The organism is Aquimarina aggregata, from assembly GCF_001632745.1.
In the GTDB taxonomy this organism is placed as follows: Bacteria; Bacteroidota; Bacteroidia; order Flavobacteriales; family Flavobacteriaceae; genus Aquimarina; species Aquimarina aggregata.
In genome coordinates, this window is the sequence record NZ_LQRT01000005.1 from 1 (window position 1) to 115343 (window position 115343).

The following is a 115343-nucleotide window of genomic DNA, read 5'->3' on the forward strand; positions in this document are numbered from 1 at the left end:
AGTACGGAGACTAATACGGGTTAGAGCCTTAATACTAGATCGCTCGAAAGTTCACTCCGTTCTTTTAAATTTTACAACTTAATTTAACCATAAAATATATAAATGCTAATCTAAAGGATAGCTCGGATATGATAGCGCAGAAATGTTTTCCGTGCTGCGTATAAGTAAGAAACAAAAGTGAAAAAGTCATAACATCTAAAAATGTTATGGCTTTTTTATATACAAAATCCTGTAGTGCGAATTCCAGATTAGTGTTATCTAGTCTAGTTAAGTTGATTTTTTGTAATATTGAGCTTTTAACTAGTAATGTTCTATATAAACACGAGCAAATATCCTATTTTAGAAAATTTATTTTGTAAAACATCCTTAATTAATAACAGATAACGCTAACCCAAATTTTTAATACAATAATGAAGAAACTAATTTTTGTAGTAACAATACTAACCGGTATACTTTTTTACTCATGTAGTAGTGATGAAGAAAGCATATCGCCTACTTTTCGTTTTTTAGAGTTTGAAAAAGATGTCTTACTACCTGCATTAAATGAAAGAGATATCACTTTTTTTGCCATAGATTTTGATCCTAATATCGGTAATTGGGAAATTACACTTAGTGATGGTCAAAAAAATATTCCTGTAACACTTAGCCAAGTAGAAACTACTCGTTTTGGATGGGTAAATACAGAAAGTAACTTGCAAAGAATATATATAAAAGCACCAGCCTTTGGAAATGGTGACTATACCTTAACTATCAAAAACAATACTACCAATCAAATATACAGTGATACTTTTTTAGTACGTGGTGATATTTTTACGAATATAGAACCTACTACCATTACTTCATATACAATTGGTGACGGAACCAATAAAACTCCGGATTACTTATATTTTCAAAATACCTCTAATACCATAACACAAGGTGTTACTACAAACGGAATCGAAAGAGTACGACTTGAAAACGCAACAACTTTTGAATCATTTACTCTAGGGCACGAAGTAAATACTAATGGATTTTTACGGTTTGATATTCCTCTTACAATACCTGTAGGCACGTATTTTTTATCTATAGTGTACAACAACGGGCTTAGTACGTATTATGAAAAAGATATTGTTGTTATGGAGCAAAAACTTCCAAAAATTAATGCAATCAACAAAGAGATGTTTGTAGAAGGCGAAACCTTGACTATAACAGGAGAGGCATTAAGATATTTTGTAAATGAAGAATTATTACCTACTAATGGCTTAAGTACGATAAGAACAAGAACTGATTTGATTTTTAAAGATCAAAATCGTGATTTTCAATTCTCGTTTGGTGCTTATGAAGACGATGAAAATTTTGAGAACATTAACCCCGCCGCAACAGAACTTAGCTTTAAAATCCCTTTAAAATCAGAATCATTTCTGTTTTCAGATAGAGATCAAACATTTTTTGAAGGTGAAGTTTTTATTCGCAGTGGCGCGTATGAAAGTAATTCTTTTCCTGTTAGAATAGACTATTAAATTCAATACAAAACAATAATATTCTAAAATGCGAATATTACTATCTATAGTCAAATAGATGATTCAAATAAAAACGGGAAGTAGTTTAAACTACTTCCCGTTTTTATTGATTGTTAATCTCGAAAGATCTCTCTAGCAATACATAACTATTTATTTTCCAGGAAAATCTGCTTTACGTTTTTCTAAAAAAGCAGTAGTTCCTTCTTTAAAATCTTCGGTACCAAAGCAATTTCCAAATTGTTCGATCTCTACATCAAATCCATTAACGCCATCCTCGTAAGACGCATTAACGGCTGCAATTGCTGCCCCTATCGCTACAGAAGAGTTTCTCATAATTCTACTCGCTATTTTTTCTGCCAATGGTATTAATTCTTCTAATGTGGTAACATGGTTAACAAGCCCATACTGCATTGCTTGATTTGCATCAATCATACCTGCAGTCATAATCATTTCCATCGCTCTTCCTTTACCTACTAACTGTGGCAATCGTTGTGTACCACCATATCCAGGAATCACACCAAGAGATACCTCTGGTAATCCCATTTTTGCAGTATCGCTTGCCACTCTAAAATGAGCAGCCATAGCTAACTCTAGTCCGCCACCTAAGGCAAAACCATTTACAGCCGCGATAACTGGTGTAGATAAGTTAGCCACAAAGTCAAACAACAATTCTTGTCCTTTTGCTGCTAGTTTACCTCCTTCGGCAATAGAAAAATTTGCAAATTCACTTATATCTGCACCTGCAACAAATGCTTTTTCTCCGCTACCTGTTATAATAATAACTTTGGTATCTGCATCAAGATCAGCCACTCTAAAAGCAGCATGTAACTCTTGTATCGTTTCTTTATTAAGTGCGTTTAATTTAGACGGGCGATTTATAGTTATTGTCGTCACCCCATTACGTTGAGATGTTAGGATATTTGTGTACATGAAAAAAGTATATTTTGTTTGTTTTATTCTTTCGGAAATCTAACTTTAAAAACAGTTCCTTTTCCTTCTTGAGATGTAAAGGTAATATTTCCGTTATAGGTTTCAACAATATTTTTCACCATTCCTAAACCAAGTCCCATTCCGCTTGTTTTCGTCGTAAATTTAGGTTCAAATATTTTCTTTTTATTTTCTTCTGTAATTCCTAGTCCGTTATCAGCTACTGTGATGATCACTTCTCCGTTTTCTGAAAATACATCTACAATTATTTTAGGAACGCGATCTTTGGGTATTGCCTGGGTTCCGTTCTTAACCAAATTAGTAACAACACGTATCAATTGCGTTCTATCAAACTTAGCAATAATCTCTTCTTTCTCGGTAGGGAAAATAATATAATCTTCATTAAAGATATCTAATGCCAAACCAACAATCTTAACCACATCTAACATTTCACTCTTTTGTGCAGGCATTTGCGCAAAATTCGAGAATGCAGAGGCAATAGAACTCATCGTATCTATTTGCTGAATTAACGTATCGCTATATTCTTGAATTTTCTGATGTATATTAGGATCATTAGGGTCAAATTTTCTTTGAAAACTTTGAACAGTTAATCGCATTGGGGTTAATGGGTTTTTAATCTCATGCGCTACTTGTTTGGCCATCTCTCTCCATGCTGCTTCTCTTTCACTTTTAGCAAGCATCGCAGCACTTTGCTCCAACTCATCGATCATACTATTATATGCATTTACCAGCCTATAAATTTCATCACTGGCATCCCCTATTTTTATTCTTTTGTTGCGTTTATCAAGTCGCGTTTGATCTATAGTATCCGAAATTGTTTTTAATGATTTTGTTATATATCTAGATAAAAAATAAGCCAGCGCAACGGCGATAAGTAACATTAATATATACACTTGCCCCAATCGCTGTAAAAATTCTATAAGCTCACGCGTAATTAAATCATCATCTTCTAAATACGGAAGGTTAAGAATTGCCAAAGGCTTTGCTTTACTATCAGAGATATAGGTATAAGATGACAAGAACTTTTTATCATCTTTTTCAGATTTAACCAAATAACGTTTGTCAAATAAAGCTGATAAAGTATCGATAATCACATGACTAAGTACTTTATCTGTAGTATCAGCTACAAAGTCTCCTTCTGATTTAATTAATAACTGGCCTGATAAATCATAGATTTTAATAGGCAACGAATGTTCTTGCGAGATTTGGTATATCCGATTTTTATCTCTAAAAATAAGCTTTACATGATCTTCATCTACCAAATAGGTAGTGCTCTCGAGCACATTATCAATAGCAATTTGTATACGTTCTTCTTTTCTTTCTAATCGTTCCTGGTGATACTCCTCTGCTTCTTCTTTATATTGATATATTGTTACTGCAGCAATTAAGATTGAAGCCAAAAATATTAATAAAGTCATTGAGATAAAAATCCGTGTACGGAGAGATAGTTGGAGTAGCTTCATAATATTTTTTGAATCATAAATATAGCAAATATCACACCAAAATCATTTAATTCCCTTTTACACACCACCCATATTCACAAAAAGAAATCACTTGATCTTAATTACGAATTGAATTTAGTAAATTTACAGTACTTTATTATATGGATAAAACAACTTTGCTTTCTGTTCAAGACCTTTGTGTTTCTTTTTTTTCGGATAAAAAAGAAAACAAAGTATTGCATCATATTTCATTCGACATTCATGAAAACGAAATATTAGGGGTTGTAGGAGAATCAGGAAGTGGTAAATCTGTTGCTTCGTTAGCTATTCTTGGGTTATTACCTCAGAAAATTTCGAAAATTACTCAAGGAGATATCATATACTCTAATAGCTCTATTTTAGGCCTTACCGAAAAACAATATCGTTCTGTTAGAGGAAATGAAATTGCCATGATTTTTCAAGAACCCATGAGCTCCTTAAATCCTTCTATGCGATGTGGCAAACAAGTTGCAGAGATCCTTCTGGAGCATACGTCTTTATCAAAGACCGCTATTAAAAAAGAAGTTCTTTTATTATTTAACAAAGTAAAGCTTCCTGATCCCGAAAGAGCATATCGCTCTTATCCTCATCAACTAAGTGGTGGGCAAAAACAACGTATCATGATCGCTATGGCGATTGCTTGTAAACCAAAATTGCTTATTGCAGATGAGCCTACTACCGCTTTGGATGTTACGGTTCAAAAAGAGATCATTAGTCTGTTAAAAAACCTGCAGAAAGAATATAAAATGAGTATTTTATTTATTTCTCATGACCTGTCTTTGGTTTCAGAAATTGCCGATAATGTGTTGGTAATGTATCAAGGAAAAATGGTTGAATACGGTGCTGCAAATACAATATTTCATTCTCCAGAAAAAGACTATACAAAAGCTTTATTAAACGCCAGGCCAACTCTTGATGTTCGCTATAAAAAACTACCCACTATAACTGATTTTTTAGAGGATCAGCAAAAATCTCAAGAAGTTATTACTCAAGAGACAAGACAAGATCATCATAAAAAATTATATAGCACTCCCCCATTACTAGAAGTCGTAAATATTGAAAAAACCTATTTTTCTAAAGTTGGTTTATTTGGAAAACAAGAGTTTAAGGCCGTAAATGATGTGAGTTTTAAATTATACGAAGGCGAAACACTTGGGCTTGTTGGGGAGTCAGGATGTGGTAAATCTACATTAGGAAATACTATTTTACAATTGGATAAAGCAACTGCTGGTCAGGTTCTTTATCGAGGCAATGACATAACACAACTAGCTACATCTGTCTTAAGAAGTCTAAGAAAAGAGATTCAATTAATCTTTCAAGATCCGTTTGCCTCTTTAAATCCAAGGTTAACTGTAGGAAAAGCAATAATGGAGCCTATGCAAGCTCATGGACTACATAGCAATGATATTTTAAGAAAAGAAAAAACTATTGAATTATTAAATCGTGTAGGTTTAACAGCAGAACATTTTGAACGATATCCCCATGAATTTAGCGGGGGACAAAGACAACGTGTTGGCATTGCTAGAACAATAGCTTTAGAACCCAAATTAATAATTTGTGATGAATCTGTAAGCGCACTGGATATATCTGTACAAGCACAGGTATTAAACTTATTAAATGAGTTAAAAGAAAAACTTGGTTTTACTTACATTTTTATTTCACATGATCTTTCGGTTGTAAAATACATGTCTGATCAACTGTTGGTCATGAATAACGGTAAAATAGAAGAGCGTGGAGAAGCTGATAACATTTATAATCATCCACAAAAAGAATATACTAAAAAGTTAATCGAGGCTATACCTAAAGGGAAATAAAAAAACCTGTTACACTTAGCAAGTTTTAACAGGTTCAACTCATCACGATTTGGGGAAATTGTGATTGATTAAAAACAAAAAATCACATTAACAAAAATACTTTTTTTGCAACATAAACACAATTTGAAATCAACTCCATTGTTGGTTTAACTGATCTCTGAATACGATTTATACGCTTTTTCATAATAGGGGAAACTTGTGTGGTTAATAATTAATTTTACTTTTTAGGAAATCGTGTTTTTAAATGAACATAATTTTCTAAGGGGATTGCAATATGCAAATTATTTTCAGTTCTAACGTTTAAATGCTCAAAAAATCGACAAAATACTCAAAATTTTAACATTTATTATGGTTTTGATTGCTTTTTCAACTTAAAGTAAAGGTTTAAGGTCAAAAAAAGACGTAAGAAACGTAGTATTTTTCTTTCAAAAACACTGTTTTCTTACTTCCTATACAATAACGGAAATTTTATTGATTTATTATTCGTTATGATCTAATTATTATTCGTCGAGGTATTGAAAGAATTAGAAATAAAATCAATTTAGAATCATTTCGGGGATTTCTCCCTCAATTATAAGATTTCCCTCTGTTGCATTACGAATATCTTCAACAGTTACACCAGGCGCTCTTTCTAAAAGTTTAAAGCCATTTTCTGTTATTTCTAACAATGCTAAATTTGTAACTATTCTTTTCACACATTTCACTCCTGTAAGCGGTAAGGAACATTTTTTTAGCAATTTTGATTCTCCCTTCTTATTGGTATGCATCATTGCCACAATAATATTCTCTGCACTTGCTACAAGATCCATAGCTCCTCCCATTCCTTTAACCATTTTTCCTGGGATTTTCCAATTTGCTATATCTCCATCTTCAGAAACCTCCATTGCCCCAAGTATGGTTAAATCTACATGCTGACCTCTAATCATATTAAAACTGGTTGCCGAATCAAAAAAGGAGGCTCCGGGCATAGTTGTAATGGTTTGTTTACCTGCATTAATGATATCTGCATCCTCCTCCCCTTCAAAAGGAAAAGGACCCATCCCCAAAACACCATTTTCACTTTGAAACTCTACTTCTATTCCCTCTGGGATATAATTCGCAACCAAAGTAGGAATACCTATACCCAAGTTTACAAAGTATTTATCTTTTAATTCTTTTGCAATACGTTTTGCAATTCCATTTTTATCTAACATAATTACCTCCTTCTGATCTTGTATGAGTTAAAATTACTGATCGATTTACTTTCCTGTACCCACATTAAAAAAGGGATAGAAAATGTTATCGTTCCTACTAATCCAAAAAAACCAAATAACACCAATGTGACTATGGCGCTTATAACAAATGCTATTAGCATTTTTTTGGTATCGACCACAGCATCAATTCTATTGATATGTTTTTTATCATTTTTACCACAATTATCACAATTTACAGTTACCTCATCACCCACCTTCATTTGTAAATCACCACGAGTGGCAGCTATTGGCATATATTTATTTTGTTTTTTACAACTTGAACACGTGTATTCTAATCTCATCGACAGATTGTTATTTATAAATTTACTGTGCTTTAATTTGGTTGTGGGGTCATTCTTAAATATGGCTTAATTTCTTTATGTCCCTTTGGAAATAACTCTGGAATTTGTTCATTACTAACCGAAGGTACAATAACACAATCATCTCCAGAGTTCCAATTAGCTGGTGTTGCTACTTTATGATACGCCGTTAATTGTAAAGAGTCTATCACTCGTAATAACTCATCAAAGTTTCTACCCGTAGATGCAGGATACGTTATTGTAAGCTTAATTTTTTTATCTGGACCTATAACAAAAACAGATCTTACTGTTAATTGACTATCTGCATTAGGATGAATCATATCATATAATTCTGATACTTTTCTATCCTCATCCCCTATTATAGGAAAATTTACAGTAGTGTTTTGTGTTTCGTTAATATCCTTAATCCATCCGTGATGTGATGCCACTCCATCAACACTTAATGCTGCTACTTTAACATTACGTTTGTTAAACTCATCTGTATATTTTGCAACTGTTCCTAGTTCTGTGGTACAAACAGGGGTATAATCTGCTGGATGAGAAAATAGTATTCCCCATTGATCTCCTAACCAATTATGAAAATCTATTTCTCCTTCTGTTGTTTGCGCTGTAAAGTTTGGAGCTTCGTCTCCTAATCGTAATGCTGCCATGACGTATATATATTTATTGTTGTTTAGTACGAACTGTACGTTGTTCTATTCTTTTTTCGTAGTGATCACCTTGAAATATTCGTTGAACGAATATCCCAGGAACATGTATATGATCAGGGTCTAAAGTACCTGCAGGAACTAATTCTTCGACCTCTGCAACCGTAATTTTAGCGGCACCACACATACAAGGGTTAAAATTTCTTGCTGTACCTTTAAAGATAAGGTTACCAGCTTCATCTCCTTTCCAAGCTTTTACAAATGCAAAGTCCGCTTTAAATGCCTTTTCAAGGACATACATTTTACCATTAAACTCTCTAGTTTCTTTTCCTTCTGCAACCTCTGTCCCATATCCGGCAGGAGTATAAAATGCAGGAAAGCCACCTTGGGCAGCTTTACATCTTTCTGCAAGTGTACCTTGTGGTATTAGTTCTACATCTAATTCTCCACTTAACATTTGGCGTTCAAATTCATCATTCTCTCCTACATAAGAGGAAATCATCTTTTTGATCTGTCTTTTTTGAAGTAATAGTCCTAAACCAAAGTCATCGACTCCTGCATTATTAGAGATACAGGTAAGACCTGTATTATTTAATTTTACAAGTTCTGCAATTGCATTTTCGGGAATTCCACAAAGACCAAACCCTCCTAGCATAAGGGTCATATTATCTTTTATGCCTAATAAAGCTTCGGTAGCATTGGTTACCGTTTTACGAATCATAATATTCTTAATTTTAGCAAACTAAAAGTACTAAAAAAATAATACTAGACCCCTTAAACCGTATAGTTTTATGAATAATTTAAAACGATAAGAAAACAAGTCTTAAAGACTAAATTCATCTTCTATATTTTCGTTTATAGTATTTCTCTTCTTAAACTCCTTACAATCAATCTCTATCGTTAAGTTTTCCGGTTCTTCAAAAGCTGCTTTAGATACTTTTAATGTTTTATCGGCATAACACTTTTTCATATATAATGCCCAAACCGGTAACGCCATTGTAGCACCTTGACCAAAATCTGTATCTTTAAAGTGCGTTGCTCTATCATCGCCTCCTACCCAAACACCAGTACATAAGTTTGGTACGATCCCCATAAACCATCCGTCACTTTGATTTTGCGTTGTACCTGTTTTACCTGCAATTGGGTTATCAAAATAATATGGGTGACCCGTTACTACATTCTTAATTGAGTAGCGTGAAGATGGTCCAGTTCTTAATCTTGTTCCCGATCCTGATCTCGTTACTCCCTCCATTAAATTGATAGTTACAAAGGCAGCTTCTTTACTAATTACATCTCTAGTTTCAGGAACAAATTGATATAAAATGACTCCGTTTTTATCTTCAATACTGGTAATCATTACAGGTTTGGTATATATCCCTTGATTAGCAAAAGTACTATATGCGCCTACCATCTCAGATAGTTTTAAATCCACAGATCCAAGTGCTATAGAAGCTACAGGAAGAATATCAGAGGTTACTCCCATTTTTCTGGCCAATTGCGCAATCGGTTCTGGTCCAATTTTATCTAATAAACGAGCTGAAATGGTATTTACAGATTTTGCTAAAGCATCCTTAAGATTCATATATCCCATATAATCTGCATCACTGTTTTTAGGTATCCAATCTACTTCAACAACACCATGTGATCCCACAGGAATTGTAATTTGTGATTTTGGTAACGTATCACATGGAGAAAGTTTTAATTGGTCTATAGCTGTTGCATATACAAAAGGTTTAAAAGTAGACCCCACTTGGCGTGCTCCTTGATATACATGATCGTATTGAAAGTGATTAGAATCAATACCCCCAACCCAGGCTCTAACGTGACCTGTTTGTGGTTCCATTGACATTAATCCTGATCGTAAAAACTGTTTGTAATACAATATTGAATCTTTCGGAGTCATGATGGTATCTATCTCACCTTTCCAACTAAAAACTTTCATTTTAGTTTTCTCATCAAAAGACGCTACTATTTCATCTTCACTTTTACCTTGATCAAGTAAAATTTTTCTTCTAGCAGAACTTCTAATTGATCTTTTAATAATACGATCTACTTCTTCTTTTGACAAATCTCTAAATGGCGAAGTTTTATTATCTTTTTCTTGCTTGTCAAACTCTTTTTGAAGATTAGCCATATGCTCTGACACAGCTTCTTCAGCATATTTTTGCATTCTAGAGTCTAAAGTAACGTTAATACGTAATCCATCTCTATAGATATCATAATATACTTCATCTCCATCTTCATCTAACCCTTTTGGATTTTCTTTTACCCATTTACTCATCCAGCTCCTTACGAACTCTCTAAAGTAGGTTGCAGTACCATCATTATGACCTTCTGGGGAGTAATCTAATCCCAGAGGTAATTTTTGCAAACTATCTTTTTGCTTCTCGGTGATGTAATCATATTTAGCCATTTGGCTTAATACTGTATTTCTTCTATTTTTAACCATTTCTGGTCTACGTAAAGGATTGAATAATGATGAATTTTTTAACATCCCAACCAAAACCGCAGCTTCTTCAATTTTTAAATCTTTTGGATTATCCCTATTAAAGTATATTCTTGAAGCAGAACTTACCCCAATAGCTTGATTTAGAAAATCATACTTATTGAGATACATGGTCATAATTTCGTTTTTGGTGTATTGTCTTTCTAATCTAGTTGCAATTACCCACTCTTTAATTTTTTGCTTGATACGCTCCCATATATTTCTTGAACCACCTGTAAACAATTGTTTTGCTAACTGTTGGGATAATGTACTAGCTCCACCTCTACTTCCTAGAAAAACGAAAGCTCTTAACGTACCACGTGCATCAATTCCTGAATGATCATAATATCTAGCGTCTTCTGTAGCCACAAGTGCATTTACTAAATGTTGCGGTAGCTCTTCATAATTAACCGGAGTTCTATTCTCATCATAGAAATTTCCTATCTGCACACCATCAGAAGAAATAATTTGTGTTGCAAGGTCGTTTTGCGGATTTTCTAATTCTTTAAATTTTGGCATTTCACCAAATGCTCCCCAACTTGCTAATAAAAACATTAGCACGATTAAAAGGATTCCTGAAGCAAAAGTGATCCAAAATGCTTTTATAAACTTAATTGTATTAATTCCCGAACTCTTCGTTGTTTTCTTTTTCGATTTGGGTGTTGCCTTTGCCATATCTTAAATTAAGGGTTTTGAGCATGTTCTATTCTAAATCCAACATCTGTAACTCCTTCTAAAGAGGTTACCCCATTGGTATCGCCGTTCTTTCTCATTGCATGTTGAAGTGTTATTGTATACACTCCTTCTTCTACAAAACGGATATTTTCTTTATACCAAAGTTTATTTTCCTTAAGATCAGAAAAACCTGAACCTAACCATTCTCCACTTGGTTTTGCCATTTCATATTCTAATGTATCCGTAAGTACTTTTCCATTAGGGAATTTCATTTCACTAATTAAAAACAAATTGCTAAATCTATATTCATTATTATTACGAATATTAACAAATAAATTATAGGTCTGCAATGAGTCTAACTCTGGTAAAGCAAAACTTACTTTCTCATCTATTTCCCATGCTTCTGAAACCGCTTGATATTGATCAAAAACTTGTTTATCATCACATGAAATTACGCTTAGAGAAAGCAGAACTACTATGACAAGCTTACTTTTTATCATTTTTCTTATTACGAGATCTATTTCTTTTATTGCGTTGGTTGGTTGTTTTACTTTTGGTTTTGTTTTCAGAATTTCCTGTTTTAGGTTTATTTGATGCAACAGTTTGTTTTTCAGAATTTCCTTTACTTGTATTCTTTTTCTTATTACGATTTCTCCTTCTTCTTTTACTGTGTTTAGGTTGATCAAATCTAGTTAAACTATCTTGTCCTACAACGTTTTCAAAGTCCATTTTAGTGTCTTCAATTAATTCTGAAGCAAATTCTTCGAGACCCACTACTTTTTCTTTATTTGCATTTGCAGTAATAATTTCATTTGCATGTTCTGTAGAGATCTTATGCCAATTCATCCATTCGCCTTCATAAGCATACCAAAGAAATCCTTTAAAAATATCTATTTTCTGGCAAACAGCAACGCCTTTTTCTGTATACAACTTGGTATCAGACTTCGGAAAACTATTTAATGCATCGACATAGGCGTCTAATTCATAATTAAGGCAGCATTTTAATTTTCCGCATTGCCCTGCTAACTTTTGTGGATTAAGAGATAATTGCTGATATCTAGCTGCACTTGTATTTACAGACCTAAAATCTGTAAGCCATGTAGAGCAACATAGTTCGCGACCACAAGACCCTATACCACCTAAACGGGCAGCCTCTTGTCTAAATCCTACTTGTCGCATCTCGATACGAGTACTAAACTCGTGAGCAAATTCTTTGATTAACTGTCTAAAATCAACTCGTTCTTCTGCAGTATAATAAAATGTAGCTTTAGAGCCATCTCCTTGAAATTCTATATCAGAGATTTTCATTTGCAACTCCAGTCTTATTGCAATTTCTCTTGCACGGACTTTCATTGTTTCTTCTCTATCTCTTGACTTTTGCCAAATATCTATATCTTTTTGTGAGGCTTTTCGGTAGACTTTCTTAACATCTTCACTATCTATTTCTACTTTCTTCTTCTTCATTTGGATGCGCACTAATTCTCCAGTAAGAGAAACCATGCCGACATCATGACCAGGAGATGCTTCTGTAGCAACAATATCCCCAATACTTAATGATAAGTTTTCGGCGCTTTTGAAAAATCCTTTTCTTCCGTTTTTGAATCGTATTTCGACACAGGAGAAAGGTACTGCGCCACCAGGAAGTGACATATTTGATAACCAATCAAAAACCGTTAGTTTATTACAACCATCTGTCCCGCAGGTGCCATTATTTTTGCACCCTTTAGGCTGTCCGTCTTTTCCGGAGGAACAACTGTTACACCCCATATTTTATATCTATATTGAAATTTGTCTATGATTAAAAAATCATAACAAAAATGGTTCTTATTATAATTAGAAACGCATTTCGCTTCTAATATCTCAATCGTTAAAGATACTATGAAAAAAATTATTTACCATGGCATCTTTACATTTTAGCATTACTAAGTATATTTAAATAGTAATATTTTACTTTCAAAAACAACACTATCTATCTGCAAATTTGTTTCTAAAACAAACTAGTACACTTAGTTTATTTCTTAAACTTCAGTGCTTCAGAACGGCCTTTTTTGAAAATCTTATTACTGTTTCCTTTTCCTCTTCTTAATTCCTTTTGTTCTTCATAAGGCAATCGATTTATTTCCATACAATCTGTAGAACAACAATTTTCTAACGCTTTGGCACAATTCTCACATTGAATAAAAAGTAAATGGCAGGCTTCATTTTCACAATTAACATGCGTGTCACAACTTTCGCCACATTGATGGCATTGTGCAATGACATCGTCTGTTATACGTTCTGCTCTTCTGTGATCAAATACAAAATTTTTACCAAGAAACTTATTTTCGAGACCTTGATCTTCTACTTGTCTAGCGTATTCTATAATTCCGCCTTCTAATTGAAACACATTTTTAAACCCCTTATGCTTGTAGTATGCACTTGCTTTTTCGCATCGTATACCACCAGTGCAATACATTACTAGTTTTTTATCTTCTTTATGGTCTTTAAGATCTTCTTCAATGATATCAAGTGAATCTCTAAAAGTATCTACATCTGGTGTTACGGCACCTTTAAAATGCCCTATCTCACTTTCGTAATGATTACGCATATCCACCAAAACAGTATTTGGATCCTCTATAAGATCATTAAACTTTTTTGCATCGACATGTACACCTTTATTTGTAACATCAAAAGTTGTATCGTTTAACCCATCGGCAACAATCTTGTTACGTACTTTTACTTTTAATTTTAAAAACGATTTTAAATCTTGTTCTCTTGCTATATTTAATCTAACATTTTCTAAAAAGGAGATACTATCTAGATGTGTTTTAAATTGTTGGAACTTTGGTGCCGGAACGGATAATTGTGCATTAATACCTTCTTTAGAAACATAAATACGTCCTAAAACATCAAGTTCGTCCCAATGGATAAAAAGGTGGTTTCTAAAAATCTCGGGATTACCTATATGTGCATATTGATAGAAAGAAAGCGTAAGGCGATCAGTACCGGCCTCATCGATTAAAATTGCTCTCTCTTTTGCACTTAATTTATTGTACAGTTGCATGCTATACTACTATTTTAAGTTAAAAAGAATAATTTATTTCGGGCAAAAATACAAATACTGCTTTTATAAACAAACGACGGTACTTTTTTATCAGAACATAATGCATTTATTTAATCTAATTATCCAAATAATTGACAAAAGCCTAAAAAAATCACTCTTGAATATTCAAGAATTCATGAGGAAAACAACCATAAATAAAAATATATCTAGAAAAACAGGTAACATTTTTATCTCTTCAAGACACTAAGTCTTAAAATCAACATTTCAATTACCCAAAAACAACTTTTGGAACTATGGTTAACACAAATTTTTTGCATCTCATAAGACCCTAATTTTAAGGGCATAAATATAAATCTAAGAATTTCATTAATTATAAATAGTAAATCATGAAAAACAAAAAGAAAATTTCAAAACTAGGATTAAACAAAATTGTTATTTCCAATATTCAAAGCCAAGCTGTTAAAGGAGGAGGAAGAAGCACTAATTGTTATCCGACTTTGCAAACTGGCTGTAATCCTACAAAACTTCCTTCTGGAAATACTTGTAACCAAAGCGATTGTTATTGTCTTTAGTTTTAATTCGAAAAAACTGTATTAAATTACTATTTAGACAGTTCTATGTAAAAAAAATGCCTTGATGTTAACATCAAGGCATTTTTTTTGGCTAATTCGTTAATGTATTGATTTAACGACAATAATATCAACAATAACGCTAACCACCCTCAAAAATACAACTGCTAATATTAGCAGTTGTATGTTCGCTTAGGTTATTTCTAATGACTTTTTTAAGAAATTTCATCTGCTCTCTACTGCTTCAAGATTTTGTTCTTATTTGCTTTTAGAGTAGATGAAAAATAATTAAAAAGGTTGCGCTAGTATTTTTATAAAAGTAACTTATGAGTTGTTGATAACCAATTTAGAAACCATATCACATCTACAAAAAGAAATAGTACTTTAGCACAAAGTTAATATGAATGTCAAATCCCGATATATTTGAACAACAAATGAGTACAGAGAAAGACGCAAAATTAAAAGCACTAAAACTTACCCTAGATAAATTAGATAAAGCTTACGGAAAAGGAACTGTAATGAAGATGAGCGATAGCTCTGTTCAAGAAGTAGATGTTATCCCTACGGGATCTCTTGGTTTAGACCTTGCCTTAGGAGTAGGTGGGTATCCTAGAGGAAGAGTGATCGAAATTTATGGGCCGGAATCATCTGGTAAAACAACATTAACACTTCATGCTATAGCACAAGCACAAAAAGCAGGAGGGATTGCTGCCTTTATTGATGCAGAACATGCTTTTGATCGTTTTTATGCAGAAAAACTTGGAGTAGAGATTGATAATTTGATCATCTCGCAACCTGATCATGGTGAACAAGCTTTAGAGATTGCAGATAATCTAATTAGATCTGGAGCTATTGATATTATCGTAATTGATTCTGTTGCAGCTTTAACTCCTAAAAGTGAAATTGAAGGAGAAATGGGAGATTCTAAAATGGGTCTTCATGCTAGGTTAATGTCGCAGGCACTTAGAAAACTTACCAGTTCTATTAGTAAAACAAACTGTACTGTTATTTTTATTAATCAACTGCGTGAAAAAATTGGGGTTATGTTCGGAAATCCTGAAACTACTACTGGTGGTAATGCCTTAAAGTTTTATGCCTCTGTTCGTTTAGATATTCGTAGATCTACACAGATAAAAGATAGTAATAGTGAAGTACAAGGGAATAAAACTCGTGTTAAAGTAGTAAAAAACAAAGTTGCTCCTCCTTTTAGAATGGCAGAATTTGATATTATGTATGGTGAAGGTATCTCTAAAACTGGTGAGATTATAGATGTTGGTGTTGACTATGAAATTATCAAGAAAAGTGGATCTTGGTTTAGCTATCAAGATACTAAACTTGGGCAAGGTCGTGATGCCGTTAAAAATTTACTTAATGATAATCCAGAACTAATGGAAGAACTGGAAGGTAAAATCAAAGAAGCAATAAAGATTATAAAAGATAACTAGTCATCCTAAATATCTTAAACAATAAGAAAAGCCTCAGGGAAAATTTTGCCTTGAGGCTTTTTACTTATCTTATTTTGTGATTTTATCAAATATTTGTTGAATATAAGGCGTTTCAAACATTATACTATGCCCCCCTTTATCTATTTCTAATAGATCTACATTTTTAGATTTTAAAAAATTCTTTTCTGATGCTGTCATTCTTCCCGACTGCTCATCATCATTAGCAAAAACACAAATGACATTTGATAAATCCGTTGCCTTTATACGTTCTGTATATCGATCTTTTATCATAATTCCTGCATAAAAATATATTAGTTCTGTTTCTTTATCGGTAGCTCTTTCTTCAGGATCATTATAAAGTGTTACTCCGTCTCGAAAAAAATAACGGTTCCCTTTAAAAAGATTATCGACTACTTTTTGTTCTATATCAAGTCGTCCTGCCATCATTACAAACTTATCTGCACTAGTATTTCCTTTATCTGCAATATATCTAGCAATTGCCCAAGCGCCATACGAATGCCCAATAACAAACACTACTTTGTCTCGAGATTTATAATGTTTTATTACCCTATCAAGAATTTCGGTATTTAAATCGGTTTCTCTTGTAGCTTCTGCAACTGTTGCATCAAATTTGAATATATTGCTGTTATAGGTTCCTATTTGATGAATGTATACCCTTAAAAAATCATTAAATCCAGTAAAACCATCAAGGTTAATGGATTCGAGATCATCTGCAGATAACTCATCAGAAGGACCACCTTCTGCAAAAATTACTACAGTTTTAGAGCTAGTATTTCCTTTGGTAACAAAAAGTTTGGAAACATCATCTGGTAAATTAGTTGCTTCAAACTGCGATGCTATGGCATTGTCATCATCATTATTACACCCTACTAATAAAATGCCCACAAAAAGGTATAGAAACAATCTGCTTGCTTTTAATATTGGTCTTTGCATAACTTAAAGTATATTTTAGTTTTTAGATTTGTTAAAACACTAAAACAAAAAATCGCATGAATACCCTACCAAAACTGAGAATTAATCCTTGGCCTTTTCAGAAATAACATTCATAAAAAAGACAAAAACTATAAATAGCCGTAAATTTAGATTCCTTAAAGCAACCTTATTACTGTATTTACATCTACATAGTAGATTAATTGTATTATTTTTCTAAACCCCAACAAATGAGAAGGATAAAAATTATTTCAGCATTTTTTCTTATCGCCATCACAGCAGGATGTTCTATTGATGATGATAACAATACTCGTTTCTTTTTTGAAGCAGTCCCAATTGAGGAGGTAGATATTCCCGATCGATTAACAAGAGGAGAAACAGTAACAATTACTACCTCTTATTTTAGACCATCAACATGTCATGGCTTTTCTGGATATGATTTTAATCGGTCTGGCAATCAACGCACCTTTGCAATTATTAATGTAGTGTTAGAAGATGGTCCCGATTGTGAAGATATAGAACCAGAAACTCTTGTCGAAGAATCATTTGATTTTTTAGTTGGCCTTGAGAGCTCCTACATTTTTAGATTTTGGCAAGGGAAAGATGATGAAGGAAATAATCAGTTTTTAGTTATAGAAGTCCCCGTAGATTTATAATCACACATTTCAAAAAAAGTATTAGTGGGTTTAGACCAGCTTATAAAAAAATGCAAACAAAAAAATGCAAAAGCGCAAGAGCAACTGTATAGACTATACAGCAGTAAGTTGTTTTCTATCTGCTTAAAATATTCTAACGATCATGCCAGTGCAGAAGATAATTTGCAAGATGCTTTCATTACAATTTTTGATAAGATAATACAGTACAAAAACAAGGGGTCTTTTGAAGGTTGGATAAAACGAGTAACTATAAATACAGCACTTCAGAAATATCGAAAACAAAAAGTTTTTGATATTATTAATGAAGAGCAATTAGAAGAAGTAGATGTAGAAATAAATGACGAAGAAGTATCATTAGATTATCTTTTAGAGATTATTCAACAATTACCACATAGGTATAGGTTAGTTTTTAATCTATATGTATTAGACGGTTATTCTCATAAAGAAATTGCCGAAATGTTGGATATTTCTGTTGGAACTTCTAAATCAAATCTCGCAAGAGCCAGAAATATCTTAAAAGTAAAAATAGAAGAAACTAAAGAACCTTATGCTCGAGCAATCGACTAACAAATATGAATACTAAGAAAAATATAGATCGATTATTTCAGGAAAAATTCAAAGATTTTGAAGTTTCTCCTAGCGACGAGGTTTGGAAAAAAATCCAAGCTCGTCAAAATAAGCGTAAACGTAAAATCATTCCTGTTTTTTGGTATAAAACAGCTGGTGTAGCCGCGGTATTTGCAATTATTTTTACCGTAGGTTATGTCGCTCTATCTCCAACACCTAATGAGGTAATCGTATTACAAAATAACACTGTCCCAAAAGACATGTCTAGCCCTAACGATGTAACACCAACTACTAAAAACAATAACATTACAAGTACCACTATTGATACTGATAAAAATACTACTTCTGATCATGTAAGTGAAAACAACAAGGAAACAATTTCTAATGAAAAAAAAGAAGACATATTTAATAAAAATCAGAAAACCATAGTAAAACACCCTAATAAAGCTCCCGTAGCACAGCAAAAAACAAATGACAAGGGTAACTCAAACAAACCTAATATCATGCTCGCTCAAGGGGCTTCGAAAACTGCTAAAGAATCGAACAATTCAAAAGTTGACAACACTTTACGCAAAGAAATAACTGATAATGTTGTATCCACAGAATCCAATCCTTCAAAAACCAAAAATGATAGTGAAGTTTTTCTAGCACCAAATAAAAAGGATGATCTAAATACTAAAGCTCCAATTGCTAAACTTGAAAACATTACTAACTCAAATAATAGTATAACAAAAAAGCATGATTCGATTAATGAAGAAGAAACGAAAATAGAATCTGCTAAGAAGTCTATATTTGATGTCATTTCTGATCAAAAAGAAGCTATTGCAGAAAAAGAGGAGAAAGAAGAGAAAACAAATATCAAAAAATGGAATATTTCTCCAAATGTTGCTCCAGTTTATTATAACGCCATTGGTAATGGATCTTCTATAGCCGCTGAATTTTCTGATAATGATCGTGGTGGAGAAGTAAACTTAAGCTATGGGATACAAGTATCATATGCCATAAATAATAAATTAAGTATTCGTTCGGGAGTTCATAAACTAGATCTTAGTTATAACACAAAAGATATTGGGTTTTCGGCTTCTAGTTCGCGTGGTCAAAATCTTGAAAGTATAAATTATAACAATAACGCATCCTCTATTTTAGTATCTGATATTGGGAGAGGCACAGGCACTAATGATTTTTCAGAAACTATAGGAAGTATTAACCAACAACAAAATGTTGGCTTACTTAATCAACGCATTGGTTATATCGAGGTTCCTGTTGAAATGAAATACGCTCTGGTTGATACTAAATTTGGTGTACACATGATTGGTGGGTTAAGCACATTGTTTGTAAGAGATAATGAGATCTCTATAGAAGCTGGTAGTTTTGAATCCCCAATAGGAGAAGCTAATAATCTTAATGATATAAGTTTTAGTGGTAATATTGGTCTAGGACTAGACTATAAAATATCCAATCAACTTAAAATCAATCTTGAACCCATTTTTAAATATCAATTCAATGCTTTTAATGATAATGCCGATGGTTTTAAACCTTATTATTTTGGTATTTATACCGGTCTTGGTATAAAATTTTAGTTGATTACGTAGTTATTGTATTATACAATACTAAATGAAGTCGCTCTACCCCCAAGAGCGACTTTAATTTTAATGGATTTAAGATTAACTCCTAAATTTTCTATATTATAGTTGTAATGAAATCAATCAAATCTTGTTTGACCTTTTCTGGTATTTCTGTATCTTCTATCCAGCAATGAACATCTCCCAGATAATTCATACCAAGATAATTTGCACTTTCTACAAACGGCATATTGAATCCTTTTTTTAGTTCTTGATCAGAACCACAACTTATCATTGCCGTTGCTTTTCCTCTTAAATCTCTTCCTATTTTTTTCTCCAATTGTAAACAATCTGTGATACGATCAAAGAAAACTTTCATAATCCCACTCATAGCATACCAATATACAGGGGTTACAAAAATTATAATATCATAATTAGCTACTATTTCTCTTATTAAGGGTATAAAGTCATCATTTTGATTTTTAAATTCATAATCAAATTGACCTATTTGTTTTGATTTAAGATCTACAATATCAAAGCCCGAATTGTCCTGAACAAAAGAACTTATTTGATAGGTATTTCCTTTACTTCTTGAACTTCCTTGCACTATAACTCCTCTTATACTCATTTAATGTATGATTTCCTGCAAAGCTACTAAGTTCTTAATAAGCTATCAAATAAGGGATAAATTGTACTCTATTATAATCTATCTCTAAATCTAGAAAGTGCAAAAAACTGAAGAAAGTTGAATACCTAAAATAGTAATTGAATATTCGGTCCTATTAGATATTCTTTAACCTTAAGTTCTGTTTAAGAAGACCACTTAATATCGCTGGTTTCCATTTTCCTGAAATGCTATTTAGTGCTTTTTCAATAGCACAATCATTTTTTAAAGGTGTTTTTCGTTCATACATACTCAGGTTATCTGGCTATAAAAGCTATATAAAATTTCTATTTGTTAAGATCTGTCTCTAATGCTTCTAAAATAATTGCTTTGGTCTTATCTTTTAGTTCCTTTTTATTTGCATGAGTCATTCCAATAGTAGGAATTTCGGCATGAACATATCCCCTCATAATCCCAGGGCTACCACTAAAAAAAGTATACGAAAAACGTTTTTTATTATCAAAGAAGGTAAGGGGTAAAATAGGTATTTGATGATCTATAGCTAATCTAAACGCTCCATCTTTAAAATCATCCAAAAGAAGCGATTCATCCTCAGGAACACCTCCTTCTGGAAAAATACAAATACTTGTTCCATTTTTAAGTCTAGCTTGTGCTCTATCAAAAACTTCTTTTCGGCTTCGTTGACTATTTCTATCGACTAAGATACAGGTACGTTTGTAAAAAAAACCAAAAATAGGAATCTTTGCTAATTCCTTTTTCCCTACAAATACAAAAGGATTCTTAACGCAATACAACATAAACATAATGTCCGTCATAGAAGTATGATTGGCAACGAACATATAGCTCTTTGTGCGATCTATTTTGGCTTCTTTAGTTACTTTTGGGTAAAATCCACTACCATACAAAACTATTTTTGCCCAAAAACGAGCGACTACAAAAAATTGTGGATACCACTGTTCCCTTGACGTAAAAACAAGTAGTATAGGAAACATAATAATAATCGGAATCCCCATGAGTATATAAAACCAAATACGCCAAAAAAGGATTAATATGTTCTTAAGTATAGACATCATCCAAAAATACACAATTGCTTTGAGCTATGTAAACAAAAAAATTACCTTTGCCAGAGAAATTATAAAAAACCATGTCTAGAATTTTAACCGGTGTACAGAGTACAGGAACCCCACATTTAGGAAACCTACTGGGAGCTATTATCCCAGCTATTGAAATGGCAAATCAACCAAACAATGAATCCTTTTTGTTTATTGCCGATATGCATTCATTAACCTTAATAAAAGATGCGAAAACATTACGACAAAATACCTACTCTACTGCTGCTACATGGTTAGCTTGTGGATTGGATATCGAAAAAACAGTTTTTTATAGACAAAGTGATATCCCGCAAGTAACAGAACTATCATGGTATCTTAATTGTTTTTTTCCGTATCAACGATTAACATTAGCGCATTCTTTTAAAGATAAATCAGATAGACTCGAGGATGTAAATGCAGGTCTATTTACATATCCCATGCTAATGGCAGCGGATATACTATTATATGATGCAGAAATAGTTCCGGTAGGTAAAGATCAATTACAACATCTTGAAATGACAAGAGATGTAGCATCCCGAATGCATAATCAAGTAGGGGAATTATTTGTACTGCCTGAAGCGCAAGTACAAAAAGAAACCATGTACGTACCTGGTACAGATGGCAGTAAAATGAGTAAATCAAAAGGAAATATTATTAATCTGTTCTTACCTGATAAAAAATTACGAAAACAAATAATGGGGATACAGACAGATAGTACACCTCTAGAAGAACCCAAAAACCCTGATACATGTAATGCTTTTGCTTTATACAAATTAATTGCTACATCTGAACAAGAAGCTGCAATGCGACAGAATTATCTGGGAGGTAACTATGGTTACGGGCACGCAAAACAAGCAATTTTTGAATTGCTGATCGAAAAATTTGCAACTGTACGCGAACGATATACCTACTATATGGAGAATCTAAATGAAGTAGATGAGGCTCTTGCTATTGGAGCAAAAAAAGCAACTGCCGTTGCTAATACTGTTCTTGAAAGAGTACGTGAGAAAGTAGGATATTAATCATAATATATTTATTGTTTGTAAATAAAAAGGATATCATTTTTAAACTACATAAATTCCTTATTTTTTGATCTGGTTTACCACCTTAAATACGACACTTTTTTTAAGGAAAATGGTCCTATTTGACGTTTTTCTCTAAAAAAACAAGGCAAAACACTCTCTAAAACTCCCTTTTTTGGGCAAAAATGAGGCCTTTTGGGGTTTTAAATAAAATTTGGCTAAACCCTTATGTTCACTAGCCTTATTTAACATTTATAGCTAAGTTTTTAGAAAAAATTAAAAAAAATTAACATTCTGTTTTCGGAAAAAAAACTCAGCATTAATAGGGGCTTCAAAGGATCATAGGGGGAAAAACCCCCTGATTTAGTTAAGGTTTACCGTAATGAAGTTTAACATTTTATTTTTAGATTAACAACCATTGTTAATCTGTAATTTTTTAGACTATATGTTTACAACACCCACATTTAATAAGTTCCGTAATTGTGAGTTTATCCAATATCTAAATGACATTAAACAAATTGTTAATCGAAGAGATCCAAGAGTTCTTAAAGTAGTACCTCAAGCATATGTATTAAATGAGCAATTAACTGCTCTAGAAAATGTATATAAAAACCAATTAGGAAGTACCATAACTCAAGAACTTGAAGCATTAGATAAACGCAGAGATCTTGCAATTATCGGCATACGTGCAGTAGCAGAAGGAAACACAAATCACTTTGATCCTGCAAAACGTGCTGCAGGTGAAGAATTATTAAAAAGTATCGATAAATACGGAAGTCCAATTTGTAGACAAAACTATCTAGCCGAGACAGTAACCATACAAAATCTTACAAATGACTGGCACTCTGTACTTATACTACAGGGAGCTCTAGCTATTTTAGGTCTTACAGACTGGGCAGGAGAACTTAAAGAAAGTAATGATGCTTTTAACAGAAAGTACTTAGAACGTAATGAAGAATACGTTGTTGATAGCAAAGTAAATGTTACTGAATTAAGAGACAAAGCTAAAGAAAGTTTTATACTCCTAATTGATCACATTACTGCTCACGGAACATTAACCCTTTTAGAAAAGTATGCGGTTGTTGTAAAAGAAATTAATACGATCACCGAACAGTATAATACTATGGTAGCTAAAAGAGGATCTACCAAGATTAACTTAGTAGATATTAACGTAAAAGAAGAAGTTATACAGGAATAATACACTACCACAAAAGGATATTATATACACTAAAACGTAGTCTTTATCTATTTTGTTCTACCCTTCATTTTTTTATAAGAACAGCTATTTAAAGACATTAAAGCCTCTGCGAAAAAGCATTGGCTTTTATAGTTTTGGAGTAATTATGACTAAAGAAATTACTTAAAGTCATTAGTGAAAAAATCTTCTAAAGATATTTCGAAATATATGCAGATTTTGTGTAAGGTCGTAAAAGAAATATCCCTCTTTCCTTGCTCTATCCTCCCAAAATGAATGCCTGTATCATTTAGGGCATCCTCTTGGGTAATGCCTTTTCGTTGCCTTAGCATTTTAACCCTATTTGCTAATTTACGTAGCAGTTCATTTTTATCATTTTCTTTCACATTCGAAAATTCAGGTTAAAAAAGGGAAATTTTAATTACCGTTCGGTCATTTATATTATATTTGTATGATATTGGCACATATGACAAAAAAAGAATTATATCAATATATGCTCGCCTACCAACAAGAGCATCAGTTTACCCTTAAAGGACAAAGTAATTTTATTGAGATCATAGAGAGTCTTAAAGTTGATTGTGCCAATAAAACTGATAAAAAGAAATAAGTTAAAACAATGACCGAGGAGCAGCTATACGAACAACTAATGATTTACAAAAATAAACATGGTATTACCGAAGAAGTACTGCAGCAATATCGATGGGCCCTTGATCATATTAAAAAACATAACACAATTAATAAACCCCAAAACAAATGAGTTCTGGGGTCTATATAACATTATTATTACATCACTGACTTTTAACTTATTCTAACGTATATAAACTTCAAGGTAATTTTATGCCCCGAATCACTATCATTATATGCCAAGGTAACCTTTAGCTTTCCTTTTTCAATCGATACCTTAGACTCTATAGGAGTCACCACACTATTTTTATCATATAAAAAAGTAAAACCATTTCCTGATGTTTTCTTCCAATCGCCTGTGGTTTCTTCGGTATCTTTTGCACATTCTCCTGCTAAACTTGAACTTTCATAGTAACTTTTTTCTATAAACCTACCATTATTCAAAATTTCTAGAGTCGTTTGCTTATCACATTTCGACAATGGAAATTCTTTAAGAAGAGTACCTTCTCCTTCGTTATTATATTCATGTCTTAACTGCCACTTACCCGTAATACGCTCCTGACAAGCGCTAGCATAACTACTTCCGCATGAATACACCATTAAAATTAACACAACTAATCGTGCCGAATTAGTACGTAAAAATTTATCCATATGTTGTATTTCCAATTACAAGTTCAAAATTACAGAAAAAACTTATAATTAACAAATTATTAACATCATATTTATGTATTTTATCGTGTATTATGGTTTTTTGTCGGTGTTATGGGCACTTATATCTATTAAAAATAGATCAGCACTCATCTTAAAACACTATAAAACATCTACTCTTTTAACAAAATAACCTCACTTACCTTTACATTTTTACATTTTACCTGATTTTGTAATTTGGTATTATTTTTTGACTATTACTACAGTACCTATTTAAATAAACCTAGTAGTTTATTGAATTCTAGATAAATACGCCCCTCCTTTTTCTCTGTATATTCATGCTAAAAAACACAAAAAACCTATTTTTAAACTAAATCACTAGTTCAAACTAAAAATTTAGTTTATATTCGTTTCACGAAACATCACATTGTATATATGAAACAACTCACAAAAGCTGAAGAAGATATCATGAAAATCCTGTGGGATATTAATGAAGGTAGCGTTGTCGCTATATTAGAAAAGCTACCAGAGCCTAAACCGGCTTATAATACAGTTTCTACCATTGTTAGAATTCTAGAAGACAAAAAATTCGTAAAGTATAGAAAAGAAGGTCGTATTCATATTTATATACCAGAAGTTAAAAAGAACGATTACAGTAACCAGAGTATCACTAAACTAGTTGATGGGTATTTTCAAGGATCTTTTAAGAGCATGGTTTCATTTTTTATGAAGAAAAATGACATTAGTATTGAAGAGATGGAAACAGCTATGAGAGAAATTAATAAAGAAAAAAAGAAATTATGATGCATTACATTTTACAGGTATTGGCTTTTCAATTACTCTTTTTAATCATTTACGATGTATTTCTAAAAAAGGAGACTTTTTTTAATTATAACCGTGCCTATATCCTCATCACGGTACTATTAAGTTTTATACTACCGACTCTTAAAATTACTGCTATACAGCAAAACATTCCAGAAGAATATATTGTACAGTTACCAGCATTACTTATAGGAAATCCTGATACAACAACACAATCATTAGTGCCTGAAACTACATCTTTTTTTACTATTTTAATTGAAGTAATTACCTATCTATGGTATTTCGGAATGTTTATTTCTTTACTTCTTTTCTCCTACAAATTTCAGAAGATATTAAAATTAAAAAAATCGGGAATCAAAGGCAAAGTAGATGATTTAAACGTTGTTTTTCTACCTAATACGCATGCAGCATTCTCCTTTTTTACTACCATTTTTCTTGGAGAGCGTATATCTGAAATCAAAAAGACTAATATTTTATTGCATGAAAAAGTTCATGTTAGTGAGTATCATTCACTTGACCTGATTTTCTTTGAAATACTACGTATTATCTTCTGGTTTAACCCATTAGTATATATCTATCAAAATAGAATGGCCGTGCTACAAGAGTATATTGCAGACTCAAAGGCCGTTTCAAAAACGGATAAAGCAGCATACTATCAGGATCTATTATCTCAAATCTTTCAAACAGACAAAATCTCATTTATCAATACATTTTTTAATCATTCATTAATAAAAAACAGAATACTAATGTTGCAAAAATCAAAATCGAAAAAAGTTTTTCAGTTAAAATACTTATTACTTATTCCTGTAATTGGTGTCATGCTTACGTATACATCCTGTAATCAAGAGAATAATTCACCTGAAGATATTTCTGTTAAAAGAGCCTTAGATGCTAAAGGAGAACTGACTCAACGAGCATATGATTTAATAAAAGTGGTAGAAAATGAAGGGGAATACTCTGAAGAAAGCAGGACGCTATTTCGCCAATTAATGACAGACGTAGGTAATACTGATGAAAAAGCCTTATCCAATGAAGACAGAAGTGTTTTTCAGACTTTAATTCAAAAAATATCAGAAGTAAAAAAGACAAATCAGAAGGGTTCTGATGGAGTTCCATTTATTAAATTGGACAAAGCTCCTGTACATCCAAGTTGTACTAACGTAAATGAAGATGAAGCCAAAGCATGTTTTACGCAAAACATAAGACAATTTGTAAATCAAGAATTTAATACGAGTTTAGGAAAAGAGCTTGGACTTTCTGGACAGCAACGAATATACGTACGATTTAAAATAGACACTACCGGAAAAATTGTTGATGTGCAAGCAAGAGGTCCAGAAACAGCCTTAGAGACAGAAGCAATTCGCGTTATTGAGAAATTACCAAACATGACACCAGGAATCAAAGATGGTGTTGATGTAGCTGTACTTTATTCTTTACCAATAGTATTTGATATCAAATAAACTGCTTTTAAGATATTATAAAAGATAGTTACCAACAAAAAAGGCGATGTTCTAAGAACATCGCCTTTTTTGTTGGTTTTATAGCGTTGTAGATTATTTTATCAAAACACCTCGCTGATCCATAACAGGTATATCCTGAAAGGCATTTTCGTTAATCGTATTTTTTTTGAAAATATACTTTTTCTCATACAATTTACTATCCGCAAAGAAGGTAACAGCAAATTCGTTATTCATTTTTAGTAATTCTTCTTGTAGCATTTCAATTTTTGCAGAAGATTTTGGAGCTATGGTACCAATACCATGTCTTAACAAGGATGTTTTTCGCTCCTCGTCATATCCTTTTGTAACTACCAATACCATCTCTATAGTGACATCCCGATCATTAATAATATATGAATTCCAGGTTTGAGCCAAAAACTCATCATCCCACTCTTTAAGGACGGCTATATAGACACCTTCTACAATTGGTATTTCAATATCTTTTTTCATGAATCTTTATAATGCAGACTTAAACTGCTCTAAGAAACGAACATCATTTTCGCTAAGCATACGAATATCTGATACCCCATATAGTAATAATGCGATACGATCTATTCCCATTCCGAAAGCAAAACCGCTATACTCTTCAGGATCAATATTACAATTCTTTAGCACATTTGGATCCACCATGCCACAGCCCATAATTTCTAACCAACCTGTTCCTTTAGTCATTTTATAATCTGTCTCTGTCTCTAATCCCCAATATACATCTACCTCTGCACTTGGCTCTGTAAACGGAAAATATGAAGGTCTTAGTCTGATTTTGGATTTACCAAACATCTCTGTAGTAAAATATTGTAATGTTTGCTTTAGATCAGCAAACGAAACATCTTTATCAATATACAATCCTTCTACTTGATGGAAAAAACAGTGCGATCTGGCTGATATAGCTTCGTTACGATATACTCTTCCTGGAGAAATAGTACGTATAGGAGGTGTATTATTTTCCATGTAACGTACTTGCACAGATGACGTATGCGTACGCAGTAATATATCTGGATCTGTTTGAATAAAAAAAGTGTCTTGCATATCACGAGCAGGATGATACTCTGGAAGATTAAGTGCAGTAAAATTATGCCAGTCATCTTCAATCTCTGGACCTTCACTAACATTAAATCCAATACGCGAAAAGATGTCAATAATTTGGTTTTTGACTAAAGAAATAGGATGTCTAGATCCTATAGCAATAGGTTCTGATGGTCTTGTAAGATCACCATATTTACCGTTTTCTTCTTCTTTTGACTCAAAATCTTCTTTAAGTGACTTGACTTTATCTTCAGCAGCTATTTTAAGTGCATTAATCGCTTGACCGAATTCTTTTTTCTGGTCATTAGCCACATTTCTAAACTCGGTAAAGAACTCATTAATTAATCCTTTTTTTCCAGAAAATTTAATTCTGAATGCTTCTACATCTTCCTTCGTTTTGGCTTTAAAAGTATCAACCTCTGCAATATATTCTTTAATCTTGTCAATCATCACTATAGTGTTAATGGAAACGCAAATTTACATAATTTCGACAAATCCAATACGAATTGTTTTACTTGTTTTTAGGCGATATACTGACTTGCTAAAAAGTAATTGACAATTGCTTCTTTCATTAAAACAGATTGTTCTCCTGCTTTTAAATTGGGCAGCTGTTCTTTGACTTTATAGTGCGGCCACCCCTCATCATCAAAAAAATCAAATTCATAATAACCATAAGGTTCTAAAAGTCTACATATTGCAATATGCATAAGGTCAAGTTTTTCATCTTTTTTAAATTTTCGATGTAATTGACCTAATTCTTGTACTCCTATTAAATAGATAATACCATCAAGATCTAGATTTTCTCCTTCAGCAAATTGTTCAGAAAGCTTATCGACCAATATATCCCAGCGTTCTTTTAATTTTTCATCTCTAGCCATTGTTCTGTTTACTTTTTATACGGTATCCTTTTCGAGTATCTTTGAAAAAGACATTTTTGTTAAACTTTGTAGCAAAATTTTCCTAAAAAATTAAGCGCTACAAAAGTAGCGCTTAACAATAAAAAAATAACCAATTAAAAAGGAGAATTCTTACAACTCCCACAATATGCCGATTCCAGCATACTGATTCCTATAATTTCTAAAAGACCTTGCATCTATATCTGTATAATTTGTACTTCTTATTCTAGAAAACAAACTTCCTGTTATCGAAAACCCTTTGCTAATTTTATGCGAGATGCGCAATTGGGCATTGGCATATTCGTAGGTTAATTTTTCACCGATTAATCCCTCTGTATTTCTAGCTTCTATTTGTTTATAATTTCTGGTAATAAACGAAAATGACGAGTATACTTTGGTTCTTTTATTTTTGTATGACAAAATAATTCCGGGACCAAATTGATTAAATCCTGACCTGTTAGTAGAATTATCGATTCGGGTATAGTACATTATATTGGGCCTAACCTTCAGTTCCTTACTAATAGGCAATTCGTAAAACACACTTGCTCTTGCATAATCCCAATCGCGTTCTCCATCTGTATCGATTTCACTAGCATTAAATGTATCGTATAATCGCTTTTTTACATAGGTGGTCAGTCCTAATTTATGTTCTAACTGTCTTACTTTAAAAGAGTGTGTCGTAGTGAATAACATGCCAAACTCATCAAACTGTAAATCACGAACTCCAAAAGCATCAAAATTTTTGAGATTATAAAATCCTTCTACAGTCATCTTATTGTTTTTAAATGGTATAAATCCTAGACCTAAAGTAGCCCCATAGTTGGTAAATCCCAGTGGATTGATAAGTACATCTTGATCACCACCTAACCCCTCTCTGTTCATTCTGGTAAATCTAGCTTCTCCAAGAAAAGTTATCTTTTTATTGAACTTATGATCGTATTTTACCCAGGTTTTTAGTCTCCAATAACTATCATCTAGATTTTCATAGAATATTCTAGAAAAAGGAGTTGCCGAGAACCGTATTCTATTTTTATTCCATTTGTAACGAAATTTATAATCAACAGATACGTCTTGATATAGACTGCTTGCGATTAAGTCTTCTTTAGGCAGGATCACATCGTTTACTCGTATTTCTGTTGGGCTTCTAAAGTAATTGTATTCATAACCTCCCAGTGTTTTGATATCCAGTGTTGTTTTACTTTGGGTAAAAGCAAAACTTGTAATCATAACTGCACATCCAAAAGCAATTTTTCTTATATCTGTCATTATTTTTATCTTCTTGTTTATTTTTTTTGAGTTACTTCTTTTAAACCTTTTTTATTTACTAATTGAATCCCTAATCCCGGTCGAACATTGATTTCCATAATTTGGGGGCCTTTTATTTTATCGATTACTATATCTATTCCTAGATAGTTTAGCGGAAACGCTTTTGCTGTATCGACTGATATTTCAAGTATTTCTTTCCAGTAGGGTATAGAAATCCCATTAACCTTAAAATTGGTATCCGGATGATGATCAAAATACTGTTTACCATCATATACCTCTGTTAAGGTTCCATTATCCATATCTACTCCAATTCCTACTCCTTTTTGGTGAAGATTTGCCTTACCATCAGATTTATCTGTTGGCATTCTAAGCATTGCCATTAAGGGTTTATGCTCTAGTGTTATGATTCTAAAATCTGGTACGCCCTGTGGATATATTTTATGAAAAAAGGGGTGTGGTTCTATACATTCCTCAATCAAAACCCGATCGTGTGAACCTAAGGAAAAGAAACCCATAATAATAGCCGCCATGTGCTGAAAAATTTGGCGCTCTGATATAATTTTTCCACTAGAAATCCAGTTATGATCAAGGTCTTTTTTTATAATTTTAATCCCTCCTCCCCCACAACCGTTTGCAGGTTTTATGGCCATAGTTGTGTATTTTTTGCAATACTCCCAAGCTTTTTTGATGTCGCTATTATATTCAATCACTGCATAAGTTGCCGCACACGGAATAGCGTATTGATGCAAGATTTCTTTGGTAAGTACTTTATCATCTGCAAGGGGATAATGTTTTTTAGGGTTATTAGGGTAGATCAGATTTATATTTCTTTCATTTAAACCTACTACTTGAGATTTTCTCCGTGATTTCATATTTGAAAAAGTTGAAAGCATAACTGGATTTATTTACTAATAGATTCGTTAAAAAGCGGTCTGAAACGATAAAATTCTACCCATCGTATGCCGATATATCTTCCTAGGAATACTGCTAATATTATAATCAAGAGAAGTAGTTCTGGAAAAATGATTAATACAGATGGTAACCATGACCAGGATAAAACGAGGTAGCATATTGTTGTTGCCAATAATGTTTGTAATAGTTTATCAATGGCCTCTTTATAACCATCTTCTGTAGTTGCCCGTGCAAAACGTTCTGCCGCTATGGTAAGAATAATTGTGGGAAAAAAAGAAAGTGTTGTTAACCAAAGAATATCATAACGTATACCAATCATGGTAGTGATTATCATTAAACTAACCATAAAGGTTAAAGAGATAACTAACTTTGGTGTATACAATAATCCTAATCTCTCAAATGGATAGGATACTAAGCCTACCATTAGTATTAAAACTACAAATAAAACAATCCCAAAAACAAATCCTGTATGCAACAATGAAAATGCAATTAAAACAGGTAGAAAAACACCGAAAGTCTTGAGCCCTATTATATTTCTTAAAAAAGCAACTAAAAGACCACCTATTGGCAATAAAAGAAGTAAGTTAAGAGCATTTTTAGGCATTACACCTCCTTTTACAAGGCTCCATAAAGATATACTTGACAACTCACTAATTTCTTCAGAATTCATATTTAGAAAAGAAATATGATGAGTCTCATCGATATGATACGTATAATCAAATTGAATACCAGCAGTATGTGTAATTAAGAATTCATCTCCCGTATGAATTTCTAAATAGTTGGCAGGGATATAGGCAAAATGGTTATTTAAAGCATCAAAAGGAACCCATACTTCATTGATCAGAACCTCGGCCCAAACGTGAGATGTTCTCTTATTTGTATTTTCTAAAATGATTCCTCCTTTAATTCTGGCAGGGTATCCTAAGTTTCGACAAATTGCTACAAATAATCTACTCTTACCATTACAAGAAGCTCTATTCTGCTCTATTGCGGTCAACGCATCTGTTAACGTAATAATAGGTGCAGAAGGGATCGCTGCAACATAATCAAAAACGTTTTGGATGATCTCTTTATCATTTTGAGTCTCCTCTTGCAGTTGAGCTGCAATATTCTTAATATTACTATGATCTGATTGGATGTTCTCTGTTGGTAATAGGTAATCTTGAAGATGTTCTTTATGTTTTTCAGAAATAAAATCAAATCGTAAGGGAAGTGTATGTCTCGTTTCCTTTCCTTCAAAAACAAATTGATACTTTACAGCATGATATTGATTAGCTATCTCGGTATTCCAAACGCCCTTAATATTACCATTTTTTAGAGTATCTTTTATGAAGGTAAGAGTAGTATCATTTACAATCTTTTCTTCAGAAATACGTTGCCGTAAATTTTGATAAGGAACAAATGTTTTTACAGCAGTATGCTTATCTCCAGATTTAAAGAAGTAATCATAATTTACCTTGTAAACAACTTCTGGATTAAAGTTATCATAATTCATTAGAATAGGTTTTAGTTTAAGACCAATCGAGACTATCGCCACTACACTAACTAAAATCAATACCGTTCTAAGATTTGTTTTTAAATTCATTATCAGTTATTTTGTGTTCATAACAGGTATGATTAATTTTACCCTACCCATGAGTTGAAAAAAAAATTATGCAGGAATCTTCGAAATCTGTTTGTGACCGACCTATTTTCACTGAAGTGTTTGAAAAACATGCCATTGCTATTAGAAATTTTATTTATTACAAATGCGGAGATAAAGAACAGGCAGAGGATGTAATGCAAGAAGCATTTATTAAACTATGGGATAATTGCAAAAAAGTACTATTTGAAAAAACTAAACCCTTTTTATGTACAGTAGCTAATAATATCTTTTTAAATCAAGTCGCACGCAAAAAGGTTAGATTAGAGTACACAAGAATTGCACCTAGAAATAAAAACACAGAATCCCCGGATTTTGTACTAGAGGAAAAAGAATTCATGGATACATTACAAAATGCCATCGCTGACCTCTCTGAAGCTCAACGAGAAGTATTTTTATTGAATAGAATAGATCAAAAGACCTATGTTGAAATTGCAGAAATGTTAGGCATTTCTGTAAAAGCAGTAGAAAAAAGAATGCATAATGCCCTAAAACAACTAAGAAAACTAGTAAAAGGTATTTAATCTTATTTTTTTATTTTAAACAGGGTAGGGTATTTTGTTTTACACCTGTTATGAGTTAAATATTTGGTAATTCGGCCAAATTTTATGTTAACTTTTATGTTGAACGAAAATGAAAATACATATCTAGCCAAATGGTTATCTAATGATTTAAGTCCTGAAGAACTTGAAGAATTTAGAAACATGCCCGAATATGATGATTATAAAAAAATCATTACTGGGCTTGAATACTTCAAGGCACCTTCATTTGATCTTAAAGAGTCCTTAGAAACTACCGTTGATAAACTGGACCAGCCAAGAAAACCGAAGGTCATCAAGTTAAAACCTTTTATATATGCCATTTCTGCTGCTGCATCAATTGTCTTAATTATTGGTTTGTTTTTTAATACAGTAACCTATACCGCAGCTAGTGGGCAACAATTAGCCATAGTGTTACCTGATGGTAGTAATATTGAACTTAATGCTGCTACCACCTTAAGTCACAAACGTTTTTTTTGGATGCAAAATCGAGAGGTGCAATTAGACGGAGAGGCATTCTTTAGAGTTACATCCGGCTCAACCTTTACTGTTACTACCAATTTAGGTACTATAGAAGTATTAGGTACTCAATTTAATGTCAAGAAAAGAGAAAAAGAATTTAGAGTAGGGTGTTATGAAGGAAAAGTTAGAGTGTCTACTATCCAGAACAAACAAAAAATACTTCAAAAAGGACAAGGAGTCGTGTTACAAGACAAACAACTTCTTGATGAGCGTATTATCGACTCTCAACCACTCTGGAAAATAGGTGAAAGCATTTTTAACAGCGCTCCTTTAAAAGAAGTACTCGATGAACTTGAACGACAATATAGTATCACCTTCATACGTGAAAACATAGATCAAACTAAATTTTTTACAGGAGGCTTTAACAATAAGGATGTAAACATTGCATTAGAATCTGTGCTCATTCCTATGGGAATAGACTACACTATTAATGGTTCCAAAATTTTACTTTCTACCCAATAAAGTTTAATAAATGTAGTTTGTCTGCATACATCAATCTTGTCAAAATCTTTAAATTTCAATATGAAAAAAGTTTTGTTTTTGTTTTTCTTATGCAGCTATTCTTTACTGGCTCAAATTAATAAAGATTACAAAAAAACACCCTTACAACAGGTACTTACCGAGGTATCAGAATCCTACGGTTTGATTTTTTCTTTTAGTGATGAAATAATCAAAAACAAAACGATTACCTTGGTAATTAATGATACACCTCTGGATCAAATTTTGGTTGCATTAAGAACATTAACTAAACTCAATTTTAAAAAAATATCTAATCGCCAAGTAATCATAAGTGCACCTAATAGAAAAGTTGAAGTTTGTGGTTATCTATTTGACGAAACAACTAATGCCCCACTTTCTTTTGCTACTATATCTATCAAGAGTCAAAATATGGGTACTGTAGCTAATGATAAAGGTTTTTTTCAATTAGGTGACATAAAAGAAGATTCTCAAATTACTATACAACATGTTGGATATATGGATAAGAAAATCTCTGCTAGTGATTTTAAAAAATCGGGATGTCCTAAAATACCTCTTTTTCAAGAAGACACTGCACTAGAAGAGGTTTTAATCATAGAATATATAACCAAAGGAATAGATAAAAAAATAGATGGATCATTTTCTATTTTAAATGAAGATTTAGGTATTCTTCCCGGTCAAAGCGAACCTGATATTTTACAAAGCATACAACTAATCCCAGGCATAAATAGTCCTGATGAGACCGTTACTGGAATACAAATACGAGGTGGCTCATCAGACCAAAACCTTGTGCTCTGGGACAATATTAAGATGTATAATACGGGGCATTTTTTTGGAATGCTTTCTGCCTTTAATCCCAATATTATAAAAGATGCTAAAATTTTCAAAGGGGGTGCACATCCCAAATACGGTGATCGAGCATCTGGCGTCATAGATATCTCAAGCGATAAAGAAGTACCAGAGAAATTCGGTGGTGGTTCAGGAATTAATGGTACTCATGCTGATTTATATTTTAAAACTCCTATTACCAAAAAGATCGGAGCTATAATTTCTGGAAGACGATCTTATACTGATCTTTTAGAAACACCAACATATAAGGCACTTTCAGAAAAAGTTTTTCAAAACACAAAAATAACAGCATCTCCTGGAACACTAATTGATGAAGAAGAAGATGAAGATGAAGTAGAAGCAGCTATTGGAGAAAACAACTTTTTTTTCTATGATCTAAGCGCAAAATTAATTATTGACGCTTCTGAAAATGATAAAATAATGATCAGTAGCATATATACCAGTAATGATTTAACCTTTGAAATTGACAATGAAGAAGATCAAATTACAGATGATCTTAAAATTCAAAACGAAGGGGTTAGTTTCTCCTGGGAAGGTACCAAAAGGAAAAAATTTCGTCACAGTTTAAAAGGATATTACTCTAAATATGATTCTGGTTACTTGTATACAGAACGAGAAGAAAACACCGTAGAAGAACAAGCCGTTAGAACTAATATTGTAAAAGACATTGGGTTAGATGCCAATATAACATTTGATATCAGTAAAAAAAACTCTTTTACGCTAGGGTACCAATTCTCTAACAATGATGTCTCCTACACAATTACAGAAGAAAGTGAATTCGAAACCCCTTTGAATGAATCAGACCTTGTTAAGAATATAGCGAATACCTTTTACGGTAACTATCAATTTTTGTCAAAGAACAAAGGTTTTATTGCTTTGGGTTTACGAGCATCTCATTATGACGTGATTGATAATGTTTATGTAGAACCCAGAATCAATATTGAGTATCCTATCACAAATACATTAAGAATAAAAGCTACAGGTGAGCTGCGTTACCAGCCAATAAGTCAACTTATAGAATTTGAAGACACACAACTACGACTACAAAATAATATTTGGATTCATGCAAATGACGAAATCCCCGTATTAGAAAGCACACAGTTTTCTACCGGTTTATTGTTTTCTAAAAATGATTGGAATATCGAAATCGATGGATATTATAAAAATATTGACGGGTTAACATCGATTACCAACGGATTTAATACTGGTAATTTAGAATTATCTACAGGAGAAAGTAGGATTACAGGAGTTGATATACTTTTAAAGAAAAAGTTTAATGGTTTTAGAACATGGATTGGGTATACCTTTAATGATATTGAATATACTTTTCCTGAAATACAAGATGCGCCTTTTCCCGGTAATAATGATATAACACACAATTTTCGGGTTTCGAACACTTATGAGGTTAATCAATGGGAATTTTCTTTAGGCTGGTTATGGCGATCTGGAGCTCCTTTTACAGAGGCAGATTTAATCAATGATGAAATCGAATATGGCACTCCAAATGCAAAACGATTAAAAAATTATCATAGATTAGATATATCGGCAATTCATCGATTCAATCTTAACACATCTGGTAGTTGGCGAGGGCATTTAGGCGCTTCTATTCAAAATGTTTATAATCGAAAAATACCTATATCAATACGCTATCAGGCAGATGAAAATCCTAATACAGATGAAGTTGAATTAGAGGTACTACGACAAGAATCTCTCGGCATTACACCAAACCTAATTTTCAGGATGTATTTTTAAAACTTCTTTTATTTAAATTTATTGACAACGTTAGTTACTTGATTTCTATGCAAAAATCGAGAAAGTGTAATTTCATCTTCAGAAGTAATAACGCCAATCAATATATAAAAACCAATACTCATTTTATATACACCAGTCGCTCCATCTATTTTTCTAAACTGAGGTAGAGCATCAATCCTATTTGCGTTTTTAAGGGATTGTAAAACATCTTTTACCTTAAGATCAAGAGAATTATCATTCACGTTTTTAAAGTCTGTAGCAAACTGCATAGATATCTTTGTTTGCATACTTATGAATTAAATAATTCATCTTCGTTAACCGTCTTTATATTTTGTGCTTGCTGTAAAAGAAGTAATAAACCAAAATCTTCCTTTTGTTCTAAAGACATGCTATTCATTTGCTCTTTCTGCTTATGTTCTACATACCACGATATTGCATCTTCCATGATTTTTTTCACATTAGAGCTCTCTATTGCCGCTAATAGCTTTAGTTTCGGGATTAAACTTTCATCAATATCTATAATTTTTCTCATTGTATATATTGTATATATTATATGTTAAATATATAAAATTTTATGAATTTAATTTCTGTTTGAATAACCATTTTCTAAGAACAAAAATGCTATTCTGTTAAATGTAAATCATCCAAAGCTTAAAAGTTGCGAATTAAAAAACCATCTTGAGGTATGGATAGAATGAATTATATTTGAATTACTAATCATTCATTCATGAATTACATTGACATCATATTAGGGATCTTATTATTATGGGGATTAATAAATGGGTTTAGCAAAGGTCTATTTTCTTCACTAGCCTCTTTAGTTGCTCTTGTTGTAGGGATTTATATTGCAGTCCACTTTTCACATATCATAGGTGAATACTTACAACAATATGTAGATTGGCCAGATGGTGCCATGAAATTAACGGCTTTTGCCTTAACTTTTATATTAGTTGTAGTTCTTGTTTCTTTGGCAGGTAAATTACTTACTAAAATTGCAGATTATGCTGCGTTAGGAGTTTTAAACAAGATATTAGGAGCCGCTTTTGGAGTGCTAAAATTTGCATTTATTGCTAGTGTTGTGATTATCTTCTTTGAGGCTATAAACCGTAATATAACATTAATTAAAGCAGACACGCTAAATACATCTATACTATATACTCCCGTTCGAAAACTGGCACCTATGGTATTGCCAACAGTGCTAAAAGAAACTCCTAAAGATGCTTCTGGAAATGCCTTATATTAGGCAGAACCTATCTTATACTAGTTCTTTTAAATATGTAATGCACGTGTAAAAATCATTAAACACATTAGATTCGGGTATTAGATCCGGTACAATATTTATACTTTTTGCCAGATATAATGGTTGCCTTTGAATTCCTACAATATATGTTTGTATACCCTTTTGTTCTAGACCTAAAATAATTTCTTCGAGTGCATATACTCCAGATTGATCCATATAAGGTACCTTATCCATCCTCAAGATAACATGTTTAGCTCTTTCAGGTATTTGATTTGCCAATCGTTGTAGCTCACTAGTCGCCCCAAAAAATACTGGACCTTCTAGATGCTTAATAAATATCTCTTCTTTAAGTTCGTTCTGAAAGTTAATTTCATCCTTCCATAGTTTTTCTCTAGCACTATTCTCTAAACCATCTAGCGATTGTATTTTAGATCCACTAGCGGTAACATCACCCATTTTCTTCATAAACATTAATGACGCTAAAATCATTCCAATACCTACTGCATATACTAAGTCCCAGAAAACAGAAAGTATTAAAACTACCACCATAATAATCACCTCGACCTTTGGCATATTGGGTATTGCTTTCAACCCTTTATAATCCATCACACCGATACCTACTGTTATCAAAATACCCGCTAATACAGAAGCTGGTATTTGAGAAGCAACTGGTCCTAGTGCTAATAATACGATTAACAACAAAACTCCTGCAATCATACCTGATAATTTGGTTTTACCCCCAGCATTAATATTTACAACTGTTCTTATGGTAGCACCTGCACCAGGAATTCCTCCAAAAAACGCTGCTATACTGTTTCCGATACCCTGCCCTATTAATTCTTTATTTGGTTTATGTTTTGTCCTAGTCATATTATCAGCTACTACAGAGGTTAGTAATGAATCTATAGCGCCTAAAAAGGATAATGACAAAGCCGTAAAAAAGTATGGGACAACTGATGCCAAATTAAACTCTGTTATAATCGATAGTTTTGGTAGCGGAAAACCACTTGGGATGGTCTCTATAGGTCTATAATCTAAATTAAAACCAAATGCTACTCCAGAAACCACAACCAAAGCTACTAATGTACTCGGAACCGCGGTTGTTATCTTCTTAAAACCATAAATAATAAATATGGTTACTAAACAGAGTATTAGTTCAAGATAATTGATGCTTTTTATTGCTCTGGGTAAACTTTTAATAGCTCCCATTACTCCTGCTGATTCGCTTCCTGCAAGGGCAACTGCTTCTAATTGTATTTCTGAATCAGCTATATTTTCTGCTTTCTTTATAGTTTCTTTAAAATCTTCGAGTACGAGAATTCCTTGGCCTGCTTCATCTTTTAAAATTTTATCTAGAATTACCTCTTCTGCTTGTGGCCTGAATCGTTCAACATAAGCTTGGTCTTCTTTAGGATAATATCCAAAAGCCGGTAAAAACTGCGTAAATAAGATCATCACTCCAATAGCAGTCATAAATCCAGAGACTACAGGATAAGGGATATATCTAATATATTTTCCAATACCAATAATACCTAGTCCTATTTGCATAAGCCCGGCTAAAAGAAATATCGTTAAAATGGCAGGTAATGCTTTTTCTACATCTCCGTTATTGGCTCCTATTAATCCAGCAATAACAAGCATACTTACTGCTGTCATTGGCGCTGTTGGTCCAGAAATCTGGGTATTTGTACCCCCAAACAGGGCAGCAAAAAAACTGATAAAAATTGCCCCGTATAAACCCGCACTAGGCCCTAAGCCAGAGGATACGCCAAATGCTAAGGCCAACGGTAATGCAACAATCCCTGCAGTTAATCCTCCAAATGCATCTCCTTTAAGATGATTAAAAAAACCTTTCATAATAACTATTTTTCTTTCTGTATTCGACAATAGTAAAACTATTAAAACTAAAAACAAAAAAACAACCATTGAAATTAAAACAATGGTTGTTTTGGGAAAACTTTATGACTTGAAGACTTTATAAAAAAGTTACAGCACCATTACTGATATCATACATACCACCAATGATCTGAATTTCACCGTTATCTTCCATTTCTTTAAGGACTTCACTATCCTTTCTTATGGCGTCAATAGTCATTTGTACATTTTTTACAGCTACTTCATTTACAAAATCAATATTTTTTGAATTTCTCTGTGAAGCATCTGCAGGCTCACTTACTGCTTCAACTGCAGGTTTTATCTTACTAATTAATGCAGTTAAATTACCAAGTTTTGCATCATCACAAGCGCCTTTTACTGCGCCACAACTTGTATGGCCTAATACCAATACTAATTTTGTTCCTGCTAATTTGCAAGCAAACTCCATACTACCTAAAATATCTTCATTTACAAAGTTACCTGCTACTCTAGCGCTAAAAATATCTCCGATCCCTTGATCAAATATCAATTCTGAAGAAACCCTAGAATCGATACAACTTAATATCGTTGCAAAAGGATATTGACCACTAGTTGTATCTGCAACTTGCTCAAGTAAATCTCTATTAGCCTGCTTCTTTTTCTGAAACCTTAAATTACCTTCTTTAAGTAAATCTAACGCTCCTTTTGGAGTAATTAATGCCTGTGTTTCTTTAGTATATGCCTTCATAGTATTATTATATTTTGTATTCTTTTTTCTATTTAAATAGTTATGTGTTTTTTGGTCTAAGACTAAAAAACTTGATATAACTATCTGGGTTTTCAATTTCTCCTCTCTCTGATATTAACTTAATATCTATATTTCTTTGTTTTGCTTTACTAGAGAAATCTTCTAAAATTTCTATAATATCGTTATCCAGATATCTCGTTTTTCTAACATCTAAAGTAAGATACGTATCTTCTGGTAATCGATCAAATTCTTTTAAAATTGCTCCTTTGTTAAAAAAGGTAACCTCTTCTGCAAGGGTCATAGTAATTTTATGTTTCCCATTACTTTTATCTTCAATATGTAAGAAGTGTGAATTCTGATAACTTTTAATCAAAATTACAACAATACCTACCAACAGGCCAAGCCCAATACCCCATAAAAGATCAATAAAGATAATCCCTAATACAGTAACTGTAAAAGGTATAAATTGTTTCCATCCCATTAAATACATTTTCTTAAACAAAGATGGTTTTGCCAATTTATAACCAACAATTAACAGAATTGATGCCAATACTGAAAGCGGAATCATATTAAGCAATCGAGGTATTAAAACTACTGAAATAAGCAACAAAAATCCATGAATAATAGCCGATAGTTTTGTTTTACCTCCAGATTGTATATTAGCAGAACTTCTAACAATTACTTGAGTAATTGGCAACCCTCCTATCATACCCGAAATAATATTTCCGGTTCCTTGCGCCAATAATTCTCTATTAGTAGGAGTAACATTTTTATCAGGATCTAATTTGTCTGTAGCTTCAACACAAAGCAATGTTTCTAAACTCGCCACCAAAGCAATAGTAAAGGCCGTGATCCAAATATCGCCACTTAAAATCACTCCAAAATTAGGAAAGCTAAACTGCCCCAAAAATGATGATAAATCTCCTGGTATAGGAACACTTACTAAATGTTCTTTAGCAATACCAATACTTTCATTTCCTTGTGTAAAAATAAAATAAAGAATTCCCAAAGCCACAGCAACTAACGGCCCTTGTATAACTTGAAAAAATTTAGCCTTTTTAGCCAATACCTTATCCCAGAATAATAATATCGCCAATCCAATAACCGCTATGATCGTAGCTCCTGGACTTATATAATTTAAAGAATTAAATATTTCAGAGAAGGTATTTTCTCCATCTACTTGAAAAAATGCAAAATCTCCTTCTGGATCTGAGTCATATCCAAAAAAGTGTGGGATTTGCTTTAAAATGATGATAATACCAATACCCGTTAGCATTCCTTTTATCACCGAAGAAGGAAAATAATACCCTATAATACCAGCTCTTAGAAATCCAAAAACTAATTGAATCACACCACCAAGTACTACTGCCACTAAAAAATTCTCGTATCCGCCTAACGTGCCAATAGAGGTAAGTACGATAGCCGCTAAACCTGCTGCAGGGCCACTAACTCCTATCTTAGAACCACTCAAGCCTCCAACAACAATTCCGCCAATAATTCCTGCGATTAGACCAGAAAAAAGCGGAGCCCCGCTGGCAAGGGCGATACCTAAACATAGTGGCAATGCTACAAAAAACACTACTACACTAGCCGGTAGATCATTTTTTAAATTCTTGAAAATGCTCATAGTTATAAAAATTGTAAGTCGATCTTAATCATAGATTAAGAACAATTAGATAAAATAAAATTGAAATAATTTACAAAAGAATATGTCTTAGTATTTACTTAACACAAAGACAGCTTTTGCGATAAAAACAGCCAATACAAATTAAGAAAATTTTGGAGGTGGCGCTTTGTATTCTAGATATACAGAAGAATGATTAAAATAAAAATCTGGATAAAATGAGTCGATCGTATGAACGACTGACGCAGTATTTTCGTACAAAAACTGCGAAATTTTATCTTTTTCTTTATGATCTTCATTCTCGGTATTTTCTTTTTCTTTTTTTTCAGAATTTTCAGTTTCTTCAAGAACAACAGCAGTTTTATCCTCGCAGGAATAGAAATCAATCAATCCCACCGTGTAATTCATCATATTCAGGAGAAAACCGAACACGATTAAAAACTTTGCTATTTTACGTTTATGAAACACTTAAAAAAGATTTTAGAGACGAAAATAATAGTATTACTTTCAAATTCTGTTAATTAAATTTTAAATTTAACTAAACAAGACCTTTATTTCAAAAAAATAAACTAAATGTAAAATGATCATAAATGATAATTTAAGTATCTTTTTTCCACACAATTCAGAATACAATTATACACGGTGCTGCTATGAAAAATAATGTAGATTATTTTAAACTCTTACTTTTTATTATTGTGATTTTTTTATCAGGATGCGGAATTGACTCCTCTGTATCAGAAATTAACTTACAACAAAATTGGGATTTCAAAACATCAAAAGATACCCAATGGCATGCGGCAACCGTGCCAGGCACAGTGCATACAGACCTTATTGATCTCGGGATTATAAAAGACCCTTATTATCGTCTAAATGAACATGATTTACAATGGATCGATAAAGAAGATTGGGAGTACAAAACTAATTTTGAACTCTCTAAGACAGATCTGCGTAAGCAACATATATCATTAGACTTTTTAGGTTTAGATACGTATAGCAAAATATACCTTAATGATTCATTAGTAATGCAAACAGATAATATGTTTAGAACCTATTCTGCAAGCATTAAACCCTTATTAAAAGTTGGTAGTAACAAATTGCATATCATTTTTGATTCCCCAATACAAAGAGGTATTCAAAAATATGATAGTCTAGGATATCAAATTCCTGTTTCTGATAATGATCTATCTAAAATAGGTAAAGTAACAGATGAAAAACAAGTTAGTATATACACACGCAAAGCCGGATATCATTTTGGGTGGGATTGGGGTCCGAGATTAGTGACATCGGGTATTTGGAGACCAATAATTCTGAAAAGTTGGAATCATCACAAGATCAACGATCTATTCATACAACAAAATAACATTGGTCAAAAAGCGCAGTTAACCGCGCAAATTGAAGTAGAAGCTGACAAGGATAATGATAATGCAATTGTTGCCTTGCACCTTAATCAAAGTCAACAACCTCTAAAAACTGTTGAATTAAAACTAAACAAAGGAATAAATCACTTAAAAATCCCTTTTGAAATTGACAACCCAAAGCTATGGTGGCCCAATGGCATGGGAGATCAGATTTTGTACACTATAGAAGCAAAGGTAACGGCAAATTCATATATGGATTCAAAATCGCATAGAATTGGTTTAAGAACTATAGAATTGATCCGCGAAAAAGACAGTATTGGCGCCTCATTTTATTTTAAAGTAAATGGTCACCCAGTATTTATGAAAGGAGCAAATTATATCCCTCAAGACGTTTTTTTAACCAGAGCTAAAAGCGAAAATTATAAGCATATTTTATCCTCTGCAAAAGAGGCTAATATGAATATGTTACGCGTTTGGGGAGGGGGCATCTATGAAAATGATGAGTTCTATGAACTCTGTGATGAAATGGGATTATTAGTTTGGCAAGATTTTATGTTTGCCTGTGCCATGTTTCCTGGTGATGCTTCGTTTTTGGAAAACGTAAAGCAAGAAGCTATTGATAATGTTAAACGATTAAGAAATCATACCTCTATTGCTCTTTGGTGTGGTAATAATGAAATACTATCTGCATGGGAGAACTGGGGCTGGAAAAACAAGGTAATCGAGGAACAATCTCAAGAGGTTGCCAATACCATTTGGAACGCATATGATGATATATTTCATAAAGTTCTTCCAGAAGTTGTAGATACGTACGATCCCTCTCGCACGTATTGGCCCTCATCTCCTGGAAGTGATTTTGGAGAAAAAGAATCTTTTGAAAAAGGTGATGCTCATTATTGGTTAGTTTGGTGGGGTAAACAACCTTTTGACAATTATAATACTGCAATCCCTCGTTTTATGTCAGAATATGGTTTTCAGTCTTTTCCCGAATTATCAACTGTAGAAAAATATACCTTGCCCGAAGATCACGATGTATATTCAGAAGTAATGAAATCACATCAAAGATCTAGTATTGGTAATGAAACCATTGAAGAATATATGCTAAGACATTACCAGAAACCCAAAGATTTTGCAAGTTTTTTATACGTGAGTCAGTTACTACAAGCCCATGGTATAAAAGTGGGTATCGAAGCTCATAGAAGAAATAGAGATCGATGTATGGGAAGTCTTTATTGGCAAATTAACGACTGCTGGCCTGTGGCTTCCTGGTCAAGTATCGATTATTACGGAAAATGGAAAGCGCTACATTATACTGCTAAAAAATCCTTTGAAAATATCTTGATTAGTTTCGAGAACAAAAAAGATAACTTAGATGTATTTGTAGTTTCTGATTCTTTAAAAAATATAAATGCACAATTAGAAATACGATTATTGGATTTTGATGGTAATGAATTAAAACAATGGCAAAAACAAGTTGTGATTGATCAAAACCAATCCAAAAAATATTTTGAGTTATTAAAAAACGAATTTATTAAAGAAGCTTCTCAAGATAATGTGTTCTTTCATGCGCAATTAATAGCTAATGAAAAAACTATTGCTGAAAACACCTTTTATTTAAAACCCTATAAATCTCTTAATTTCCCGAAACCGGATTTAACATATTCAATTAGTGAAGATGATAGCCATTTTATAGTATCCTTAGTAACCAAAAAAATAGCAAAAGACGTTTTTATTTCTTCAGGCTCTGACCAAAATTTTACAGATAATTATTTTGATATGCTTCCGAATATGCAAAAAACGATAAGAATCAAAAAAACCAATGCAGAGACATTAAATACATTTAAGAAGAAATTAAAAGTAATAACGTTGTTTGACAGTTATACAAACTAATCATTATTTCATGCAAACTTATCTAAAACTTTATTCGTACTTCAATAAAGCATCAGAAGACAACTTTTTTTGTGTATTCACGTTTTCATACATTTACATTCTTTTAAAACCCTATTAAAAAACTACCGTGTATAAAGTATTATTGTTATTGGTTGTCGTTCTAATATTTTCATGCAGTAAGGACGATCCAGAAGAAATAGAAATCATTGAAGAAAATCCAAATGAAGAAATTATAAACTGTGAAAAAGAAGATTTCCTATCTGGCAGTTTTAATAAGGTATTTACCAATACACTAATCTCTGATCATTGTGATAATATCAAAAGAGAAAATCCTATACAAATTTTACAATATGATCAAGGTAATAATCGTATCAAAACCAATTACAAAAGCCTAGACCAATTGCGTAAAAAAGGTAATGAAAATCAAAGTTGGTTTATGGTTCAGGGTAGTGAAGCGTCGACCATTGTTGAAATTCTTGATATAGACATTACTAATGGTTGGATTTCTTTGGGCACGACTTACTTAGGCAAACCAAACTATATGATTGGCGCTTCTATAGAGTTATTTAACCCTTTTGTTAACTATAGTATTATTAATAATCGTCCATTATTTGATCCCTACCCTACTTCGGTAAGTGAGGGTAATTTTAATTATATCCAACCCGGAGGGATTATAGAAAAATCAGACGGCTCTTACGTGTTACTAACTCCTGTCGTTTTTGGAGCTCATGATAAAAGAAGTATTTACTATGCTACCAGCACAAATTTAGAAGACTGGACATTCGAGAACAAAAAACTTCTGGGTACCGAAACTATTCCTTTTGCAAAAACAAGTGGTAATGTATTTTCTACAGACAATCCTTTAAAATTAGATGATGGAACATTTCTTGTACTATTAGGCGTTCAACAACCCAATGGAAATTATACATCTGCCTATATGATCATCGATGAAGATTTAACTATTATAAAACAACCAACTAAAATAATGATCTCAGGGTGGAATGGTCCTGAACAGAATAGTTTTCCATTAGCAATTACAAAACATAATGACTCTTATAGAATACTGTTACACAGAAGGTTTCCTAATTTAATAGATAGAGAAGTTCATGAACTTATTGTCACAGACTTATTTGATGCGTTAAATAATGGAGGATCTATAGTTTCTTCAACAATGATTCAAAAAGGAAGTACTAGTAGTGGTTATTTAAGAGGGAAAGCTGATGATGCTACCTATATAAAGTTTAATAATGAATTATATATATTATTAGCTGGTGAAGAAAGATCTTCATCATACTTAACTTCAAATAACAGACAATATGGATTAATGAGTCTTGAGAAAGGTATATGGAAAAATGATCGACGTAGTCCTATATTGGTTAACCCAGTAAATTTGTATAAAAAATACGCTACATATAATTGGGCATGGGATCATTTAGGAGCATTTATATCTCCAATACGGAAAAATGATAATTTATATATTTTTATGGCTTTTGGAACTGATAATCCAGATTATTTCATCTCTGGAATTAAAATTCCTTTGTAAGAATAGCTATAATTAATAAGTACTATTAATTAAAAGCTAGAAACTAATTTATCGTACGAATAACGTCGTATTACAAATAATACCATACTAAAGATTGTATTTTAGTATTTCAATAGCAACAATAAGCACTATGACTTTTAAAGACACTCTACATTATAAATTCTTAAGTATGTCTATCTATTTAATTGTAGGTGTCGTCTCATTAGGTTCTTGTCAAAGTACTAAGGTTAACAATATTGTCATTGATGAGCAAGCATTACTACAACACATAAAAGTTATTTCTCATGACTCTTTGGAAGGTCGATTTTTTTCGACACCGGGAAATTACAAAGCCCAAAAATACATTAAGGAGCAATTTGCCTCTTTAAATATACCACCTGCCTTTAACGACGGATATATTCAACAATTTCCACATACCTTAAGTGGCAAATCAAGGCAAAGAATATATCCCATTGCTAATGTAAAAGAAGATTATAGTAATGTGACAGATACTATTGTAAAAGGTGGTAATGTTGTGGCGATGCTTAAAGGCAGAACTAATAAAACCATCGTTATTACTGGGCATTTAGATCACTTAGGGATAAAAAATGGACAACTCTATAATGGTGCCGATGATGATGCCTCAGGAACCGCAGCGCTTTTTGCCATTGCTTCTTATTTTAAGACCAAACACATCCAACATAATTTAGTTTTCGCCGCTGTAGATGCCGAAGAAATTGGTTCACCTGGTTGTGCTTATTTATTAGATAATTTCCCCTTAGACATAAAAAATATTGTACTAAATATCAATATGGATATGATCTCGCACAATGATTCTTCGCAATTATATGCATCTGGATTGTATCACTACCCACAATTACAAAAACCTCTAGATGAGATCGTTTCATCTATAGATCTATTATATGGTCACGACGATCCCAATAATAAAGATGTACAAGATTGGACTTATTCTTCTGATCATAGAGAGTTTCATGAAAGAAAAATCCCGTTTATTTATTTTGGCGTAGAAGATCACAAAGATTATCACCAACCCACAGACACCTTTGAGAACATTAACCCTAAGTTTTATATCGAAGCTGTAAAACTAATTATACAAGCAATAGAAGGGTATGACACCTTCTTAATTGATAAATAAGTAATATTAAAAAAAATCACTTAAAACAATAAAAACAAATCTTACATAATAAGATGCTGAAAAAACCTATAATTCTTTTACATCTGCAGCAGGAATCCAACCAATTTTACCATCGGCAAGTTTTATTTTTTTCCAATTATTTACAGTTTCAAGTACTTGTATTTTTGTCCCTTCATGCAATTCAAAAACTTCTTCACTTCTAAGGTTTGGTTCACTTTTTATCGTTGTCTGTTGTGCAAATACAACTCCAAATTGATTGTTTTTAATCGCATTGTATTGCCTAAATGCAAACAAAACACCTATCAAACCAATACACAAAACTAACCAAGAACCTATAAAAAATATTCGTTTTTTTGTAGATGTACGTGCTGTATAATACAAGATAAAAAGAAGTACAAATGCTATAACAGAAAACACCGAGAACCAAGCCCAGCTATCAAAATCTAATGTATTGGTAAACGTATTAATAGTTCTAGAAATAACTCCTTCAGGAATTACATCTATAGCATCAATAGTTGCGTTTTGCGCAAACTTAAGATTGTTTTTAATATCTGTATCATTTGGTGCCAGTTCTAACGCCTTTTCATAGTAATATACGCTTGGCCCTATATTACTTAATTTATAATGTGCATTACCCAAATTATAATATAGTGATGCAGATTCTTTTCCTGCATCTATAATCGATTTGTAGGCATCAATTGCTTCTTGATATTTTTCTTGATTATATAATGAGTTTCCTCTTTGGAATGCTTCTTCATCCTGAGAAAAAACTGATGTAATCATCAAAAAAATAAGTAGTTCAACTATTCTTTTCACCGTTATACAATTTTATAATTGTTTATCTAGCGCTGCAATAACTCTAGATGCTTTATCGTAATCCTGTTGCATAGCAGAAGTTGAAGAAGGTGTATATCTTGCAAATTCACAACTCTCTAACAAAGCAACAAATTCTATCATTACTGTATCTTCAACCTCTTGTTCTTTTAATAATCGTTGTATACGATCCTTACTCATATCGCTAGTCTGGATATTAAGTTTTGCTTTTAGGTAGTTATGCAAAGCTCGTTCCATGGCGATATAAAATTCCTTTTGATCTCCTAAATTCTTTTTTGCTTCAGAAAGGTACTTACGAGCAAGTTTGTCTGCTTTACGCACTCTATTCCCGCTTACATCATTTAATCGCTCTTCTCTTTTCTTCCCGAAGAATAAAAATAGTGGAATAGCTAGCAAAGGAGCGGTTAAAGACATCCAAAACCCAGTAGATTTAAAAAAGTGAGAGCGTTGTATTAACTGGAGGTTTGCATTAGATTTTAAAAATCTAAATTGGCTGCCCGTTTGCGTTACTGCTTTTTTACCAGCACTTGATGGTGTTGATGATGCTACCGCATCTCCTCCATCCGGTCCTGTTTTAACATTAATTACAATTTCATCAGAAGTGATTCTTTTATAACTCTCTGTCTTAAGGTCAAAATATGAAAATGAAATTGAAGGTATTGGATATTTTCCTTTATACTGAGGAACCAGCGTATAATTATCTGATATATTTCCCCCCATACCACTAAGATTTGTTCGTACCCTCTCATTATGTTCTGGTTCATATTGTTCTAAACCAGTAGGTACACTAAGTTTTGGTAAATCAAACAATTTTAAGTTACCATTACCAGAAACTAAAACTTTGGCATCCAGAGATTCTGTTGCGTCGAGCTCTGTTTTGGTAGTTGTTACTTTAAAATCAAACGATCCTACAGCTCCAGAAAAATCGTCTGGTTTGCCTTGCTCTGGTAGTGATTTTACATTTATGGTTCTGTTACCTGCAGCTACAGTTTTATTAACCGTACTATAAAGTCTTCCTCCAAAAATATCTCTTCTCTTTGTTGGTACATCTACAGAAACCGTTAATGTGAGGGGTTCTATATTTAGTTTCCCTGTCTTTTGTGGATACAATACTGTTTTACGTAAGACTACAAATCGATATGGCTCACCATTATATTCGCCATTTTCGATCTTTAACTGTTTCATATCAATTGCCTGACTCCAAAAATCACTATACGTTGGGCTATCTAATTCTCTCCAGTTGCTTACACTTATTCGCGGACTTACATACAGCTTATAGACTACCGTTATAGCTTCATTTAAATATGGGTTTGCTTTTGAAACCTCTGCAACAAGGTGTAAGTTTTCGCTAGCTACAAAATCAGTGTTATTACCGTCTTTTGGCTTATCAACTGCTCCAGTTACATTAACAGTTACTGGTAAAGTTTTATAGACTTGCCCTTTAATTTCTATTGTGGCCTGCTTGATTGTAAACCTTCCTCTTTTGGTGGGCTCTAAAAAATAACTAAATGTTTTGGCATAAGAACGTTTTCCATTAATCCATGAATTACTAATAGATTGATTAGGGCCTCCTACAACAGTAAAACCCGAAAAAGAAGGTGGAGTAAAATTATCTCCATCCTGATTCATTTCAAAATCTACACGTAATCTTTCATTTACACCCAGTTTCTTTTTACTCACTTTTGCCTCAAATTTAACCTGTGCAAAAGTTAGCTGTACTGAAGCTAGAAAAATGGTTAGAAAAATTAATTTTAGTTTCATTTTTATTTCATTTAGACCTTTGGGGTTTTAAAAACCCCAAAGGTCTCTACGGTTAATTACCAGTCTTTTTCGGTCCTTGTTTTTGCTCCTTTTACTTTTTTAGCATTCATCTTATCCTGCACCTTCTTTTCTTCATTATTCATAGCTTCTAACAAGCTTTTTACTTGCTGAGGAGATAACTGCCCTTGCACCTGTTGTGGTTTTTGATTTTCAGGCTTTCCTTTATCCTTTTCTTCTTCTCCTTTATCCTTTTGATCATCTTTAGGCTTGCCATCTTCGTCTTTTTCTTTATCACCTTCGTTCTTTTGATCCTCGTCTTTATCGCCTTTGTCTTTTTGATCTTCTTTATTCTCTCCATCTTCACCCTTCTTATCTTCTTTATCGTCGCCTTCTTTCTTATCCTTATTGTCTTCGTTCTGATCCTTATTATCTTTATTTTGATCTTTGTTATCCTGGTCCTGGTCGTTTTGCTGTTCTTGTTGCTCTAGCATTTTCTTAGCCAATGCCAAATTATAACGCGTTTCGTCATCTTTTGGATTGTTTCTAAGTGCATTTTTATACGCCTCTACGGCCTCTTTGTATTTTTTTTGTTCCATATAGGTATTCCCCTGATTATGAAATGCCTTATGCTTTTCAGCCTTGCTAGCCGTGGTTACTTTTGAAGCTTCTGTATATCGTATTGTAGCTTCATCATATTTTTCTGAATTATAATACGCATTGGCTAAGTTATATTTTGCAGTAGGGTCTACAGGATTTTTTGCAATTGCTTTTCTATATTCACCTTCTGCCTTAGGAAAATTACCTTCTTTTACCAACACATCGTTTCCTGTAGCTACAAACCTCTTTGCATCATTAGCTGCTTCTTCAAGAGTTTCTTCTTGAGAAAAGAGTATTCCAAATTGGAAACATAATATGAGTATTAAATAATGTCTCATTTATTAATAGTTATTGCTCATTAAACAGGTTTAGTTTCTTTAGCCAAGATGTTTTTCTTTCTAATAAGAAAATATCTAAAAACAATAGTACTAATCCAATTCCAAGAAACCACTGAAACTGGTCTTTGAAATCTGCAAACTGCTTGGCTTCGAATTCTTTCTTATCCATGTTTTGCAAGATTTCTGTCACTTCTTCTACTACTTTATTTGTACTTCTACCATCAATGTATGTGCCATTTGCTTCGTTGGCGATTTCCTGTAAAGTTGTCGTATTTAATTTTGTAATTACCGTCTCACCCTGACTATTTTTCTTGTAACTCTGTACAATTCCGTTACGTTTAATAGGTATCGGTCCACCTTTTTCTGATCCGACTCCTATGGTAAATATTTTAATTCCTTCTTTAGACGCTTCTTCTGCTATTGCTTTTACATTACCTTCATGATCTTCTCCATCACTTACTATAAACAATACCCTATTGGTTTGTTCTTCGTCGTTATAATATGTTTTGGCTAACTCGATTGCTTCATTTATTGCTGTTCCTTGAGAAGAAAGCATATCTGTATTCATGGATTGCAGAAACATTTTTCCAGAAGCATAATCGGTTGTAATGGGTAACTGCGGAAAAGCACTTGCTGCATAAGCTATAATCCCTATCCTATCACTAGCAAGGTTATTAATGATTTGCGTAATTAATTGCTTAGATTTCTCTAGCCTATTAGGAGCAATATCTTCTGCAAGCATACTTTTAGAAACATCGATAGCAAAAACCACATCTACCCCTTCACGTTTAACAGTTTCTAGTTTTGTTCCCACCTTAGGATTAACCAAAGCCAATACAAAGCATGCCAATGCTGCTCCAATCACAATAATTTTTAAAATAGATTTAAAAACAGATTGATTTGGACTTAGTTTTTTAAGTAATGCTGCATCCGCAAATTTTTTCTGAGTTGTCTTTTTCCAAACCAAAACACCTAAAAACAATAGGATTAGTATTGGAATAGACAGTAACAACCAGAAATATATTTTTTCTTCTAATAAGTACATATTCTTTCTGAAAACTTATTTTTTCAAACCCGAAAGGTTTTGAAAACCTTTTGGGTCTTATTATTCTATTATATAAAACTTCTAAATACTGTATATCGTAACAAAAACTCTATGAAGATTAACAATCCAGCCAATAGCACTAATGATCTGAATTTTTCTTCATAGTTATAAAACTTGAATTCTTCGATATCTGTCTTTTCTAATTTATCAATTTCTTGATAAATATCTTCTAATTTTTTGTTATTTGTAGCTCTAAAATATTTACCTCCTGTAGCCTTTGCGATTTCTTTAAGCAAATCTTCATCGATTTCTACTTTACCCATACCGTACTGAAAAGAGCCGTTGGGCAAAATAGCAACAGGAGTCAATGCCATACCATTGGTACCTAAACCAATAGTATATGTTTTGATACCATATTCTACTGCTAATTCTGAAGCAATTTTAGGATCAATAAAACCTGCATTATTTGATCCATCGGTAAGTAAAATAATTACTTTGCTTTTTGCCTTACTATCTTTAAGTCTATTTACCGAAGTAGCTAATCCCATTCCGATTGCAGTTCCATTTTCTAACACATTATCATACCGTACATCTTTCATACTACTAAGTACTATAGATTTATCGCTAGTAATAGGTGTTTTTGTAAAACTTTCTCCTGCATAAACTACTAAACCTATACGATCATTTGGTCTATCTTTTATAAACTCTGCCGCAACATCTTTTAAAGCCTCTAGTCGATTTGGTTTAAGATCTTTTGCCAACATACTTGCAGAAATATCTATCGCCATTACGATATCAATCCCCTTTGTTGTTTTGGTCTTGGTAGAAACATCAACAGTTCTTGGTCTTGCCAAAGCCGTAATAATTAATGCCATTGCCAAAAGTCTTAATATAAACAACAGTGGTCTTAATTTAGTTAAGAGACTCCCTGAGACTTTAAATCCTTTTATGCTTGATATTTTAAGTTCGGCTTGTTGCTTGTTACGTTTCCATATAAACCAACCTATCGCCAATGGTAGTAGCAAAAACAACCAAAAAAACTGAGGATTTTCAAATGTAAAATTTTCAAACATGCTATTTGGCTTCTCTAAGTTCAACAGAATTGATAATGCGTTCGGCAACGTCTTTGGCATATCGATCTTCTATATCATATACCAGCGTTACTTGTTGAAATCCTCCATTTTCTGCAAAATTCAACATGAGATAATTACTTTTTTGTTTCTTTTTGGTTACTGGATTAACAACTTCTAAGCTTCCGTATACTTTTACTCCTTTTGCACCACCTAAGGTTTCGTACTCTTCATCTTTTACTGAAATATTTTTTGCACCTTGAGACTCGAAAGTTGTTACAACACCGTCTACCACCTTATCCAACTCTACTTTTGTTTGTTGCTTATATTGCACGGTAGAGACTACGACATAAAAGTTTCCTAGCAAACTACCATACACAAACGTTTCGTTACCTTTTAAGATCTGTTTTTGCTCCTCACTCATCTGGTACACATTTCGAATCAAAACTTTAGGTGTCGAAATTGTAACCGGTGGCGCGCCATAAGCACTAGAAATCCATTCTGTCTCTGCTAACTCTTTTGTAGGGTGCCCTAACAAGGTATCTTTTACCAAGTCGTATCCTTTTATTGCAATAAAAATAAGTAGTGTAACTACGATAATTGAAAAACCTCCCAGACTTCCTAAAATGATATTTTTAGTACGTTTTCTTTGTGCTACCGTTTTTCTGTATTCTTCATCCGCAAGTAATTCTTCTTCTGTAGGCTCTGGAATAGCGCTTTTAGTTTCATTAATTACTTTTTCAATCACATTACGATCTGCCCTAGCCGTTAAAATATCTGGTTTAGATTTGGCAAATTTGGCCATATCAGCAGTCTTCAATACATTTTTAAGTTCTTCTATAGTTGCCTTATCTAATTGTAATGCTCCTGATTTTATCTCCTCATCCAGTCTAGCAATAAGCTCATCGGTAGTGCTTTCCATGGCATGGTCATACACTTCTTCATCTATATATTTACGAGCTGTATCACTTAGTTGAGAGTAGTATTCTTTATGTGAATCATCCTCTAACAAATGGGATTCGTCTATGCGTTTAAGTGCTAACATTGCTTTCTCGTAAGGCGGAAGTTCGTCTTTCTTAGCATCTTTTCGTTTTTTTCTTCTAAAAAGTAAAAACGCTATTAATCCAATAATTAGTAATGGTGTTAAAATCCACCATATATATTTCTTCCAATTAAAAAAAGAAGCATCGACATCTGCCATTGGTTTGATCTCAAACATCTTTTGTTTGGTAGTGTCTACCAAAACGTCCCGCACCTCTACTTTAAGTGAATCTGTAAAGAATATTTGATCTCCAACCATTACCTTTTGTCTAGGAATCGTATAATGACCAGAATCAAATTGTGTAAGTGCATATTCTTTTGTTAATCCTAATTTATTACCATTCTTAGCGGTATCAATTTTATAAGATTCTATGACTTCTAGCGGAGTAAATGTTTTCCCCTCTGGAAAAACAACAATCTGGGTAGAATCTGCTTCTACTTTCATTTTGTATCGCAACTCATCTCCTATTCGTATCGAAGTAGAATCAATAGTGGCGGACACCTGTGCAGAAGCCCCATGACTCGCAAATGTAGCCAGTATAAGGATAATGATTATCCGTAGCGCATTTATCCGATGCAAACTTTGTCTATTTTTAATTGCTAATTCGTAATTCTTCATTCGTAATGTCTGCTATCCTCTTCGTTTAAAATATCCTAGTAATTTTTTTACATAGCTTTCATCTACTCTGCTACTTAATGAACCTGCACCACTTCTAGTAAAGCTATCTTTAAAATAATCAACTCTTTCTTGATAATATTTACTATAATTTGTTCGTGTCCTTTTTGAACCTGTATTGACTAATAATAACTCTCCTGTTTCTTCATCTTCCATTTGTACCATACCTAGATTTGGAATTTCTTCCTCTCTACGATCATACACTCTAATCCCAGTAACATCATGCTTACCACCAACTATTTTTAGCGTATGTTGATAATCATCTGCCACAAAATCTGAAAGCATAAAAACTATAGCTTTCTTTTTCATCACATTTGATAAAAACTTTAATGCTTCTGTGATATTTGTTTTTTTGCTTTTAGGTTGAAATTCTAAAAGCTCTCTAATAATACGAAGCACGTGAGATCTACCTTTTTTAGGTGGTATAAATAATTCTATTTCGTCTGTAAACAGAATAAGGCCAATCTTATCATTATTTTGAGTGGCAGAAAAAGCCAATGTAGCTGCAATTTCTGTAATAATTTCTTTCTTAAATTGCTGTTGCGTACCAAATAATTGAGATCCAGAAACATCCACCATCAGCATCATTGTAAGTTCTCGTTCTTCTTCAAATACTTTGATATAGGGTTCGTTATACCTGGCTGTTACATTCCAATCGATACTACGTACATCATCTCCAAATTGATACTGTCGCACCTCGCTAAAAGTCATACCTCTACCCTTGAAGGTAGAATGATATTCTCCTCCAAAAATATGATCACTTAGACGGCGTGTCTTAATCTCTATTTTTCGAACTTTTTTTAGTAACTCTTTAGTATCCATAATCTTGTTTCAGGTTGCTTCTAATCGCGGTTGCTTTAGCTTTTGCATTCTATTTTAAACAAAAGCTTCAAACAAAACAGGCTATGGCACCTCTATTTCGTTAACAATCTTATTGATAATATCTTCTGACGTTACATTTTCGGCTTCGGCTTCATAAGTAATACCAATACGATGACGTAAAATATCATGAACTACCGCTCTAACATCCTCAGGAATAACATATCCTCTTCGTTTTATGAACGCATAACATTTTGCGGCAGTAGCTAAATTGATACTCCCTCTAGGTGATGCTCCAAAATTTATTAATGGCTTTAACTCTTCAAGCCCATATTTTTCGGGATATCTTGTTGCAAAAATAATATCAAGAATATATTTTTCGATCTTTTCATCCATATAAACTTCTCTTACTACTTTTTGAGCATTAAGAATTTGTTCTACAGATACTACAGCATTTACTTTTTCAAAAGACCCCTTAAGATTAGCGCGAACAATAAGTTGTTCTTCTTCTAATTTTGGATAATCAATAACCGTTTTTAACATAAAACGGTCAACCTGTGCTTCTGGTAACGGATACGTACCTTCTTGTTCTACAGGGTTTTGAGTTGCCATTACCAAAAATGGTTTATCCAGAGTAAACGTCTCATCACCAATAGTTACTTGTTTTTCTTGCATTGCCTCAAGTAAAGCACTTTGTACTTTTGCCGGAGCACGGTTAATCTCATCTGCCAATACAAAATTGGCAAAAATAGGACCTTTCTTGATTGAAAAATCATTCTCTTTCATGTTATAGATCAAAGTTCCCGTAACATCTGCTGGTAATAAATCCGGAGTAAATTGGATTCGACTAAAACTACCATGAACAGCCCGTGACAATGTGTTAATAGCTAGAGTTTTTGCTAATCCAGGAACACCTTCGAGTAAGATATGTCCTTGACCTAATAATCCTATTAGCAAACGTTCTACCATATGGCTCTGACCTACTATTACTTTATTCATTTCTAAAGTAAGTAGTTCTACAAATGCAGATTCTTTTTCTATTTTCTGATTGATTGAAGCAATATCAATAGCACTATTTTCTTCCATCTATTTTATTTTTTTAAAGGGGTGAATTTAATACTCCTAATCCAACATTGCAAATTGTCGAAATAATTTTCGCATTCTTGTTAATTCTTGGTTAAAAGTACATTGATACACCGACCATAAGCACAAATTTTACAGTATATTTAAACCGCTTTACTAAAAATTAGACATAACAATTTACATCATATTCATGATGAGTTTATCAAAAGACGAACGATATATATTGGTGTTGCATTTTTTAAACAAAGATTAAAAAAAGTCTCAAATCTATTATTTACATGAAAACAGCATTAATAACTGGTGCCACAAGTGGAATTGGAAAATCTACTGCAATTGAATTAGCTAAACACAATATAAACCTTATTATTTGTGGAAGAAGACAAGACCGTCTTAACGCCTTACAAAACGAATTAAGCAAAACTGTAAATGTTCATACACTCTGTTTTGATATTAGGGATAAAACAGCAGTTCACGAAGCCATTGAAAGCCTTCCTGAAACATTTAATCAAATCGAAATTCTTATAAATAATGCTGGAAATGCTCATGGTCTTGACCCAATACAAACTGGGGATATCCAAGATTGGGATGCTATGATTGACATTAACGTAAAAGGTCTATTATACATTTCTAGGACAATTATTCCTAAAATGATAGCTCAAAAATCTGGTCATATTATCAATATTGGCTCTACAGCAGGAAAAGAAGTATATCCTAACGGAAATGTGTATTGCGCTAGCAAACATGCCGTTGATGCTATCAACAAAGGTATGCGTATCGATCTTAATAAACATGGTATTAGAGTAGGCGCTGTACATCCTGGATTAGTAGAGACCGAATTTAGCAATGTGCGTTTTAAAAATGATGATAAAAAAGCAGATAATGTGTACAAAGGTTTTGACCCGTTAACTCCAGAAGATATTGCAGACGTTATTGCCTTTGTAGTCACTCGACCTTATCATGTTAACATAGCTGATCTGGTAGTTTTACCTACAGCACAAGCAACTAGTACTATTTTGAACAAGAATTTATAACTTCTTTGTAACCAATGCATTGTTGAGCCAATAAAAATGGCTAAGTTTATCTAGGGAAAATATCAATTGCTATTTCAAAGGAATGATTAACAAACGTCTTCTTATTAAAAACCTCTTAGCACATAATGACGAGAATAGTTTTTATGATAAGAAACGTAAACTTAATATTGGCGAGAAAGAAGGCAAAGCTAAGCTTTTGAAACATATTTGTGCCCTTGCCAATTCTAACCCAAAAAACAACTCGTATATTGTTATTGGTGTCGAAGATGAAGACAATCAAATTATAGGTGTCGATTTTTTTGACGATAGCAAAATTCAAAACCTAGTTAATGCATACCTAGCTAATCCCCCAAGAGTAGCATACGAAAATATTCCTTTTCCTCATCTTCCTAGCGATAAAGTGGTGGGTTTGGTTTCTATAAAAGCCCAGACCAACAAACTTTGTTCTCTAAGAAAAAACATATGGAAATACTACGGTGGAGCTGTCTTTTTAAGAGATGGTAGCATTAGTATGCCCAAAGTATTTGATATCGAGATTAAAGATGTTAATTCAGAAATTGTAAGCGCAATTGAAAGTCATGCCCAAAACAATATCGAACTAACTTTGGATGGGGTTTTTGATTTTATGAATTCTAGAAAAGATTACAATCCAACTTATAAAGTTTTTAAAGAGTATTTCGTGGTTTGCTGGGCGGGTAAAGAGAAAAGACAAAATGGCAAAACATATTATTCAAGAGTTGATATTGAACTTATAAATGAACAAGTAAAGTTATTTTATTCAGAACTCGACGAAGTAAGTATATCAATAGATGATGATCAATATAAAATTATTGAATACGTGCAACTAGGGCTTCATGACACCAATAAATATTATCCTCTTGAAGAAGTAGTAATAACCTTTAAAGATAATGCAGGTTATGATATCGAAAGCAAATTGTTATTTGAACCTCCACAATTTGATCGCAAAACACTATATCATCTTTATAACAGCAACAATGCTTTATTGGATAAATTAAAACATAAATCCCAACTATCTAAACGTGAAGAAAAAGACCTTCTTAATCTTTCTGCAACTTATCTAATTTGTTATTTTAATGACTTTAGTGAAGCCAAAGAAAAACTAGAAGAAGCAAAACCATATTTAAAAACATACAACAACCCAACTGTGTATTCTCTTTACAAAGAGAGTATACGTATATTAAGAAAAGTACGATACAGCTAAAAACCCAAAGGCTATACATTTAGCTAAAGTCTTTTTAGTACAGAATAAAATTAAAACCAAACCAACAACAATCAATTATTAAAATGGGCAGAACGCTAGTCATAGGAGATATACATGGTGCATTAAAAGCATTACAACAAGTATTTAGCAAGGCAAAAATAACACAAGAAGACACCTTGATTTTTTTAGGTGATTATGTCGATGGTTGGAGTGATAGTGCTGCATTAATATCCTTTTTGATCACCTTAAAAAAAACTCATAACTGTATTTTTATTAGAGGCAATCATGATGAACTGTGTTATGAATGGCTTACTAAGACCACATACAATCTGGATTGGATAAAACATGGTGGTCAAGCGACTATGGATTCCTACGCAAAATTATCCTCTGAAGAAATTAATACCCATCTTCAATTTTACCAAGAACTGGTTAATTATTATGTAGATGATAGCAACCGCCTATTTTTACACGCCGGTTTTACAAACCTACATGGTCCGGATCGTGAATATTTTAGCAAGTTGTTTTATTGGGACAGAACACTTTGGGAAACAGCACTTGCAATAGATCCCAATCTTAAAAAAAGTGATATGCTCTACCCACAAAGATTGCGTTTATTTAATGAAATCTATATTGGGCACACACCGGTAACTAGAATTAATAAAACTACTCCGGTAAATGCCACTTGTGTTTGGAACATTGATACCGGAGCAGCTTTTAAAGGCCCTCTTACTATTTTGGATGTACACACTAAAGAATTTTGGCAAAGTGAGCCAGCTTATAAACTATATCCTAATGAAAGCGGAAGGAATTAAGTTTTTTTCTCTCTATGCTCCAAAATGACCCTTTTTAAATGACGAAATGATTATCTCCCTAAAATAACACAACGTATCATACTTTGACATCCCATACCTTTGGTGTCTCCTGGACATTCTCTTTCAATATCACTTTCAACAGGAGGTATTGGCACTGTGATAATAATACTACCCCCATGCACAGTATTTATATTATCAAGTTTTGCAATTTTAAGTTTTTGGAGACTTAGTTTTTTTGTTTTTGAATTTTTCATAATCTGAGTTTTTACATTTTTTCCATTATACTATTGACAAACAAATATAGCTTAAGAGTCAAAAAATCAGCACTATAACATCCACTGCTATCAAGAAATTCATGAATTTCGATAAATTACTCTGCATTTAATGCGCAAAGTTTTTGCAAAAAGTAAGATGGTTTAATTCCTGTGCTTCTTTTAAAAGCTGATGAAAAAGATTCTGCACTATTAAATCCCATTTCTTCAGCAATTCCTTGAATAGTATAGTTTTTAAGTTTTTCGCTTTCTTGCAATTGCTCTACACTATACTCTACTCGCAATTCATTTATATAATGAGTGAAACTCTTATCTTTATGATGGTTAATTATCTTTGACAAATACTTTGTATTTGTATTCATCTTTTTAGCCAAAGAACCAATACTAAGGTTTTTCTTTAAAAATTGATTTTTTTGCTCAAATACTTCTAGGCTGTTTAGAATATGTTCAACCACCTCTTCTGCTATTCCAATTTCATCAAGAGATTTTTTTTGTGTCTTATGTATACTTTTATTCTTATTTACTAACTCATTAAATTTTTCCTTATACTCCTTCTTATTTTTATACTGATAATACATAAAGACACCAATTATAATAGAGAGAATTATTAAAAAGCTAATCAGAAAAATCATACCTCTTGCACTATTTTTTAACTCTAATATCAATGACTCTTTATCTTTTAATAGCATTGGAGTATCAAACTCTTTAAACAACTTATTAGAAATTGAATCTCTTTGTTGATTTAGAATTTTGTCAAAACTTAATAAGCGATTAACATATACTAACTCTTGTTCTGTATTATTGTTTGCTTTATTCAAACTTATCAAAAACTCATACCCTTTTCTAGTTTCTAACAATGCAATTTCTTCTCTTTGAATAATAGAATCCATTTTAATGAATTCTTTTTGAGCTAATAACGTATCCTTTTGCTCTAATTTTAATTTCCCTAAGTAAAAAAAACCAAGTATATAACTTTCTTGATTTGCTGCAGAACTGTTATGTAATAAAGAAATACCCTTAGCTATGCTATCATAAGAACTCTCATATTGTTCTTTATAGAATAGGTTGATTCCCTCATTTAGGACAAGTTTTCCATAATATCTACTACGTAGTTTTCTATTTCTTATCGATAACCGTATTCCGTCTCTATTATATATAGTAGCAGAATCCAACATTTTATTGTACCTATATGACTCTGCCATAGGGATTAGAGATTTCAAAACATAAGTATCATTTTTAGGATATTTCTTTTTCTTGTATTCAAAATTTGCTTTAAATAATATAAGTGCTTCTTTATGCTTAGCTATTTTTGTTTTAATACATGCTATATTATGTTTTGTAATTTCAATATACGGTTCGTTATGTACTTCTTCAGATAGTTTTAATGCCTTTATATAATTATCTAATGCTAATTGATACTGACCTTTCTTTAAATAATATCCCCCTTTAAAAGAATAAGATTTAATGGGGTATTTATCATCATTTAATCCTTCACTAATTGCTATAGCCTCATCTAACAAAGCAATTTTTTCTGATTCTTCAGAAATATAGCAGGATATAGAACTATATGCCATTGCCATTTTTATAGTATCCTTGTCTTTGATTGCTTTTTCTAAATATGCTGATAAATATAATTTTGATTGTATCGTATCTCGATTCACATTTCTATATGAAGCGTACAACTCATCATAACTCTGTTTTTTTAGAGAATCAGGAACTTTAAAATCTTGTTCCTGACCAATACTAAACTGTATTCCGAAAAGAATATATATACATAGTAGTGTTAAACTACATGATTCATAAAAGAAGTATGTTTTTTTTGGTTTCAAAAGCATCAATTATTGGTTAAAATAATCTAATTGCAGGTAGTACAAAGGTACTATCTAGAATAAAAAAAACACTTCATAAAACACCCCATATCACTATCAGAAAAAACCTACTTTTCAACAATAACTATTCTTAAATATTGATATTGAATTTCCGTGAATCTGGATACTGATTTCCGTGAATTTCGATATACACCACTTGTTTACAAGCATATAAACTAATTACATTTGCCTCGTGCACAGATCATTAAATTTTAAAAACAATAACACACTAATCTTAAAAGAGACCAAAAATGAAAAAACTATTCAAAATAAAATCAAGCATAAGCATGATTATGATTGCCACATTACTATTATGTTTCTCATGCTCAAAAGAAGACGAGTCTATTCCTGAAAATAATGCAGAAATAGAAACAGAAGACATTGCATTACAGCCAAAAACTTTAGCCACTATTGAATTTTCTAATGATGTAGAAATTACTTTTAAAAGCGAAGAAGATGGAGTAATATTTGAAGCAACAGGTCATCCTGATACATTTAAAGGATTGGGAGATTTAGAAAACTTAAGCATTTTGGGGAAATTTTTAGCACTAACTAATGACAATGTATTGGTTCCTGAAGACCTTGTTCTTCTAGAAGACAATCAAAAACTCAAGAGTGAAGCTTTAAAAAGAGGTACAAACCAAAAACATATCACAAAAATAAACGCTAAACTATCCTTATCAGATCTTAAGGCTCCAGCTAATCCTGCTCATTGTTCAGGGTCTCCGGGCTACTATAGTACAGATGCTTTTGGTCAATATTATCGTACTTATAAAAACTATCTTGCAGGTGGCAATGGCACTACTATCTATAGTTCCTGGAAAAGTGGTGGTAATAAATGCAAAGAAGTAAAACTGTGGCTTTCGAATTGTAGCAATAACAAAACATTAAAGGCCAGAACATATTACAAAAATGCATTCAATAATTACAAACATCGTCACACCGTTAATATTGCTCCAAATACTGCTAGATTCTGGAGTAAAGGATATCTATCAAAGCGTTACAGAAAGACTACAGTGAGTGCTACAGGACAAGCGGGGCATCGTTTTGGAGGGTATTTATTGTTCACAAATTATTAATACAAAACATAAAATTAATTACCAGAAAAAGTTGTTTCTGATTCTACCCCTCACAAATTCAACCATTAGATCAATACAAACGATCATTAAGCACTTCGGAGGATCTTTATCCTTCGAAGTTTTTATATCTACCCACTATTACTCCCTTCTTTTCTATAAATGTAAAATTAATTTTTCTTCAACCCCACAATTTTGTAGATTTAGGACACCAATTTTAAAACTTATTCATCAATGGGAATTTTTGACAAGATAAAGGAAAAGCTTAGCCACGAATTTATAGATATAATAGAATGGTTAGATTATACAGATGATACCATTGTACATCGGTTTGAACGCTATCAAAATGAAATAAAAAACGGAGCGCAACTTATTGTTAGAGAAGGACAGACAGCTGTTTTTATTAATGAAGGACAATTGGCTGATGTTTTTAAGCCTGGCACTTATACCTTAAACACTCAAAATTTACCCATTTTAGCAACCTTGAAAGGTTGGAAATACGGATTTAACAGTCCATTTAAGGCAGAAGTATATTTTGTGAATACTCATTTATTCACAGACGAAAAATGGGGAACAAAAAACCCAATCACATTAAATGATGATCGTTTTGGATTAGTAGAAATTAGAGCTTTTGGTACTTATGCCTTTAAAATTAATGACGCCGGTAAATTTATCGTAGACATTGTGGGTACTGATGCTAATTTTACCAATTTTGAAATTAACGAGCATCTTAAAAGTTTAATCTCAACTCGTTTTACAGACACTATCGGTGAAGCAAATTTACCTATAGAGCTATATGCCGCTAATACTACAGAATTATCCGAGACTTGTCAGGATGTTATGCAACCAGAATTTAATTCGGTAGGAATATCTCTTGAAAAATTCTACATAGAAAATGTATCTATGCCAGAAGAATTGAAAAAAGAGATTTTTGAATACAGCCGAATCGACAAACTAGATCTTGATAAGTTAACCAAATTCAAAACAGCAAAAGCTATAGAGGCGGCAGCTGCAAATGAAGGAGGTACTGCTGGCGCAGGAATGGGAATGGGAATGGGATTTGTACTCGCTCAACAAATGGGAGGTATGATGAATCCAATGACCGGACAACAAAATGCTGCTGTGCCACAACAAAATGTTCCTGTTACACCACCGCCAATGCCAATACAAGTACAGTATTTTTATGCTAGTAATGGTCAACAAGCTGGACCCGTAACCATGGATCAGTTAAAAGTCCTTTTTGCCAACAGAACCATTAACAAAGATTCTCTAATCTGGAAACAAGGAATGGCCAATTGGACTGCATTAAAAGATATCGAAGAATTAAAATCATTTCTTGGCGGAAACACACCCCCACCATTACCAGGTGCCTAATTTTATTGATATATTCATGAAGATTCTTACCTAAAATTTATCCTAGCGATATAAAGGTCAAGAATAACAGCCATATGGAAGAAGAAGCAAACAAAGTCGTTTCAGAGCGAAAGAAATCCTGTGTCAATTGTGGTGCAGAATTAAAATATAAGCCAGGTACCACGCAAATTACTTGCGAGTACTGTGGCCACGAAGAAACTATCGTTCAGCATCAAGATGGGTTACAAGAATTAGACCTTATACCTTATCTCGATGAGATGGGTTCCCAGTCACACTCTGAAGAGATTATGATGCTACATTGCAAAAACTGTGGTGCAAATCAGCATATCGAAGAGAATTATAAGTCATTGCATTGTGTTTATTGTACTATGCCTTTAATTATCGAAGATGCTTACAAAGAAGATTGGATTTTACCAGGAGCTGTACTTCCTTTTCAGTTCGATCAAAAAAAATCGCATCAAATATTTTCTAAATGGGTAAAGGGATTATGGTTTGCACCAAATAACCTTAAAAAGGCTGCATTAGATCCTCAAAAAACAAAAGGACTGTATTTGCCCTACTGGACTTTTGATGCGCAATTATACGCATCTTATACAGGGCAACGAGGAGATTATTATTATGTAAGCGTTCCGTATACCACTAAAGTAAATGGAAAAACTGTACAAAGAACGAGACAAGAGCGCAGAACAAGATGGACACCCACTCGTGGAAACGTAAATGGTTTTGTCGATGACACATTGATTAAAGCCTCTCATCAAAGAAAAAATGCAATCCCCCAAAAAATTTCAAATTGGAACCTTAATGCCCTTGAAGCATTTAATACTAGTTTCTTATCGGGATTTGTTACAGAAAAATATACTATTCCGTTAAAAGACGGTCATTTATCCTCTACCAAAGAAGCAGAAAAAATAGCAATCACTTGGGCAAAAAGAGATATTGGCGGGGATACACAACGAGTAAACAGTGTTGATATGAGTTTGAGTGAAGAAACCTTTAAACACATTTTGTTACCTGTTTACATTAGTGCATACCAGTATAATGGTAAAAAGTATAATTTCTTTGTGAATGGGCAAACTGGTAGTATATCAGGAAACAGACCTTATTCTTTCTGGAAGATATTCTTCTTTGTACTATTTATCATTATGATAATACTTGTTCTGGTTATGCTATCTAAATAAATGCAACTATTTATTACTTAATTTTAAGATCTCATAAACAGTTTTTGACATGTCGGGACATAAACTTTCTTTAACAACCGCCATTACTTCTTGATTCTTAGTGAACTTTTGTTTTAATTCATCAATCTTTTTGACATTGGCATTAGGATATACTAAAGTCGTTTTTTGACCAGAAGAAAGAGCATTTACAATACCAGACCCAGAGCCTTTAACCTTCTTTACATTTACTAAAACAGCGGCTTTATATTGTGTTCCACAAACACTTATATCTTTGTTCATTTCCTGAATGACTGCTGTAAAATGAATCGTACCTGGTGCTATTTGATCCTGCAAATATGGCTCAAAACTTGTTATTTCATTGTCTCTAGGATCTCCAAAACCAGGCTTTTCTATTTTTGGTTTATTCGTTTTCTCTATCTGTTTTTCTTGTGCGACACTAGTTGATTTACAAGAAAACAAAGCTATTAATACCAATATGCACATTACTTTATTCATACTATAAAAATAAAAAAAGGAGTTGAAATTTCAACTCCTTTTTACAGTATTATAATTTATTTACTAATTCTTAAGTAATTTAAACATACCCTTAACTCCTGCATCTCCAGAAATTCTAACAAAATAGAATCCACGTGTCATAGCAGAAGCGTCCCATTCAAATTGTGAATTTAAATTGGATCTCTGAAATACTAAATTACCAGTAATATTATAAACAGCTATAGAAACTTTTTCTTGAGCCTTAAGATTACTTAAATTGAAATTAAATCTATCTGTTGAAGGATTTGGCGAAACTGAAATAGCCTTTTCTGCATCTAATCCTATAAGAGGTGCAACTTCAGATCCACCATCTTGATTACCATTAGATATTTTACCATATATATCAAATATTTGATCAACGTCAATACCAAATAACGATAATGAAACCCAATCAGTAGCCCCTGCTCCGAATACATCTTGCGCATCTCTTAAGTGTGACTCTACATTAATACCCGATGCTTGAGCAGCCCAATTCCATCTACCAGTAGCAATATTAGCGTAAATAGATATCCAATACGTTCCGTTTTCTAATGAAACAGCTTCAGGCAATAAAAGATTAATATTGGTATCATCTGGTTGAGAGATAGGAGTTAATTCACCACTATTAAATATTTCTTCTCCTGGTATACCATTTTCATTAGTATAAATAACTACGGTAGCATTGTCTAATCTAGGGCCACCACTTGCTGTTCCAAATCCAAGAATTCTTTCAATCGACCATGTAGTTCCTTCTGGCACTACAAAATCATCAGCTACCTGTACGATTGCTCCAGGAACGCCAAGAGCATTATTTTGCGATATTATTGCACTTGTTTGTGCTCCATTCTGCTGATAAACTGGTCTTTCAGAAATTCTAATTGTAAATCCTTCTGATACTTGCTCTTCTCCAGAAGTAGCCACTAATGATATCGTAGCTTCATCTCCAGCATCTAATCCAGCTTGAAAAACTAGTTTAATTGTATTTCCTTCTAACGTAGCTGTTACCACATCAGGATTAGAATTTTCAAAGGCAATATCTATAGCGTTTCCGTTAGATTGCACAAATAAATCTGTTACATCTATTTCTCTTTCTTCAGGTATAGTTGCATCTGGAGTTCCCGGATTTTCAATATCTATAGTAATATCATCTAATAAATAAGCAACGCTTAAGCTAGCTTCCGGTAATTCATTAAAAATAGGAAACCTTGCACTAAATAATCCACTACCATGAGCGGCAACTGCAATAAAACCATCTTTACGTGTCACAACCTCATCGGTCACTGCAGTACCAATAACTACGTTTTCTTTTCTCCAAACAGTATTAGTACCATTTAATCGGTTTGTAGTATAAAGTCCTGTACTTGTAGCAGCAAAAACTCTTTGTAATCTTGCTCCAAAGAAACCTTGGCTTCCTCCTAAAAATGCTGTACTTCTTACAGAAGGTCCATTTCCAGATCCATCAGCATTTTCTTCTAAATTACCACTAATATTTGTCCAAGTTTCTCCTCCATCTTCGGTTATAAATAAACTTTGAACTCTGTAATTTGAAAAAGTAATAATTACTCTATCAGAGTTTGATGGGTCTACGTTTATATCATTTACAAAAGCGCCTTCTGGCAAACCTTTACCTGTAGTAAGATCTATTGCTTCCTGACCGTCCACATTAGCATTATCCATTCTAAAAACTGTACCTGCACTTGTACCATAATACAATCTGTTTGCTACAGGAAATTTAGATACATCTAAAGACGTTACAGTACCAGCAGGAACTGCTGATGTAGTTACATTAACCCAATTTACCGTAGCGTTTGAATTATTAAACAATGGCACACCATCTAAATCATTATTTCTCCATATTCTGTTACCTGCAGGCAAATACATAATGTTGTCATTATTTGGATCTAATACAAACGGAGCAATAAATGCAAACCCTGCTGCACCTGCTGGTGTAATTGATGTAAATGCTTCTTCTTCACCAGCTTCATTATAGTTAAAACGTACTATGTTTCCTCTTTGAGAAGACACATATCTTGTTCTACCACCATCAGCAATTGCGCTATATGCACCATCACCTCCAAAAAGGTCTACCCAGTCTGCTCTAGGATCTGTTGAATTTGTATACCAAGTACTATTATCTTGGAAACCTGCTAATAAATCATCACTATTTGCTTCTGGATCAAAAGATACGTGATATGGTTGTGTTGTTAGATATCCATTACTTAAAGAGGTCCATGTTACAGGTTCTCCTTCATTAGCTGCAGTAATATCTTCAGTCACCGATACTCCACCATCATGACCAGTTAAAACTCTATTTGGGTTTGATGGGTAAAATACCAAAGCGTGTTGATCAGGGTGATTATCGGTATATAAATTAAAAGCATTTGGTGTTGCAGAACTATATCCTGCTATCCAGTCTCCTGCTCCAGCAGGAGTTGTAAATCCAGTTGTAGATCTGTATAAGTTGGTTCCTGCTACAAATACTAAATTAGAATCTGAAGGACTTACTTTAACTACCATATCATATCCTCCTTGGATATTAAAAGTTCCACCTCTTGAACCAATATCTCCAGGAAGGTTTGCCGTAAGATCTGTCCAACGTTCTTCTTCTTCAGCTGAAGCATTATATCTATGTAAAAAAGCATCTGCAGCAATACCATCAGTTTGATTTGCTGTAAAGAAATATACAACATCCTCGTTTGATGGGTCTATTCCCATAACTGATCTACCATAAGCTTCAGGTAAAAAATCCGGAGTAATTTCTGTCCATGTATCTCCATCTGCAGATGTGAAATAACCATTATTTGGGGCACTACCAGAATCCATAGTTGCATATATCTGACCTGTAGAAGAAATAGTAACTTCTGCTAAAGTATCAAATCCACCTGATAATACTTCTGTAAACGTATTTCCTCCATCTTGAGATCTCTGAACACCAGTTATTGTTCCTACATAAAGGTCTCCTGTAGTAGGATCAATAGCGATAGAGTTGATCAAATCTAAAGGACCAAAAGCTCTTGGGTCATTATCATCAGAACCTCTTAATTGTTCCCAGGTACGACCACCATCTTGAGATTTGTATATCCCCGATCCTTGGTAAAAGGCACCTCCTGCTCCAGCAGAGTTTCCTTGACGTTCTCCTGATGCATAATACCAAGTAAAACTACGACCTGGTCTTGGGTCTTGAATAATAGCCGTAATACTAGGGTTTTGAAAAGATCTAGTTACTTTTCTCCAAGATTCTCCTCCGTTTTCAGAACGCCATAGACCTCCAGAAACACCTCCTGCTAGGATAACATTTTCGTTTCTACGATCAATAGCTAATGCTCTTGTTCTTCCTCCTACATTCCAAGGCCCTCTATTTTTCCAAAATTCAAAACGACCCGCTTTAGAAGATTTTGCTGCAGTAGCTAATGATTTTTTTGAATCGTCGCTAATAGCAATTTTACTAGAGAAATCTCTTTCAAATTTTACAATCCCTTCTGGAATCTTACCTGTTGAAGGATCCTTAAGTCTTTCAAAATCATGATTGGCTCTGTCTATTGCATTATCACCAACTTTAAACCACGTTTTAGACTTAGATGTCTTTGTATGACCGTTATAAAGTTGATTGATATCACGGTAAACTTGTTTACCATTTATTTGACCTGATTGTTGGGCATTTGTGAAAGTAATAGCCCCCAACATAGCTACTCCCCAAACAGAACGTTTGAGATAACATAATGATGTTTTCATTTTTAAAGCTGATTTGTGAGTAATTCGCAAATCTAACTCAAAAAATTTGATTTTTTTCTTAAAATTTAAGGAATTTTAGCAAATTATTGGTTTTTCTGTAACAAAAACTTAAAATATTACGGTTGTATATGCCGTGTTATTTAGCAATTACTGGGGTTTTAGAGTATTTTTTACAAGGTTTTAAAAGACCTAAGTTTACGGTAATCAACTACTTTAATCTATACAGGGTAAAGAATGTATTAAGATGAACAAATGATTAAAATGTTAATTTTAATTACTTTTTTCTAAAATTACCTCTAGGTTTTGAGTAATCACATGACAAGCATCTTTTGTCACTACAATAGGTTCTGTGGTCATTGTACCATATCCTTCTTTACTAACGGTTATAACATATGTTCCTATACGTTCTTGTGCTCCATAAAAAATATCGATTCCATTATTCAATAACGTTTCTCTATATTCATTTTCTGTTGCAATAACTTCTACCCCATCAATAAGAGGTGATCCTCCAATACCATCCTTTACTTGCACTACTAATCCTGATTTAACATCTAGTGTGCAAAAGATTGGATTATCTGTACCATCATCATCGTTTCCGCATGCTATTGTTATACATAATAGACCAATCAAAAAAAACTTATTCATCTCTCTTATAATTTTTGTTTATGTTATAAAGATGCTATAAACTTAATGTGGTTGCGTTTGTTTACTAATTAGCTAAGGTATTCATGATATATCGCAACAGGAATCAAAGCCGTCCAACCACAAAAATCTTTTTTAGCTGGCATACCATAAGATACTAAATCTGGTGAATAATTTTCCCAAAATGTATGCGTCATTGCGAAAACTTCTGCTACCCTAGAATACGTTTTAGTAGCAAGTCGCTTTGCCAAATCATGATGGCCGTATTTTGTTAAACCTTTAAGCACCATATATGATGTTGGAGCCCATACCCCACCGCGCCAATAATCTCCCCACCCTTTATACTCTGGTTCGTCTGCAGAAAGTGCAGGCAATGGTGTTCGGCGACCAAATTCTTTTGGGTTTTCGAGATGGGAGATAAATTTTTCTATTCTATTATCAGGAACAACTTTTCCTAATAAAGCCCAATACATACCAATATGTTTACGCTTTATTTGTTTACCAAACCCAAGGTCATAATACATTCCGTCCTCTTCATTCCAACAGCACTTATTAACTGCTACTGTTATGGTATTATGAATTGAGGTGTACGCTTTGCTATCCTCTGAAACATTTATTAAGCTAGCAATAGTCTTTAGCTGATCGGCTAACATTGCCATTTGACAAGAAAAATCAACTAATCTTCCTTGTACATTCCAAACACCTTGTAGAGTCTTTTGATACTCTAGGATGAAGGTACTTAACCATTCTTCTCCAGAAACGCCCATTTTTCCTAATTTTTCACCAAGCTCATGATGCGAAATCCCCTTACCTTCATTATTCCATCCATTCGGATATCGCTGTATGTTATCCATACCCATTCCTAACGTGTCTGCATAAAAAAGACCATCTTCTGCCTGATAATTTTTAATCAAAAACTCAAAATTCTTTTTTAAACTAGGGTACACTTTTTTTAACCGTTCTTTATCCTTTGTAACAGAGAATAGTTCTAATTCTGCAAATGCCAATAAAGGTGGGTTTATAGAAACAGGGTGGTCTTTTGGCCAAAGAGGTTGTCCGTTATGACGATATTCTCGACAAATAAATCCATCATCATCCATCTGATCATAAAAGTTATCTAAAGCCTGAAAAACTGGAAGTTCATCAAGATGATATTTAGCAAAACAAACCATAAAACACGTATCCCAAAGAAAAATGTTTTTGGAAAAAGCAGCATCTATAAAAGGTTTTTTAAAAAATGCTTCGGTATCTCCGCCTCGTACTTTTGATTTTGTAATTTCTATCGCTCGATCGTACATCTGTTTAGACAATTCGGGAGTTACTTTAAATATTGAAGGGCATTCTTTTTCATTTTCTAATTTAGTGGTAGTTTCAGTATTGCAGGCATATATTCCTGAAAGACTTGCAAAGCTTGCGCTCACTCCTATTTTTTTCGCAAATTCTCTTCTTTTCATCATATCGATGTTTGTTTGTAGAAAGTTACGCAATCCAAAGAAGTGAACAAAAAAAGCATCTTGATTGATCAAGATGCTTTTTTTGTTTTAAACTTATTTTATGTTACAAATCGAATTTGATCCCTTGTGCCAAAGGCAACTCTGTTGTATAATTTATGGTATTCGTTTGACGGCGCATATATACTTTCCAGGCATCTGATCCAGATTCACGACCACCACCGGTTTCTTTTTCTCCACCAAAGGCACCACCAATTTCTGCTCCTGATGTACCTATGTTAACATTGGCAATACCACAGTCTGATCCAGCATGTGACAAGAATCGCTCTGCTTCTCTTAAGTTATTTGTCATAACGGCTGATGATAATCCTTGAGCCACTCCATTTTGCACATCAATTGCATCTTCTATATCGCCACTATATTTTAAAAGATAAAGCACAGGCGCAAATGTCTCATGTTGTACAATTTTGAATGAATTATCGGCCTCTGCAATTGCCGGTTTTACATAACATCCACTTTCATACCCTTCACCAGATAACACTGCTCCTTCTACAACAATAGTTCCGCCTTCTTCTACTACTTTTTCTAATGCATTTTGATATCCTTTTACCGCATCTGTATCAATAAGCGGACCTACGTGATTATTTTCATCTAAAGGGTTTCCTATTCTTAATTGCCCATAAGCATCCACAACAGCATTCTTTACTTTATCATAAATTGACTCGTGAATAATCAATCTACGAGTAGAAGTGCATCGTTGACCAGCGGTTCCTACAGCTCCAAAAACAGCACCGATAACAGTCATCTTTATGTCGGCATCTGGAGTAACAATAATGGCATTATTACCTCCTAGTTCTAAAAGTGATTTTCCAAGACGTTCACCTACTGTTGCACCTACAATTTTACCCATTCTTGTAGATCCAGTTGCAGAGATCAATGGAACACGTTTATCTGTGGTCATCATCTCTCCTACTTTATAATCTCCATTGATTAAACAAGAGATTCCTTCTGGTAAATTATTATCTTTTAAAACCTTGGTAATAATGTTTTGACAAGCCACTCCACAAAGCGGTGTTTTTTCACTTGGTTTCCAAACACAAACGTCTCCGCAAATCCATGCCAAAGCGGTGTTCCAGGCCCAAACAGCCACAGGAAAATTAAATGCAGATATAATTCCTACGATTCCTAAAGGATGATATTGTTCATACATTCTATGGCCCGGACGCTCAGAGTGCATTGTTAAACCATGAAGTTGTCTTGATAATCCAACAGCAAAATCACAGATATCGATCATTTCTTGAACCTCTCCTAATCCTTCTTGATATGATTTCCCCATTTCATAAGATACTAGCTTACCCAATGGTTCTTTTAGTTTACGAAGTTCTTCGCCAAATTGTCGTACAATCTCACCTCGTTGCGGAGCCGGAAGAATTCGCCAACTCTTAAAAGCTTGGGTAGCCGTTTGAATTACTTTTTCATAATCTTCGGCAGTAGTGGTTTCTACATTTCCGATTAATTCACCATCGACTGGCGAAAATGATGAAATGGTCTCTTTTGACGAAAACCAATTTGCTCCCGTTGAAGTTCCTTTATTATGATCTGAAACACCTAGTTCTTTAAGTGCTTCTTTAATTCCGAAATCTACTATTGCTGTTGCCATATACTATAATGCTTTTTGAAAAGGTAAAGATACTGCGTTTTGCAGATAAATTAAATTTTGATAGATTCTAAAGTTAAAATTGAATGATTTTTCAGAAAAAAGCATCTAAAAAAATCAAATCGATAAAAAAATAAAATTGAAAGCATCAATTTGACACCCTATTCTTCTGATATAAATCGTTTATCTGTTGGCATCACTGTGCCGCAATTATTACAAGTTCTTAATGTCTTGTTTCCATAAAAATCTTTAAAATGTTTTAGGAAATCTTTTTCTATATTTTCTAATTTAAAATATACATCATGTAATTTCTCATTACAATTATCACAAAACCATAATAATCCATCTTCTGCATTAAGATCTACTCGTTTTCTCTCTATTACCAATCCTATTGATCCTTCATGTCGCACGGGAGAATGTGGAACTTTGGCTGGATGTAAATACATATCACCAGGTCCCAATTGCATGGTTTTCTTTTCACCTTCTTCTTGTATATGTACCTCGATTGTTCCTTCTAATTGATAGAAAAGCTCTTCTGTTTCATTATAATGATAATCTTTTCTGGCATTTGGCCCTGCAACAACCATTACGATATAATCTCCTGCATCTTTATATAAGTTTTTATTGCCAACAGGAGGTTTAAGCGTCTCTCTATTTTCTTCAATCCATTGATTAAGATTGAATGGTTTTTGAATTGCCATATATGCTATTTTAAAGTGCTATAAAAATAAGGAATTGGCATTGAAAATTTTAAAATTCAATCAATAAAGAGTTTTCTATTTAGAAAAAAGAAATCGCTCAAACAAAATTTCTTTTGTAGAGCGATTCCCAACTAAATAACCAACCAAAAAGTTAATGCTGTAAAGTGCTGTCCTTACTTTTATTTTGAAAGCTTAAGAAAATCAGCCTTTTTTAGTCTTTTTATATCATTTTGAACAGATTTGCTTCCGTTCTTAGCATTTTTAAATTGTAATTGCCCTAAGCCTTTAAAATGATAGACTGTACCTGACGGTTCGTGCAACAATTGTATTTTACTGTCATTGATAACGGATAATTCAAAGATTTCATTGTCCGGAGAATCGTAATCAAGTGTTAAAGTTTTCTTATCAAAAATATTTGCAATGTCATATACATCATAATGTCCTGTATAATCATAGTAAATATCATCTATCGGAATTCCGTTTTGATCTTCAGAACTCCTAAAATTATCGCCTGCTCCGAAATATTCGAACCTTAAATAGTTTTCATTGTCAAATGCATTTAATGCTCCAAATTCACTAGTGTATACTTTTTCCCATGTTTCATACTCTTGTAAGAAATAATGAATATTATCATAAAACACTCTATCATAATCAAACGAATTTCTTTGATAACCTATTAAATAGTAACTCGTATTTGTTGAACGATTATAAACTTCTATTTCGTTATTAGAAAGTTGTGATACTACCAATCGATAAAATCCATCGATATCATGATCTATCTCAAGTTCCATTCTGTTAGTATCATAATAACCAACATCTAACCCAAAACCGTTTCCGTTGCTACCTAGCCCTACTAAATTATTATTGGCATAAAACGCACCATTTTTAAAAGATACTGTAAATGCTTTTTGAAAAAATGGGATTTCGACATTCCCTTTAGTTCGTTCTACATCAACATACCAAATTTCATATGAATTTAATAACGCATTTAAACTAATTCTAGGTTCATCAATAATATTATCATCATCAATTATTACCTCTGCAGTACATGCAGATAATGCTATAGCGCCTAAAAATATGATCGAAAGTAATTTAATAGTTTTCATAAGCCGTGTATTTTTCAATATTCTTTTACTGAAAACCAAAAGGCGTGCCAAACTTATATTTAATTGATTATCAGTTTTTTAATTTGCGCTCTATTTTACTTATTTTTGACTACACAATCTTCTCTATGGAAAAAAAGCTAAAATTTGCTGTTTTAGGTGGTGGTAGTTGGGCTACCGCTATTGTAAAAATGCTTACCGAAAACCTAAATGAAGTAGGTTGGTATATGCGCAGCGTCTATGCAATAGAACACCTAAAAAGACAACAACACAATCCTAACTACCTTAGTTCGGTAGAATTCAAAATTGATCAGCTTAAACTTACAAATGATATTAATGAAGCTGTTGAATATGCAGACTATCTTATTTTTGCGATTCCATCTGCATTTCTGCATACAGAACTTCAAAAGCTCACAGCATCATTAAAAGACAAAGTGATTTTTTCTGCTATCAAGGGTATTGTTCCGGAGACTGGCCTTATCGTAGGAGAACATTTTCATGATACATATAATATTGATTTTAATAATATAGGTGTTATCACCGGGCCTTGTCATGCAGAAGAAGTAGCTTTAGAGCGTTTATCCTATCTTACTATTGCTTCAAATGATGAACAGAAAGCCACTATAATGGCAAATCATTTAAGCAGTGATTACATTAAATGTAAAACAAGTGATGATATTATAGGTACAGAATATGCTGCTGTATTAAAAAATATATATGCTGTGGCTGCCGGAATTGCACATGGATTAGGATATGGAGATAATTTTCAAAGTGTTTTGATGAGTAACGCAATTCGTGAAATGAAACGTTTTATCAAAAAAGTACATAAAATGAAACGAAATATTAATAACTCGGCCTATCTAGGTGATTTATTGGTAACCGGTTATTCTATTTTTTCCCGTAATCGCATGTTTGGGAATATGATCGGTAAAGGGTATACTGTAAAAAGTGCCCAAATGGAAATGAATATGATTGCAGAGGGATATTATGCTGCAAAGACAGCATATGATTTAGATGCCACAGCAGAAGCTAGAACTCCAATTATTGATGCTGTACACGATATTTTATATGAGAATAAAAATCCAAAAAAAGTGTTTAAAAAATTAGCTGATAAATTAGATTAAGCACAAAAACATACATTATTCACACTTAAATTTAGTACTTATGAAAGAGCTTATTAAAACATTTTATACTGGTTTAAGTGAACTTGATGCCGATAAGATGATTTCTTGCTATCATGAAGATGTTATTTTTGAAGACCCTGGTTTTGGTCAACTAAAGGGAGATCGAGCAAAAGCTATGTGGCGTATGCTGTGTAAAAATGCTAGAAATTTTAAAGTAGAATTTTCAAAAATCGAAAGCGATGACCAACATGGTTCTGCACATTGGGAAGCATGGTATACATTTAGCAAAACAGGAAGACCTGTTCATAATATCATCGATGCTAAATTTGAATTTAAAGATGGTAAAATTATAAAACATACAGATCACTTTAACTTACACCGTTGGGCATCACAAGCAATTGGTTGGAAAGGAAAATTACTTGGTGGAACTAAATTTTTTAAGAAAAAACTAACGCTACAAACCAATACATTGCTAGATAAATTTATGGCTTCTATATCTTAATACCTAAGTAATGAACATTCTAGAAATCTCACAACCACTTGTTTCTGTTTCCTGGCTTGCAGAACATATCAATCACCCTGACCTCATTCTCTTGGATGCTACTATTCCAAAAGTGACTTCAAAAAAAGATTCAGACACGATTACAACTATTAAAAACGCAAGGTTTTTTGATATTAAAAAGACTTTTTCTGATACCACTACAGACATTCCAAATACACTTCCTTCTCCAGAAGATTTTAGTGTTTCTTGTCAAGAATTAGGTATAAGTTCTAATAGCACTATTATCATCTATGATCGACTAGGGATTTATTCAAGTCCAAGAGTATGGTGGATGTTTATGACTATGGGACATAAAAATGTTGCTGTATTAGATGGTGGTTTACCAGAGTGGGACAATTTAGGATACCCTTTAGAAAAAACATATGCCCAACAATGGGATAAAGGTGATTTTACAGCTACTTATAATCCTCTTTTAAATTCGAACGCCGCAGTCGTTTTGGATAAAATAAATAGTAAAAACACTTTAATATTAGATGCACGATCGCCCGCGAGGTTTGAAGCCAAAGAACCTGAACCAAGAGCAAGTCTTAAAGGTGGTCATATCCCTAATTCTATGAATTTATATTATGCCACTGTATTACAAAATGGCAAAATGTTACCTACCAACGAACTCAAAGAGTTACTTAAGAATTTTAATATTGAACATAAAAAACTGATATTTACTTGCGGATCAGGAATCACAGCATGTATTATTATGTTAGCTGCAACGCTTGCAGGATATAAAAATATGTCTGTTTATGATGGGTCTTGGAGCGAATGGGGACAATTAAACAATGTTCCAATCCAATGTTAATACTATATACCTTTCCAAACATGAAATATTTTTTCGTTTTACTCCTACTTATTATTCTTCCATTTTCTATATGTAATGCTCAAAATTCGAAATTTGATTTGGATGATTTTTATACTGTTAATCCAAAACTAGACCGTGCTGTAGACTCTATATTTAATGCACTAACCGATAAACAAAAAGTAGCGCAGATGATTATTAGCTGCACTGGCGAATTAGGTAAACCAGAGGCTATAGTTAAAAAATTAACCGAAGATGACATTATTGGAGGAGTCGTTTTTCTAAAAGGAAGTAAAAAAACCCATACAGAAACAATTGATGAGCTTAATGCGATTTCTAAAAAAAACAAAACCTTACCGCTTATCTTTAGTATGGACGCAGAACCAAGTTTATTTGCAAGTAGAATAAAAGGTGCCCAAGATGTGGGAAAAACTATAGATATCAAGACAAAATCAAAATCCGATTCTGTAGTAACTATTATCAATCGCGAACTCAAGGAAATTGGTGTACATCATAATTTTGCTCCAGTACTAGATATAAGCCCTAGCAACGAAGCTATTAAATCCCGCAGTTATGGTAATAATAAAGACTCGGTTATTAATCTGGCCAATCGTTTTATAAAATGCACTCAAGAAGGAGGCATTATTGCCACCGCTAAACATTTTCCTGGTCATGGTCTAGTAAAAGGCGATACGCATAAACAAAGCGTTTATATAGATGGCCCTTTACAAGAAGTAGACAACTACATCCCAATTATTGCAGACGGTGTACTATCCATTATGATTGCTCATATTACTGTAGTAAATAATGATGTTTTTGGAACTAATGGACTGCCATCTAGTTGTTCTCGAAGAATTATAACTGATTTGTTAAAAGATGGCATGTGCTTTGACGGCATCGTTATTTCTGATGCTTTAAACATTATGAAAGCCGTTACGATCTTAGACAATGCACCTCTACTTGCCTCAAAAGCAGGTTGTGATATGATATTGATGCCACAAGACGAGAAAAAAACTATGAATTCAATATTAGAAGAAATCAAAATTAACGAAGGTTATAAAACACAGGTAACCGAATCTGTTAAAAAAATATTACGATTAAAACTTTGCGCAGGAATAATATAAATGTTCTCTTGACACGCATTTAGATAAATCAATAATACCAAACTAAGAATGCATCAAATAATTAAAAATATTTTAATTCTCTTTTTAAGTGTTTTGTCAGTACAACCCATTTTAGCACAAAAAGAAAAGAATCAAAAACAAGAGGATAAGACAGACATCGAAATAAAAAAGTATAATGAAATAATTAACACAAAAACAATTTCTGATAATGGGCTTTTTAAGGTTCATAGAGATGGAGAAAAGTTTTATTATGAAATTCCATTTACCTTACTTAATCAAGATATGCTTTTGGTAAGTCGTATTTCTAAAAATGCTTCAAAACTGGGAGGAGGATACATGAATGCTGGCTCTAAAACTAATGAACAACTTGTGCATTGGACACGAGTGCGAAATACAATTCATCTTAAATCTGTCTCTTATAATAGTATTGCGAATGATAGTTTACCTATTTATAATTCAGTAAAAGATAATAATTATCAACCTGTTATATCTGTATTCAAAATTACTGCGTTTAACAATGATTCTACAGCAGCCGTAATTAAAATAAACGATTTGTTCTTAACAGACGTTCCTGCAATTAGTGGTTTATCTCAAAGGTTACGCAAGCAATACAAAGTAAAAAACTTAGATAAAAAGAGGAGCTTTATTAATTATATTTCTAGTTATCCAAAAAATATCGAAGTAAGGCATGATATGACTTATGCTGCAACAGAGCCCCCCTCTAATTCGAGAACAGGAACTATTTCATTAGAAATGAGTCAATCCATGTATGTATTACCTAAAAAACAAATGCGAGCAAGGTTATATGACAAAAGGGTTGGCTGGTTTACTATAAATCAATTCGATTACGGTTCTGAAGCTCTTAAGGCCGATCGTAAAACTTACATTACTAGATGGAAATTAATTCCTAAAGACCTTAAAGCTTATCAGCGAGGAGAGCTGGTCGAACCAAAAAAACCAATTGTATATTACTTAGACCCTGCGACTCCAAAAAAATGGCGCCCTTATTTTAAAAAAGGTATTGAAGATTGGCAAGCCGCTTTTGAAACTGCAGGATTTAAAAATGCAATTCTAGCTAAAGATGCACCAACAAAAGAACAAGATCCTGACTGGAGTCCAGAAGACTCAAGGTATTCTACGGTAAGATATGTAGCCTCGACTACAAGAAATGCTGTTGGACCCAGTGTAGTTGATCCCCGATCAGGAGAAATTATTGAAAGTGACATTATTTGGTATCACAATCACCTTAAATCGTATCGCAATAGATATCTACTTGAAACTGGTGCCGCAAATCCTCTGGCACGCTCTCTTGATACTCCAGAGAGTGAAATGGGAGAGATGATCCGAAGAGTTATTTCTCACGAAGTAGGTCATGCTCTTGGCCTACCTCATAATATGAAAGCCAGTTTTGCGTATCCCACAGACTCTCTAAGATCGGCTAGTTTTACACAAAAATGGGGTCTGGCAAGTACAATAATGGATTATACGCGGTATAACTATGTAGCACAACCTGGAGATAAAGGAGTACGATGGATACGTATGTTAGGTCCTTATGACCATTATGCTATAAACTGGGGCTACCGATATATTAGCAATACTGATACTCCACAAAAAGAAAAAGTAACTTTAAACACCTGGATTAACGAAAAATCAGGAGATCCAAAATACCTCTTTGGTGGTAGAAATTCATATGACCCCAGTTCTCAAACAGAATCTGTAGGTGATGACCCAATTATAGCTAGTTCGTATGGTCTCTCAAACCTAAAAATAGTAGCTCCAAATCTGGTAAAATGGACTACTGCCAATGGCGAAGGTTATGAAGATCTTGAAGAATTATATGCAGAATTAATTCAAGTTTGGTCAAGATATGTCGGACATGTAATAACGAATATTGGAGGAATATATGAAAAAATTAAAACCTCGGATCAATCTGGTATTACCTATACGCACCTTAATAAATCCCAGCAAATAAAAGCTATGGAGTTTTTAAATAAGAATGTATTTACTACTCCAAAATGGTTATTGCAAAAAGAAATAATAAATAACATAAGTCCAAGTGGATCTGTAGACAGAATTAGAAGTATGCAAACAAGACAACTTACTAATTTATTGAACAAAGATCGACTAAATCGAATGATTGATAACCAAGCTCTTAATGATAAACAAGCGTATTCGATAGTACGTCTGTTTAAAGAATTGCGTATTGGCCTTTGGAGTGAATTAGAAAAAAATAAATCTATAGATGTTTTTCGTAGAAACCTGCAAAGAGAGCATGTAGCCATTTTAAGAAAACTAATGTTCGAAGATAAGAAACAAAGATCAGACATTAGTGCCATTGCAAGAGCAGAACTTAAAACAATTCAAGCAATGACAAGTAATTCTGCATCAAGATATAATGATGGAATTATTAAATTTCACTTATTAGATATAGAGGCCTTGATTAAAAGATCCCTTGAAACCGAAAATTATAATAGTATTCATAAAACGGCGGAGTAGTAATTTCAATTTTATAGATAATTTGTCATCCTTTTTGGATTAAAAATATTGCGATTTGTTAAGATCTGTAAAATAGAGATGTCTATTTTATTTGATCATAATTGTTTTGAGAAATTAATCAAAAATCATCAAACTCTTAGTATATGATAAAGTGGACAGACATATTGATTAGTATATCAGGTGCATCTGCAATTTTTATTGCATTTTTAAAGTTTTTTGGAAAAAAGTTTATCGACTTATCATTTCAAAAAGAAATGGAAAATCATAAACAAACTTTGATTTCAAAAACAGAATACTTAAAAAACGAATTAGCTGTCGTCTATACACTCTTAAAAACAAAATGTTAAAACATTTTTTATTTCTAAACGGTTGTTTAGATTTGTGTGGTATTTAAAATTATGGCTCGAAAAAAAGAATATATTGAAGAAGAAGTAATTGAAAAGGCTATGAATTTATTCTGGCGTAATGGATACGAAACTACATCAATGCAAATGCTTGAAAAAGAAATGGGCATTAACAAATTTTCTATATATTCTAGTTTTGGCAGCAAAAATGGCGTCTTCCTTGAAAGTATAAAATGTTATAAAGAAAAATTAAGAAAAATTACCGATAAGCTAAAAGCCTCTTCTAATGGGTCTATAGGATTAAAACAATATTTCTATGATTTCGTAGAGTTTTCAAAAGAAACTAATATCGCTAAAGGTTGTTTAATTACTAATACCGCTAATGAATTGGGTGAAGATGCTGATCCTAAAATACAAGAAGAGTTAACCAAATTTATTAATACTATTAGAAGTTTGTTTGCAAATAATTTAAAACAAAATTCAACTCAAGATGATGCTACCTTGATAGAACAAGCAGATTATTTAATTGTTGCTATGTTCGGATTGTCTTCTGCCTCTAGAGTTTTTAATACCAAGCAACTAAACAATTATATAGAAAATACATTTACTAATCTTTAACCGTTTTTTTAATCCATAACTAAACGATCATTTAGTTTTAAATATATATATAACAATAAAAATTAGAAAACCTATGAGTACATTACAAATTCACAGTATTGAAACAGCTCCAGAAGCCAGTAAATCACAACTAGAAGCATCTGTAAAAAGCTTCGGTATGCTTCCTAACTTGCACGGTGTATTATCTGAAGCTCCAGAGCTATTAGAAGCCTATAAAATGCTTCATGACTTGTTTCAACAATCTTCATTCAACAATGAAGAGTTAACAGTGGTATGGCAAACTATAAACGTAGAACATGAATGCCATTACTGCGTACCGGCACATACTGGTATCGCCCATATGATGAAAGTTGATCCAGCTTTAACCGAGGCTTTGAGAAATGATGAAACCTTACCTGATGCAAAATTGCAAGTATTAAAAGAAACAACACTTTCGATTGTAAGAAACAGAGGAAATATAAGTGGTGCAGAAATAGAGACGTTTTATGCAGCTGGTTATACACAAAGGCAATTGTTAGAGATTATTTTAGGGTTGTCTCAAAAAGTAATTAGTAATTATACCAATCATATAGCCAAGACCCCTGTTGATGATGCTTTCCAAAAATTTGCTTGGGAAAAGAAATAACTTCTAGTAGTATTTAAACAAAAGTTATAGCGGCTTGAATTAACATTCGAGTCGCTATTTTTTTATGATTACTTCAAAAAAAACCTCATCTGCCAACTTCAGTTTATATGCTTAAAATACAATTGGTTTTAAGCTATTTGTCACTTACTATCATGATTTTTACCATTTAATTGTAAATCGCAGCTTATTTTTCTTAATTAGCAATATGGTCGAACTAAAAGAGATACTAAAATACATATCGTTTGTTGTGTTTCTTCCTATTACATATTTTTTACTATCCTTAGTTCTTAGTTATATCACTATAAATCCAGAAATAACAGGAACACATAAAAACTCGAGTATATACTTAGCATCTGATGGCGTTCATCTTGAGATCATTATCCCCAAAAACAAATTAGACACAGCACTTTTAAATGGTTTAAAACAAAATAGTCAAGAAAACTATTTATCTTTTGGTTGGGGAGATAGAACTTTTTACATTAAAGCATCCACTTCGTCTAATTTCACATTTAAAAATAAACTGCAAGCAGCATTTATGAATACTCCAACTTTATTACACATTAAAGGGTATTTTACTAAACAAAATAACTGGGTAGAAATAAAAATAACCGCCTCTCAACTTGCTACACTACAAACGTATATAAACAACACTTTTAAAAAGACAACTACACTTCAAAAAATAAGATTACCAGATATTAGCTATGGCAATACCGATAATTTTTATGACGCTAACGGTAACTATAATTGCTTTAATACTTGTAATACATGGGTCAATGAAGGTTTAAAACAAAGCCAAATAAAAGCTAGTCTTTGGACCCCATTTGATTTTGGGTTATTACATATTCATAAAAAATAGATGAAAAAAATCTTACTAATTTTTACGGTATTCCTTTACTTAGGATGTACTAAAAGAGCCGAAACTCTGAAACCTAAAGAACAGTTCTTGGCGGGTCAGGTTCCTAAAGAAATTCCTGTTGCATTTATGCCTAATCTAGTATCCAAAGATTCTCTTATTCATAAAGGGATATTCTCTAATGATTATACAAGATATTACTACACTGTTTCTGACAAGAAATTCTCAAAGTTCGATATCAAAATGATCCATAAAAAGAATGGTAAATGGTCGAAGCCTACTATTGCCTTTTTTAATAGTTCGTATAATGATCATGGTATGAGTTTTTCTCCCAATGGAAACACTTTATATTTTAGTTCAACAAGACCTACGGATATTAAAGGTATTCCGGATACCTGGCATTTATGGAAATGCGAAAACATAAACGGAAACTGGAGCACACCAAAATTCATAGACATTCCAAATTTACGCAACAAACTAGTTTCTCATCCAAGTGTTACTGATAAAGGCACATTGTATTTTCATTCTAGCAACATAGATTACAGTGACATGACCATCTATTTTTCGAATCAAAAAAACGGCAAATTTGAAGATGCAAAAAAAGTACATTTAATACCACAACACTCTAATGGATATTGTACGCCCTATATTGCTCCAGACGGTACTTTCTTACTTTATGCCTCAATAGGTGAACCTCTAACATTAAATATTAGCTACAAAAAAAATGACAGGTGGTCAACGCCAGAACAATTACCATCCGCCATTAATCAAAATAATCAAGGAAATCCATATATAACACCAGATGGTGCTTTTCTTTTTTATACACATCAATATAAAGACGACAAGATGGGGTGGGACATATTTTGGGTATCTACAAAATCCTTTTTACATATTGAAGAATAATAAATCCCTTTTTGATTATTATATTAATTGATTTAATTTATGGTCAAGCACCTCGAAATCAACATACCCATTTGATAATAAAATCCTGTCTTCTCCATTCTTCAATAGTGTAGCAGGATAACCTCGCACCCCATCAGAAGCCACTGTGGCAAATTCTTCTTTGGCTATCTTTACATATTTTGGATCTCTTATTTTTGTATTAAAATCATCTAAGTTAATATCAAGTTTTTGAGCATAGTTTGAGAAATTAGCTATATCATCTGGGTTTACACCATCAACATAAATTGCTTTATGTAGCATAGCCGCAAATGCCATTTCTTTTTCAGGATAGTTCTCTTTAACTACACAAAGAGCTATTGCCGGAGGCAAAGAATTTAATACCATCGTATTGTGTTCTAGTGATTCGTTGATAAATTTTTCACCAAATTTAGTTCCAGTTCGTTCTTCTACAGTTTTATATGCCCCAGCTTTTATGTAGGGAGCGATATCATTAATTGCTCCTACTCTATCTCCTAAAAACAATCCACCACTTACTACCTCAAAATCTATCATGTCTTTATACTTATGATAAATTTTCTCTATAACTGGGCTAAATCCATAACACCAACCACATAGTGCATCATAGTAATAGGTAACCTTGTGTTTTTTCATGAAAATAATATTATTTACAAATTATATATTCTAATATACCGAATCTACCAAATAACAATGAGTATATAGAATCATTGCTAATTATACACTCTTTTTTTCTGTTTCTAACTTTACTTGTAGTATGACATAAAAATCAAAAACCACCTCATTAATCGAATTTTGATTTTCGATATCAATTTTTGCTGCATAACTATCTAAAGTAGTATGATACCAGTCCCATAAACTATCATTTCGGTTTTTAAACCCCATTAACGATAAGATCATTGTACCTAACTCGATAGTAAAAGCAGAGGTGTCAAATCCAATTGTATGTAATTGGTTCACAAATTTAATATGTAGCAATTCATTTTTAATCAAAAACAAGATAATATCTTGTGATGTAGACAACTGAAACTTCGGAAAGTTTTTAGGATCCAGAACTAATTGCATCTTTTATTTATTTTAGATTTTTAAAATTATCGTATAAAATAGCGTAGTTCCCGGCCTTTGCTGAAATATGCATTATATCTTAATGTCATACCAAGTGCTGTCTTTCTTCTGAAAGCGGGTATAATTCTGCTCTTTGTTAGAGCGTGGCTTTAAAATGAAACGATTGGTTTAAATTTAAACATTGTACAAAATTACTTTTTTAATGTTCTTCGATAAGCAGCTTTTTCTTCTGCCACTTTTAATAGTTCTGAAGAGCAATCCATTTCATAAATATGCTTTGCTAATCGATCACTAACATATTCATCTTGCAATTCTTGAGCGCTTAGCTCAAAAATAGCTGCTAATTTACTAAGCCGCTTCTCGTCAAAATCACGTTTGCCATTTTCAATTTTACTCAAATTTGCGGCATCTAAATCTAACTGAGCTGCTAGTTTTGTTAATGTGAGCCCATTTTTGGTTCTAAGAAGCTTGATGTATTCTCCAAAAGTTTCTTTCATTTGACTTGTCAATCTTTGACAAAGATATTTTTTATTTTTTGATTGTCCAAAATAAACAAGTACCTATATTCAAGATATTAGTACCTTTCTCAAAAGCTATATTCATGAAAAATCTTACTCAATTAGATCGATATACGTCTTTACTAGATTTTTTAGATAAAAAATTCAAAGAGGATATTAATATTAATGATATTGAAGAAATCTCCTTTTATTCTTATCGAAACATTAATCGCATTTTCATGGCATTACATCATGAAAGCATCGGGAAATACATCAAAAGAATGAAGCTTGAAAAGGCAGCACAATACTTAAAATACTCTAACACTTCTATAACCGATATTGCTTATGAAATTGGCTATAGTGATATAGCCGCATTTAGTAAGGCTTTCAAAAATCAGTTTAATTGCGCTCCCTCACAATTTCGACTCACTCAAGAAATCAAACATACTATCCAAAAAAAAAGCATAGATCATAAACATCCTTCCCCTTTACTAGCTTATGAAATTGAAGAACTACCAAGTATCGCTATATTGTACCTAACGTACCAAGGCACCTATGACAACATAAAAGGTATTAAAGAAACCTGGGATCGACTTATAAATTATGCCACTAAAAAAGGCTTATTTAATAAGGATACTATTTGCCTAGCAGAAATACTAGACGATAATGAAATAACAGAAAATGTGTACTGCAGATATAATGCTGGGATTATTATTGAAAACATTAAAACTGTCGAATCAGATGGTTTGTTTAGAACTAAAATTATACCTGAGCAGAAATATCTAAAGTTTATTCATAAAGGTAGTCATGAAGATTCTCTACTCACCTATGATCGCATATACTCCTATTGGATCACAGATATATCTTTGGAACTCGAAGACAAACCGACTTTAGAGTTTTTTCTAAATGATGATGCTACTACTCCTGCGAGTGAACTCCTTACCGAAATTTACATTCCTATTAAATCCTAGATTGTCCAAAAATGACAAACAGTTGCGCATCTATCGTATATATTTTTGTGATATATACTTATGACTATGGATATAGAAGAAATTTTAAGTTTATTTGAGACTTCAGAAATATTAAATTATGTAGCTTATTTTTTTATTTTTAATAGCCTACTCACTCTTTTTGAAATTTTTCTGGATATTTTTACTTCAAAAGAACGTCGATGGAAAGATACGGGTGCTAATATTATAATCTTCTTTTTCGGACAATTACTAGAAAAAACTATACTTGGCACTATAGGTATACTATGCTTATTGCCATTCTATTATCTATCTCCTTTCGAAATACCACTACATGGTTGGACATGGATTTTTAGTATTATAGTTGCTGATTTTACATATTATTGGATGCATCGACTTGAGCATGAACATCGGATTTTATGGGCAAACCATAGTGTTCACCATTCTTCGCAAGATTACAACTTAACTGTAGCAATGCGATTAAGTATTGTAGAAGGTGTCATAGAATGGATTTTTCTTATACCGATGATACTTATAGGTTTTAACCCTTTTCAGGCAATAATTTCATTAGTTTTTGTAGCACAATATCAAACTTGGATACATACAGAACGAATCATCAAACTTGGATGGTTGGATGAAGTGTTTAACACTCCTTCTGTACATAGAGTACATCATGGATCTAATGATAAATATATTGATAAGAACTATGGAGGTATTCTTATTCTTTGGGATAAATTATTTGGCACTTTTCAAAGAGAAGAAGAAAAGGTTGTTTATGGTTTAACTAAAAATATACATACCTATAATCCCATTACAATTAATTTTATTGAATATAAAAACATCTGGAAAGATGTAAAACAATGCAAAACATGGAAAGATAGATTCAAAATCATATTTGGCAGTTTAATCTGGAGACCCGTTTATTTTAAAAATTCAAAACAACAATCATGATCACCAACATAGCGAACACTTTAGTAACATTACTTAGACAAAAACAATTTGTAGCAGCACAAGAACAATTATTTGCTCAAGATGCCATTAGTCTTGAACCCAGTATGTATAAAGAACGATCTGTAAAAGGTTTAAAAGCAATACTTAAAAAAGAAAAAACTTTTTTATCTAACATCAAACATTGGCATCATTTTCAAGTTTCTGATCCAGTAATTAGCAAGGACTATTTTAGTATACGAATGATGACAGATGTAACTTTACTAACGAAACAAAAAGTTACTATTGATGAAATCATCATTTACCAAGTAACTAATGGAAAAATTAGCAAAGAACAATTCTTTTATCAATAATGTAATTACACGGCTTCAAAAAGTTTTCCTGGTAAAGGTTTTACAACGCCTTTAAGTTCCATATTAAGTAGTGTGGATGCTACTTTAAATGTTGGCATATCGCAGTGCAAAGCGATAACATCCAGCAATTCTTTTCCGCTATCATTAAGGTAGCTATAGATCTTTTTTTCATCACCTTCTAACTCGATAAAAAGTTTTTTTTGTACTACTTGATGTTCTTTTGTTTCTACATCCCAGTTTAGCATATAGACAAGATCAGCGGCACTAGTAAGCATATGTGCTCGTTGCGTTTTAATCAACATATTACAACCTTTACTTAAAATGTCATTGGCCCGACCCGGTACTGCAAAAACATCGCGATTATAAGAACTAGCAATATCAGCAGTAACTAAAGATCCACCTTTATCGGCACTTTCGATAACAACAGTCGCTTCACTAAGTCCAGCAATAATTCGATTACGTCCCAGAAAGTTTTTACGATCAAAAGTATCTGTGCTCCAAAAATCAGTAAAGAAACCACCATTTTCTTCGATTTCGGCAACATATTTTTTATGTGCTTTAGGGTATATTTGATTTAATCCATGTGCAAGACATCCTATAGTTTGCAAATTGTTTTTTACTGCAGCTCTATGTGCCGTAATATCTACCCCATAAGCAAAACCAGAAACGATAACAGGATTAATCGGAGCCAAAGCCTCTATTAGTTCTTCACAGAACTGAACCCCATAGCGGGTCACTTTACGCGTACCCACAATGCTTATTATTTTTTTATGCTCTAAATCTATGTTTCCAGAACCAAATAAAACAATTGGACCATCTATACAATGTTTTAGCTTTTCGGGATATGCTGCTTGATCATATGTCCAATATTTGATGTTATTATCGACAACAAATTTCAATTCATTTTCTGCAGCTTTTTGATGTTCAGGATTGTACAAATCCTTAATTTTTGTAGTTCCTATGCCATCTATTTTCAAGAGATTGCTAGGCTTTTCAGTAAGAACCCCTTCTGCAGAACCTACAGTATGTATTAGTTTTTTAATCGAGCTATCTCCTAGGTTAGGAACCTTTTTAAGTGCAAGTAAAGCAAGCAGATTTTTGGTGATCATGTACAACTTAGTGTTTAATTATTTTAAGATAAGGTCACAATTTAGTTCCACATCACTAATATTGGCTCCTATTTTTTTATAGAACTCTTGTGCATTTTTATTCCAATTAGATACTTGCCAACGTACTCTATTACAATTTTCTTCTTTAGCCAGTTGAATTACAGCGTCAATTAATCTTTTACCAACACCATTCTTTCGAAAAGCCTCTTTTACAAATAAATCATCCATATAAAGGGATTTTCCAACCCATGTGTGGTACGAAAAAAAATAGGTAGCATATCCAATGATTGTATCATCATTGGTATGGGCAACAAAACCATTAAAATAGTGTTTTTCTGCATTCATTTGGGCTACAGAATTTATCATTTTGTCTTCACATTCTTCAAAAATGGCAAACTCCTTAAATAATTTTATCAATTCAGAAAAATCCTTTTCGCCTGCATTTCTAATTGAAATAGTACTCATACATTTTGTTATTTTATTCTTTAAAAACTAGAGAATGACCTTACTAGCGTTACTTCTATATTTTATCAAAAAGAATAGCTTGTAAATTTGAAATAAATAATACGTATACAAGAAACAAAAAAAAACAAGACTGTTAATAAAATCACAGACTATTGTTCTGATCGGTTTCATTTTTTCATACCTTTGAAATAAGGAAACAACACTAACAAACATCATATTTTAAGGGGTACAATGAATAACACAGCTACATATATAAGCGAATTATTATATCGATACGAATGCGTAATCTTACCCGGTTTTGGCGCATTTTTAACAAGACGTCAATCCGCTACCATTGAAGAAGCTACACATTCTTTTTACCCTCCAAAAAAACTAATTTCTTTTAATAGTCAGTTAAAAAATAATGATGGATTACTAGCTAATTATATTGCTGCTGCAGAAAACATATCTTATACAGATGCCGTTGCAAAAATTCAGCGCTATGTATTATCTCTAAAAGAGCAAATAGGGCAAGGTAAACGAATCACTTTAGACAAAATAGGTTCATTTTATTCTTCTGTAGAAGACACATTACAATTTGAACCATTAGATGACGTAAATTACTTGTCAGAAGCCTTTGGTTTAAGTTCTTTTGTTTCTCCTGCCATAAAACGTGAAGTTGAGATTACACGTGAAGTATATAAAGAAGAAGTTGAGGCTATTGAAGAAGCCGTACCACTTACTTTTACTCCTGAAAAACGAAGAGAACAACCATATTTGCAATATGCAGCAATTGCAGTTGTAGTTTTAGGTTTGGGTGGTTTTTTTGGTTTGAATCAAGTAAGTAATCAAAACATTACATACAACGATACTCAAAACAACGAAGCTGATATAGAAGTTAAACATAGAATACAAGAAGCTACTTTTGAAATTTCAAATCCTTTGCCAGCAATAAACCTTGTTGTATCTAAAGAAGAAAGTTTAAAGAACAGCACAACTTCAGAAAGCATATCTGAGAAATACCATATTATAGCTGGAGCTTTTAGAATTGCTTCTAATGCAGATAACAAAGTACAAAAACTTATCTCTAAAGGATATGATAATGCTCGTCTTATCGGCAAAAACAAATATGGGCTTCATCAGGTTGTATACCAAAGTTATTCGAATCGAATAGAGGCTTTACAAGCCTTAAGAAAAATCAAAAAAGAACAAAGTCCTAAAGCTTGGATGTTAGTTCAAGAATTATAGTCAGTATTCTATAAAATTTTTCTTTCATAAAAAGACCCAAAACACTTCATTTTTAGCACTATTTTGATGTATTTTGTTTTGTCTTTTCAGTTTATCTATAAAATCTTACAGAAATCTTTAATGCTACGATTATAGGCTTAATTCACTTTTATTCAATCGTATAGTAAAAGTTCTCTCAGCGTCACTATCTTTGTCAAAAAAAGTATTTCTATGGAAGTTAGACACCCTTCAGAATCTCTTGCTATACTCACTGATTTTGTACTAACCGGCGAGACCAATTCGTTAAACAATTTATTCGGAGGAGAGCTATTGGCTCGTATGGATCGCGCTGCAGGAATTGCTGCAGGAAGACACTCTCGTCGTATTGTAGTAACTGCATCTGTAAATCACGTAGCATTTAACAAGTCTATTCCTTTAGGAAGTGTTGTCACAGTAGAAGCAAAAGTATCAAGGGCATTTAACACCTCTATGGAGGTTTATATAGATGTTTGGGTAGAAGATCGCCAAAGTGGTGAAAAAACAAAAGCTAATGAGGCCATATACACTTTTGTGGCGGTAAATGAAACTGGAAATCCAGTAGCAGTACCCCTTATAGAACCACAAACCGCATTAGAAAAAGAACGTTATGACGCTGCTTTACGAAGAAAACAATTAAGTCTTGTTTTAGCTGGAAAGATGAAACCAAACGATGCAACAGAGTTAAAAGCGTTGTTCGTTTAATTATTCTAATTTCATATTTATAATAACTAAAAGAAGAAATAGGATATCTAAAAAAGACATCCTATTTCTAATTTCTTTTTTTATTTATCAATGTTTGCTAAAATTCCTTTTCCAAATATTATTCTGGTCTTTTGAAAGGTATCACTTTCATCACCAATAATCACCTGTATATCATAATTTTCTTTATGCCAACCAAATACGACAGGCGATTCATCAAAAGTACATTCTTCTAATTCATAGGTAGTTCTGCCTTTAGATTCGAATAAATCATTTTTTGCTATTGTAGTATCTACCGATGTAATTTTGCCTTTTTTAAACATACAATTAGGTTCACCATATTCTGCTACCATTTCCTCATAAAATGGCTTGTCTATAATTTCATCAACATATATTGCAAAATTCTGTATGATATCATTATTGTCCGCAGTAATAAAAACCATCGTATAAGGTTTCCCAAAATAATAGTCCAATACATCTACCATATATATAATTCCATTATCAGACTTTGTTGTTGACAACGTATAAGCTTCAGGAACATCACTAATATGCTTTTCAAGTACATCTAAAGGAACGTTATTTATCATTATTAATATAAGGATTAGATTATAAGCAAAATTTTATTTAATTTTTTTTTAAATGTTATACTAGTTCTAGATTTTACAGAAATATTAAGTTTAATTATATATTTTTCATTGTGCCATATTATGAACAGAGGTTCTTCTATAAAGGCACATTCTTTCATTGATGCTTTAAAGGTTGTTGCTGATATACCATTTTTATCTGGTAGATGTTGTTTAATTTCTTTAATCACATCATTTTTATACATTTTAGGTTCGCCATATTCTGATATCATAGCGCTAAGAAATCCTTTTTCTTCTATTGTCCCTCTACAACCAATATAAATAGATTCTATGGTGTCATTTAATGATGTACGTATAGAGACATGGTCAAATTGTTTACCAAGGAAATCAATATTCTCCTTTACTCTAAAACTTTTCTTATTTGTAATTGAATCTATTTCTTCTACAAGGGCAATATCGAGTTCACTAATATGTTTCCCCAATAAATTACCGTCGATAGGGTTGTTTGTATTTAACAATGTGATAATGTTTATAATTAAAAATACCATAATTTTAGTCACAATTATTTAGTGAAAGTAAGTCGATTTTATAGGGGGCAGGATTAATCATATTAATTAGAGTTAATTGTTGATACTGTACCTCCTATAGTTTTCATTTACCAAAAATAAGCACTCTGGATTAGTTTATTACTTTGCATAATTTTTTGAAATTTTAAAGAACATTTCTACTATTTTTACATTTATGAAAACAGAAGAATAGTTAGTACTAGCACTATCAAGAGTAGAAAAAAAATTGATAGAATAAAAAATCTTAAAAACCCTCCTAATGAGTTAAAAAAAGAAAATAGTCACTATGCTTATTATTAGAACAAAAATATATGTATCTATGGATATTAGGACATAAAGGGTATGATTTTATTGATGCTTATGATGGAATTGATGAGTATTTGGATGATTTAGAAGAAGAATAAGATATAAAAGTTCCTTGATCAAGAACTTTTATATCTCGTATTAACTTTTGATTAAAAAAAATTAATCAATAAGTCATTTAAAATTTCTTATACTCGTCTAAAATGCCTTTGCCAAATACAATTAAAGTTCTTGGTCTTTGATTTTTTTGATCTGTGATAAGAACTTGTATATCATAATTTTCTTTATGCCACCCAAACACAAATGGCGATTCATCGAAGGTACATTTTTCTATATTATAAGTTAGTGTATTTTCAATTTTAAACCAATCATTTTGTGTGACTGTTGGATCTATACTTATAAGTTCGCCAAATTTTAGCATAATATTGGGTTCACCGTATGCTGATACCATTGACTGATATAATGATTGATCTATTGTTTCGTTTACAGCAAATGAAATCTGTTTTATAATAAGGTTATCATCTACAGATAGAAACACCATTTCATAAGGTTTATTAAAATAATGGTCTGTTATATCAAGGGTATATACATCTTCTTTTCTGTCGATAGTTGTAGTATCTGTATAGGCTTTAGGAACTTCGTTTATGTGTTTTCCTAATAAATCTATTAAATCATTATTTGGCATAAATCAGTGTAATGGATTGTATATTTTTATGTTGAAACTAAATTTCGAATTATAATTGAGTAATTATTTTTAATTTTTTATAAAAACTTTTTGTGTGGGAACAATTTCTTTAATTTCATTGAGTTTAACGAATCCTTCTTTGCCATGCACTCCATAAACAATTAAGTGATCATGATTAATCTCTTTTATCGGAACCATCCATTGTTTATGTTTTTGATTGGTATAGTAAACAATAAAATATGTTGAGTCTATAATCTCTAATCGATATCGGTTGCAATTTTCTTGTCCTAAAAACTTCATTGTTTGTTCAGAACACATGACTCCGCTTAATTTAATTATAGGTTGTTTATTAGCAAAGGTGACAGGGTAAAAATGTTTATATTGTTTTTTTAAGATTTCATCTATAGGATGGTTTATAATTGTTGGGAGTAATCTTACGTAAACAAACTTGGCTTTTTCTGCGTTATGAACTGTTGGCAGATAGGTTATTAATTTGTTCTTATTTGGGAGGCCATATTTATATTCATGATAGGATTTGCTAAACCCTTCTTTAAAATAGTTGTTGATGGTATCTATTTTAAGTTTATTTCTATACAAAAGGGTATCAAAACTGTAGGTAATAATATCTTTTTTAGTTATTTCTATAACTGTTAGTTCTGGATATGAATACGTTTCATTAGAAATAATTAAAGACCATTTACCTTCTAAATTTTGTGCTATAGTAAATTGAATAGATATGAATAAAGTTAGTAAATGTTTCATTAAACAAGTTTTTCAGCTGTAAAGTCCTCTGCGATTATATATGGTTGTCCAAAATCTAAAGAATATGGAACTATAGATTTCATTTACCAAAAATAAACACTTTGGATTAGTTTATTAATTTGCATAATTTTTTGAAATTTTAAAGAACGTTTCTACTATTTTTACATTTATGAAAACTGAACAAGAAATAATTACATTATTATCAAGAATTGAAACGATAACAGATCGTATTAAAAAGCTAGATGATCCTCCGTTTAATTTTAAACTAGAAAGTTGTGAATTTCGTATATTACTAGCTCAAAAAGACATGTTCCATGCTATACTTGAACATAAAGGCTATAATTTAATTGATGCTTATGATCACCTAGATAGCTTTCTAAATGAGTTAGAAAACAAATAAAAAAAGCCTCTTTATGTGAGGCTTTTCTATTTTTACGTTACTTTTTAAAGGTTAAAAAATTCTTATTACTGAATTTTATTTGAGTTGAATGAAATGTGTCTGTTTCCATTCCTAGTACAACTTTAATACTATAATGATCTTTTTCCCAAAGTATATATAGCGGTTTATCTTCAAACTTATAATCCTCTAAATTACCTGTAAATTGAGCAGATTCGGTTGCGTTTGTTCTGTCTCTAATCATATCAACTGTACTTTTATCTGGCCCTAACATCAAAGACGGAACCCCATACACCTCAACCATACGCTCATAAAATGATTTATCTATAATTTCCATAAGGCTAATAGCAATCTCTTCTACAAGGTCTTCCTTATTTGTTGTGATAAATGTTGAATTATATGATTTGCCTAAAAAAACCTTTTCTTCATTAATTTTATACAATTTCGTACTAGTAAAACTCTCATCTTGTATAAGGATAGCGTTAGAAACTTCATTAATATGCGTGCCGATAAGACCCTGTATAGAATGATTTGTAGTCATAAAAAGAGCTATAATAGCTATAAAATTTGTATTCATAATTTAATTACAGTTACCTGTTGTGAAAAAATTTCGCCTGTATTGCGATACACTTCTAGCACTAATACCATAGAGATTATTTCGTGATGCTGCTCCTCCAATAGATTTCATAGCAAGATTGATTTCATTCAAAAATTCAAATTCTAATTGATTTGCACTAGCCGTAGGATTGGCATCATACCACAATGCTGTCGCCGTTATTGCTTCATTTACCAATAACGCTGTTGCCGTTTGTGCTTCACCATTTGTCATAACAAGTGGTGTATTAAAATACACTACACCAGGTATCACAATATCACTCAATTCAATTTTAAGATCATTTCCATCTGCATGAGTTGTTACGAAATAGTTCCTTACACCTTTAACTGCTGCAACTCTACTACCCCCAACAGCTGCATATTCAAAACTAGAACAATCAGGAAAAGGCCATTCTTCAGGGTTATCTGATAAAACTTGAGGCGGATTACTTTTAACACTCTCGGCAGTTGTGTTATTTACAGGAGGTGTATAACTTGTATGACAGTTTGTTACTTGTTTTACTGTTTGCCCTCTTGATTCTCTGTGTGAATAAGTGATATCAATAACTTGATTTGTATTTGTATAATAGCTTACATCATAAAAATACTCCCAATGCTGTATAGTTACTGTACTTGTAGAGCAACCACCGCCACCACTACAGTTAACGGGTTCTAAACCTTCTAAAATAGCGCACTTAGCAGGTTGTCTAGGCAGCAAATTCCTGCCAATACCATTACCTATAGATTTTGTTTGTAAAACGCCAACCTCATAAGATTCTCTTGCTATTTTTTCTCCTGTAGTATCAAATACATATGCCATACCAGAATAATCGGCTATAGCGATATATGACAACTCTTTTGTTGTATTATCAACAGAAGGTAATAACTCTACCAAAAAGTATTCTGGTTGATCATTTTCATCAAATCGAGCCAATAGGCGATAACTTGATTTTGATACATACCCTTCTATATTTACTATTGAAGCATTTTTATGTGTAACAGAAAATTCATAAAATATCGAGGTATCAAATTTACGTTCTACAGCAGAAGTCCAATCGATAAGGATATCTTCTTTTTGTAATGCAGGTGAGTCTTTAAAATCGTCTAGAGAAAATGCTTGTTCCAGGCTTTGCTCAATAGTTTGTGTAGGTTGATTAATGTGCTCTGTCTCACAGCCAGAAAGTGTGATTAAAAACAGGGCTATATAAAAAAATGGTTTAAGAGATTTCACGTTTAAAGGTGATTTAAAGTGTGAATTTAGATAATTTTTCATTAATAAAATAATTTGTGTGTACTTACTCTGTTTGTTATTTGGATTTTCAGTGTACCTCCCATTTCTCATCAAGGTGGCCAACCTTTACATAGCCCATTATAACGTATTGATAATGAATAATTGTTTCTCTGGTGGGGATTTGAGGTTTGAGAGAAATGTTCTTGTATATACACTGCAATTTTACAGAATACTATATATATTACAGTACAGAAATCTGTAGCAGGTACTATTTGTTTTTTAGCAATATACTAAGAAGTCTTAAATTATCGGCTTTTGCGACGTATATTTTTTTTGTATTTAACTGGACTTTTGTTTAATGGCTTCTGACCAAGAAAAACAAAGGCATAAAGCAATCGGAAAACGCATTAAAGAACTGCGAATTAATGCTGGTTATACTAGTTACTCAAAATTCGCTATAGAACATAATCTTGAGAATAAAAGTGTCTGGAGATGGGAAGAAGGATTAAACTACACAATAGATACCTTATTTATGCTTGCAGACATCCATAACATTACCATTACCGAATTATTAAAAGATATTGAGTAAATTTTATAATGATTTTATTATCAAATTAGCCTGAATTAATCACATCTTATACACCCAAGTTTGGGGATTTAAGCGTTTTGCATTCTGGTAGATTAAAAACTTCATAATAGCTCTACCGGTAGTTGGATTTACACGTACTTGACCTATTGATTGTTTTGTAGCTACCTTTTGCCCCTCTTTAACAGATATGTTTTCTATATTATAATAGGTAGTAATATAATTACCGTGTCGTATTTGCACAAGGCGGCTGGCTCCTCTTAGTTTTTGTATAGCGATGACTTCGCCTTCAAAAATAGCTCTAGCCTTTTCTCCTTTTCGAGTTTCTATCTCTACACCACTACTATTAATCTGTATGTTTGGAAGCGTTGGATGTGGTTGCCGTCCAAACTTTTTGGTTACGCGCCCAGTTCCTACAGGCCAGGGTAATTTTCCTTTATTTGAAGTGAAGTTATCTGCTAATATTTTTGCTTCGGCAGTTAACGCAAATGTTGTAGCAGATCCCTTTTTTGTAACTTTTTTACCTGCTTTTTTATTTGCTCTGGCGATTGCTTCACGAATTAACTTTTCGATAGCTTTATCTATCGCACTAGCCTGCTCTTGTTTTTTCTTAATTTGTTTGGTGTAGGTTCCTCGCTTTTTGCGAATAGAAGCCATTAAAACTTGTTGCTCTTTCTTCTCTTCTTTTAGCTTTTCTTGAGCGTCCCGATTTTCTGCAATAAGTCTTTGTTTATCTTCTTTTTGATTCGATAAATTAGCATTTAATCTTTGAAGTTCTTGCGTATCACTCTCTATTCTATCTGCCTGATCTTTGCGGTGCTCATTGTATTGCTTCATGTATTGCAATCGCTTATAGGCTTGTGCAAAATCTGATGAAGACAATAAAAACATAATCCTACTTTGATGTGATTTACTTTTATAAGATTTAATCACCATTTTAGCATAATCCTCTTTCAGCGCTTTTAATTCTGTACGATACGCCTCCATCTTTTTGAAATTAACATTAATTTCACGCGTTAATAAATTAGCCTGTTGATTCGTAATCTTAATAAGGTTTTGTCTTGTATTGATCTGTGAGTTAATTGTTTCAACCTCATCAAGAACTGAACGTTCTTTGAGTTTGTTATTTTCTCTCAACTCGATCATTTGTTGGATCTCTTCTCTAAGACGCTGACGTTCTTCTTCTAATTGCTGTTGTTTTTTACTTTGTGCAAATGATGGTGTACACATGCATAACAGCAAACCAATCAAATATGTAACTTTTAGAACCCTCATTGAATAGTAACTTCCTTATAGCCTGATGGTATTTTAAACGGAAAACTTACCTTAGCATTGTAATCTACTGCCTTATATTCGATATCAATTCTTGTAGTTTCATCTCCTTGTACAGCCTCTATACCAATTTGCTTCGGAAAATCCTGATTGCCAATTTTTTGATACGTGTGATAATTTATAGCAAGATTTCTATTTTCTATAGGTTGCTTTAATTGTTGAGATGCCATCTTAAAACTGTCTGGGCGTATTAAAAACAACCGTTCAAATAATGCTAAGTCTGCCTTAGGAACTAATTGGTATGTTTGATCTGTAACCGTAGATTTATACTTATCTTTTCTTAGATTAAATAGCGCTTGTCCTAATAACATTTGCTGTACTTTATCAAAATCCAGATCATTAGTGCCCAGCCATTCACTTAAAACCGTAAAATCTCCTTCAAAATAGGTGTTATTTATTTTCTCGTAATAGCTTACTTTTTCTGGAGTGATCAGGACTTTTGCCAGAGGTATAATCATTTTAACACTAATCCAAATGGCTTTATCTTTTTCCATTCTTAATGTAACTGCAGGGCTATATGAGTTTTTACCATCATCATATTTTACTCTAAGTTTAGCATTAAGTGTTTCAAAATTAAAAGATCGATTATAATGATTAGCAATGATCTTTTCTGAACTTAACTTTTTAAGTCTAGTACCTGTTACTGCATTTGTACTTTTACAAGAACTAAGCAAAACCAAAGAAAATAACATATACCCTACTATCCTTATTTTACTCATTAAGATTTTTTCTGAAGTTTATTTGATTTTTCGAGATATTCTGCTCCTTTTTTTTCGTTACCTGTTTTAAGATATGCTTCTCCTATTTGCTTATAAAAATCAGCTTCCATTTTAACATCATCTATCACATAATCTATACCTAACGATAGAATATCTATTGCATCTTTTGCCTTTTCAAGTTGAATTAAAGAAACTCCATTTACAAGATAAAAAACAGGCTGCGCAGGGTACATTTCTATTGCTAATTCGCTTCCGACCTCTGCTTTCTCAAATCGCTTTAAGTCCAATTGTAAAAGCAAAATTCTTTTAAGAAGACCAAAATCATTTGCATTACTTTTTATACCTCTTTCATAAAAATTAAGCGCCTGCTCTTTTCTATCTTTCTTATAATAAAAGTGTCCTAATTCTGTAAAAACCTTAGCATTATTACTATTACCCGACAACAAAGAAATAATTCCTGTTAGCTCTGACTCATATTGCGGATTTTTATCTAAAAACGGAAGAAAATCATTAATCACCTTATATTTAGATTCTGTATCTATTTTATCACTTTTTAAAGTAATTTTCATAGATTTAATTGCTTTTTCAGTCTGATTATCTTCAAGATAAAACTTATACAAAGCCATATGTGCTAACTCTGATTTTGGCTTTTTGGCTATTAGTTGTTTTGCAATGCTATACGCTTTCTCTTTTTGATTATCCTTACTATATAAGAATATAAGGTTAAGGTAGTTTTGTTCTACTTTAGGGTTTTGTTGTATTTTTTTTTCAAGAATAGCAATACGACTATTTGGATTTGTAATTTTTGAAGTTATTCTTTGTCTTAATTGATTTCGATAAAGATCAGTACCATACTCTTCGTTTAATCCATCAAGCACCGTTAGTGCTTCATCATATCGTTTTTCAAGAAAATACAAATTTGCCAACTGTTCTTTAAACATGGCATCAAAATCAACAAGCTTTTCGACAACTTCGATACATTCACTATACTTTTGTTGCTGAAAATAGACTTCGTATAAAAGTTCTAGAACATGCCTATCACTTGGCTTTGCTTCTAGTACTTTATTAAGGTTTTTCTCGGCTTGTCCAAACACTTTTAGTGCCAAATAGTTTTTACCCAACTCATGATATAAAAAATCAGGTTTTGGATCTAATGCAATGCATTTTTCTAATGATAGAATTGCCTTGTCATAATTAGTAATTGCTTTTTGTTTCAAAGCTTCAAAAAAGTGTTCTTGAAATTCGTCTGAAACATTACCCAAATCATCAATATTAATCTCTTGCTTAGGTTCGATATCTTGTGCTACTGCATACGTATATCCAATTCCAAAGAATATGTAAAATAGACCTATATGTTTCCAACTCCTAAGCATAAATTGTATTAAGGGTATTCTTATTTAATCATAAATTATTCTAAAACCGAGTAATCACCAATACTTATTGTTGTGTGACTCCCATTATACACGGCATTATTACCGATCATAGCATTGTCTAAGGTAGCGTTTTTTATGACAGTTTTAGTCTGCACAAGGCTATTTTTAATGGTTGTATCTTCTAGAACACAATCATCACCAATTGAAACATTAGGGCCAACCGTTGTATTTCTTAGTGTGACATTGTCTCCGATATAACATGGTGGTATTATTGTAGCATTCTCTTGAGTAATAGCACCGCTTATTAATTTTTCTCCATCTTTTTCTAAAAAACCTAGCATTCTAGTATTGGTTTCTACAGTAACATTTTTGTTTCCGCAATCCATCCATTCGTCTACCTTTCCTGTCACAAAAACTTTGCCATTGGCCATCATTCTTTTGATACCATCATTAATTTGATATTCTCCTCCATTAATAATGTTATTGTCTAAAACATATTGCAGTTCATTTTTTAGTACTCCAACATCTTTAAAATAATAGATTCCTATCACTGCAAGATCCGATACAAATTCTTGCGGTTTTTCTACCAATTCTACGATTTCTTTATTATCGTTAAGTTTTACTACACCATAGGCTTCTGGTCTATCTACTTGCTTTACCCAGATTGCAGCATCTGCATCTTTATCCAAATCAAAATCTGCACGTATCAACGTATCTGCATATGCTATAACAGCAGGTCCAGAAAGTGATGGTGCAGCAGACATAATTGCATGCCCAGTTCCTAATGGTTCGTCTTGTCTATAAATAGAGGCTTTTGCCCCAAGGCTTTCTGCCAAAGATGTCAAACTAGAAACCACATCATCACCAAAAAAAGCAGGGTCGCCTAGTATAAAAGCGATTTCTTCAATAGGTTCTCCTAAAACTTTAGCGATATCAGACACTAAACGATGCACAATAGGTTGTCCTGCTACTGGGATTAAAGGTTTTGGAACAGTAAGCGTATGAGGTCTTAATCTAGAACCTCTTCCTGCCATAGGTACAATAATTTTCATGCTATTTTTTTCTTTTCGATTGATTTTAAATGCTATTCTTATTATTTGACTCCCGTACTACCAAATCCACCTTCTCCTCTTGAAGTTTCAGACAATTCAGCAACTTCTAGCCACTCTGCACGCTCGTGTTTTGCAATCACCATCTGCGCAATTCTTTCACCGTTTTCGACTACAAAATCCTCATTAGAAAGATTTACTAAAATTACACCTACTTCTCCTCGATAATCTGCATCTACAGTTCCTGGTGCGTTTAAAACTGTTACTCCTTTTTTTGCCGCTAATCCACTACGAGGTCTAACTTGTGCTTCATAACCAACAGGAAGTTCCATAAAAAGTCCTGTTTTGATAATGGCTCTTTCTAAAGGTTTTAACGTAACTGGTGCATCTATATTTGCTCTTAAATCCATCCCCGCCGAGGCAATAGTTTCGTAATGCGGTAACTCGTGAGATGATTTATTTATTATTCTTATTTGCATACTACTAGTTTTAAACGATACAAATCTGTTTCTAAACATAAGAAACAACGTTTTAGTAATTCGTTTATTTTTTTAAAATCTGTTTTAATTCTTTTCCTTCAAAGGCGTACAAAATTACTAAAAACACAAGTAACAGGGGAATAGAAACCATATAATTACTATCAAAAACATAAAATGACAGTATTGAAAAACTAATTGATGTGATAAGATACATCCCAATCTTCTTAAGGTTATACGGAATTGGGTAATATTGTCTTCCAAAATACCAAGATAAAATCATCATAGTGCCATATGCAGATAATGTAGCAATCGCAGATCCTACATAGGTATATTTAGGAATCAACAAAAAATTAAGTGTTAGGGTGATTATTGCACCCGTTACCGAGATATATGCGCCAAATTTTGTTTTATCGGTTATCTTATACCAAACTGATAAGTTGTGATAAATCCCCAGACATAAATTAGCCAATAAAATAATTGGCACTATTATCATCGCTTCCCAAAATGTTGAATCGGGAATAATTAATTGTTTCAAAAAATCAGAAAAAACGACTACTCCAAGCAATATACAGCTACCCAAAATTGAAAAATACAATGTAATTTTTGCATATGTTTCTTTTGCATTTTTAGAACTTGCATGATTAAAAAAGAAAGGTTCTATACCTAGCCTAAATGCGGTGCTATATAATGTCATAAAAACCCCTAATTTATAGCAGGCTGCATACACTCCTACCTCACCATCTGCAATATTTTCTGGCAATAAATATTTCAGAAGTAATTTATCAAACGCTTCATTAATTGAAAAAGCAATTCCGGCTATTAATACCGGAAAAGCATATTTAATCATTGATTTCCAAATAGCACTAGTAAATCCAAATCTGATTTTAGCATAGATAGGAAGCAATAGTAAAAGTGTAACTGCGCTTGCAATTAAATTTGCGATAAATACATATATGACCTTATCGTTTTCAAAATAAATTGAATCCCAAAAAGTATCATTTCCTATGGCTAAACGAGGTAGTATTAAAAAGAAGAAGAGGTTAAACCCCAAATTAATGATAACATTAAAAATTTTAATTACTGCGTACCGCATCGGTCGCTCATTGATTCTAAACCAAGCAAATGGCAGCACTACTAAAGCATCTAAACTTAGGATTAATAATCCAAATACAATATATTGAGTTTCAAATTCTAGGAAGGTTGCCAATTCATTTCGGCATAAAATCCCCATTCCTAATAAAAGAATTGTCGTACTGGTTAATGACGTTAAAGCGGTAGATTGCACACTGTTTTTCGTTTTTGGATCTTTACTTACGAATCTAAAAAAGGCAGTCTCCATACCATAAGAAAACAATATATTTCCGGTAATTAACAACGCCATAATAGATGCATAAACCCCATATTCATTTTTATTTAAAACATCTACATATAGTGGTACTAACACGATACCAAGAACTCTTGGTAACACAGTAGCCAGACCATAAATAAAAGTTTGCTTAAAAAGTTTCTGAAATATGCTCAACTGGTAGTTTAATTGTATGGGTAAAAATACAATTTTATTGCCTCAATTACATTGGAAAATTTTTCAAGGGTTTTTCTGGTAAATTATCTAGTTTAAAGATTTCTTGTTTATTGTCTTTAGTGTATTCTATGACACACTCTCCTTCTTTTAATGCAAACGGAATCTTTTCTGTTATCCCCGGAGGTTTATTTTTAAACTCTTCTTTGGGGTCACTACTCATGATAAGATCGTTTATTTGTCGGGGATACATGTAATGCCCTATATAAACTATTTTGTTAGTAGATTCAGGAGCTAGTTTTACCTTTTTGCCTTTGAAATATGCATACTTCAAGTTAATTCCTGAAGTATCTTTAAGTTCTATAGCGATCAAAAAACCATTAGCGCCACCTTTAACTCCAGATAAAATTTTCTGAAAATACGCTTCTTTAATTGGTAAAGGATTTTTCATATCTAATTGTTGACCACTAGCACATTGTATATGTATCATAAACAAGAATAAAGATCCTATTATTGTGCCCACTGTTCTCAAAGTATTCATATGTAATTGCTTTTAACTACTCTCAAGATATCAAAACTAATACCATTTTGTAATTTTAGTAAAGATAAAAAATTGAAAATAGGCTTAAAACAATTATTTCAATGGTTACTTATTAATCTTAAAATCTATTATCATCATTATTACATAGTATAACATTACAGAAGATAAAAAGACAACAACTTGATTAAATACAGCTTTTACAAGAATAAAAGTCAATTACGCTTTGATTCTCTCTTAGCAATTTTTCTACATAATTTTTAGTTTCTTGTATGGATAGTAAAGGGATTTCTATTTGCATTGATCTCAAAGAACCATCTTTTTGTGGAACTATAAATATCATTTCACCAATTGTCAAGTCAAAAATACGTTCATTTACAATAGCATAGCCATTACGATCTCCTGAGACAAAAGCATTAAAATCAATAGTGTTCTTTTTTGTTTTATAATATCCTTTAGCTAAATAGTTAGGGTGGTTTCTAGAAGATATTAATGATCGAAAGTGACTAAATTTTTCGGGGTCTATAAAATCTGTCGAGATAGCAATAATAAAGAAAACATCTTGTTCTACATCTTTAATAAAAGCTTTATTAAACTTATTTTTTGTAGCATAAAAACAATTATAAAGAAAACGTTTATTATTTATTGTTAATCCTTTAAAATTACCATCATATCCTAAACCTATAAAACTATTTTCTCCTACCAGATTATATTTGGGTACAGGAAAAATACCCCCTGATAATTTATGTTCTTTAAAAAAATTTAAATCCATCTTAAAAAGCTTATTATCCCAAGTGGCAGAGTCTCGTCGATGTATTTCATTTTTCTTCTTGGCTTTTATATCCCATTGATACTGGCTATAGCCAATTGTTTTAAAACAAATCAACATAAGTATTAGAATTATACTTTTTTTCGCTGTGGTTTGATATTTCATTTCGTGAACTTTACTTCTTTAGGTTTTAGCAATTATTCTGGATAAATGTCTTTTTTACAACAATTAAAATATTCACTTATAATTGTTTTTAACCATTCTTAAAAATTTAAGGTGATTAGAATTTGTAATTTGCCTTTAGTAATACGTATTTAGGAAGTAATCGATACGAGGCACTAGAAATAAATGTATCAGTAACATTATAATCTCTATAGTTATCTCTGTTTAAAAGGTTATTTCCAATCAAAGAAAAACTTACTCCTTTACTCTTTGGTTTGTAATTTACTTCAAAATCCATAAAATAATAGGTATCATTATCGTCATCCAGGTTATTAAAAAAGTATCGTTCTGACTGTAATTGTATATTAAATTTAGAACTTAACACAAAAGATAAGTCTATGAACGAGATATTTTGTGTTGCTGTATTTTTTATTGAAGTCCTAATTTGAGTTGTATTCCAAGTGGTGCCAACATGATAATTAAAAATGCCTCTAAATCCGGATCGTATTTCAAATCCATATTTACATTCTTCGCTTTCTACCAATCTTAAATTAGTACTATTTACAATATTCTTAAACTCTGCTAGTGAATATGAAAGTTTGAGCTTAATGTTATTTCTAATAAATCTTAAATATCGATCTAGATTAACACTAGCACTATAAAACTCTCTGTCTGGTATAATCAACTTTGTAGTTTGAACAAAATTTTGTGTGATAATAGAATTTGTACTCAAAAAATCATTGTCTTTAAGATATGACAATGATATATTAGCAGTGAAACGATCTCCAAAATTGCCCAAGTTATATCCCGTAAATACCCGAGTAGCGTTTAGTTGGTTAAATGTTCCTGTACCTCTTAAAAAACTTCGATACCCTGTGAGTAAATAATTACTGTATATATCGGACACGTTAGCATTAGAATTTACATTTTCAACATATGCAAAAAGTCTATTTGCCTTATCGATTTCCCAACTAAAATTTAGTTTAGTATTAACTAAAAAAGGAGATTCCTTTTGTCGTTTATCTGTCTCTTTTAACTGATTAAATAACTGATGCCCTTCAATATTTATGGCAATATCTACTTCTCTTAATTTTTTTCTATACCCTGAGATAATATATAAATCATGGGTTGTATATCTCGAAAGATTCATATACTCATCTGGAGCATTTAAAACCGTACTATTTTCTTTAAAAAAAAGATCAGAGCGCAACCTATCTTTTCTAAATTCGTATCCTACACTAAAATCCAATAAATCCTTGTTTTTTCTTCGATCCAGCATGTGCCCTTTAAACCCAACATAATTAAATTTATTTTTATTTAATTGTCGTACAGTATTTATGTTTTGAGTCAATGGAAACAGCTCTGTAAATAAAAATTGATTAGTAGTATATTCTTGTGGTTTTTCTTCATTAATATACCTACCTGTTACTAGTAACACTTTATTACTTTTAAATCTATTACTGTATTTAATCATATGATCATGAAGTTGATTCTCGTCTTCTAATCTTTCATTATTTTCTAGCTCATTAAATATTAATTCTGTAGATGTATTAACCGATGATGTATTAAATTTCCCTTCATACTCGAACAATTGAGTTTCTGATATATCATAGTTTAATTCTACTTTACCAAATCCCACATTAGTAGTTTTGCCCAATGTATAGTTCTCAGTATTAGTAAATGAAGTTGTGTTTCCTGTAAAAGAAGTAAAACCTTGACTAAAAAATTTAGTATTATCTGAATTGAATAACCCTAATACCTTAAAGTTTACTTTTGAGGATAGTTTAAAAATAGAGTTTAAAGAGACTAACTCTGCATTATTAAAGTTCGTTCGAGTTTTTTTTAACCCTGGTACTTCGGCATTTAGCTTAATAAAAGAATATGCTCTTTGACTTTCTCCTATCATACCAGGTTCGTCACTATAATTTTGTGCATTTATAAGTCCTCGTACATCATCGGTCACATCTTCTCCAATATTATTTATACTCCCTAATAAAAAGTACTTATTCTTCTTCCCAAAACTAGACACATTTGATTCGATATCGTATCTATTCTCTGATACTACTCCATATCCAGGTGAAACAGACCCAAACCATTGTCGTTTAAAATCTTCATCCAACTTTAAATTTAAAGCTACTTTTTCACTCTCCTCGATACCTTTAAGTAATTTATTATTAGAATATCGTCGAAGCACCTCTACTTTATCTACTGCTTCTACATTTAAGTTTTTGGTAAGCAGCTTATATCCTTTTTTAAAGAAATCATCACCCTCGACCATTACTTTTTCAACTTCTCTGCCATCTACTTTAATAGTACCCGTTTCTGATACATCAACACCCGGTAGTTTTTTAAGCAAATCTTGTATTACGGTTTCTTCTCCTTGTTTAAAAGATGAAACATTAAATACAATGGTGTCTTTTTTCTCGGTTATCGCTTTTTCTGAAGCAATAATTACTTCGTCTAACTCGTATGATGTAGCTTTTAGTACTGCATTATGCTCGATCTCTTCATTTTCCTTTACAATAATTTTAATATCTTTTGTTGCATACCCCAAAGCAGAAAAACTAAGTATTACTTCGTCTATCTCATTAGTTTGTAGCACATATTCTCCTTTTTGATTTGTATATGCAAAAGAGGTAATCGCATTGGTGCTATTATCTTTTAAAAACACATTAGCGGATCCAATAGGATTAGCTATACTGTCTGTAACTATACCCTTAATTGTAGATTGGGCGTATAAAAAATTGCCTAATAAAAATAGTATTAGGCAACTATAGTAGGTTAATGTCTTCTGATTGATCAAAGTATACTTTTAAAACTATTCAAACCTTTCTAAGCTATAATTTTTTGGATCAGGGCAAACATCACAATCCGTCATTATCCTAGCTCCTCTAGGTAATGAAGCTCTTGCCTTTGCCATCGTTTCATCATATTTGTTTTTTAGTGCCGTAATGTAGGTGTTCAGATCTTTAATTTTACTGATATCGGGCTTCTTTAATTTATCTTTAACCTCGTTAATATCAGGATTTAAATTTATTGTAGTAGCCCTAAATTCGTACTTTCCTGTTTCTTCACTCACTTCGACAATCAGGCCAGGTAACCCTCTTAATTTCCATGGACCATGCGATATTGGAATTTCTGAAGTAAACCAAACCGTATATTCACGTCCTCTAAACTTAGCTGTAGCTTTTTGACAGGTATATTCTCCTATTTTTTTGCGTTCCTCATGCAATTGCCATGGAATTTTTTGTATGGTATCTCTTATAAAATATAGCTTTTGGGCTATAGATTCTCTAAAAATCAATTCATTGGTTTTAGTATTTGTATAATAATACGGCTTAGGTAAATTACTCTTTACAATTTTATCGGATATCATTTCACCATTTGGCCCTACTCTTTCCTTTTGTTTATTTCCTACCAATTTTTTTGCATCACCGATCTTTTCATAAAAAGATGTAGTCTCATCAAAATAAAGCCTGTATGGATTGGCAAAAGACACTCCGTTTTTATTGTTGATAATATTCTGGTATTCAACAATACCGCTATATTGATCTTGCGCCGTAATCGTTATTGTAAACAATAGTAATACTAATGCTTTATTCATAAACTTAGGGTTACTCAAATCTTTCTAAACTTCGATTATTTGGATCAGGACAAATATCACAGCCCTCTAATGATTTACCCCCTCTAGGCAATGAAGCTAGCATCATTGCTCTTTCGTCTTTAGCCTTATTTTTTATAACTTCTTTGTATCCATCGAAACCTATTATATCTTTAGCTTTAGTCTTAGGCTTTTGTAATTCCTCTTTTACCTTTTCATGATCAGGACTTAGATTAATTTTAGTGGCTCTAAATTCATATTTCCCCGTTTCTTCGGTAACTTCTAGAATTAAACCTGGTAACCCTCTTAATTTCCAAGGCCCATGTGATACTGGTATTTCTGTTGTAAACCAAACGATATATTCTCTTCCTCTATATTTTGCCATTGCTTTTTGACATTCATATTCACCTATTTCTTTGTAATCTTCTTCTAATTTCCAAGGAATTACCTCTAAGCTATCTTGAACTATATAGGATTTTTGTACTATTGTTTCTCTAAACAATAAGTTTTTATCCTTTGTATTGGTATAATAGTAAGAAAATGGCAGGCTAGATTTCAAAATTTTGTCTGTTACTTGTTGCCCTTCTGATCCGTAAGATTGTTCTTCGTTTTTATTTATTCTTTTTGCATCTCCCATTCTTTTATACATAGACCTTTCAGCGTCAAAATAAAGTCTATATGCTGTGCCAAAAGATACACCACCAGGATTATTAATAATTCTTTGATACTCTACAATTCCAAGATTTGGCACTTGTGAAAATGCAAAGTACCCTACTAATACAAATAGATATAATATGTTTTTCATTTTAGTTTTAGTTTTAAACCGTTTCTATAATTTAAAAATTATATTACTTTTATCTATTAAAGATTTAAATTATTCTACAGAGTTTAACAAGACTGTATTACGACATCAACTATCTCTCCGTCATGATTGTAAATATGCGTAATTCTAGTACAAAATTCTAAATCCTCAGTAGAAGTTACTTCTGCGCTATTTTTCATTTTTGTATTTATATTCAAATCTGTGCTTATTGCATAGGTAGATATTGTACCTAATAATATTCCTAAAGTTAAAACGATTTTTTTCATATGATATTAGATTTTAAAAATTAATGATTTGTTGTATTTATTAATTACAGAAACGGTTTTCTAATGTTACATTTTAGATATAACACGGCTCTTTTAGCTCTTTCAAAAAAGCCATAAGTAATCTTGCTTAAACAAAACTTGTCTAAGTCAATAGTGTACATCAAAAAAATTATGAAAATTCGATTCTGGGTAGGTACAAAAGACTGTTATCGAATAACGAAATAAATATACTATGCTTTTTAGAAATCTGGTTACGGGTTTCCGCAAGGAAAAATTTATAAAAGAACACCTAAGAACACAACTAATTAATAATAAACAATTTACTAGATTCACAAAAATGTTTTTGTGATATGTTTAACTTATCTATGGTAGACTTTTAACACAAGCCAAATTCTTCAAAACATATCAAAAAGTAAATAGGAAATTGAATAAGTCGCTTACCACTCTTATTATTTTTTAACCGATTGACGAACTCCAGAAATACAGATTACATCATCTCCCGATAAATGTTTTACTGCTACATATACTTCTTTAGAATCCTCTAAAAACTCAACAGTATATGTTTCTTCTATATTTGAAGTACTTAGTATTCTAACCCCATAATTTATGAGCTCCTCTTCTGCGATAAAAGAAAAACATTTTTCAATTACAACAGATTCTGCTATACCCCAAATCCATCCTGGATTATCTAATGTATTGGTAGCGCCATACATTCTAATAGCACCTGTTCTTGGTATTGAATCCAAATTGTACAGTCTTACGCCGCAAGTTTCATCATTTTTATTAATAAAATCTGCACAAGGATCTTCTTCGATACGGTCATCAAAACTTGTATTGTCATCATTATTACAAGAGACGAGCATGATAGCGTGTAAAAAGACAACCAGTAATTGTATGTGAGATTTTTTCATAATCAGAGCTTAAAATTATTCGTACACCCTTTAGACTGTCTAATTTGTAAAAGTTGCGTCATCAATTAAAAAAAGAAGTTTAAACTAGTTGCCCGCTCAACAAATGCAGTTTATATGTTTTATGCATATAGTCTTCATCATTCGAGCTCCGGGGTGTAATTTTAGGCTTCGCAATCTAAAATTTGAGCTACCTATACCATGCTATGAGCCTTTTTAACCTTCCGTTGGGTCATTTTGACGAAGTGTTGAATCTTTGGGGTGTAATTTTGGGTCAATACGGTTAAAATTTGAGCCCTTTAGGTTAAAAATTAGACCATGCCTCTCTAATTTTAGCGCTCTGACGTCTAAAATTCCGTCTAACAGATCCAACCGAGGGCCTTTTTGGCCCAACGGAAGGTCTTTAGCACTAATTTTTCTTTTTTTATACATCTTTTTATTTTCGCCAGCAATGTTATACTGAGCTTATCATTATAATTTACGAGTTAATTCTAAAACTTTTTGCGCCACACGTTCCTTGTAATCATCAGAATTATTAAGTGCTGCTGCTTTTTTATAATTAGCGATAGATTTTTTTATGGCTCCAGTTAACTCATAAATCTCTCCTAAGCTATCAAATGTATTATATGACGATGAATGTTCTTTTGCATTAAACTCTAATACTGCAATAGCTTTTTCCATATTATTTTCTATATAAAACTGATATCCAAATTCGTTAAGCATTGCTTCATAATTTAAACTAGGTGCTTCTTTTTTTACTTTTTTATATGTGATTATCGCATCATTGATGTCATTCTGCATAAAAGCATTGATCAACTCGGTTTTATGATTTCTAACGGCTTCTTTTTTAATAATCACTTTATTTTTTTTATCTACATCTCGATAAATTACTATTCCTTCGAATTTATTTGTTGCACTTAGATTAAACTGTACATAGTTTGGGTAATCTTCAATTTTAAAAGTGTTGTTGCCCAAGTAGAACATTTTATTTTTTTTCTTATTTAATATGAATTCAAACAGAGGAGAATTAATGTATACCTCTCCATTTTCTTCGAAAATTTTATCGATGACTTGAGCACTAAATAAAAAATCTAAATAAGGTCCTTGAATGGCTGATATCAATTCTTGAGGCGCTTTATGTAGTAGTGATTTTTGAATAGGTTTTTTCCAACCGCGCATGGTAATTACCTCGTTTCTTAAAAACCCCATTACTGGCATTCTATTGGGTTTATCTCCGTTAGCTAATATCGCAATCCCATTACCACCGTTCATGGTTGCCATAAATTCTCCGCCAACTCCTGTATTTGATCCCCCGTGAGAAAACCAATCTAGGTTACCGATTCCAAAAGATCTTCTCCAACCAGCGCTCCAACCCCCAATTTTGTCAAGAGTAACAATATCAGTAATTCTTTTGGCAACAGCATTTGATACTACTTTGTTGTTTTTATTACGTAACGCATTTTGCATTTCGATAGCGATCACAGATAAATCTGATGGCGTAGACCACATTCCGGATGGTGCAACTTGTGGAGTAATAGGTAATCCTGTTTTAATAATCTCTCCTTTACTATTGTGCACTTTTGCAACATTGGTAAGAAAACCATCCTCATTTGGCTGTTTCATAGTTGTGTTTTCTAATCCAAGAGGAGTCAAAATATGTTCTTGCATTAATTCTGCTAATGGTTTTTTGAAATGATCTTCCAAAGCCATTTGAATAATTACATATCCACCACCACTATACTCCCAATCTGTTCCTGGTTCAAAAATAAATCCAATTTCTTTATCATATCTCGGAAGCAGTTCTCCTTTTAAACTCTGCACAATAGTTGGGATTTTATCACCTTCGTAAAAGTCAGCAAAACCTCCTTGAGTAGTTCCTGCCGTATGTGATAATAGTTGCATCCAAGTGATTTGACCTGACTTTTTAAAATTACTTTTTGGCAACTTCCAACGTTGCAGATATTTTGAAATTGGACTATCTAAATCTATTAATCCTTTCTCTTCTAAAACTCCACACAGCATTGCCACTACAGCTTTTGATGTAGAAGCTGTTGAAAATGATGTATTGGCATCTATTTTATCATCAGAATTTGCAGCTTTTATACCCCACTCTTGTGTCCAAATAACTTTATAATCCTCAAAAACAGCTACACTTAATCCATACAGCTTATGCTTTTCCATTTTTTCTTTAATAGTTACCGCCAAAGCATCAAATTCTGAAGATTCTTGAAAGTTGCTATTTTGTTGTGCATTAATTTTAAATGTATAATCGCTAACTACGATTATAAGGGCTACAATTATAAATTTTATCGTTTTCATAGTAATAACATATTAGTTCGTAAATTGATTTTGATACAAATTCATGTTTTATTTACGAGATTAAAAGTGTTTTTTTACCAACTGCTCTATAGCTATTTAAACTGCATTTTTGAACTCTATTTTTAAACTAACTTAGCCGTTGATAATCGATTTATTTTTAATACATGCTATATAAACTGTTTAAAAAGTTGTCTTTTCTTATCATCGTCTTGCTTGTGATTTCATGTCAAGATGATTACCTGGTGTTAGCACCTAAGGCCAAATACAAAATAGGCGATGATCCTTCATGGACACAGAAAAATTTTGATGATAGTACTTGGGCAAATCAAAGAGACAATTATAACGATCGCATTTTTTGGGTACGTATGAAAGTTGTACTTCCTGAA

The 115343-nt window shown here is 32.5% G+C and carries 113 protein-coding genes (1 of these 113 running past the window's edge); 43 read left to right on the top strand and 70 right to left on the bottom strand.

What is annotated here, in order from left to right; genetic code table 11:
* Positions 1–410 precede the first annotated feature (410 nt).
* On the top strand, positions 411–1499 hold the full coding sequence (locus tag AWE51_RS08090; RefSeq protein ID WP_066312011.1) for a hypothetical protein: 1089 nt from the start codon (positions 411–413) through the stop codon (positions 1497–1499).
* Between the two features lie 150 nt (positions 1500–1649).
* Here AWE51_RS08090 and AWE51_RS08095 read toward each other — a convergent pair whose 3' ends face one another.
* Positions 1650–2429 carry an enoyl-CoA hydratase/isomerase family protein gene (locus tag AWE51_RS08095; RefSeq protein WP_066312013.1) on the bottom strand — a complete coding sequence of 260 codons (780 nt, stop codon included), beginning with the start codon at positions 2427–2429 and terminating at the stop codon, positions 1650–1652.
* 23 nt (positions 2430–2452) lie between these two features.
* Positions 2453–3865: a sensor histidine kinase gene (locus AWE51_RS08100; protein ID WP_232517363.1), complete on the bottom strand. Its 1413-nt coding sequence runs from the start codon at positions 3863–3865 to the stop codon at positions 2453–2455.
* A 185-nt stretch (positions 3866–4050) separates the two neighbouring features.
* On the opposite strand from AWE51_RS08100, the gene AWE51_RS08105 reads away from it, so the two are divergent.
* A complete protein-coding gene (locus AWE51_RS08105) occupies positions 4051–5742 on the top strand; it encodes an ABC transporter ATP-binding protein (RefSeq protein WP_066312022.1) in 1692 nt (563 codons plus the stop codon).
* A gap of 536 nt (positions 5743–6278) precedes the next feature.
* Here AWE51_RS08105 and AWE51_RS08110 read toward each other — a convergent pair.
* From AWE51_RS08110 to trhO, 8 genes are all read right to left on the bottom strand, one after another.
* Complete coding sequence (locus tag AWE51_RS08110; RefSeq protein ID WP_066312025.1) at positions 6279–6935, bottom strand: CoA transferase subunit B; 657 nt, start codon at positions 6933–6935, stop codon at positions 6279–6281.
* 2 nt (positions 6936–6937) lie between these two features.
* Positions 6938–7276 (bottom strand): hypothetical protein, encoded by a 339-nt coding sequence (locus AWE51_RS08115; RefSeq protein WP_066312027.1) that lies wholly within the window; start codon positions 7274–7276, stop codon positions 6938–6940.
* Positions 7277–7308: 32 nt separating this feature from the next.
* Positions 7309–7944, bottom strand: coding sequence for a peroxiredoxin (locus AWE51_RS08120; RefSeq protein ID WP_066312029.1), 636 nt, complete (start codon positions 7942–7944; stop codon positions 7309–7311).
* 13 nt (positions 7945–7957) lie between these two features.
* Complete coding sequence (locus AWE51_RS08125; RefSeq protein ID WP_066312030.1) at positions 7958–8662, bottom strand: CoA transferase subunit A; 705 nt, start codon at positions 8660–8662, stop codon at positions 7958–7960.
* A gap of 102 nt (positions 8663–8764) precedes the next feature.
* Positions 8765–11101, bottom strand: a complete 2337-nt coding sequence (locus tag AWE51_RS08130; protein WP_066312031.1) for a penicillin-binding protein 1A — start codon at positions 11099–11101, stop codon at positions 8765–8767.
* Between the two features lie 8 nt (positions 11102–11109).
* Entirely contained in the window at positions 11110–11601 is a 492-nt protein-coding gene (locus AWE51_RS08135; RefSeq protein WP_066312032.1) for a gliding motility lipoprotein GldH, read from the bottom strand.
* Positions 11588–12868, bottom strand: a complete 1281-nt coding sequence (locus AWE51_RS08140; protein WP_066312034.1) for a PSP1 domain-containing protein — start codon at positions 12866–12868, stop codon at positions 11588–11590. Before AWE51_RS08140 ends, AWE51_RS08135 begins: the two co-directional genes overlap by 14 nt.
* Before the next feature lie 244 nt (positions 12869–13112).
* The gene (trhO, locus tag AWE51_RS08145; protein WP_066312037.1) at positions 13113–14144 is read right to left on the bottom strand and encodes an oxygen-dependent tRNA uridine(34) hydroxylase TrhO; all 1032 of its coding nucleotides are present in this window, start codon (positions 14142–14144) and stop codon (positions 13113–13115) included.
* A gap of 386 nt (positions 14145–14530) precedes the next feature.
* Here trhO and AWE51_RS08150 point away from each other — a divergent pair, with 386 nt between their 5' ends.
* Positions 14531–14716: a hypothetical protein gene (locus AWE51_RS08150; RefSeq protein WP_066312039.1), complete on the top strand. Its 186-nt coding sequence runs from the start codon at positions 14531–14533 to the stop codon at positions 14714–14716.
* A 431-nt stretch (positions 14717–15147) separates the two neighbouring features.
* Entirely contained in the window at positions 15148–16158 is a 1011-nt protein-coding gene (gene recA, locus AWE51_RS08155) for a recombinase RecA (RefSeq protein WP_066312396.1), read from the top strand.
* A gap of 69 nt (positions 16159–16227) precedes the next feature.
* Here recA and AWE51_RS08160 read toward each other — a convergent pair whose 3' ends face one another.
* Positions 16228–17112 carry an alpha/beta hydrolase gene (locus AWE51_RS08160; protein WP_066312046.1) on the bottom strand — a complete coding sequence of 295 codons (885 nt, stop codon included), beginning with the start codon at positions 17110–17112 and terminating at the stop codon, positions 16228–16230.
* A 227-nt stretch (positions 17113–17339) separates the two neighbouring features.
* On the opposite strand from AWE51_RS08160, the gene AWE51_RS08165 reads away from it, so the two are divergent.
* The 3 genes from AWE51_RS08165 to AWE51_RS08175 are packed head-to-tail and all read left to right on the top strand — an operon-like array spanning position 17340 to position 19912.
* Positions 17340–17765, top strand: a complete 426-nt coding sequence (locus AWE51_RS08165) for a hypothetical protein (RefSeq protein ID WP_066312047.1) — start codon at positions 17340–17342, stop codon at positions 17763–17765.
* 24 nt (positions 17766–17789) lie between these two features.
* Entirely contained in the window at positions 17790–18332 is a 543-nt protein-coding gene (locus AWE51_RS08170) for an RNA polymerase sigma factor (RefSeq protein ID WP_066312048.1), read from the top strand.
* Positions 18333–18337: 5 nt separating this feature from the next.
* Positions 18338–19912: a hypothetical protein gene (locus tag AWE51_RS08175; protein WP_066312050.1), complete on the top strand. Its 1575-nt coding sequence runs from the start codon at positions 18338–18340 to the stop codon at positions 19910–19912.
* Positions 19913–20012: 100 nt separating this feature from the next.
* On the opposite strand, the gene AWE51_RS08180 is transcribed toward AWE51_RS08175, so the two are convergent.
* From AWE51_RS08180 to AWE51_RS08185, 3 genes are all read right to left on the bottom strand, one after another.
* A complete protein-coding gene (locus AWE51_RS08180; RefSeq protein ID WP_066312052.1) occupies positions 20013–20522 on the bottom strand; it encodes a flavodoxin family protein in 510 nt (169 codons plus the stop codon).
* Between the two features lie 154 nt (positions 20523–20676).
* A complete protein-coding gene (locus AWE51_RS27120; protein ID WP_262482900.1) occupies positions 20677–20808 on the bottom strand; it encodes a hypothetical protein in 132 nt (43 codons plus the stop codon).
* Between the two features lie 37 nt (positions 20809–20845).
* Positions 20846–21589, bottom strand: coding sequence for a lysophospholipid acyltransferase family protein (locus tag AWE51_RS08185; RefSeq protein WP_066312053.1), 744 nt, complete (start codon positions 21587–21589; stop codon positions 20846–20848).
* Positions 21590–21663: 74 nt separating this feature from the next.
* On the opposite strand from AWE51_RS08185, the gene trpS reads away from it, so the two are divergent.
* Positions 21664–22632: a tryptophan--tRNA ligase gene (gene trpS / locus AWE51_RS08190; protein WP_066312054.1), complete on the top strand. Its 969-nt coding sequence runs from the start codon at positions 21664–21666 to the stop codon at positions 22630–22632.
* A 445-nt stretch (positions 22633–23077) separates the two neighbouring features.
* Positions 23078–23830, top strand: a complete 753-nt coding sequence (locus AWE51_RS08195; protein WP_066312056.1) for a DUF6261 family protein — start codon at positions 23078–23080, stop codon at positions 23828–23830.
* A gap of 158 nt (positions 23831–23988) precedes the next feature.
* On the opposite strand, the gene AWE51_RS27210 is transcribed toward AWE51_RS08195, so the two are convergent.
* On the bottom strand, positions 23989–24159 hold the full coding sequence (locus tag AWE51_RS27210) for a helix-turn-helix domain-containing protein (RefSeq protein WP_066312398.1): 171 nt from the start codon (positions 24157–24159) through the stop codon (positions 23989–23991).
* Between the two features lie 134 nt (positions 24160–24293).
* Between AWE51_RS27210 and AWE51_RS26420 the strand changes: the two genes are divergently transcribed.
* Positions 24294–24434, top strand: coding sequence for a hypothetical protein (locus AWE51_RS26420; protein WP_157766041.1), 141 nt, complete (start codon positions 24294–24296; stop codon positions 24432–24434).
* 191 nt (positions 24435–24625) lie between these two features.
* Here AWE51_RS26420 and AWE51_RS08205 read toward each other — a convergent pair whose 3' ends face one another.
* On the bottom strand, positions 24626–25102 hold the full coding sequence (locus tag AWE51_RS08205) for a hypothetical protein (RefSeq protein WP_066312058.1): 477 nt from the start codon (positions 25100–25102) through the stop codon (positions 24626–24628).
* A 432-nt stretch (positions 25103–25534) separates the two neighbouring features.
* Here AWE51_RS08205 and AWE51_RS08210 point away from each other — a divergent pair, with 432 nt between their 5' ends.
* Positions 25535–25903, top strand: a complete 369-nt coding sequence (locus AWE51_RS08210) for a BlaI/MecI/CopY family transcriptional regulator (protein WP_066312061.1) — start codon at positions 25535–25537, stop codon at positions 25901–25903.
* Positions 25900–27381 (top strand): M56 family metallopeptidase, encoded by a 1482-nt coding sequence (locus tag AWE51_RS08215; protein ID WP_066312063.1) that lies wholly within the window; start codon positions 25900–25902, stop codon positions 27379–27381. The genes AWE51_RS08210 and AWE51_RS08215 overlap by 4 nt, the downstream gene beginning before the upstream one ends.
* Before the next feature lie 93 nt (positions 27382–27474).
* On the opposite strand, the gene AWE51_RS08220 is transcribed toward AWE51_RS08215, so the two are convergent.
* The 6 genes from AWE51_RS08220 to AWE51_RS08245 form a co-directional block, all read right to left on the bottom strand.
* Positions 27475–27870 carry a hypothetical protein gene (locus tag AWE51_RS08220; RefSeq protein WP_066312066.1) on the bottom strand — a complete coding sequence of 132 codons (396 nt, stop codon included), beginning with the start codon at positions 27868–27870 and terminating at the stop codon, positions 27475–27477.
* Positions 27871–27876: 6 nt separating this feature from the next.
* Positions 27877–28896, bottom strand: a complete 1020-nt coding sequence (gene pheS / locus AWE51_RS08225) for a phenylalanine--tRNA ligase subunit alpha (protein ID WP_066312069.1) — start codon at positions 28894–28896, stop codon at positions 27877–27879.
* A gap of 71 nt (positions 28897–28967) precedes the next feature.
* Positions 28968–29324, bottom strand: coding sequence for a hypothetical protein (locus AWE51_RS08230; protein WP_066312071.1), 357 nt, complete (start codon positions 29322–29324; stop codon positions 28968–28970).
* Between the two features lie 150 nt (positions 29325–29474).
* Entirely contained in the window at positions 29475–30608 is a 1134-nt protein-coding gene (locus AWE51_RS08235; RefSeq protein WP_066312073.1) for a hypothetical protein, read from the bottom strand.
* Between the two features lie 17 nt (positions 30609–30625).
* Positions 30626–31480, bottom strand: a complete 855-nt coding sequence (locus AWE51_RS08240; RefSeq protein ID WP_066312075.1) for a sugar-transfer associated ATP-grasp domain-containing protein — start codon at positions 31478–31480, stop codon at positions 30626–30628.
* 29 nt (positions 31481–31509) lie between these two features.
* Positions 31510–33105, bottom strand: a complete 1596-nt coding sequence (locus AWE51_RS08245; protein ID WP_066312078.1) for a 7TM domain-containing protein — start codon at positions 33103–33105, stop codon at positions 31510–31512.
* Between the two features lie 68 nt (positions 33106–33173).
* Here AWE51_RS08245 and AWE51_RS08250 point away from each other — a divergent pair, with 68 nt between their 5' ends.
* From AWE51_RS08250 to AWE51_RS08260, 3 genes are all read left to right on the top strand, one after another.
* The gene (locus tag AWE51_RS08250) at positions 33174–33686 is read left to right on the top strand and encodes an RNA polymerase sigma factor (RefSeq protein WP_066312081.1); all 513 of its coding nucleotides are present in this window, start codon (positions 33174–33176) and stop codon (positions 33684–33686) included.
* A 96-nt stretch (positions 33687–33782) separates the two neighbouring features.
* Complete coding sequence (locus tag AWE51_RS08255) at positions 33783–34685, top strand: FecR family protein (protein WP_066312408.1); 903 nt, start codon at positions 33783–33785, stop codon at positions 34683–34685.
* 60 nt (positions 34686–34745) lie between these two features.
* A complete protein-coding gene (locus AWE51_RS08260) occupies positions 34746–37301 on the top strand; it encodes a carboxypeptidase-like regulatory domain-containing protein (protein ID WP_066312082.1) in 2556 nt (851 codons plus the stop codon).
* Positions 37302–37309: 8 nt separating this feature from the next.
* Here the strand turns inward: AWE51_RS08260 and AWE51_RS08265 are convergent, their stop codons facing one another.
* Entirely contained in the window at positions 37310–37588 is a 279-nt protein-coding gene (locus tag AWE51_RS08265; protein ID WP_066312083.1) for a hypothetical protein, read from the bottom strand.
* Positions 37589–37590: 2 nt separating this feature from the next.
* Positions 37591–37833 carry a hypothetical protein gene (locus AWE51_RS08270; RefSeq protein WP_066312084.1) on the bottom strand — a complete coding sequence of 81 codons (243 nt, stop codon included), beginning with the start codon at positions 37831–37833 and terminating at the stop codon, positions 37591–37593.
* A gap of 195 nt (positions 37834–38028) precedes the next feature.
* Here AWE51_RS08270 and AWE51_RS08275 point away from each other — a divergent pair, with 195 nt between their 5' ends.
* A complete protein-coding gene (locus AWE51_RS08275) occupies positions 38029–38544 on the top strand; it encodes a CvpA family protein (protein ID WP_066312085.1) in 516 nt (171 codons plus the stop codon).
* Positions 38545–38556: 12 nt separating this feature from the next.
* On the opposite strand, the gene AWE51_RS08280 is transcribed toward AWE51_RS08275, so the two are convergent.
* From AWE51_RS08280 to AWE51_RS08295, 4 genes are all read right to left on the bottom strand, one after another.
* Complete coding sequence (locus AWE51_RS08280; protein ID WP_066312416.1) at positions 38557–40398, bottom strand: SulP family inorganic anion transporter; 1842 nt, start codon at positions 40396–40398, stop codon at positions 38557–38559.
* A 118-nt stretch (positions 40399–40516) separates the two neighbouring features.
* On the bottom strand, positions 40517–41143 hold the full coding sequence (locus AWE51_RS08285) for a carbonic anhydrase family protein (protein ID WP_066312087.1): 627 nt from the start codon (positions 41141–41143) through the stop codon (positions 40517–40519).
* Between the two features lie 40 nt (positions 41144–41183).
* Positions 41184–42764, bottom strand: a complete 1581-nt coding sequence (locus AWE51_RS08290; RefSeq protein ID WP_066312417.1) for a SulP family inorganic anion transporter — start codon at positions 42762–42764, stop codon at positions 41184–41186.
* A gap of 147 nt (positions 42765–42911) precedes the next feature.
* Positions 42912–43178, bottom strand: a complete 267-nt coding sequence (locus AWE51_RS08295; RefSeq protein ID WP_157766042.1) for a hypothetical protein — start codon at positions 43176–43178, stop codon at positions 42912–42914.
* 239 nt (positions 43179–43417) lie between these two features.
* Here AWE51_RS08295 and AWE51_RS08300 point away from each other — a divergent pair, with 239 nt between their 5' ends.
* From AWE51_RS08300 to AWE51_RS08310, 3 genes are all read left to right on the top strand, one after another.
* Positions 43418–46015 carry a beta-mannosidase gene (locus AWE51_RS08300; protein ID WP_082832366.1) on the top strand — a complete coding sequence of 866 codons (2598 nt, stop codon included), beginning with the start codon at positions 43418–43420 and terminating at the stop codon, positions 46013–46015.
* A 127-nt stretch (positions 46016–46142) separates the two neighbouring features.
* Positions 46143–47558 (top strand): hypothetical protein, encoded by a 1416-nt coding sequence (locus AWE51_RS08305; protein WP_157766043.1) that lies wholly within the window; start codon positions 46143–46145, stop codon positions 47556–47558.
* 169 nt (positions 47559–47727) lie between these two features.
* Entirely contained in the window at positions 47728–48693 is a 966-nt protein-coding gene (locus AWE51_RS08310) for a M28 family peptidase (RefSeq protein ID WP_066312420.1), read from the top strand.
* A gap of 66 nt (positions 48694–48759) precedes the next feature.
* On the opposite strand, the gene AWE51_RS08315 is transcribed toward AWE51_RS08310, so the two are convergent.
* The 8 genes from AWE51_RS08315 to AWE51_RS08350 all read right to left on the bottom strand — a co-directional run bounded on the left by AWE51_RS08315 (position 48760) and on the right by AWE51_RS08350 (position 57960).
* Positions 48760–49509, bottom strand: a complete 750-nt coding sequence (locus AWE51_RS08315) for a tetratricopeptide repeat protein (protein ID WP_232517364.1) — start codon at positions 49507–49509, stop codon at positions 48760–48762.
* 12 nt (positions 49510–49521) lie between these two features.
* Positions 49522–51288 carry a BatD family protein gene (locus AWE51_RS08320; RefSeq protein ID WP_066312102.1) on the bottom strand — a complete coding sequence of 589 codons (1767 nt, stop codon included), beginning with the start codon at positions 51286–51288 and terminating at the stop codon, positions 49522–49524.
* A 56-nt stretch (positions 51289–51344) separates the two neighbouring features.
* Entirely contained in the window at positions 51345–52223 is an 879-nt protein-coding gene (locus AWE51_RS08325; RefSeq protein ID WP_066312104.1) for a tetratricopeptide repeat protein, read from the bottom strand.
* Positions 52224–52233: 10 nt separating this feature from the next.
* Complete coding sequence (locus AWE51_RS08330; RefSeq protein ID WP_066312111.1) at positions 52234–53268, bottom strand: VWA domain-containing protein; 1035 nt, start codon at positions 53266–53268, stop codon at positions 52234–52236.
* A 68-nt stretch (positions 53269–53336) separates the two neighbouring features.
* Complete coding sequence (locus tag AWE51_RS08335; RefSeq protein WP_066312114.1) at positions 53337–54341, bottom strand: vWA domain-containing protein; 1005 nt, start codon at positions 54339–54341, stop codon at positions 53337–53339.
* Between the two features lies 1 nt (position 54342).
* Positions 54343–55998: a hypothetical protein gene (locus AWE51_RS08340; protein WP_066312117.1), complete on the bottom strand. Its 1656-nt coding sequence runs from the start codon at positions 55996–55998 to the stop codon at positions 54343–54345.
* 12 nt (positions 55999–56010) lie between these two features.
* The gene (locus AWE51_RS08345) at positions 56011–56877 is read right to left on the bottom strand and encodes a DUF58 domain-containing protein (RefSeq protein WP_066312121.1); all 867 of its coding nucleotides are present in this window, start codon (positions 56875–56877) and stop codon (positions 56011–56013) included.
* A gap of 81 nt (positions 56878–56958) precedes the next feature.
* Positions 56959–57960 carry an AAA family ATPase gene (locus tag AWE51_RS08350; protein ID WP_066312124.1) on the bottom strand — a complete coding sequence of 334 codons (1002 nt, stop codon included), beginning with the start codon at positions 57958–57960 and terminating at the stop codon, positions 56959–56961.
* Between the two features lie 275 nt (positions 57961–58235).
* On the opposite strand from AWE51_RS08350, the gene AWE51_RS08355 reads away from it, so the two are divergent.
* From AWE51_RS08355 to AWE51_RS08365, 3 genes are all read left to right on the top strand, one after another.
* Complete coding sequence (locus tag AWE51_RS08355) at positions 58236–58988, top strand: SDR family NAD(P)-dependent oxidoreductase (protein WP_066312126.1); 753 nt, start codon at positions 58236–58238, stop codon at positions 58986–58988.
* Positions 58989–59070: 82 nt separating this feature from the next.
* The gene (locus AWE51_RS08360) at positions 59071–60210 is read left to right on the top strand and encodes an ATP-binding protein (RefSeq protein WP_066312129.1); all 1140 of its coding nucleotides are present in this window, start codon (positions 59071–59073) and stop codon (positions 60208–60210) included.
* Positions 60211–60293: 83 nt separating this feature from the next.
* Positions 60294–61022, top strand: coding sequence for a metallophosphoesterase family protein (locus AWE51_RS08365; RefSeq protein WP_066312132.1), 729 nt, complete (start codon positions 60294–60296; stop codon positions 61020–61022).
* Positions 61023–61072: 50 nt separating this feature from the next.
* On the opposite strand, the gene AWE51_RS08370 is transcribed toward AWE51_RS08365, so the two are convergent.
* Together AWE51_RS08370 and AWE51_RS08375 are read right to left on the bottom strand one after the other, a co-directional pair.
* Positions 61073–61276, bottom strand: coding sequence for a hypothetical protein (locus tag AWE51_RS08370; RefSeq protein ID WP_066312137.1), 204 nt, complete (start codon positions 61274–61276; stop codon positions 61073–61075).
* A gap of 116 nt (positions 61277–61392) precedes the next feature.
* Entirely contained in the window at positions 61393–63123 is a 1731-nt protein-coding gene (locus tag AWE51_RS08375) for an AraC family transcriptional regulator (protein WP_232517365.1), read from the bottom strand.
* A 290-nt stretch (positions 63124–63413) separates the two neighbouring features.
* Between AWE51_RS08375 and AWE51_RS08380 the strand changes: the two genes are divergently transcribed.
* The 3 genes from AWE51_RS08380 to AWE51_RS08390 all read left to right on the top strand — a co-directional run bounded on the left by AWE51_RS08380 (position 63414) and on the right by AWE51_RS08390 (position 66790).
* The gene (locus AWE51_RS08380; RefSeq protein WP_157766044.1) at positions 63414–64241 is read left to right on the top strand and encodes a hypothetical protein; all 828 of its coding nucleotides are present in this window, start codon (positions 63414–63416) and stop codon (positions 64239–64241) included.
* Positions 64242–64472: 231 nt separating this feature from the next.
* Positions 64473–65612 carry an SPFH domain-containing protein gene (locus tag AWE51_RS08385; protein ID WP_066312147.1) on the top strand — a complete coding sequence of 380 codons (1140 nt, stop codon included), beginning with the start codon at positions 64473–64475 and terminating at the stop codon, positions 65610–65612.
* 74 nt (positions 65613–65686) lie between these two features.
* Positions 65687–66790, top strand: a complete 1104-nt coding sequence (locus AWE51_RS08390) for a DNA helicase PriA (RefSeq protein WP_066312149.1) — start codon at positions 65687–65689, stop codon at positions 66788–66790.
* Between the two features lie 6 nt (positions 66791–66796).
* Here AWE51_RS08390 and AWE51_RS08395 read toward each other — a convergent pair whose 3' ends face one another.
* From AWE51_RS08395 to AWE51_RS08425, 7 genes are all read right to left on the bottom strand, one after another.
* Positions 66797–67285: a hypothetical protein gene (locus AWE51_RS08395; RefSeq protein WP_066312151.1), complete on the bottom strand. Its 489-nt coding sequence runs from the start codon at positions 67283–67285 to the stop codon at positions 66797–66799.
* 63 nt (positions 67286–67348) lie between these two features.
* The gene (locus AWE51_RS08400) at positions 67349–71035 is read right to left on the bottom strand and encodes a T9SS type A sorting domain-containing protein (protein ID WP_066312153.1); all 3687 of its coding nucleotides are present in this window, start codon (positions 71033–71035) and stop codon (positions 67349–67351) included.
* A 270-nt stretch (positions 71036–71305) separates the two neighbouring features.
* On the bottom strand, positions 71306–71680 hold the full coding sequence (locus tag AWE51_RS08405; RefSeq protein ID WP_066312155.1) for a hypothetical protein: 375 nt from the start codon (positions 71678–71680) through the stop codon (positions 71306–71308).
* 68 nt (positions 71681–71748) lie between these two features.
* Positions 71749–73134 carry an MGH1-like glycoside hydrolase domain-containing protein gene (locus AWE51_RS08410; protein WP_157766045.1) on the bottom strand — a complete coding sequence of 462 codons (1386 nt, stop codon included), beginning with the start codon at positions 73132–73134 and terminating at the stop codon, positions 71749–71751.
* 100 nt (positions 73135–73234) lie between these two features.
* A complete protein-coding gene (amaB, locus tag AWE51_RS08415) occupies positions 73235–74788 on the bottom strand; it encodes an L-piperidine-6-carboxylate dehydrogenase (protein WP_066312158.1) in 1554 nt (517 codons plus the stop codon).
* A 158-nt stretch (positions 74789–74946) separates the two neighbouring features.
* A complete protein-coding gene (locus AWE51_RS08420; protein WP_066312160.1) occupies positions 74947–75486 on the bottom strand; it encodes a 3-hydroxyanthranilate 3,4-dioxygenase in 540 nt (179 codons plus the stop codon).
* Between the two features lie 179 nt (positions 75487–75665).
* Positions 75666–76592: a nicotinic acid mononucleotide adenyltransferase gene (locus AWE51_RS08425; RefSeq protein WP_066312161.1), complete on the bottom strand. Its 927-nt coding sequence runs from the start codon at positions 76590–76592 to the stop codon at positions 75666–75668.
* A gap of 125 nt (positions 76593–76717) precedes the next feature.
* Here AWE51_RS08425 and AWE51_RS08430 point away from each other — a divergent pair, with 125 nt between their 5' ends.
* From AWE51_RS08430 to AWE51_RS08475, 10 genes are all read left to right on the top strand, one after another.
* The gene (locus AWE51_RS08430) at positions 76718–77713 is read left to right on the top strand and encodes an NAD(P)H-dependent glycerol-3-phosphate dehydrogenase (protein ID WP_066312162.1); all 996 of its coding nucleotides are present in this window, start codon (positions 76718–76720) and stop codon (positions 77711–77713) included.
* 40 nt (positions 77714–77753) lie between these two features.
* A complete protein-coding gene (locus AWE51_RS08435) occupies positions 77754–78215 on the top strand; it encodes a nuclear transport factor 2 family protein (protein WP_066312163.1) in 462 nt (153 codons plus the stop codon).
* Positions 78216–78225: 10 nt separating this feature from the next.
* On the top strand, positions 78226–79068 hold the full coding sequence (locus tag AWE51_RS08440) for a sulfurtransferase (protein WP_066312165.1): 843 nt from the start codon (positions 78226–78228) through the stop codon (positions 79066–79068).
* 20 nt (positions 79069–79088) lie between these two features.
* The gene (locus tag AWE51_RS08445) at positions 79089–80189 is read left to right on the top strand and encodes a glycoside hydrolase family 3 N-terminal domain-containing protein (RefSeq protein WP_157766046.1); all 1101 of its coding nucleotides are present in this window, start codon (positions 79089–79091) and stop codon (positions 80187–80189) included.
* A gap of 48 nt (positions 80190–80237) precedes the next feature.
* The gene (locus AWE51_RS08450; RefSeq protein ID WP_066312169.1) at positions 80238–82685 is read left to right on the top strand and encodes a zinc-dependent metalloprotease; all 2448 of its coding nucleotides are present in this window, start codon (positions 80238–80240) and stop codon (positions 82683–82685) included.
* Positions 82686–82828: 143 nt separating this feature from the next.
* Complete coding sequence (locus AWE51_RS08455; protein ID WP_066312171.1) at positions 82829–83032, top strand: hypothetical protein; 204 nt, start codon at positions 82829–82831, stop codon at positions 83030–83032.
* A 51-nt stretch (positions 83033–83083) separates the two neighbouring features.
* Positions 83084–83647, top strand: coding sequence for a TetR/AcrR family transcriptional regulator (locus tag AWE51_RS08460; RefSeq protein WP_066312174.1), 564 nt, complete (start codon positions 83084–83086; stop codon positions 83645–83647).
* A 73-nt stretch (positions 83648–83720) separates the two neighbouring features.
* Positions 83721–84272, top strand: coding sequence for a carboxymuconolactone decarboxylase family protein (locus AWE51_RS08465; protein ID WP_066312176.1), 552 nt, complete (start codon positions 83721–83723; stop codon positions 84270–84272).
* A 205-nt stretch (positions 84273–84477) separates the two neighbouring features.
* Positions 84478–85128, top strand: a complete 651-nt coding sequence (locus AWE51_RS08470; protein ID WP_066312178.1) for a DUF2459 domain-containing protein — start codon at positions 84478–84480, stop codon at positions 85126–85128.
* Positions 85129–86028 carry a TolB-like translocation protein gene (locus AWE51_RS08475; RefSeq protein WP_066312181.1) on the top strand — a complete coding sequence of 300 codons (900 nt, stop codon included), beginning with the start codon at positions 85129–85131 and terminating at the stop codon, positions 86026–86028.
* An 18-nt stretch (positions 86029–86046) separates the two neighbouring features.
* Here the strand turns inward: AWE51_RS08475 and AWE51_RS08480 are convergent, their stop codons facing one another.
* The 3 genes from AWE51_RS08480 to AWE51_RS08490 form a co-directional block, all read right to left on the bottom strand.
* Positions 86047–86679 carry a DsbA family protein gene (locus AWE51_RS08480; RefSeq protein WP_066312183.1) on the bottom strand — a complete coding sequence of 211 codons (633 nt, stop codon included), beginning with the start codon at positions 86677–86679 and terminating at the stop codon, positions 86047–86049.
* A gap of 81 nt (positions 86680–86760) precedes the next feature.
* Positions 86761–87108: a hypothetical protein gene (locus AWE51_RS08485; RefSeq protein ID WP_066312185.1), complete on the bottom strand. Its 348-nt coding sequence runs from the start codon at positions 87106–87108 to the stop codon at positions 86761–86763.
* A gap of 191 nt (positions 87109–87299) precedes the next feature.
* Entirely contained in the window at positions 87300–87605 is a 306-nt protein-coding gene (locus AWE51_RS08490; protein WP_066312187.1) for a helix-turn-helix domain-containing protein, read from the bottom strand.
* A gap of 104 nt (positions 87606–87709) precedes the next feature.
* Between AWE51_RS08490 and AWE51_RS08495 the strand changes: the two genes are divergently transcribed.
* From AWE51_RS08495 to AWE51_RS08505, 3 genes are all read left to right on the top strand, one after another.
* The gene (locus AWE51_RS08495) at positions 87710–88576 is read left to right on the top strand and encodes an AraC family transcriptional regulator (RefSeq protein ID WP_066312189.1); all 867 of its coding nucleotides are present in this window, start codon (positions 87710–87712) and stop codon (positions 88574–88576) included.
* Between the two features lie 66 nt (positions 88577–88642).
* Positions 88643–89524 carry a sterol desaturase family protein gene (locus AWE51_RS08500; protein WP_066312190.1) on the top strand — a complete coding sequence of 294 codons (882 nt, stop codon included), beginning with the start codon at positions 88643–88645 and terminating at the stop codon, positions 89522–89524.
* Positions 89521–89874, top strand: a complete 354-nt coding sequence (locus tag AWE51_RS08505; protein ID WP_066312191.1) for a SnoaL-like domain-containing protein — start codon at positions 89521–89523, stop codon at positions 89872–89874. The genes AWE51_RS08500 and AWE51_RS08505 overlap by 4 nt, the downstream gene beginning before the upstream one ends.
* A gap of 5 nt (positions 89875–89879) precedes the next feature.
* Here the strand turns inward: AWE51_RS08505 and dprA are convergent, their stop codons facing one another.
* Positions 89880–90983, bottom strand: a complete 1104-nt coding sequence (gene dprA, locus AWE51_RS08510) for a DNA-processing protein DprA (protein WP_066312192.1) — start codon at positions 90981–90983, stop codon at positions 89880–89882.
* An 18-nt stretch (positions 90984–91001) separates the two neighbouring features.
* Positions 91002–91448: a GNAT family N-acetyltransferase gene (locus AWE51_RS08515; protein ID WP_066312194.1), complete on the bottom strand. Its 447-nt coding sequence runs from the start codon at positions 91446–91448 to the stop codon at positions 91002–91004.
* Positions 91449–91679: 231 nt separating this feature from the next.
* On the opposite strand from AWE51_RS08515, the gene AWE51_RS08520 reads away from it, so the two are divergent.
* The gene (locus AWE51_RS08520) at positions 91680–92675 is read left to right on the top strand and encodes an HU domain-containing protein (protein WP_066312196.1); all 996 of its coding nucleotides are present in this window, start codon (positions 91680–91682) and stop codon (positions 92673–92675) included.
* 210 nt (positions 92676–92885) lie between these two features.
* The gene (locus AWE51_RS08525; RefSeq protein WP_066312199.1) at positions 92886–93395 is read left to right on the top strand and encodes an acyl-CoA thioesterase; all 510 of its coding nucleotides are present in this window, start codon (positions 92886–92888) and stop codon (positions 93393–93395) included.
* An 80-nt stretch (positions 93396–93475) separates the two neighbouring features.
* On the opposite strand, the gene AWE51_RS08530 is transcribed toward AWE51_RS08525, so the two are convergent.
* The 4 genes from AWE51_RS08530 to AWE51_RS08545 form a co-directional block, all read right to left on the bottom strand.
* Complete coding sequence (locus tag AWE51_RS08530) at positions 93476–93979, bottom strand: hypothetical protein (RefSeq protein ID WP_066312201.1); 504 nt, start codon at positions 93977–93979, stop codon at positions 93476–93478.
* 14 nt (positions 93980–93993) lie between these two features.
* On the bottom strand, positions 93994–94524 hold the full coding sequence (locus tag AWE51_RS08535; protein ID WP_066312203.1) for a hypothetical protein: 531 nt from the start codon (positions 94522–94524) through the stop codon (positions 93994–93996).
* Positions 94525–95023: 499 nt separating this feature from the next.
* Positions 95024–95530: a hypothetical protein gene (locus AWE51_RS08540; RefSeq protein ID WP_066312204.1), complete on the bottom strand. Its 507-nt coding sequence runs from the start codon at positions 95528–95530 to the stop codon at positions 95024–95026.
* 69 nt (positions 95531–95599) lie between these two features.
* Positions 95600–96292, bottom strand: coding sequence for a hypothetical protein (locus tag AWE51_RS08545; RefSeq protein WP_066312205.1), 693 nt, complete (start codon positions 96290–96292; stop codon positions 95600–95602).
* 169 nt (positions 96293–96461) lie between these two features.
* On the opposite strand from AWE51_RS08545, the gene AWE51_RS08550 reads away from it, so the two are divergent.
* Entirely contained in the window at positions 96462–96692 is a 231-nt protein-coding gene (locus AWE51_RS08550) for a hypothetical protein (RefSeq protein ID WP_066312207.1), read from the top strand.
* 37 nt (positions 96693–96729) lie between these two features.
* Here the strand turns inward: AWE51_RS08550 and AWE51_RS08555 are convergent, their stop codons facing one another.
* Positions 96730–97266 (bottom strand): hypothetical protein, encoded by a 537-nt coding sequence (locus tag AWE51_RS08555; protein WP_066312213.1) that lies wholly within the window; start codon positions 97264–97266, stop codon positions 96730–96732.
* A 3-nt stretch (positions 97267–97269) separates the two neighbouring features.
* Positions 97270–98556, bottom strand: coding sequence for a hypothetical protein (locus AWE51_RS08560; RefSeq protein WP_066312215.1), 1287 nt, complete (start codon positions 98554–98556; stop codon positions 97270–97272).
* A 316-nt stretch (positions 98557–98872) separates the two neighbouring features.
* Here AWE51_RS08560 and AWE51_RS08565 point away from each other — a divergent pair, with 316 nt between their 5' ends.
* Positions 98873–99103 (top strand): helix-turn-helix domain-containing protein, encoded by a 231-nt coding sequence (locus tag AWE51_RS08565; RefSeq protein ID WP_066312218.1) that lies wholly within the window; start codon positions 98873–98875, stop codon positions 99101–99103.
* 39 nt (positions 99104–99142) lie between these two features.
* On the opposite strand, the gene AWE51_RS08570 is transcribed toward AWE51_RS08565, so the two are convergent.
* From AWE51_RS08570 to AWE51_RS08640, 14 genes are all read right to left on the bottom strand, one after another.
* On the bottom strand, positions 99143–100330 hold the full coding sequence (locus AWE51_RS08570; protein WP_232517366.1) for a murein hydrolase activator EnvC family protein: 1188 nt from the start codon (positions 100328–100330) through the stop codon (positions 99143–99145).
* Positions 100331–100371: 41 nt separating this feature from the next.
* Complete coding sequence (locus AWE51_RS08575) at positions 100372–101151, bottom strand: DUF4292 domain-containing protein (RefSeq protein ID WP_066312223.1); 780 nt, start codon at positions 101149–101151, stop codon at positions 100372–100374.
* Positions 101151–102524 carry a tetratricopeptide repeat protein gene (locus AWE51_RS08580; RefSeq protein ID WP_066312224.1) on the bottom strand — a complete coding sequence of 458 codons (1374 nt, stop codon included), beginning with the start codon at positions 102522–102524 and terminating at the stop codon, positions 101151–101153. The genes AWE51_RS08575 and AWE51_RS08580 overlap by 1 nt, the downstream gene beginning before the upstream one ends.
* Before the next feature lie 35 nt (positions 102525–102559).
* Positions 102560–103576, bottom strand: coding sequence for a sugar phosphate nucleotidyltransferase (locus AWE51_RS08585; RefSeq protein WP_066312226.1), 1017 nt, complete (start codon positions 103574–103576; stop codon positions 102560–102562).
* 41 nt (positions 103577–103617) lie between these two features.
* Complete coding sequence (gene dut, locus AWE51_RS08590; protein ID WP_066312426.1) at positions 103618–104052, bottom strand: dUTP diphosphatase; 435 nt, start codon at positions 104050–104052, stop codon at positions 103618–103620.
* 64 nt (positions 104053–104116) lie between these two features.
* Positions 104117–105574 carry an oligosaccharide flippase family protein gene (locus tag AWE51_RS08595; protein WP_066312228.1) on the bottom strand — a complete coding sequence of 486 codons (1458 nt, stop codon included), beginning with the start codon at positions 105572–105574 and terminating at the stop codon, positions 104117–104119.
* Between the two features lie 46 nt (positions 105575–105620).
* Positions 105621–106112, bottom strand: coding sequence for a hypothetical protein (locus AWE51_RS08600; protein ID WP_066312230.1), 492 nt, complete (start codon positions 106110–106112; stop codon positions 105621–105623).
* A 184-nt stretch (positions 106113–106296) separates the two neighbouring features.
* Positions 106297–107043, bottom strand: a complete 747-nt coding sequence (locus tag AWE51_RS08605) for a hypothetical protein (protein ID WP_066312231.1) — start codon at positions 107041–107043, stop codon at positions 106297–106299.
* Between the two features lie 115 nt (positions 107044–107158).
* Positions 107159–109843, bottom strand: coding sequence for a carboxypeptidase-like regulatory domain-containing protein (locus AWE51_RS08610; protein ID WP_082832369.1), 2685 nt, complete (start codon positions 109841–109843; stop codon positions 107159–107161).
* A 15-nt stretch (positions 109844–109858) separates the two neighbouring features.
* Positions 109859–110644, bottom strand: a complete 786-nt coding sequence (locus AWE51_RS08615; protein WP_099098778.1) for a GLPGLI family protein — start codon at positions 110642–110644, stop codon at positions 109859–109861.
* 10 nt (positions 110645–110654) lie between these two features.
* A complete protein-coding gene (locus AWE51_RS08620) occupies positions 110655–111446 on the bottom strand; it encodes a GLPGLI family protein (RefSeq protein WP_066312233.1) in 792 nt (263 codons plus the stop codon).
* A gap of 83 nt (positions 111447–111529) precedes the next feature.
* Entirely contained in the window at positions 111530–111730 is a 201-nt protein-coding gene (locus AWE51_RS26980; RefSeq protein ID WP_066312234.1) for a hypothetical protein, read from the bottom strand.
* 449 nt (positions 111731–112179) lie between these two features.
* Positions 112180–112641, bottom strand: a complete 462-nt coding sequence (locus tag AWE51_RS08630; RefSeq protein WP_157766047.1) for a hypothetical protein — start codon at positions 112639–112641, stop codon at positions 112180–112182.
* Between the two features lie 468 nt (positions 112642–113109).
* Positions 113110–114957, bottom strand: coding sequence for a serine hydrolase (locus AWE51_RS08640; protein ID WP_066312238.1), 1848 nt, complete (start codon positions 114955–114957; stop codon positions 113110–113112).
* Between the two features lie 164 nt (positions 114958–115121).
* Here AWE51_RS08640 and AWE51_RS08645 point away from each other — a divergent pair, with 164 nt between their 5' ends.
* Positions 115122–115343 carry the start of a histidine kinase gene (locus tag AWE51_RS08645; RefSeq protein ID WP_066312242.1) on the top strand. 1458 nt of this gene lie beyond the right edge of the window, so only the first 222 of its 1680 coding nucleotides appear in the window; it begins with the start codon at positions 115122–115124; the stop codon falls past the right edge of the window.

What these genes read in the sequence shown, in the direction of transcription:
- AWE51_RS08220 (WP_066312066.1), bottom strand. Translation starts at nt 27,870, where the DNA reads ATGAAAAAAGATATTGAAATACCAATTGTAGAAGGTGTCTATATAGCC.
- AWE51_RS08110 (WP_066312025.1), bottom strand. Translation starts at nt 6,935, where the DNA reads ATGTTAGATAAAAATGGAATTGCAAAACGTATTGCAAAAGAATTAAAA.
- AWE51_RS08555 (WP_066312213.1), bottom strand. Translation starts at nt 97,266, where the DNA reads ATGAATACAAATTTTATAGCTATTATAGCTCTTTTTATGACTACAAAT.
- AWE51_RS08365 (WP_066312132.1), top strand. Translation starts at nt 60,294, where the DNA reads ATGGGCAGAACGCTAGTCATAGGAGATATACATGGTGCATTAAAAGCA.
- AWE51_RS08600 (WP_066312230.1), bottom strand. Translation starts at nt 106,112, where the DNA reads ATGAATACTTTGAGAACAGTGGGCACAATAATAGGATCTTTATTCTTG.
- AWE51_RS08125 (WP_066312030.1), bottom strand. Translation starts at nt 8,662, where the DNA reads ATGATTCGTAAAACGGTAACCAATGCTACCGAAGCTTTATTAGGCATA.
- AWE51_RS08175 (WP_066312050.1), top strand. Translation starts at nt 18,338, where the DNA reads ATGAATACTAAGAAAAATATAGATCGATTATTTCAGGAAAAATTCAAA.
- AWE51_RS08340 (WP_066312117.1), bottom strand. Translation starts at nt 55,998, where the DNA reads ATGAAGAATTACGAATTAGCAATTAAAAATAGACAAAGTTTGCATCGG.
- AWE51_RS08245 (WP_066312078.1), bottom strand. Translation starts at nt 33,105, where the DNA reads ATGAATTTAAAAACAAATCTTAGAACGGTATTGATTTTAGTTAGTGTA.
- AWE51_RS08100 (WP_232517363.1), bottom strand. Translation starts at nt 3,865, where the DNA reads ATGACTTTATTAATATTTTTGGCTTCAATCTTAATTGCTGCAGTAACA.
- AWE51_RS08335 (WP_066312114.1), bottom strand. Translation starts at nt 54,341, where the DNA reads ATGTTTGAAAATTTTACATTTGAAAATCCTCAGTTTTTTTGGTTGTTT.
- AWE51_RS08370 (WP_066312137.1), bottom strand. Translation starts at nt 61,276, where the DNA reads ATGAAAAATTCAAAAACAAAAAAACTAAGTCTCCAAAAACTTAAAATT.
- AWE51_RS08285 (WP_066312087.1), bottom strand. Translation starts at nt 41,143, where the DNA reads ATGAAGGCATATACTAAAGAAACACAGGCATTAATTACTCCAAAAGGA.
- AWE51_RS08480 (WP_066312183.1), bottom strand. Translation starts at nt 86,679, where the DNA reads ATGAAAAAACACAAGGTTACCTATTACTATGATGCACTATGTGGTTGG.
- AWE51_RS08270 (WP_066312084.1), bottom strand. Translation starts at nt 37,833, where the DNA reads ATGAGAAAAATTATAGATATTGATGAAAGTTTAATCCCGAAACTAAAG.
- AWE51_RS08330 (WP_066312111.1), bottom strand. Translation starts at nt 53,268, where the DNA reads ATGTACTTATTAGAAGAAAAAATATATTTCTGGTTGTTACTGTCTATT.
- AWE51_RS08115 (WP_066312027.1), bottom strand. Translation starts at nt 7,276, where the DNA reads ATGAGATTAGAATACACGTGTTCAAGTTGTAAAAAACAAAATAAATAT.
- AWE51_RS08540 (WP_066312204.1), bottom strand. Translation starts at nt 95,530, where the DNA reads ATGCCAAATAATGATTTAATAGATTTATTAGGAAAACACATAAACGAA.
- AWE51_RS08440 (WP_066312165.1), top strand. Translation starts at nt 78,226, where the DNA reads ATGAACATTCTAGAAATCTCACAACCACTTGTTTCTGTTTCCTGGCTT.
- AWE51_RS08570 (WP_232517366.1), bottom strand. Translation starts at nt 100,330, where the DNA reads ATGTGTACACCATCATTTGCACAAAGTAAAAAACAACAGCAATTAGAA.
- AWE51_RS08520 (WP_066312196.1), top strand. Translation starts at nt 91,680, where the DNA reads ATGAATAACACAGCTACATATATAAGCGAATTATTATATCGATACGAA.
- AWE51_RS08195 (WP_066312056.1), top strand. Translation starts at nt 23,078, where the DNA reads ATGTTTACAACACCCACATTTAATAAGTTCCGTAATTGTGAGTTTATC.
- AWE51_RS08405 (WP_066312155.1), bottom strand. Translation starts at nt 71,680, where the DNA reads ATGAATAAGTTTTTTTTGATTGGTCTATTATGTATAACAATAGCATGC.
- AWE51_RS08135 (WP_066312032.1), bottom strand. Translation starts at nt 11,601, where the DNA reads ATGATAAAAAGTAAGCTTGTCATAGTAGTTCTGCTTTCTCTAAGCGTA.
- AWE51_RS08105 (WP_066312022.1), top strand. Translation starts at nt 4,051, where the DNA reads ATGGATAAAACAACTTTGCTTTCTGTTCAAGACCTTTGTGTTTCTTTT.
- AWE51_RS27210 (WP_066312398.1), bottom strand. Translation starts at nt 24,159, where the DNA reads ATGCTAAGGCAACGAAAAGGCATTACCCAAGAGGATGCCCTAAATGAT.
- AWE51_RS27120 (WP_262482900.1), bottom strand. Translation starts at nt 20,808, where the DNA reads ATGTATGAACGAAAAACACCTTTAAAAAATGATTGTGCTATTGAAAAA.
- AWE51_RS08260 (WP_066312082.1), top strand. Translation starts at nt 34,746, where the DNA reads ATGAAAAAAGTTTTGTTTTTGTTTTTCTTATGCAGCTATTCTTTACTG.
- AWE51_RS08295 (WP_157766042.1), bottom strand. Translation starts at nt 43,178, where the DNA reads ATGATGAATTACACGGTGGGATTGATTGATTTCTATTCCTGCGAGGAT.
- AWE51_RS08535 (WP_066312203.1), bottom strand. Translation starts at nt 94,524, where the DNA reads ATGGTATTTTTAATTATAAACATTATCACATTGTTAAATACAAACAAC.
- AWE51_RS08435 (WP_066312163.1), top strand. Translation starts at nt 77,754, where the DNA reads ATGAAAGAGCTTATTAAAACATTTTATACTGGTTTAAGTGAACTTGAT.
- AWE51_RS08210 (WP_066312061.1), top strand. Translation starts at nt 25,535, where the DNA reads ATGAAACAACTCACAAAAGCTGAAGAAGATATCATGAAAATCCTGTGG.
- AWE51_RS08095 (WP_066312013.1), bottom strand. Translation starts at nt 2,429, where the DNA reads ATGTACACAAATATCCTAACATCTCAACGTAATGGGGTGACGACAATA.
- AWE51_RS08120 (WP_066312029.1), bottom strand. Translation starts at nt 7,944, where the DNA reads ATGGCAGCATTACGATTAGGAGACGAAGCTCCAAACTTTACAGCGCAA.
- amaB (WP_066312158.1), bottom strand. Translation starts at nt 74,788, where the DNA reads ATGGCAACAGCAATAGTAGATTTCGGAATTAAAGAAGCACTTAAAGAA.
- AWE51_RS08475 (WP_066312181.1), top strand. Translation starts at nt 85,129, where the DNA reads ATGAAAAAAATCTTACTAATTTTTACGGTATTCCTTTACTTAGGATGT.
- AWE51_RS08515 (WP_066312194.1), bottom strand. Translation starts at nt 91,448, where the DNA reads ATGAGTACTATTTCAATTAGAAATGCAGGCGAAAAGGATTTTTCTGAA.
- AWE51_RS08545 (WP_066312205.1), bottom strand. Translation starts at nt 96,292, where the DNA reads ATGAAACATTTACTAACTTTATTCATATCTATTCAATTTACTATAGCA.
- AWE51_RS08385 (WP_066312147.1), top strand. Translation starts at nt 64,473, where the DNA reads ATGGGAATTTTTGACAAGATAAAGGAAAAGCTTAGCCACGAATTTATA.
- AWE51_RS08640 (WP_066312238.1), bottom strand. Translation starts at nt 114,957, where the DNA reads ATGAAAACGATAAAATTTATAATTGTAGCCCTTATAATCGTAGTTAGC.
- AWE51_RS08345 (WP_066312121.1), bottom strand. Translation starts at nt 56,877, where the DNA reads ATGGATACTAAAGAGTTACTAAAAAAAGTTCGAAAAATAGAGATTAAG.
- AWE51_RS08140 (WP_066312034.1), bottom strand. Translation starts at nt 12,868, where the DNA reads ATGGGGTGTAACAGTTGTTCCTCCGGAAAAGACGGACAGCCTAAAGGG.
- AWE51_RS08490 (WP_066312187.1), bottom strand. Translation starts at nt 87,605, where the DNA reads ATGAAAGAAACTTTTGGAGAATACATCAAGCTTCTTAGAACCAAAAAT.
- AWE51_RS08605 (WP_066312231.1), bottom strand. Translation starts at nt 107,043, where the DNA reads ATGAAATATCAAACCACAGCGAAAAAAAGTATAATTCTAATACTTATG.
- AWE51_RS08565 (WP_066312218.1), top strand. Translation starts at nt 98,873, where the DNA reads ATGGCTTCTGACCAAGAAAAACAAAGGCATAAAGCAATCGGAAAACGC.
- AWE51_RS08585 (WP_066312226.1), bottom strand. Translation starts at nt 103,576, where the DNA reads ATGAAAATTATTGTACCTATGGCAGGAAGAGGTTCTAGATTAAGACCT.
- AWE51_RS08350 (WP_066312124.1), bottom strand. Translation starts at nt 57,960, where the DNA reads ATGGAAGAAAATAGTGCTATTGATATTGCTTCAATCAATCAGAAAATA.
- AWE51_RS08180 (WP_066312052.1), bottom strand. Translation starts at nt 20,522, where the DNA reads ATGAGTATAAGAGGAGTTATAGTGCAAGGAAGTTCAAGAAGTAAAGGA.
- AWE51_RS08205 (WP_066312058.1), bottom strand. Translation starts at nt 25,102, where the DNA reads ATGGATAAATTTTTACGTACTAATTCGGCACGATTAGTTGTGTTAATT.
- AWE51_RS08425 (WP_066312161.1), bottom strand. Translation starts at nt 76,592, where the DNA reads ATGAAAACTATTAAATTACTTTCGATCATATTTTTAGGCGCTATAGCA.
- AWE51_RS08430 (WP_066312162.1), top strand. Translation starts at nt 76,718, where the DNA reads ATGGAAAAAAAGCTAAAATTTGCTGTTTTAGGTGGTGGTAGTTGGGCT.
- AWE51_RS08250 (WP_066312081.1), top strand. Translation starts at nt 33,174, where the DNA reads ATGCAGGAATCTTCGAAATCTGTTTGTGACCGACCTATTTTCACTGAA.
- AWE51_RS08320 (WP_066312102.1), bottom strand. Translation starts at nt 51,288, where the DNA reads ATGAAACTAAAATTAATTTTTCTAACCATTTTTCTAGCTTCAGTACAG.
- AWE51_RS08400 (WP_066312153.1), bottom strand. Translation starts at nt 71,035, where the DNA reads ATGAAAACATCATTATGTTATCTCAAACGTTCTGTTTGGGGAGTAGCT.
- AWE51_RS08280 (WP_066312416.1), bottom strand. Translation starts at nt 40,398, where the DNA reads ATGAAAGGTTTTTTTAATCATCTTAAAGGAGATGCATTTGGAGGATTA.
- AWE51_RS08550 (WP_066312207.1), top strand. Translation starts at nt 96,462, where the DNA reads ATGAAAACTGAACAAGAAATAATTACATTATTATCAAGAATTGAAACG.
- AWE51_RS08615 (WP_099098778.1), bottom strand. Translation starts at nt 110,644, where the DNA reads ATGAATAAAGCATTAGTATTACTATTGTTTACAATAACGATTACGGCG.
- AWE51_RS08390 (WP_066312149.1), top strand. Translation starts at nt 65,687, where the DNA reads ATGGAAGAAGAAGCAAACAAAGTCGTTTCAGAGCGAAAGAAATCCTGT.
- AWE51_RS08525 (WP_066312199.1), top strand. Translation starts at nt 92,886, where the DNA reads ATGGAAGTTAGACACCCTTCAGAATCTCTTGCTATACTCACTGATTTT.
- AWE51_RS08130 (WP_066312031.1), bottom strand. Translation starts at nt 11,101, where the DNA reads ATGGCAAAGGCAACACCCAAATCGAAAAAGAAAACAACGAAGAGTTCG.
- AWE51_RS08325 (WP_066312104.1), bottom strand. Translation starts at nt 52,223, where the DNA reads ATGAGACATTATTTAATACTCATATTATGTTTCCAATTTGGAATACTC.
- AWE51_RS08395 (WP_066312151.1), bottom strand. Translation starts at nt 67,285, where the DNA reads ATGAATAAAGTAATGTGCATATTGGTATTAATAGCTTTGTTTTCTTGT.
- AWE51_RS26420 (WP_157766041.1), top strand. Translation starts at nt 24,294, where the DNA reads ATGACAAAAAAAGAATTATATCAATATATGCTCGCCTACCAACAAGAG.
- AWE51_RS08160 (WP_066312046.1), bottom strand. Translation starts at nt 17,112, where the DNA reads ATGCAAAGACCAATATTAAAAGCAAGCAGATTGTTTCTATACCTTTTT.
- AWE51_RS08575 (WP_066312223.1), bottom strand. Translation starts at nt 101,151, where the DNA reads ATGAGTAAAATAAGGATAGTAGGGTATATGTTATTTTCTTTGGTTTTG.
- AWE51_RS08215 (WP_066312063.1), top strand. Translation starts at nt 25,900, where the DNA reads ATGATGCATTACATTTTACAGGTATTGGCTTTTCAATTACTCTTTTTA.
- AWE51_RS08450 (WP_066312169.1), top strand. Translation starts at nt 80,238, where the DNA reads ATGCATCAAATAATTAAAAATATTTTAATTCTCTTTTTAAGTGTTTTG.
- AWE51_RS08165 (WP_066312047.1), top strand. Translation starts at nt 17,340, where the DNA reads ATGAGAAGGATAAAAATTATTTCAGCATTTTTTCTTATCGCCATCACA.
- AWE51_RS08495 (WP_066312189.1), top strand. Translation starts at nt 87,710, where the DNA reads ATGAAAAATCTTACTCAATTAGATCGATATACGTCTTTACTAGATTTT.
- AWE51_RS08410 (WP_157766045.1), bottom strand. Translation starts at nt 73,134, where the DNA reads ATGATGAAAAGAAGAGAATTTGCGAAAAAAATAGGAGTGAGCGCAAGC.
- AWE51_RS08630 (WP_157766047.1), bottom strand. Translation starts at nt 112,641, where the DNA reads ATGAAAAAATCTCACATACAATTACTGGTTGTCTTTTTACACGCTATC.
- AWE51_RS08420 (WP_066312160.1), bottom strand. Translation starts at nt 75,486, where the DNA reads ATGGCAATTCAAAAACCATTCAATCTTAATCAATGGATTGAAGAAAAT.
- pheS (WP_066312069.1), bottom strand. Translation starts at nt 28,896, where the DNA reads ATGATTGACAAGATTAAAGAATATATTGCAGAGGTTGATACTTTTAAA.
- AWE51_RS08360 (WP_066312129.1), top strand. Translation starts at nt 59,071, where the DNA reads ATGATTAACAAACGTCTTCTTATTAAAAACCTCTTAGCACATAATGAC.
- dut (WP_066312426.1), bottom strand. Translation starts at nt 104,052, where the DNA reads ATGCAAATAAGAATAATAAATAAATCATCTCACGAGTTACCGCATTAC.
- AWE51_RS08455 (WP_066312171.1), top strand. Translation starts at nt 82,829, where the DNA reads ATGATAAAGTGGACAGACATATTGATTAGTATATCAGGTGCATCTGCA.
- AWE51_RS08465 (WP_066312176.1), top strand. Translation starts at nt 83,721, where the DNA reads ATGAGTACATTACAAATTCACAGTATTGAAACAGCTCCAGAAGCCAGT.
- AWE51_RS08580 (WP_066312224.1), bottom strand. Translation starts at nt 102,524, where the DNA reads ATGCTTAGGAGTTGGAAACATATAGGTCTATTTTACATATTCTTTGGA.
- trhO (WP_066312037.1), bottom strand. Translation starts at nt 14,144, where the DNA reads ATGCAACTGTACAATAAATTAAGTGCAAAAGAGAGAGCAATTTTAATC.
- AWE51_RS08620 (WP_066312233.1), bottom strand. Translation starts at nt 111,446, where the DNA reads ATGAAAAACATATTATATCTATTTGTATTAGTAGGGTACTTTGCATTT.
- AWE51_RS08530 (WP_066312201.1), bottom strand. Translation starts at nt 93,979, where the DNA reads ATGATAAATAACGTTCCTTTAGATGTACTTGAAAAGCATATTAGTGAT.
- AWE51_RS08310 (WP_066312420.1), top strand. Translation starts at nt 47,728, where the DNA reads ATGTCTATCTATTTAATTGTAGGTGTCGTCTCATTAGGTTCTTGTCAA.
- AWE51_RS08235 (WP_066312073.1), bottom strand. Translation starts at nt 30,608, where the DNA reads ATGACAGATATAAGAAAAATTGCTTTTGGATGTGCAGTTATGATTACA.
- AWE51_RS08560 (WP_066312215.1), bottom strand. Translation starts at nt 98,556, where the DNA reads ATGAAAAATTATCTAAATTCACACTTTAAATCACCTTTAAACGTGAAA.
- AWE51_RS08500 (WP_066312190.1), top strand. Translation starts at nt 88,643, where the DNA reads ATGGATATAGAAGAAATTTTAAGTTTATTTGAGACTTCAGAAATATTA.
- AWE51_RS08265 (WP_066312083.1), bottom strand. Translation starts at nt 37,588, where the DNA reads ATGCAAACAAAGATATCTATGCAGTTTGCTACAGACTTTAAAAACGTG.
- AWE51_RS08275 (WP_066312085.1), top strand. Translation starts at nt 38,029, where the DNA reads ATGAATTACATTGACATCATATTAGGGATCTTATTATTATGGGGATTA.
- AWE51_RS08355 (WP_066312126.1), top strand. Translation starts at nt 58,236, where the DNA reads ATGAAAACAGCATTAATAACTGGTGCCACAAGTGGAATTGGAAAATCT.
- AWE51_RS08230 (WP_066312071.1), bottom strand. Translation starts at nt 29,324, where the DNA reads ATGGCTAGAGATGAAAAATTAAAAGAACGCTGGGATATATTGGTCGAT.
- dprA (WP_066312192.1), bottom strand. Translation starts at nt 90,983, where the DNA reads ATGATCACCAAAAATCTGCTTGCTTTACTTGCACTTAAAAAGGTTCCT.
- AWE51_RS08300 (WP_082832366.1), top strand. Translation starts at nt 43,418, where the DNA reads ATGAAAAATAATGTAGATTATTTTAAACTCTTACTTTTTATTATTGTG.
- trpS (WP_066312054.1), top strand. Translation starts at nt 21,664, where the DNA reads ATGTCTAGAATTTTAACCGGTGTACAGAGTACAGGAACCCCACATTTA.
- AWE51_RS08460 (WP_066312174.1), top strand. Translation starts at nt 83,084, where the DNA reads ATGGCTCGAAAAAAAGAATATATTGAAGAAGAAGTAATTGAAAAGGCT.
- AWE51_RS08150 (WP_066312039.1), top strand. Translation starts at nt 14,531, where the DNA reads ATGAAAAACAAAAAGAAAATTTCAAAACTAGGATTAAACAAAATTGTT.
- AWE51_RS26980 (WP_066312234.1), bottom strand. Translation starts at nt 111,730, where the DNA reads ATGAAAAAAATCGTTTTAACTTTAGGAATATTATTAGGTACAATATCT.
- AWE51_RS08255 (WP_066312408.1), top strand. Translation starts at nt 33,783, where the DNA reads ATGTTGAACGAAAATGAAAATACATATCTAGCCAAATGGTTATCTAAT.
- AWE51_RS08240 (WP_066312075.1), bottom strand. Translation starts at nt 31,480, where the DNA reads ATGAAATCACGGAGAAAATCTCAAGTAGTAGGTTTAAATGAAAGAAAT.
- AWE51_RS08505 (WP_066312191.1), top strand. Translation starts at nt 89,521, where the DNA reads ATGATCACCAACATAGCGAACACTTTAGTAACATTACTTAGACAAAAA.
- recA (WP_066312396.1), top strand. Translation starts at nt 15,148, where the DNA reads ATGAGTACAGAGAAAGACGCAAAATTAAAAGCACTAAAACTTACCCTA.
- AWE51_RS08185 (WP_066312053.1), bottom strand. Translation starts at nt 21,589, where the DNA reads ATGTCTATACTTAAGAACATATTAATCCTTTTTTGGCGTATTTGGTTT.
- AWE51_RS08380 (WP_157766044.1), top strand. Translation starts at nt 63,414, where the DNA reads ATGAAAAAACTATTCAAAATAAAATCAAGCATAAGCATGATTATGATT.
- AWE51_RS08445 (WP_157766046.1), top strand. Translation starts at nt 79,089, where the DNA reads ATGAAATATTTTTTCGTTTTACTCCTACTTATTATTCTTCCATTTTCT.
- AWE51_RS08485 (WP_066312185.1), bottom strand. Translation starts at nt 87,108, where the DNA reads ATGCAATTAGTTCTGGATCCTAAAAACTTTCCGAAGTTTCAGTTGTCT.
- AWE51_RS08090 (WP_066312011.1), top strand. Translation starts at nt 411, where the DNA reads ATGAAGAAACTAATTTTTGTAGTAACAATACTAACCGGTATACTTTTT.
- AWE51_RS08470 (WP_066312178.1), top strand. Translation starts at nt 84,478, where the DNA reads ATGGTCGAACTAAAAGAGATACTAAAATACATATCGTTTGTTGTGTTT.